76 protein-coding genes and 3 tRNA genes are annotated in these 95,001 nt (G+C 34.3%); 32 read left to right on the forward strand and 47 right to left on the reverse strand.

The window, feature by feature from the left end; all coding sequences use genetic code 11:
• Positions 1-118 precede the first annotated feature (118 nt).
• The 11 genes from MODO_RS10700 to MODO_RS10755 form a co-directional block, all read right to left on the reverse strand.
• Positions 119-1,051: a PorP/SprF family type IX secretion system membrane protein gene (locus MODO_RS10700; RefSeq protein WP_006258685.1), complete on the reverse strand. Its 933-nt coding sequence runs from the start codon at positions 1,049-1,051 to the stop codon at positions 119-121.
• 8 nt (positions 1,052-1,059) lie between these two features.
• Complete coding sequence (locus MODO_RS10705) at positions 1,060-2,352, reverse strand: T9SS type B sorting domain-containing protein (protein ID WP_006258686.1); 1,293 nt, start codon at positions 2,350-2,352, stop codon at positions 1,060-1,062.
• 55 nt (positions 2,353-2,407) lie between these two features.
• Positions 2,408-6,637 carry a CLIPPER-2 domain-containing protein gene (locus MODO_RS10710; protein ID WP_006258687.1) on the reverse strand — a complete coding sequence of 1,410 codons (4,230 nt, stop codon included), beginning with the start codon at positions 6,635-6,637 and terminating at the stop codon, positions 2,408-2,410.
• A 66-nt stretch (positions 6,638-6,703) separates the two neighbouring features.
• Complete coding sequence (locus tag MODO_RS10715; protein ID WP_006258688.1) at positions 6,704-9,040, reverse strand: phage tail-like protein; 2,337 nt, start codon at positions 9,038-9,040, stop codon at positions 6,704-6,706.
• A 20-nt stretch (positions 9,041-9,060) separates the two neighbouring features.
• Positions 9,061-11,361 (reverse strand): phage tail-like protein, encoded by a 2,301-nt coding sequence (locus MODO_RS10720; protein WP_006258689.1) that lies wholly within the window; start codon positions 11,359-11,361, stop codon positions 9,061-9,063.
• A 25-nt stretch (positions 11,362-11,386) separates the two neighbouring features.
• Positions 11,387-16,525 carry a phage tail-like protein gene (locus tag MODO_RS10725; RefSeq protein WP_016361640.1) on the reverse strand — a complete coding sequence of 1,713 codons (5,139 nt, stop codon included), beginning with the start codon at positions 16,523-16,525 and terminating at the stop codon, positions 11,387-11,389.
• Between the two features lie 655 nt (positions 16,526-17,180).
• Positions 17,181-18,188: a helix-turn-helix domain-containing protein gene (locus MODO_RS10730; protein WP_230486172.1), complete on the reverse strand. Its 1,008-nt coding sequence runs from the start codon at positions 18,186-18,188 to the stop codon at positions 17,181-17,183.
• A gap of 138 nt (positions 18,189-18,326) precedes the next feature.
• Positions 18,327-19,295 (reverse strand): AraC family transcriptional regulator, encoded by a 969-nt coding sequence (locus tag MODO_RS10735; RefSeq protein ID WP_006258692.1) that lies wholly within the window; start codon positions 19,293-19,295, stop codon positions 18,327-18,329.
• Between the two features lie 860 nt (positions 19,296-20,155).
• Positions 20,156-22,528: a tetratricopeptide repeat protein gene (locus MODO_RS10745; RefSeq protein ID WP_230486173.1), complete on the reverse strand. Its 2,373-nt coding sequence runs from the start codon at positions 22,526-22,528 to the stop codon at positions 20,156-20,158.
• 112 nt (positions 22,529-22,640) lie between these two features.
• Complete coding sequence (locus MODO_RS10750; RefSeq protein ID WP_006258695.1) at positions 22,641-23,468, reverse strand: lysophospholipid acyltransferase family protein; 828 nt, start codon at positions 23,466-23,468, stop codon at positions 22,641-22,643.
• Positions 23,469-23,628: 160 nt separating this feature from the next.
• Positions 23,629-24,270 (reverse strand): NUDIX hydrolase, encoded by a 642-nt coding sequence (locus MODO_RS10755; RefSeq protein ID WP_006258696.1) that lies wholly within the window; start codon positions 24,268-24,270, stop codon positions 23,629-23,631.
• Between the two features lie 51 nt (positions 24,271-24,321).
• Here MODO_RS10755 and MODO_RS10760 point away from each other — a divergent pair, with 51 nt between their 5' ends.
• Entirely contained in the window at positions 24,322-24,765 is a 444-nt protein-coding gene (locus MODO_RS10760; RefSeq protein WP_006258697.1) for a DUF4268 domain-containing protein, read from the forward strand.
• Positions 24,766-24,799: 34 nt separating this feature from the next.
• On the forward strand, positions 24,800-26,677 hold the full coding sequence (locus MODO_RS10765) for a BamA/TamA family outer membrane protein (RefSeq protein ID WP_006258698.1): 1,878 nt from the start codon (positions 24,800-24,802) through the stop codon (positions 26,675-26,677).
• A gap of 40 nt (positions 26,678-26,717) precedes the next feature.
• On the opposite strand, the gene MODO_RS10770 is transcribed toward MODO_RS10765, so the two are convergent.
• Entirely contained in the window at positions 26,718-27,911 is a 1,194-nt protein-coding gene (locus MODO_RS10770; protein ID WP_006258699.1) for a GlmU family protein, read from the reverse strand.
• 159 nt (positions 27,912-28,070) lie between these two features.
• On the opposite strand from MODO_RS10770, the gene MODO_RS10775 reads away from it, so the two are divergent.
• Positions 28,071-28,454: a hypothetical protein gene (locus tag MODO_RS10775; RefSeq protein WP_006258700.1), complete on the forward strand. Its 384-nt coding sequence runs from the start codon at positions 28,071-28,073 to the stop codon at positions 28,452-28,454.
• Between the two features lie 49 nt (positions 28,455-28,503).
• On the opposite strand, the gene MODO_RS10780 is transcribed toward MODO_RS10775, so the two are convergent.
• Positions 28,504-28,755 (reverse strand): type B 50S ribosomal protein L31, encoded by a 252-nt coding sequence (locus MODO_RS10780; protein WP_025125308.1) that lies wholly within the window; start codon positions 28,753-28,755, stop codon positions 28,504-28,506.
• 202 nt (positions 28,756-28,957) lie between these two features.
• Complete coding sequence (locus tag MODO_RS10785; RefSeq protein ID WP_006258702.1) at positions 28,958-29,374, reverse strand: DUF695 domain-containing protein; 417 nt, start codon at positions 29,372-29,374, stop codon at positions 28,958-28,960.
• 121 nt (positions 29,375-29,495) lie between these two features.
• Here MODO_RS10785 and MODO_RS10790 point away from each other — a divergent pair, with 121 nt between their 5' ends.
• On the forward strand, positions 29,496-30,785 hold the full coding sequence (locus MODO_RS10790; protein ID WP_006258703.1) for a S28 family serine protease: 1,290 nt from the start codon (positions 29,496-29,498) through the stop codon (positions 30,783-30,785).
• 101 nt (positions 30,786-30,886) lie between these two features.
• On the opposite strand, the gene MODO_RS10795 is transcribed toward MODO_RS10790, so the two are convergent.
• Positions 30,887-31,156, reverse strand: coding sequence for a hypothetical protein (locus tag MODO_RS10795; protein ID WP_006258704.1), 270 nt, complete (start codon positions 31,154-31,156; stop codon positions 30,887-30,889).
• Positions 31,157-32,027: 871 nt separating this feature from the next.
• Between MODO_RS10795 and MODO_RS10800 the strand changes: the two genes are divergently transcribed.
• The 7 genes from MODO_RS10800 (at position 32,028) to MODO_RS10830 (ending at position 39,637) form a co-directional block, all read left to right on the forward strand.
• Entirely contained in the window at positions 32,028-32,612 is a 585-nt protein-coding gene (locus MODO_RS10800; protein ID WP_006258705.1) for a DUF4199 domain-containing protein, read from the forward strand.
• 5 nt (positions 32,613-32,617) lie between these two features.
• Positions 32,618-33,574, forward strand: a complete 957-nt coding sequence (locus MODO_RS10805; RefSeq protein WP_006258706.1) for a glycosyltransferase family 2 protein — start codon at positions 32,618-32,620, stop codon at positions 33,572-33,574.
• A 21-nt stretch (positions 33,575-33,595) separates the two neighbouring features.
• On the forward strand, positions 33,596-35,323 hold the full coding sequence (locus MODO_RS10810; RefSeq protein ID WP_006258707.1) for a phospho-sugar mutase: 1,728 nt from the start codon (positions 33,596-33,598) through the stop codon (positions 35,321-35,323).
• Between the two features lie 71 nt (positions 35,324-35,394).
• Positions 35,395-37,224 (forward strand): ABC transporter ATP-binding protein, encoded by a 1,830-nt coding sequence (locus MODO_RS10815; RefSeq protein ID WP_006258709.1) that lies wholly within the window; start codon positions 35,395-35,397, stop codon positions 37,222-37,224.
• Positions 37,225-37,926 carry a DUF2971 domain-containing protein gene (locus tag MODO_RS10820; protein ID WP_006258710.1) on the forward strand — a complete coding sequence of 234 codons (702 nt, stop codon included), beginning with the start codon at positions 37,225-37,227 and terminating at the stop codon, positions 37,924-37,926.
• Between the two features lie 15 nt (positions 37,927-37,941).
• Positions 37,942-39,129 carry a nicotinate phosphoribosyltransferase gene (gene pncB / locus MODO_RS10825; RefSeq protein ID WP_006258711.1) on the forward strand — a complete coding sequence of 396 codons (1,188 nt, stop codon included), beginning with the start codon at positions 37,942-37,944 and terminating at the stop codon, positions 39,127-39,129.
• Positions 39,130-39,217: 88 nt separating this feature from the next.
• Positions 39,218-39,637 (forward strand): nucleoside-diphosphate kinase, encoded by a 420-nt coding sequence (locus tag MODO_RS10830; protein WP_006258715.1) that lies wholly within the window; start codon positions 39,218-39,220, stop codon positions 39,635-39,637.
• 87 nt (positions 39,638-39,724) lie between these two features.
• Here MODO_RS10830 and glsA read toward each other — a convergent pair whose 3' ends face one another.
• The 3 genes from glsA to MODO_RS10845 are packed head-to-tail and all read right to left on the reverse strand — an operon-like array spanning position 39,725 to position 42,713.
• A complete protein-coding gene (glsA, locus tag MODO_RS10835; RefSeq protein ID WP_006258717.1) occupies positions 39,725-40,750 on the reverse strand; it encodes a glutaminase A in 1,026 nt (341 codons plus the stop codon).
• Between the two features lie 14 nt (positions 40,751-40,764).
• Entirely contained in the window at positions 40,765-41,850 is a 1,086-nt protein-coding gene (locus MODO_RS10840; protein ID WP_006258719.1) for an AMP-binding protein, read from the reverse strand.
• Positions 41,808-42,713 (reverse strand): CPBP family intramembrane glutamic endopeptidase, encoded by a 906-nt coding sequence (locus MODO_RS10845; protein ID WP_006258720.1) that lies wholly within the window; start codon positions 42,711-42,713, stop codon positions 41,808-41,810. The genes MODO_RS10840 and MODO_RS10845 overlap by 43 nt, the downstream gene beginning before the upstream one ends.
• A 42-nt stretch (positions 42,714-42,755) precedes the next feature.
• On the opposite strand from MODO_RS10845, the gene arsC reads away from it, so the two are divergent.
• Together arsC and MODO_RS10855 are read left to right on the forward strand one after the other, a co-directional pair.
• Positions 42,756-43,097, forward strand: a complete 342-nt coding sequence (gene arsC / locus MODO_RS10850; RefSeq protein WP_006258722.1) for an arsenate reductase (glutaredoxin) — start codon at positions 42,756-42,758, stop codon at positions 43,095-43,097.
• An 84-nt stretch (positions 43,098-43,181) separates the two neighbouring features.
• Positions 43,182-45,659 (forward strand): TonB-dependent receptor, encoded by a 2,478-nt coding sequence (locus MODO_RS10855; RefSeq protein WP_006258724.1) that lies wholly within the window; start codon positions 43,182-43,184, stop codon positions 45,657-45,659.
• 172 nt (positions 45,660-45,831) lie between these two features.
• On the opposite strand, the gene MODO_RS19475 is transcribed toward MODO_RS10855, so the two are convergent.
• Positions 45,832-46,008, reverse strand: a complete 177-nt coding sequence (locus MODO_RS19475) for a hypothetical protein (protein ID WP_006258725.1) — start codon at positions 46,006-46,008, stop codon at positions 45,832-45,834.
• 151 nt (positions 46,009-46,159) lie between these two features.
• Between MODO_RS19475 and fumC the strand changes: the two genes are divergently transcribed.
• Positions 46,160-47,560 (forward strand): class II fumarate hydratase, encoded by a 1,401-nt coding sequence (fumC, locus tag MODO_RS10860; RefSeq protein ID WP_006258726.1) that lies wholly within the window; start codon positions 46,160-46,162, stop codon positions 47,558-47,560.
• A gap of 112 nt (positions 47,561-47,672) precedes the next feature.
• Here the strand turns inward: fumC and trpB are convergent, their stop codons facing one another.
• From trpB to MODO_RS10895, 7 genes are all read right to left on the reverse strand, one after another.
• On the reverse strand, positions 47,673-48,854 hold the full coding sequence (trpB, locus tag MODO_RS10865; protein WP_006258727.1) for a tryptophan synthase subunit beta: 1,182 nt from the start codon (positions 48,852-48,854) through the stop codon (positions 47,673-47,675).
• A gap of 293 nt (positions 48,855-49,147) precedes the next feature.
• Positions 49,148-49,795: a hypothetical protein gene (locus MODO_RS10870; protein WP_006261835.1), complete on the reverse strand. Its 648-nt coding sequence runs from the start codon at positions 49,793-49,795 to the stop codon at positions 49,148-49,150.
• A 299-nt stretch (positions 49,796-50,094) separates the two neighbouring features.
• Complete coding sequence (locus MODO_RS10875) at positions 50,095-51,954, reverse strand: ABC-F family ATP-binding cassette domain-containing protein (RefSeq protein WP_006258729.1); 1,860 nt, start codon at positions 51,952-51,954, stop codon at positions 50,095-50,097.
• A gap of 37 nt (positions 51,955-51,991) precedes the next feature.
• Entirely contained in the window at positions 51,992-53,113 is a 1,122-nt protein-coding gene (locus MODO_RS10880; RefSeq protein ID WP_006258730.1) for a metallophosphoesterase, read from the reverse strand.
• Positions 53,114-53,116: 3 nt separating this feature from the next.
• Positions 53,117-56,074 carry a sensor histidine kinase gene (locus MODO_RS10885; RefSeq protein WP_006258731.1) on the reverse strand — a complete coding sequence of 986 codons (2,958 nt, stop codon included), beginning with the start codon at positions 56,072-56,074 and terminating at the stop codon, positions 53,117-53,119.
• A complete protein-coding gene (locus MODO_RS10890; RefSeq protein WP_006258732.1) occupies positions 56,071-56,796 on the reverse strand; it encodes a LytR/AlgR family response regulator transcription factor in 726 nt (241 codons plus the stop codon). Before MODO_RS10890 ends, MODO_RS10885 begins: the two co-directional genes overlap by 4 nt.
• A gap of 797 nt (positions 56,797-57,593) precedes the next feature.
• The gene (locus MODO_RS10895) at positions 57,594-59,192 is read right to left on the reverse strand and encodes an ABC transporter substrate-binding protein (RefSeq protein WP_006258734.1); all 1,599 of its coding nucleotides are present in this window, start codon (positions 59,190-59,192) and stop codon (positions 57,594-57,596) included.
• 89 nt (positions 59,193-59,281) lie between these two features.
• Here MODO_RS10895 and mtaB point away from each other — a divergent pair, with 89 nt between their 5' ends.
• Positions 59,282-60,598: a tRNA (N(6)-L-threonylcarbamoyladenosine(37)-C(2))-methylthiotransferase MtaB gene (mtaB, locus tag MODO_RS10900; protein ID WP_006258735.1), complete on the forward strand. Its 1,317-nt coding sequence runs from the start codon at positions 59,282-59,284 to the stop codon at positions 60,596-60,598.
• A 160-nt stretch (positions 60,599-60,758) separates the two neighbouring features.
• Here the strand turns inward: mtaB and MODO_RS10905 are convergent, their stop codons facing one another.
• On the reverse strand, positions 60,759-61,040 hold the full coding sequence (locus MODO_RS10905) for a GNAT family N-acetyltransferase (protein ID WP_006258736.1): 282 nt from the start codon (positions 61,038-61,040) through the stop codon (positions 60,759-60,761).
• Between the two features lie 341 nt (positions 61,041-61,381).
• Between MODO_RS10905 and MODO_RS10910 the strand changes: the two genes are divergently transcribed.
• The 3 genes from MODO_RS10910 to MODO_RS10920 all read left to right on the forward strand — a co-directional run bounded on the left by MODO_RS10910 (position 61,382) and on the right by MODO_RS10920 (position 63,263).
• Complete coding sequence (locus tag MODO_RS10910; RefSeq protein ID WP_006258738.1) at positions 61,382-62,059, forward strand: alpha/beta hydrolase; 678 nt, start codon at positions 61,382-61,384, stop codon at positions 62,057-62,059.
• Entirely contained in the window at positions 62,043-62,942 is a 900-nt protein-coding gene (locus MODO_RS10915; RefSeq protein ID WP_006258739.1) for a lytic transglycosylase domain-containing protein, read from the forward strand. The genes MODO_RS10910 and MODO_RS10915 overlap by 17 nt, the downstream gene beginning before the upstream one ends.
• A gap of 117 nt (positions 62,943-63,059) precedes the next feature.
• Complete coding sequence (locus MODO_RS10920; protein ID WP_006258740.1) at positions 63,060-63,263, forward strand: hypothetical protein; 204 nt, start codon at positions 63,060-63,062, stop codon at positions 63,261-63,263.
• On the opposite strand, the gene MODO_RS10925 is transcribed toward MODO_RS10920, so the two are convergent.
• The 6 genes from MODO_RS10925 to MODO_RS10950 form a co-directional block, all read right to left on the reverse strand.
• On the reverse strand, positions 63,264-64,046 hold the full coding sequence (locus MODO_RS10925; RefSeq protein ID WP_006258741.1) for an alpha/beta fold hydrolase: 783 nt from the start codon (positions 64,044-64,046) through the stop codon (positions 63,264-63,266).
• A gap of 285 nt (positions 64,047-64,331) precedes the next feature.
• Positions 64,332-64,535 carry a type II toxin-antitoxin system HicA family toxin gene (locus MODO_RS10930; protein ID WP_225581751.1) on the reverse strand — a complete coding sequence of 68 codons (204 nt, stop codon included), beginning with the start codon at positions 64,533-64,535 and terminating at the stop codon, positions 64,332-64,334.
• Positions 64,536-64,583: 48 nt separating this feature from the next.
• Positions 64,584-64,970 (reverse strand): hypothetical protein, encoded by a 387-nt coding sequence (locus tag MODO_RS10935; RefSeq protein WP_006258743.1) that lies wholly within the window; start codon positions 64,968-64,970, stop codon positions 64,584-64,586.
• A gap of 146 nt (positions 64,971-65,116) precedes the next feature.
• Positions 65,117-65,190 (reverse strand) — tRNA-Arg (locus tag MODO_RS10940).
• A gap of 31 nt (positions 65,191-65,221) precedes the next feature.
• Positions 65,222-65,296, reverse strand: a tRNA-Pro gene (locus MODO_RS10945).
• Positions 65,297-65,303: 7 nt separating this feature from the next.
• Positions 65,304-65,387, reverse strand: a tRNA-Ser gene (locus MODO_RS10950).
• 280 nt (positions 65,388-65,667) lie between these two features.
• Between MODO_RS10950 and MODO_RS10955 the strand changes: the two genes are divergently transcribed.
• The 3 genes from MODO_RS10955 to MODO_RS10965 all read left to right on the forward strand — a co-directional run bounded on the left by MODO_RS10955 (position 65,668) and on the right by MODO_RS10965 (position 69,220).
• Positions 65,668-66,846: an acetyl-CoA C-acyltransferase gene (locus MODO_RS10955; RefSeq protein WP_006258744.1), complete on the forward strand. Its 1,179-nt coding sequence runs from the start codon at positions 65,668-65,670 to the stop codon at positions 66,844-66,846.
• 79 nt (positions 66,847-66,925) lie between these two features.
• A complete protein-coding gene (locus tag MODO_RS10960) occupies positions 66,926-67,687 on the forward strand; it encodes a C40 family peptidase (RefSeq protein WP_006258745.1) in 762 nt (253 codons plus the stop codon).
• A gap of 183 nt (positions 67,688-67,870) precedes the next feature.
• Positions 67,871-69,220, forward strand: a complete 1,350-nt coding sequence (locus tag MODO_RS10965; RefSeq protein ID WP_006258746.1) for a DEAD/DEAH box helicase — start codon at positions 67,871-67,873, stop codon at positions 69,218-69,220.
• Positions 69,221-69,311: 91 nt separating this feature from the next.
• Here the strand turns inward: MODO_RS10965 and MODO_RS10970 are convergent, their stop codons facing one another.
• The 6 genes from MODO_RS10970 to MODO_RS10995 all read right to left on the reverse strand — a co-directional run bounded on the left by MODO_RS10970 (position 69,312) and on the right by MODO_RS10995 (position 77,634).
• Complete coding sequence (locus MODO_RS10970) at positions 69,312-70,652, reverse strand: MFS transporter (RefSeq protein ID WP_006258747.1); 1,341 nt, start codon at positions 70,650-70,652, stop codon at positions 69,312-69,314.
• A gap of 80 nt (positions 70,653-70,732) precedes the next feature.
• Positions 70,733-71,419 (reverse strand): (d)CMP kinase, encoded by a 687-nt coding sequence (gene cmk / locus MODO_RS10975; protein ID WP_006258748.1) that lies wholly within the window; start codon positions 71,417-71,419, stop codon positions 70,733-70,735.
• Between the two features lie 320 nt (positions 71,420-71,739).
• The gene (gene lon, locus MODO_RS10980) at positions 71,740-74,208 is read right to left on the reverse strand and encodes an endopeptidase La (RefSeq protein WP_006258750.1); all 2,469 of its coding nucleotides are present in this window, start codon (positions 74,206-74,208) and stop codon (positions 71,740-71,742) included.
• A gap of 201 nt (positions 74,209-74,409) precedes the next feature.
• Entirely contained in the window at positions 74,410-75,381 is a 972-nt protein-coding gene (locus MODO_RS10985; RefSeq protein WP_006258751.1) for a hypothetical protein, read from the reverse strand.
• Between the two features lie 87 nt (positions 75,382-75,468).
• Complete coding sequence (locus MODO_RS10990; RefSeq protein ID WP_006258752.1) at positions 75,469-76,767, reverse strand: MFS transporter; 1,299 nt, start codon at positions 76,765-76,767, stop codon at positions 75,469-75,471.
• A gap of 51 nt (positions 76,768-76,818) precedes the next feature.
• Positions 76,819-77,634, reverse strand: a complete 816-nt coding sequence (locus MODO_RS10995; protein ID WP_006258753.1) for a M48 family metallopeptidase — start codon at positions 77,632-77,634, stop codon at positions 76,819-76,821.
• Between the two features lie 115 nt (positions 77,635-77,749).
• Here MODO_RS10995 and MODO_RS11000 point away from each other — a divergent pair, with 115 nt between their 5' ends.
• Positions 77,750-78,616, forward strand: coding sequence for an alpha/beta hydrolase (locus MODO_RS11000; protein ID WP_006258754.1), 867 nt, complete (start codon positions 77,750-77,752; stop codon positions 78,614-78,616).
• A gap of 4 nt (positions 78,617-78,620) precedes the next feature.
• A complete protein-coding gene (gene msrB, locus MODO_RS11005; RefSeq protein WP_006258755.1) occupies positions 78,621-79,097 on the forward strand; it encodes a peptide-methionine (R)-S-oxide reductase MsrB in 477 nt (158 codons plus the stop codon).
• 357 nt (positions 79,098-79,454) lie between these two features.
• Here msrB and MODO_RS11010 read toward each other — a convergent pair whose 3' ends face one another.
• On the reverse strand, positions 79,455-80,186 hold the full coding sequence (locus MODO_RS11010) for a biotin--[acetyl-CoA-carboxylase] ligase (protein ID WP_006258756.1): 732 nt from the start codon (positions 80,184-80,186) through the stop codon (positions 79,455-79,457).
• Between the two features lie 99 nt (positions 80,187-80,285).
• Between MODO_RS11010 and rsfS the strand changes: the two genes are divergently transcribed.
• From rsfS to MODO_RS11045, 7 genes are all read left to right on the forward strand, one after another.
• Positions 80,286-80,657, forward strand: coding sequence for a ribosome silencing factor (rsfS, locus tag MODO_RS11015; protein ID WP_006258757.1), 372 nt, complete (start codon positions 80,286-80,288; stop codon positions 80,655-80,657).
• 18 nt (positions 80,658-80,675) lie between these two features.
• On the forward strand, positions 80,676-82,640 hold the full coding sequence (ftsH, locus tag MODO_RS11020; protein ID WP_006258758.1) for an ATP-dependent zinc metalloprotease FtsH: 1,965 nt from the start codon (positions 80,676-80,678) through the stop codon (positions 82,638-82,640).
• Between the two features lie 114 nt (positions 82,641-82,754).
• A complete protein-coding gene (locus MODO_RS11025; protein WP_006258759.1) occupies positions 82,755-83,366 on the forward strand; it encodes an LUD domain-containing protein in 612 nt (203 codons plus the stop codon).
• Between the two features lies 1 nt (position 83,367).
• A complete protein-coding gene (locus MODO_RS11030) occupies positions 83,368-84,168 on the forward strand; it encodes a phosphatidate cytidylyltransferase (RefSeq protein ID WP_006258760.1) in 801 nt (266 codons plus the stop codon).
• 2 nt (positions 84,169-84,170) lie between these two features.
• Positions 84,171-84,824, forward strand: a complete 654-nt coding sequence (locus MODO_RS11035; protein WP_006258761.1) for a phosphatidylserine decarboxylase family protein — start codon at positions 84,171-84,173, stop codon at positions 84,822-84,824.
• A 3-nt stretch (positions 84,825-84,827) separates the two neighbouring features.
• Positions 84,828-85,100 (forward strand): acyl-CoA-binding protein, encoded by a 273-nt coding sequence (locus tag MODO_RS11040; RefSeq protein ID WP_006258762.1) that lies wholly within the window; start codon positions 84,828-84,830, stop codon positions 85,098-85,100.
• Positions 85,087-85,887, forward strand: a complete 801-nt coding sequence (locus MODO_RS11045; RefSeq protein WP_006258764.1) for a superoxide dismutase — start codon at positions 85,087-85,089, stop codon at positions 85,885-85,887. The genes MODO_RS11040 and MODO_RS11045 overlap by 14 nt, the downstream gene beginning before the upstream one ends.
• A gap of 62 nt (positions 85,888-85,949) precedes the next feature.
• On the opposite strand, the gene dnaB is transcribed toward MODO_RS11045, so the two are convergent.
• From dnaB to MODO_RS11080, 7 genes are all read right to left on the reverse strand, one after another.
• Complete coding sequence (dnaB, locus tag MODO_RS11050) at positions 85,950-87,527, reverse strand: replicative DNA helicase (RefSeq protein WP_006258765.1); 1,578 nt, start codon at positions 87,525-87,527, stop codon at positions 85,950-85,952.
• Positions 87,528-87,662: 135 nt separating this feature from the next.
• Complete coding sequence (locus tag MODO_RS11055) at positions 87,663-88,616, reverse strand: acetyl-CoA carboxylase carboxyltransferase subunit alpha (protein WP_006258766.1); 954 nt, start codon at positions 88,614-88,616, stop codon at positions 87,663-87,665.
• A gap of 63 nt (positions 88,617-88,679) precedes the next feature.
• Positions 88,680-89,573, reverse strand: a complete 894-nt coding sequence (locus MODO_RS11060) for a DMT family transporter (protein WP_006258767.1) — start codon at positions 89,571-89,573, stop codon at positions 88,680-88,682.
• Entirely contained in the window at positions 89,560-90,633 is a 1,074-nt protein-coding gene (locus MODO_RS11065; protein WP_006258768.1) for an LptF/LptG family permease, read from the reverse strand. The genes MODO_RS11060 and MODO_RS11065 overlap by 14 nt, the downstream gene beginning before the upstream one ends.
• A gap of 38 nt (positions 90,634-90,671) precedes the next feature.
• Positions 90,672-91,802, reverse strand: a complete 1,131-nt coding sequence (gene tgt, locus MODO_RS11070) for a tRNA guanosine(34) transglycosylase Tgt (RefSeq protein WP_006258769.1) — start codon at positions 91,800-91,802, stop codon at positions 90,672-90,674.
• Positions 91,803-91,892: 90 nt separating this feature from the next.
• Positions 91,893-92,906: an iron chelate uptake ABC transporter family permease subunit gene (locus tag MODO_RS11075; protein ID WP_006258770.1), complete on the reverse strand. Its 1,014-nt coding sequence runs from the start codon at positions 92,904-92,906 to the stop codon at positions 91,893-91,895.
• A gap of 2 nt (positions 92,907-92,908) precedes the next feature.
• A complete protein-coding gene (locus MODO_RS11080; protein WP_006258771.1) occupies positions 92,909-94,051 on the reverse strand; it encodes an ABC transporter substrate-binding protein in 1,143 nt (380 codons plus the stop codon).
• A 168-nt stretch (positions 94,052-94,219) separates the two neighbouring features.
• On the opposite strand from MODO_RS11080, the gene MODO_RS11085 reads away from it, so the two are divergent.
• The gene (locus MODO_RS11085) at positions 94,220-94,450 is read left to right on the forward strand and encodes a hypothetical protein (RefSeq protein WP_006258772.1); all 231 of its coding nucleotides are present in this window, start codon (positions 94,220-94,222) and stop codon (positions 94,448-94,450) included.
• Between the two features lie 2 nt (positions 94,451-94,452).
• Positions 94,453-94,977 (forward strand): DUF4252 domain-containing protein, encoded by a 525-nt coding sequence (locus MODO_RS11090; RefSeq protein ID WP_006258773.1) that lies wholly within the window; start codon positions 94,453-94,455, stop codon positions 94,975-94,977.
• Positions 94,978-95,001: the final 24 nt, after the last annotated feature.

Raw genomic sequence — 95,001 nt, forward strand, 5'->3', positions numbered from 1 at the left:
CGCTTTCTTCTCTGCTACTTTCTGTCCATAAGTACTAATACCTACGAAAAGCAACATTGTCAATAAGCTTATTTTCAATAGCTGTTTTTTCATACTTGTTTTCTTAAGTCCTCTTTTATTAGAAGAAACGAGGAGCATTAATTGTACTACGACGGTTAAATAATTCGAATCTTAAGAAGATCTCGTGTGAACCTGAGTTATAACGTTGAAGCGCAGTAGTCTCAAAGTCATAAGAATATCCTACAAATAAATTATCATTTACCTGGAATCCTGCCAAGGCGCTCACTGAAGCATCCCAACGATAAGCCGCTCCTAAAGTAAACTTGTCATACATCAAAAAGTTAGCTGTCAAATCTACTTGTAATGGTGCACCACTTACTGCCTTAACTAAAGCGGCTGGCTTAAATAATAAGTTCTCACTCACATCGAATACATATCCTCCCATTAAATAGAAGTGCATCTTCTGACGCATCGTCGTGATATCATTATCATCGTAGCGATCTGTAGTCAAGAAGTTCGGAACTGATAACCCTACATAAGCTTTGTCAGAGTATAGATAAACCCCTGCTCCAATATTTGGATTAAACTTGTTGTTTAGATTCTCTTGGCTTACAGGATCAGTAGGATTGTGGATATTAAGCTTGGTATAATCAACACTTAATAGGTTAGCAGTCGCTTTTAACCCGAATGCTAATTTATAATCAGCATTTAAGTCAATAGCATAAGCTAAATCTACAGAGATATTATTCTCATCCATCGCTCCTAGTCGATCATTGGTAAAGTTCACTCCTAGTCCTAATCCACTTTCTCCAAGAGGTGTAGACACAGATACATTCGCTGTCTTAGGTGCTCCATCTAGTCCTACCCACTGTGTTCTGTACATCCCAAACACGTTCAGTGTTCCTCTACTACCTGCATAAGCAGGGTTGATCATATTAGCATTATACATATACTGTGTATACTGTGGATCTTGTTGAGCTTGCATTTGAGAAAAGCAGCCTAAGGCGAATAGGCTGATTCCGATTTTCTTTATGTTTTGTTGAATATTCATATATTCTCTTACTTATTGCTTTCTAAATGTAGGTAACCCGATTTCTTAATCATACGCGAACCGCTAGCGTCTTTATACTCATAACTCACGATGTAGAAATAAGTACCTGTAGGTAATTTCTCACCTTTATTTACAGTAACACGTCCATCAGAGTATCCTCTAAACACATTACCTGCACTGTCATAACTCTTCGTATCAAATACCTTAACTCCCCAACGGTTATAAATCTCTACTGTATTATTAGGGAATCTGTTGATATTATCTATGATGAAGTAATCATTCTTACCATCTCCATCAGGAGAAACAAGGTTGTAAATAACGATATCTCCGTCTAAGATTAAGTCTGTATTCACAGTAGCTAATGTAAAGAATCCGTACCCCTTCACACTAGTAGGTGTTGTGATCTCTTTTTTCTCCACATCCACTACTCCTCCTTCGTCTACCCAAAGCTGTTGCTTAGCATCCCAGCGTACGATGTGTAATTCTTTCTCTGGGTTCACTAATAACTCTTTAGGTGTCGTACGCTCATCCCAACTCAGTGTCAGCATGATGTCTCCTTTACTATTATCACTTCCTTTATCTACTGTCCAGTACTCGCGCTCATCTAGTAAGTTAATCACTCCTGACTTAGCACTACGCGCTCTAAAGAAGTTCTTATCATCTAAGTTATACTTTCCTTCATACGCATCCTTTACATGATCTGGAGCAGTGATTCTAGCATAACGGTATAGTCCTTTATCTCCTTTAGGATATTGGAACTCCTCATTACCTATCTTCTCTACATATCCTTCTGCGTGGCTTCTGTCTGTAGGCTTAAGTGCTTTCGCTCCTTGGTGGAAGGTTAGCATCCCTGCTAGTGAGTCTACCTTAATAATACCATCTTTAAAGTCTACACTACCTCTTACGTTAGCCTCGTTCTTTAGGTCAAAGGCCATATCTTTAGTAGAGTTGTCTAGTACTACATCAAAGAAATTAGAAGGTTGGCTTCCAGTGATATGCTGAGCTCCTTTTGCTTCTTCAAAAGGAGTGAACACAGCTTTAGAACCTTTGGCGTTAGTGCTGTGATCATAAATATTGTCATTGTTAAAGTTGCTGTAGTAATAAACCGTTCCATCATTCTTTACATACCCTTCTTTTGTATTGTCAAAATCATAGATAGTAGACATTACACCACCTTCTGCTACTGAAATCTTTCCTTGGTTTACCATTACTTGGTCTTTCTTAGCTTGCTGTGCTACTACTGTAGCTGGCAATGCCAAACCTAATAAGGCAACTGATTTATATATTTTTTTTGATTGCATAGTTTTCAGTTTTTAAATACTGTGCTAGTGCGAGACTAGCACAGTTATTATTCTATTATCTCACTTTTTGATAAATCATAGGATTCGTTATCAATAATCCATTCCCTTTTAAAGGTACATAAGTATGAAATTCTTTAGTAGCATCCCATCCTTCGTCACCTTCTTTATATGGTGTTGGATCTGTTGAAAGTTCCTTAACATTACGTGTTGATTTAGACAATCTACCAACTCCTGTTACAGTTGCACGGTTGTAAACCCCTTTCGTTTCGAATACATCAGCTTCCGTTACTTTATAAGATACTGTGAACGTCCAAGTCTCATTTCTATTTAAAATACCATTATTATTTTTATCACCTGAGAAAGTCACTCCCTCTTGTATTGGTAAATGAGTGCGCTCATCTAGCTTAATAGTAAATCCAAACAATGGATCAATAATCTCAATATCCTCTATATCCATATCACCAGCATTTTTCACATCGAAAGTATATAAGATTGTTTCTCCTACTTGTGCATATCCATCTTTACTCTCATCTGTAAACACCCCTTCTTTCTCTATAGTACAAGTTTCACACTCTTTTTGCTGTTGACCATAACCAAAACCATACATCATCGTTTGACCAATTACATTTTGAGTTACATCTACTTTATTGATATCTGTACCTGTTCCTTCTGAAATCCAATGTACTACTTGCAACGGTACCGCTACATTTCCATTAGATCTATCATACACTTCCAATTCTTCTAATGAATCATCCGTAGTTCTTTTTCCCCATAATGTTACATTCCCCCATTTATCAATATTAACACGGATAACTGGTGAAGGATTATTAAATCGATCATTCAGATCAATATGTTTATTATCACTTTCATCACCATTAGGGTTTTTATTTACATTCCAAACAGCACTAGTTCCTGTCTCTCCAAATCTTTTTCCATCAGACTTAAAACGCACATTTCTATTTGCATGTCCTGTTTCAAACTCTAATTCTTCTTTATAAAGAGGCACTCCATTAATAACCATATTAAAAGAATTGTCTAATCGATAAATATCTACAACAAATCCTCCATCTGTAGCAGGTTGTTCAAACTTCTCAACCACATTGCTACCTCCTGGTTTTTCTCCAGCACTATAAAACCATCCAAAACCTTTACCTACGATGTCTTGATAACACTCATCTGCACAAGTAATATTAGAGACATGGATTCCACAACTTGGATCCTGAATACGCTTAGAGAATGTAATATTATCTATCAGAGTATGTCCAAAACCTTTTCCAGTTTCTAAAGCTCTATCCTGACTTCCTCGAATAGCAATCTTCACATTTTTACTTACTACATCATCACATGCAGCTTCAGCAAATGTAAAACTAGCTGTCAACGGTACCCATCCTAAACTAAATCCTTCTGGCTTAGCTCCTTCTGGCAATCCAACACCTCCATACTTCAATGGAACTGATGCATAGATATGACCAGTCTCTTTATCTAACACATCCATGATCATATAATCTTTATCATGGTAAGTCACATAAGAATAGATATCTAAAGTATAAACTCTGTCTTTCTCTATTTTTTCTGCTAATTCAAACTCATAAAACGGTTTAATACTTTGCGCAGCTGAAGCAGCTCCTCTTACTAAGAATGCTGAACCATTTACTGCTCCAGACATATCTCTTATCGCTTTAGCATTATCCCAAGCTGGAGTCCAGTCAAAATTACTATTTGCTTCAGTTGGATCATTACTTGGTGCATTCTCTACCCATATTCCTTCATGCCAAGAATCTGCTGTAGGGATACCCATCTGTACATACCCAGGAGGATTTACAGAGTAATATCCATTTTTGATACGTGCTACAGAGATAGTTTCACTATGAGGATTTCTATTCGCACCTGCATAACGACTATCGTTAACACCTGGTGCAAAAAGATAAGATGCTGTCGCTCCTCCTCTAGGGCCTTGTCTTTTTATCGAACCATCCTGATTTCTCAATATCTCTCCATTCGCTCCTATACTAATAGAAGCTCGTTGACTCCAATCCGTTCTTCCAGAATTCACATTCCAATATCCACGATCAAAATCTTCAAAATACAATATCTTATCTACACATTCTCCAAGTGCCATAAAGACAACTTCATTGATATTGTTACATCCTATTGATCCATTTCCTCCAGGTAAATTACCTGAATCATTATTATAACATTCATAATGTGGATTCGTTGGTTTCACATTTGGGTCTCCATTTGTTGCATCTGGATCAGAAACATCAGCAGGTCTCATAATCGTTGATTCTGCAATCATTGATCCTGTCATACCGTTTAACACTCCCGTGATTTTATACTCAACTGTACATCCATTAGGTATTTGTAATTCTGAACGGAATGTACGCGTTAGAGGATCATAAGTAAGTGCTACTGATTCTTTAGCATTTCCATTCGCACATTTAAAAGTTGCTTTTACTCCTTTTGGATTGATTACATCCACTCCTGGAGGTACTGTAAATGTAAAAGGGGCACCATGAATTCCTTTACTAGCATCTGCTATAATATCAGAAGGTCCTTTATTACCTGCTGTCACTACATAATCTACTGTATCTCCTTTATGTCCTTTACTAGTACCACCTACTTTATAAGTAATATTCGTATAAAGGTCAGCCTCTTTTATAACAACCTCTGTCTTAATCTCTTTTTTATTTCCAACTCTGAACGTCCAAGTATCCATTGACTTTTTATCACCAAATGTACCAATAGCACCTGTACCATTTGCTCCCCACTTATGTCCATTAATATTACTACTAATTCCTTTATTCCCTAGAATTAAATGTGTATTTTTTATAGGATTAACTTTATCACCTACTGTATAATCCATCCATACATCACGATTCCAACGATCTTTTGTCCAAAAACCTTCTGTAATATCACTATCATCCCAAAATACTAAATCTGATAGAACATTATTATAATTATGATAATCTAATAATTCGATAGCTATACCTCCTATATTATATTCCATATCAAAGAAAGGGAAGTGAACTTCAGCACCTTGTAATTGTACATTTAGATCAACCGGAACTACACCTTTTAGCTTCGTTTTTCCATCTGTTCCTACTCCATCCCAATAAATTTTATTGTGTCCTTCTTTAGTATTTCCTTCTAATTTTTTAAATACAAATCCATTATTTATGATATCAATCGTAAACTGCTGTCCACTTATAGGAGCGTCAAACTCTATGTACCCACCTTTATGTCCAAAAACACCTACTGTCCCTTCAGCACCTACTATCTTCACATTAGATACTTCTGGCTCTATAACTGTAGGATTTAACCATGTAGTCAAACCATAAGATGAACTATTAATAGCAACTTTTGCCTTATTAGGCATATCTTCCGCAGGTAATGTATAGTAGATCTTATGGGTAATATTACTATCATCATCTGGAGTATTAGGATTATGAATATTATGAATAACTTGACTAGCTTCACTATTCATACTCTTATATAAAGAGTTCTTTGTGTAATAATCAAAAAAACCATTGTTATTCACAAAAAATGCCCATACAATACCTGAAGACCCCTTATGAGTCACTCTATACGTAAACCCATCATTAGTACGAACAAAAAAACGTCCATTAAAATTAACATTTTGATACGCAACAGCATTATCATTCCCATTAGTAAAATTCAGATTTGTAGTATAAACACGTCCCTCAATAAACTTAGTTTTACCCTTATTAATCACTGACACATCCCATGCTGCAATAGCTGCATTATTACCTTGAATCCAATTACCATTAGCACTAACTATAGCACTAGATGCAGATGTACTTCTAGAAGCAAATTCTACACGATAAATTCCCTCTCCTCCTTTTGGAACTTCATAATAAATAGGAGTATATCCACCTTGACTAGTAGCTGATAACCTAGGCCCTGCCAATTCAGCAGAACGACTTGGAATTTGTCCTTCTATTTGATTATTAATAACTTCAATACCAACAGGATTAAATAAATTAATTCCTCCCTTAGCATCCCAACGTCCATTTCCTTGGGCAGAAGATGCCATTGTGATGATTTCTCCTTCTTTAGCATACACGTAATGTGCTCCTTCATTTGGAAAAGGTATTGCTTCAGGTGAAGCATATCCCTTACCTAATAAAAAAGCACGATGTCCACTCACACCACTAGGGTATAGATTTCTAGAACCATCTGCCAACATAGTGGTACTTACTCCTAAGACTAAACTTAGAGTAAGTACTACTTTGATTGTTATCTTATTTATAATTTTATATATCATATTATATTTGTAATTATAATTTAGTTTAATAAGTATCTTAAGCTAAAGATACCTAACTATTTTTCGTTATTTGATTACAAAAACGATATTCATATATGAGGCAGGTGTCGCATTACCAATGATGTCATAAGTAAGCTTACCATCTTTATCTATACTCAAATTAGCAAATACTTTTGTGTCATAATAAGTCACATAGTAATGAAGCTCTCCTTTATCAAATACAGCTATATCTGCTGGAGCATCAGTACTCCCTACTATTCCTCCTGTATAAGGCATTGTATATCCACCTGCACCATGAGCAATAGGATATTCCGCATTTCCTACTCCTACTTTTCCTCCTGTAAACTGATCTACATACTCTTTATATAAATCTCTACTTAATTTAGTCCCTTTTGACTTTGTATCAAAAATAACTGCTGGCATATAGAAGAACTGAGGAGCTACTTTATTTTGATTTTTCCAAGTTGGAACTCCAGAACTATCAGTAACTAATACTTGATTCTTGCCAGCTTTAGCGACATCCTCTGGTTTAATAGTACCATTTTTAATTTCTTTAGAAGTAATTGACTCTTCTTTTACTCTTAAACTTGTCTCAACTAATACAGCTTTTAATCCACCATTTACAACTTCAATTGTTGCAGCATCTCCATCTGCAGCAGTTAAATTCTTACCATCAGTAACGTTGTCAACTCCTACATTTGGTGTACCTGGTTCCCAAGTATTTGTAGTTGTATTATAAACTAAAGTTTGTCCAGCAGCTGGTTTAGTTTCACTTACAGGCGTACCTTGAATACCACCTACAACTGTTTCACCATTCTTTAATACTACATCACCTGCTAAAGTTAATTCTGCTTTTTGATTGTTAACTGTTGTTACAATATTTGTTCCATCAGTCTTAATAGCATTAGTAGTTGTAGGAACTATTTCAGATTGTGCTACCCAAGTAGCTTTACCTTCTTTAGTAACCATTACTTGTCCATTAGTACCCGCTTTTATTTCTAAAGTAACATCTTTAAATGTAGAACCTACACTTCCTTTATCATCATTAACAACAATTGAAGAAGAAGTAACATTACCTGTTGCTAATTCTTTTTTAGCTGTATCGTAATTTACTGTTAAAGTTCCATCAGTAGCAACATCTAATCCCTTTCCTGGTTTTACTACCCCTGCTACATCTTTAGTAGCTGTTGGAACATCTAAAGTGTACTCATGAGAGTCTGTAGCTTTAGTTGCAGTAATATTTGTTCCTCCTTTAATAGTAGTAACTGTTTCGTTAGCTTTAACGATATCTTTTTGAGATACCCATTTAGTTACTTCTTTCTCACCATCATTTACAGTAACTAATACCTCTCCATTTTTACCTGGTTTGATCTTTTCTGTTGTTACAGCACCATCAGTAATTTGTGTATTAGTTACCTGACCTCCAATATTCTGTAGGCTTAGTTCTTTTTCTACTACATCAACAGTATACTCTGTATTTTTATCTTTTGTACCTGCTCCTGTAGTTACAACAGTAACTTTATCAGAACCATTTTTAACTGATGTTGTTTTTTGTCCTGCTTCGATAGCTGGTGTTAAGTCTAATCCTTCTCCTGATTTACCATTAACTGTAGTAACTAACTTATTATCTTTATCTAAAGTGTTTTCAATTGTATTTACAATATTAGCTGTTTCAGAAACACCATTAACATTAGATGTAAGTGTGTTTCCATTAGATATTAACTCGTTAGTTGTAGTAGGAACTAAAGTTGATTGATCTACCCAAGTAGTTCCATTTCCATCAGCATTAGTTACCATCACTTGATTAGCTTCACCGTGTGTAATCGAAAGAGTTACCTCTTTTAATACTGATCCTGCTCCATTATCTGTACCTCCTACAGTAATCCCAGTACCTGTAATTCCTTTTGAACTTGTCAGGTTATTTTCTGTTAAGCTTACCGCTTTCCATTTTCCTTCTGTTACATCATAAGTTAATACCTGATTAGCAGTTGGAGCAACATCTGAAATACTTGTTCCTTGAATAGCTACAACTTTTGTATCTCCTGTTTTACCTGTTACATCACCTTTTAATTCTATCTCAGTAATCTCAGATTGTTTAGCAAAACGAGCCCAACGATCTATATCCCAGTAGTAATAACCTGGAGTAACATCATTAGTTCCACTTGTTGTAGTTGCTTGATTATATACCATCAATGACTGAGCTGGACTATCGATAGTCACAGCATCAACAGTTGATTTTAAATTCACACGTGGTATCAACAATCCTCTTTTTGAGGATTGTATATCTACTGCTGCTGATTTATTTGGTTTATCTGTTCCGAATCCTTGTTGTGCTTGAACTGTTTGAGTTCCTAATAAAAGTAATAAACTAAGTCCGGCAAATCCTATGTATGTCTTTTTCATCTTTTGTATTCTATTTTTTATTAGTTACGTCCAACAACGATCCATTTCGTTCCATTAGACTTAATAATCCATCCTTGGAATGGCATAGCTCCATAAGCTAAAACATCGCTTCCTGATTTGATATTTAAATAACCATTGTGCTTTTCATCAGCATTTACAATCTTAACGCTGATTGTTTGTCCTTCTGTACCGTTAACAGCTGGTAGGCTAAGATTAGTATCTGTAGCGCCTAAAGTAACTTCGATAACAATCTCTTCCATTGAAGGGTGATAGTTATTTACTACTGAATTATTTCCTCCAATAGTAACATCTCCCTCTTTATTAATTGTAACGTTACCAACTCCTTTATCAATTGTAGCTAATTTACCATCTGTATCTACTACAACTACTTTTGTTGTTTTATCTTTAGCTGGAGAATCTAATCCAGTAATTGCTAAAGAACCACCTTTAGTATTATCAATCGCTAAAACAGTTTTTTTATCAACTATTCCACCTAATTGAATATCGTTACCTTCTTTAGTTAAACCATTACTAGCTGTAACTGTATTTCCTAAAGCAGAAGCATCAACCCATTCAGTAGTAGTTCCTGTAACTGTTCCTTCAGCATCTTTAACTTCTTTAGTAACTAATACTTGACCTGCAGTAGTACCTCCTTTTATTTCTATTGATGTCTCATCTAATAAAGCTTTTGCTCCTCCTGTTACAACAATTGATTCAGATTTTAATGCTTTACCATTTAACAACTCTCCTGTTACTTGTTGGTAAGTTACTCCTCCATTACCATCTGCTACAGGTATTTGTCCTTCTCCTGCTGGAGTAGCTGTTCCATTAGCTGTAGTATTAGAAGTCATTTTATCTGCTGATACAGCTCCGCTACCTAAGTCAACATTTGCTATTGTACCATCAAGAATCTCTGTAGATGTAATACTTCCTTCTTTAATACTTAGTTGAGTAGCTACTAAAACAGCATTATCTAATTTATCTAAAGTAGATTTATTATCACCAATAACAATTTTACCATCAGTAGTTAATGTTTTAGCAGTTAACCCTCCTTTATCTACAGCATCTTCAATTAAGTTCTTAGCTGATGTTTGTTTTAACACACCATCTTTATCTGCGATAACAAGTTTATCACTTCCTGAATCTAATTTATTTCCAGTAGTAGCTTCTTTGCCTACTAGCTCTTCTAATCCTTTAATAGCAATATCACCCGCTTTATCACCTTTAGTATCTGTTAAGTCAATAATAGCACCTGGTGTAGTACCATCATTTTTAATCTTACCTCCTAAGTTAACAGTGTTGTCATCTTTAACTGTAATACCTTGACCAGACTTTACTGTATTACCTAAAGCAGATGCATCAACCCATTCTGTTACATGAGTAACTTTACCTTCGCTATCTGTAATTTCTTTAGTAACTAATACTTGACCTGCTTTCTCTCCTCCTTTAACTTCGATATTCACATCTTTTAAAAGAGCTGTAGCAACTGCATCTCCTTTGATTTCAATAGATTTCCCAGTAGATGTTAATGCTTTTCCATTAATAGCACCTTTATCTATAGCATCTTCTACTAAATCTTTAGCTGATACATTCTTTAAGATACCGTCAGATCCCATTACTACGATATTATGTCCAGCTACATTGTCTTTTGTTAATAATTCAAGTCCTTTTATCGCTAATTCTTTATCTTTCCCAGTATTTAAAACTGTTTTCTCTGTTAAATCTCCACCTAGTTTTACAACGGTATTAATAACATTTCCTTTATCATCTTTAACAACCTCTGTTTTCACACCATTAGTTCCTGCTACTATATCTTTTAAAAACACCTCAGGATTAACCCATTCTGAAACAAATGTGTCACCTTCTTTTTTAGTAACTAATACTTGGTTAGGAGCAGTTCCTGCTTTTACACTTACATTATAATCGATATCGTGTCCGTTTGCATCTGGTTTTGGTGTAACTGTCACATTATCTCCTGCAGAAACTGTTACTGAACTACCTGAGTTAGAAGATACGAAACGTACCCATCTACCTTTAGATCCGCCTTCGTGTTTAAAATTTGCATCCCAGTAATAAAAACCAGCTGGTGTTTTCGATCCAATATTATATACCATTAAAGCATTAGCAGGATTAATTACTGGAGTACCTTGGTCTAAATTTGGAATATCAAATCTAGGAATCAATAAACCACGTTTACCCGAAACGATATCTACAGCAGATGATCTATCTGGTGTATTAGTTCCGAATCCTTGTTGAGCGTATATATTTGAAGTTGTTAAAACTGTGAAAGCTACTGTAGCTGATAATATTAATTTTTTCATTTTGATTTCTAATTAAGTAAGGTGATTAAAATTTGTTAACGATTTGCCATTGAGTACCATCAGATACTAGGTCCCATCCAGAGTAAGGTAAGCCTGTTTCTAGCTTTTTACCACTTTCTACTCCTGCTACGTTTCCTTCAATAACTACATAACCGTCTTCATTCTTGTCAAGTTTTTTAATAGTGTATTTTTTTCCTCTATTTTCTTCACTTGCAGTTGGCAGAGTAATAACTATCCCATCTGTTGTAGCTGCATTAGCATCTACTAGGATTATAGCATCTTCTGCTACTAAAGATGTTGCCGAAGTAACCGTTTTAACAGCATTTGCAACATCTACTTTCCAGATAGTTTCATTTGGTTTAGCTACATCTACTCGACTAGAAACAGTTGTATTTGTACCATTTTCTAAAACAACTGTCTTTTGAGTGTTTTGAACCTGCGTCTCTAAATCTTGGTAGATTACATCTCCATTTTTATCAGCAATACCAACTCTAGGAGCATCTGATGTACTTGTTCCAGCATCTAATTTACCTGCTGTTATTGCTTTATCAGCAATACCTAAAGTCACATCTTTTAATAGAGAACTAGCTACTGAAGTATCAGTTCCTTCAACACCACCAGCTGTTACCGTAATTCCTACTCCTTTTAATGTCTTTGCTTCTAAATTACCTGCTTCAACAGCGTCTTCAATTAAGTTCTTAGCAGAAGTTTGTTTTAATACACCTTCTTTATCAGCGATAACTAGATTGTTACCAGCAGTTACTGGCTTCTCAACATTAGCTAATCCCTCTATAGCCAAAACATTTTTATCTGTAGTTGTAATACTAGTTTTAGGCTCTGTTAAAGCACCTCCTAATTTGAACTCACTATTACCGTCTTTATCATTTACTACAGTAATACCATTCTTTGCTGTTACAGTTCCTGACACAAATTCTTTAGGATCTACCCATTCTGTAACTTTATGAGTTTCTTTCTTATCTGTACCGTCAGCATTTTTACCAACAACTATTTCTTTTGTTTTTGTAACTAACACTTGACCATCTTTCTCTCCACCTAGAACTTCGATAACAGTTCCATCTAAAAGAGCTTTTTCTCCACCAAATACTGAGATAGAACCTGAAGTAAGAGCTTTACCTTGTGTTTTTGCTATATTTTCAACATTAACAGACGCTACACCATCTTTAAATAAAATAGTTGGATCTACTTCTGCTTGTTTAGTAACACCAGCTGTAGTACCATTCGCATCAGCAATCTGAATCACATAATCTTTACCTCCAGTTGTATTAGTTGAACCTTCTACAATACTAATTGGAGCATTTCCTGTGAAAGTATCTTTATTATTTAAAGTTGATTGATCAATCCACTGTACTTGACCATCAGCTCCAGTAACTAATACTTTAGATTTTCCAGCTGATTCCATATCTTCAGGCTTAATCGTACCATCTAATATCTCGTCAGACGTTACAGCACCTGTAGCAATATGATCTGCAGTTATTTTATCTTTTCCTATGTTTAATTTTACATCAGCTAATAATGAATTATCTGCTAAAACAGTAGTTGATGTACTATCAGTACCTATCACAATAACTCCATCTGTAGTTAAAGCTTTTGCTTCTAAATTACCTGCTTCAACAGCGTCTTCAATTAAGTTCTTAGCAGAAGTTTGTTTTAACACACCATTAGCATCAGCAATAACTAGATTGTTACCAGCAGTTACTGGTTTATCAATATTAGCTAATCCCTCTATTGCTAAAACATTTTTATCTGTAGTTGTAATACTAGTTTTAGGCTCTGTTAAAGTACCACCTAAACCTAATTTAATAGTTCCATCATCACCAGTAATCTTTTGAATACCATTAGTAACTTCTACACCTACCTTATCAGCATTTACCCATTTAGTGATATATACTCCTTTACCATTCTCATCAACTACAGGTTGTCCGTTAGCATCAAGTTCTGGTGTAGACACTAATACTTGTCCTTCAGATGTACCTCCTTTAATCTCAAGATTAGTATCTTTTAATAAAGAATTCTCTCCTCCTTTAACGATAATAGATTGAGAAGTTAAGTCCTTAGCTTCAAGTTTACCATCTGTGATAACATCCTCAATCAAGTTCTTAGCAGAAGTTTGTTTTAACACACCATTAGCATCAGCAATAACTAGATTGTTCTCTAATACTTTTCCTTTCTCTACTAAATCCATATTAGCGATAGCTAATGTGTTCTCTTTAGTATCGATAACAGTTGCTTCTGTTAAGTAACCTCCTAATTTAAACTCACTACTACCATCTGTTGCGTTATTTACAACTGTAATACCATTCTTAGCATTTACAGTACCTGACACAAATTCTTTAGGATCTACCCATTCAGTAACTTTATGAGTTTCTTTCTTATCTGTACCGTCAGCATTTTTACCAACAACTATTTCTTTTGTTTTTGTAATTAACACTTGACCATCTTTCTCTCCACCTAGAACTTCGATAACAGTTCCATCTAAAAGAGCTTTTTCTCCACCAAATACTGAGATAGAACCTGAAGTAAGAGCTTTACCTTTAAGAGTCTCACCTGAGATTTCTTTATAAGCAACTCCTCCTTTACCATCAGCTACAGGGATTTGTCCTTCTGCTACAGGATTAGTAGTTCCATTTTCTGAAGTAAAAGAAGTCATCTTATCCGCTGATACAGACTTTTCACCTAACTTCTCGTTAGTAACTGCTTTATCGTCTAATTTCTCAGTAGAGATTCCTTTATTTGCTACTTGGATATTAGCATCTGCTAATAATGCTTTAACTCCAGTTGTTTTAGCAATAAATTCAAGACCACCTGATACCACTAAATCACCACTAGTACCTTCTACTGTAGTAATTTTTTCTAATAACTTCTCTATCGCTCCTTGAACATTTGTTGCTCCTAACTGAGTTGAATTGTCATTATATACAATACCACCAGCATTCGCATCAATCTCACCAACTACATCACCCTTTGAGTTTTTGAACTCATACACATTCTTTGTGGTATTTAAAGCAACAGATACTTCTTTTGGATCAATAGTTACTCCTGTCTCACCTGTTAATGGTAGACCATCTGCACCTATTTGTTTCTCATTATAATAAGTATAAGTACCATCTACGTTTTTTACTAATGTAGTAACAGTCTCATTTTCTTTAACAATAGTGCTAAACTTAGAGTTGTCTACATTAACCCATTCTTTCTTAGTTTCATTCCATTCTTGGAATACTACATCTCCTTCTTTATTGTAAACAATCTTCGTGAATCCACCTTTTGTTTCAGTTACATATTTAATATATTCATCAACATTAGTGAATGTACGTCCATCAACTGTTACAGGTTGTTTAACAATAGTCTCAAATTGCTTAACTACACTTGATGGAATATCAATAATAGTTTCTGTTCCATTCTCACTTGTGTAAGTATAGGTACCATTATTATTGTTTTTTAGCGTAGTTACAGTTTCGTTCTTCTCAACAAAATCTTTTAAATACTCCTCTACTGTAGTATATGTATTTCCATTAACTGTAATCGGTCCTCCATTGATAATTTTATCAAACTGGTTAATTACAGATTGTGGAACATCAATAGTAACATCTTTACCATTACCATTAGTAAATGTATAAGTACCATTAGTGTTATCTATTAACCCTGCTTTATTAACTGTTCCTAATACAGTACCATCTTTTGATACTACTGAGAAACTTCCGTTATTATTATCTTTAATAGACACATCTGCACCAGATCCTAAAGATTTCACGATTTCATCGATAGCACTTTGTACATCTTTAGAGCTTAATCCTGAATCAGTATTATCATAACCTATAGCTTTAGCATTGGTATCAATAGCAGTAATCACTCCACCTTTACCGTCTTTGAATGTGTAAACACCATTCTGTGTTTCAACAGTTGTTTTATTGCTATCAAATGATACTGTCTTCCCTTTCTCATCAGTATACTCTAAAGTACCATCTCCTTTATCTATCAATGTAGTCAAAGTCTCATTACCTTTAACAATAGTGTTAAACTTAGAGTTATCTACATTCACATATTTTTGAGTAGTTTCATCCCATTCTTGGAATATAACATCCCCTGTAGATTGATCATAAACAATCTTAGTAAACCCACCTTTAGACTCTGTTAGGTAAGTAATATAATCATTCACTGTTTTGAATGTACGTCCATCAACAGTAACAGGTCCGTTATTTACTATCTCTTCTAAGTTATTTACAACACCTCCAACTACATCAATAGCATATATTCCTTTTGGTAAATTAGCTGCATCTACTGTAGTTGGCACTACACCTTTATTAGCTACTAGATACTCTTCAGAAACGTAATATTGCTTTTTATTTACAGAGATAATAGCAGTCTTACTTTCATTAGCAGTAATAACTTGATTAATAGAAACTTCTTTTGTCTCACCACCTTTAGTTACATAAGTAAGCTTATCACCATCATAATAAACATTTCCACCTACATGAGTTCCATCTAAGTAATTAGTAATGTGCTCTTGAACAGTGTTATTATTGATGATATCACCAAACTTATTGATAACTGTCTCTTTTACTTTAATGCGAATACCTTCACCAATGATTTTGCCATTGCGATCTACAGCATTCTCATTGTAATAAATATAGTCTCCAGTAACTTCATCATACACGATAGAAGTCAATTTATCTTTTATCTCTTGTTTTACAACTTTGTCACCATCTTTAGTGAACGTATAAAACTTATCACCTTCATAGATAACATTACCTTCTGTATTCTTAACGATGTTCTTGATGATATTCTGTACTTTATCACCATCTTTATTTACAATCTCTTGGAAATTATTCACTACTATCTGAGGTATATCTTTATCCGCTGTTAAACGAACCCATTTGTTAATATCCCAATAGTAGTACCCTGGAGTAATATCTTTCTTCTCAGAAATTTTTGTAGCATAAACCATCAAGCTTTGAACATTACCATTTGTGATAGTTGTTCTGTCAGTAGCACTAGTTAATGCAACATTAGGAATCAATAAACCCCTATTACTTGACTCGATTAATAATTCTGCAGATTTATTAGGTGTTGCTGTACCAATACCTACTTGGGCATTAGTAGCAAAAGTTCCTAATAAAAGTGCAACAGGAAGTAATCTTTTTTTCATAACAATAATGATTAATATCTTATTTTAAAAAAATGCTACTGAAGAAAGTTCTAGTCAAATGAATCTTAGATCAAGTAGTCTTTTATAATTAAATTATTAACAATGCCTAGTTTTGTTTTTATTAGCATCATTTTACACGCATACACCTTAATTCTATACGCGCATTATTTATGCTACAAATTTCTCTTAAAAGGAGAGATAAAATGTTCCAAAACATTAGCTCGAAAGACGTACCAACAAAATGAAACATGAAACAAAAAACCATTAACACCACGCTAACAGACACTTACAAAAACAATAAGTATTTCTCATTAAAAAAAAGGCAAACACCTGAAAGAAATAAAAAACAGTCTCAAAAACACACTTTTGAAACAGCAAAAATCGTTTTTTGAATCACAAATACTACAATAAAAAAAGTAAATCTTACAACTAGAGTCCCCTCTCATATTTACCAAAAAAGAACACAGATACCACTGATATTTTTATGATATCGTGGCAGTATTTCAACACTCTTAACGCACAAAATAGAAAGTAAAATATCATTATATAGAACAAAACAGATCTGCTTAAAACAAAAAAAAGTCACAACATTGGCGAAACGTTGTGACTTTTTTGTAGCGATTGATTCTACACTGGCTATGTAAAATCGAGGTAATTAATTATTGTTGTTTGTCGTTCTGACTTGTTGATTCTCAATATACTCTGAAGGAGATACTCCTACATATTTTTTAAATGCTCTAAAGAAAGATGTTCTTGAGTTAAAACCACATTCTTCTCCTAATTCACTAACAGAAACATTGTATTCTCTAGCTTTCAATGTCTCTTTAGCATATTCTACTCGCAACTCATTGATATAAGTATTGAAATTCTTACCGTATTCAGTAGAGAAGAACTGTGACAGATGATGTCTCTGTATACGTGTTAATTTCTCTACTAAATCCAATGAACAGTTTGTTTTTAAAAACAATTGATCTTTAAGAATTACTTTTTCTATTTTCTCTTTATACTCATCTACAAATTCGTTTGCAAACTTAGATTTCTCATACTTGTTTAGCTCTACATCAACTATATCTCCAGACTTCTCCTCTTCCCTTTGGTTAATATAAACCTCATCGCTTTTCAATTTTTCTACATAATAGAAAAAAATAGTCATTGCTAAACACAGCACCCCTAGATATAATACATTACCATCATTATTAGGAATTGCATTGTACAATACTAATCCTATTGAAACAATTCCCACAAAAACCATAATCCAAATAACACGCAATACTAATAAGCGTACAGAATTAGATATATTTAACTTACTGACTGCTAAATAACCAAAAATGGCATAAAGAATTAGCTGACTTCCTAATACTACATAATTAACTAAATAGTAGTAAATCAAAAATTCTACATCAACACTGCCTAAATTAAATAAGGTAATGATATATCCAATAAAAAAAAGAACACCTGGTACAAAGTGAATATAGTCATCTTTAAAAAATACTATCGCACTTTTACCTGTATCAGCATTTTCTTTAACCTCTTTTACAAACGTTTTAAAACAACAGTAAAAATATGGTGCATAAAATATTCCAAACGGCATCCCTAAATAAACAAATGTTTCTTCTTCAAAAAAGAATCGCACTAGAATAGTTACTGTACAATGAAGAATCATAAATAGTAAAAACCAATTTAAAATTCTCTGAGAACTTCTTTTACTAACTAATCTATTATTTATAAAGTAAGATATACATGCGAAAACGATTGCTGCTGATAAAATAAGTATGTATAAATATTCTTCCATAACTTATCCTTACGCTACCAAACTTCTATAACCTGATGGTGTCTGACCAACGAAATATTTAAAATATTTATTAAAAGTTGACTTACTACTGAATCCGCACTCATCTACTATTGCTTCAATAGTCAAGTTCTGTTTCTTTTCTATTAAAAATTTCGCATGGTTTATTCTATACTTTGCTAACAACTGATAGAAACTAGTATTCATATCGTGATTGATAACTTCTGACAAGTGATGTTTACTCATCTCAACTTCTTTAGCCAAATGATCTAAAGAGAAATTAGTATCCAAATACTCTTCTGAGTTTTCAAAGTATTGAATAATGCTCTCTACTTGACCACTCATTTCTTTCTCTAATGCATCAGTAACAACAACATTCAACACTGGAGCATCTATAATCTTATTTGTTACCTCCTTAATTTCATTTTCAACAGTTTCTTCTGAACGACTAACAATCAAAGTAAGTGTCGAAAACAAAATAGCAAAGAAATCTATTCCACCAAATAAGAAAGAACTTGTTACTCCATAGCTCTTATCAAATAAATCCATTAGGAAATAGAAAAAACAAATTACAGTACCAGCAACAGCATAAAAACTAAAAAAGCTAATAAAGTTAAATGCCTTATAACTTAAGTTCTTTGCGTGTACTGAGTTTATATTTTTACAAATAGCAAATAGATATCCTACCAAAAAAAGTAGGTTAACAATCTCATATAGCATTGTCATTTCACTAAAAGCTAATAATAGTACTCCTAAAGTACCTACAAAATGTAATTGTAATTTATTAAAGATATTGACCTCTGTACGGTCATATTTTATCATAACGTATATGATAGGTAGGATGAAGTATCCAAACGTAATATTAATATTGATTAGCGATAATAAAAACTGCAAAGCCACTAATACAATAGTTAGCTGCACTATCGTTTCGAAGATAGCTTTATCACTTTTTGCGTTATAAGGATTACTCAAAAATCTCATGCGTTAGATGGTGTTAATGCAATGCTTTGGAAGCTGCCCTCAACGCACAAGATCATACGCCACATATTGATACAATATGTGGTACATGCCTAGATAAGTGGGGACTTAAATATAAATATTCGCATATTCATATTTTTCTCTAAAGCAGTGCAAATTTATTACTTATTTCTTACTTAAAAACATTTTTTAACAATGCAAGATCAGTTTTGTGAAAATCATATATATAAACTTAAAATGACGAACAAAAAACAACCATTACACAATAAATTATTAAACTTTATTCACCATTCATGTTTAAGTAAAGAAAATAATAAACCAAATTACCCTTATTTTGTAAATATTACTAAAAATATTATCGCAAAATCCGATTATTAGGTAATTCAAGCTCCTATTTTTGTTACATGATATATATCATACTTTATTTTTTAGATATATTATATACCTTATAAGTATACTTTACACAAAAATGAATGGTTAACTTCTGTAAATAAGACAACAAGACATCTAAAAAGTCACATATTTAAAAACATGAAACAAGAATATTTCGCATACAGTCACACAGCACAATACACACAAACATAAACAACTATCATTAATCAATATTTTTTAACCTAAAAAACAAACTTACAATCATAAAAACAACCAAAAGAAAGTAAAAAACACAATAGTCATAAAAAACATATTCTTTTTAAAATACTTCATTTATGCTTCCTTTTAACCTATTTCTTCACATTTAATGAAACAAAAAAACAGCCATATATAGCTATATTAACTATACATGACTGTTCATGTTTCATTTTATTAGAACATCGTACTGATACGTCGTTTTAACTTATTTAGTACCTTACTAGGTACCTTTCTTAGTTTACTGTTTTAATTTTTTCCACCCAAGTATTCCATAATTGTTGAGCGACCTTGTCTAAATCAGGGTGTTTCCCTCCACCATAGACTTCATAATCATTAGAAGTCTCTTCATCATCTTCATAGAAGTAATAATAAGTATAAACTTCTTTTGCCCAAATCTTTTTTGAGATTAACCCTAATAGCTTCCTTACTTTCTCTTCGCGTTCATCTATATTAAAACGAATAGTATAATTTCCTTCTTTAAAATAAAAATCTAATGATGTATCATAAATAACCTCTTTAGTATTTTCTCTTAAATTCCTAGGGCATACTTTTAAATGATATTCTTCACTTACCCAATATTCAGCAGGTGTCTCTTGTCCCTGTTGTACATAATCAACGATATCAGTCAAATACTTAATATTCGCTGTATGGTCCATTAAAGAATAATTCTGTGTAACATTAACCTCTACTTGTGCCAAATGCCATAATCGATTAACAGCTTCACGTTCCTCACTAGGTAACTTGTATTCTTGAGGAATTTCATCTACTGTACTCTGATAGCGCCCATGTCCATCAAAAGCATCGACTATCATATCAAAATACTTACTTGCATTATTTCTATCATTTAACCCATGATAAGACCAAGCTAAACTAAACCAATAATTAAACTTCGCTACCTCATCTACTAAATCAAAATACATAGGGTTACTGAAGAACTCTTCTGTTAATTCAATAGTTTTATAAAAATCGTGCTTCTTATATCTCACATAAGTAAAGAAGTCTGCTGCCATATAGATCATCTCTGATACAATGTCCTCATCCTCTATTTCTTTTTGTTCAAATCGCTCTTTTAAGCTGTAATAAAATAACTCTGCCTCCTCATATTGATCAGCATTAATATAATTCTTTAAAATACGTCCTTGAACAGACATCCACTCACTGCTAAACTCATCGTGATACGTTAATAGTTCTTGAGAGAAATACTCAACTTCTCTAAACTCTTCTAATGTTTCTGCTAAAAACAAACCATTGTCTAAGTTCTCTATAAATGGAGACAACTCATACCCTTTGCGATGAAGGGTTAAGGCATATCTACAGTCATCAGTCTCATAAGTATCTTCCTTTAATTTAGATACATTTCTGATCGCTATTCCCAGGTTATTACACAGCATCGCATAGCCATGACTATTATTATTCACCTTTGGGCCTTCTCCTCTATCAAAATAAGCATCAAGTTGAGGGATGACTAATCCTCCTATTTCTTTTGCCTGTTCATAGTACTTTAATGCCCTTTCATTATCTTCTCCTTTTAGTTCTCCAGCTTTTTCTAGAAAACGAGTCATCAAGTTGTACCCATAAAAACTATCACATCGAATAGGATAATCCTCTATTGACACACCAAATTTCTCTGCTAATTCATAATAAGTAAAAAATAGAGAACTAGTCACTTCCTTTACCACTGAATAATACTTACCTAAAGTTTCGAAAGCCTTCTTTGAATTTTTTTCTACTACGAGATAGTAACGTATTTTCATACGAAGTACTATTTCATTCTCAGGGTTAGTTTTTAACTCTTCCTCTATTATATCAGCGAACCTCATTCCATATTCACGTGTATTCTTCGCTCCGAATTCTTCAGGATAATCAATACCGATATGATATAATAAAGAGATTAAATTCCAATACCCCTCTAATTTACCTGCTTTATACAGTTCTTCTATTTCTTTTCCAAAATTGACACTATACTCATTTCCATGAAAGATATAGAAAGAGTTTAATAGTTCATAAGCCTCATTATACTCCCCTCTTTCTAAAAATAATCGTCCTCCTTGATAAGTAGCATAATAGTGATCTGGGAAGTGATCATAAGCTAACTTATAAAAAGATACTGCTGTACTATAATCTTCTAACTCACGATATAGATAAGCTATCATATAATAAGTCTCTCCGAACTCTTTATCTTGCAGACTATAATCGTCTTTTACTAATGATATTTCGATTAACTTATCATGTAGTACTTCAATTGATTTCTCTTTAAGTTCTAATTTAGTCTCATAGATCCAAGACAACCAATCAAAAGCACTAAACACAGCTTTTTTATCAGTAGGTAGTCGCTCAATAATCTCTTGCGCTGTAGACATCATCACAGACACATCGTCGTAATAGGGGCCATTATAGATGCGTATCTTCCAGAAAAGAGCTTCTTTATTTAAAGCATCTTCCCTTAAGATTTCTTCTATAATAGACAATATTTGTTCGGATACCTCCTGATTCTTATGGTATAATTCTATTTTTTGCTCTTCATTGGCATTAGACAAATCATCTCCCATCACCAACTGATCATATAATTCTTTTATTTCGTCTAATCGTTTATCTTTTTGCTCCATAAAGCACATCTTTCCTTTTTTGTATAAATAAACGATAAAGATAATACTTTAACCTATTCCCTAAAAAGACGCCTAAACATTTTACCCTAAACCCTAAACAAAAAAAGACGAACTATCGTTCGTCTTTTTTATAATATCTATAAGTTCTTTTTTCATTTAATGCCTTCTCCTCTTCTATAAATTCTTCTGGAATCACTTTCAAGAAAGAAGGGTGTTGCTCTATCGCCATCTCTACTTTTTCTACGATTTGCTCTATAGTATCATTCTCGTAGTCGATATCTAAAGGCTCTTTAATCACCATAGATTGAAGAATTCCTTTTTTCTTAAGGTGTAATCCTTTTTTATCAAAAGATCTTCTAAATCCATCGATAACAATAGGCACTACGATAGGCTTATAATTCTTAATAATATGAGCCGTTCCTTTTCTAATAGGTTTAAAAGACTTAGTAGTCCCTTGCGGGAAAGTGATTACCCATCCATCATCTAGAGCTACTTTAATATTCTCTACCTGATCTTGATTCACCTCTCTTTTCTCTTCTAACTCTTTTCCCTGGCTTCTCCACGTTCTATCTACTGTTACAGCCCCTACATAAGCTAATATACGCGGTAGCCATCCGGCCTTCATTGTTTCAGATGCAGCTACATAATACAGATTCAACTTTGGCTTCCAGATATAAAATATATTCTTGATAGAATCTTCACGTCCTTTAAGACTTGCATTAAATACATGGTACATTGCTACCACATCAGCAAAGTAAGTTTGGTGATTTGAAATAAATAATACATGCCTATCTGGCAATTGCCTAAGCACTTCAGAGCCTTCTATTTGTAAGCTATTAAAGCCACGGAAACGCTGATGCGTTGCAAATCCAAAAACTCTAATTATCCACTTCTTTAAAAATAAAATATGACCAAATGGATTTCTTTTAAACAATCCCATAATTCACACACATTGGTTCGAACTACAAAATTACAACTTTTACTCCTCTACTTTGTTAATTAAATGAAATAAGTCATACTTCTAAATACTAAATAGTATTAAATAAACACTAATATACTGAATAACAGAACAGATAAAGAATCAATATTTTTTTTATAACCTACTTATATATCTGCTTAATTGTCTCCTTTAACTCACTTAACATCATCGCCGTAGCTCCCCAAATCGTAAAATCTTTGTATACATACGCTGGCACATCTATAAACTTAGCATAACTAGTTTGTAGCCCTACCTCTTTGACAATGCTGTCGTCTAACAGAGTCTTGAGTGGCATCTCTATCACACTAGCTACCTCATCTACACTTAATGTCATTTTAGGCGTATGGTCTATCACTCCTAAATAAGGTTGTACGATAAAATTACTAGGAGGTATATACACCCTCGTAAACGCTTTTAGCACTTGTATTTTACTAGGAGACACTCCTATTTCTTCATCCGTTTCTCTTAGCGCTGTCCTCTCTAATGACAAGTCTTCTTCCTCATACTTCCCTCCTGGGAATCCTATTTGTCCTGAATGCACTCCACCACAGCTAGCTCTTTCGATTAATAAGATAGAAGTATCCTCTCCTTTAGGGTATAAAAGCATCATCACAGCAGAATATCTCGGATCCTTCTTAATGAAATCATCTACAGCTAAGTAAGGGCGCCTTTCTTCAGGCACCATCAGTTGCTGTGCTTCTACTCCTAGTAGATTAACACTTTTAATTTCAGGTATTCTATGTAAAAGAGAATCAAAAGTCATATTTTTGTACACGTATAAATTACAACTACTAAAATTACAATTTTATTATCTATGTTTAGCAAAGAAGAAGCACAACGAATAAAAAAAGAATTCTGGATAACTTTTGCAGATGAATATCCTCGCAAATGGTTATTACACAATACTAAGATTAAAGATTTCTCTTTTAAATTCTACGCTGATAACAAAAAAGCACAAGTTTTATTAGACATAGAACACAAAGACGAAGAAAAAAGAAAAATCTATTTCGAAAAGATTGAATCTCTAAAAACAATCTTACTTGAAGAATATCTTCCTGAAGCTATTTTTGAAAGAAACTTCTACCTAGAAAACGGTAAATTAATCAGCCGTATTTGGATAGAACAACCTAATGTTTGTATCAATAACAGAAAAACCTGGAATGAGATCTATGATTTCTTTAATGATAAAATGAACCTTTTTGAATTATTTTTCTACGAACACGAAGATTATATAAGAGATTTAGAAATAAACACGTAATTTTAGCGTTATACATCTAAGTTTCTAAACAAGAATGCGTTATCTAAGCTTTTTTATTATCTTATTTACACTATGCTTTACAGCTAGTAATGCACAAGAAAATCAACCTTATCAGAAAGATTCTTTGTCTTATGTTAAGGTGCATTACTCTGAACATGAAGCACCTAAGTTAATAGAGAGAGACACCACTCGAATTTTTAAAAACTTCGAACAAAAAAGTAAAAAAACAAAAGTAGGACGTTTTTTCAACAAACTTGTTTATAAGAATAACAAGAAGCTTATAGCGAATGCTCCCGATATAAAAACAAACCAACACCTAGAATTAGGCGAAGGAAAAGTTATACGCAATATCTATATCAAGACATTAGACCCTTTTGGGTTTTCTGATACGGACTCTCTAAAGACACCTAAAAACAAAGTAGAGGAAATAGGAAATAAGCTCCACTTCAAAACAAAAAGCTTTACCATCAAGAACTTTCTAATCTTCAAAGAAGGAGAGCGTTTCGACTCTTTAAAGATTAAAGAAAGTGAGCGTCTTTTGCGTACCCAGAGCTTTGTGAGAAAAGTAACAATGTATCCTATTCCTACATCACATCCAGATTCTGTAGATGTCCTCATAAGGGAGTTAGACTCTTGGAGTATATACCCAACCGGCTCTATCTCTACTTCATCTTATAGGATAAAACTACGTGACAGAAACTTTGCTGGTCTAGGACATGACGTGATTCTTCAGTATACGAATAGATACAAAGAAAAAAAACAAGGGGTATACTTCGATTATACGGTTAACAATATTCAGAATACCTTCATAAGAGCTAATCTATTATATAATAAACAAGTTTGGGGAGACTATGTAAAAGGTATTGTAGTAGACAGACCTTTTTACTCTCCTTATGCTAAATGGGCAGGAGGCGTGACCTTATCTCAGCATTTTAGAAGAGATTCTCTACCTGATATTAATAATAATTACAGTTACGAATCACGCAAGTATAATACAGTAGATACGTGGGCAGGATATTCTATTCCTTTGTTTAAAAGCTATAAGGACAAACCTGTTATTACCAATCTTAGAACCTCATTGCGATATATAAAACAAAATTACACAGAGAGCCCACAAGAGCAATATGATCCATATGGATTCTATAGAGACCAGAGTACCTATTTAGCTTCTGTTAGTTTAAGTTCCATCAACTACGTCCAAGATCAATACATTTTTAACTATAATATTATTGAGGACGTCCAAGTCGGTAAAGTATTCGCACTGACTGGAGGTATGAGAGATCAGTATGGCAAGCGAAGAGCCTACTATGGAGCTAAACTAGCAATGGGAGGATATACTAGACTTGGCTATTTCTCCGGCAATGTCGAATGGGGAAGTTACTTCTATGGCAGTGATTCAGAACAAGGGGCTTTACGATTAGAAGGAACCTATTTCACTAAGCTATTTATTATGGGTAACTGGCGTTTTAGACACTTCTTTACTCCTCAATTTATCTATGGATATAATCGTTATGATCACATCGGAGATGAACTTAGATTAGATAATGTAATCCAAGGAATACGTGCCCAGAAAGTAACAGGATCAAAACGTCTAGCCTTCGCTTACCAATGGCAGTCTTACGCACCTTATGAGTGGAAAGGATTCCGTTTTAACCCTTATTTCAGTTTCGAAGGTGCCTTTATTACGAATAAGAGCGAAAACTTATTTGATTCTAAATTCTATTCGAGATTCAGCATCGGACTTGTTGCTTATAATGATTATCTAGTTTTTAGTAAAGTAGCACTCTCTCTTGTTTTCTACCCTACTATGCCTGACACAGGGTCTAGTGTCATCAGAGCTAACTCTAGACAGTACAATATGAATCTACCAGACTTTAACTACGATAGGCCTCGTACCGTATCGTATTATTAATAAAAATCCCCAAAGCAGTTAGTCTACTTTGGGGATTATTTTATCTACTCTTAAGATATTGTTGAAATCTATAAATCTCTGTTTCTGCTGCTACATTATGCATGATTTCCTCATCTACAGGAGTTAATTCTACATGTCGTCTAGCCATCACTATTTTCATCGTTTCTAGAGCTTTCTCTACCTTATACGTTTCAGAAGACTCTCCTCCTCCCCAAGTAAAACTTGGTAAAAACGTCTTAGGGAATCCTCCTCCGAAGATACTACATCCCACCCCCACTACAGTTCCTGTATTGAACATAGTATTAATACCACTCTTACTGTGATCTCCCATCATTAAACCACAGAACTGCAAACCTGTATTTTCATACGATTGAGTCTCATAGCTCCATAATTTCACAGGACTATAGTTATTCTTTAGATTAGAGTTATTTGTATCTGCACCTAGATTACACCATTCACCTAGTACTGAGTTACCTAAGAATCCGTCATGCCCTTTATTAGAATATCCAAACATCACAGAGTTACTTACTTCTCCACCTACTCTACAGTGAGGTCCTACAGTAGTAGCTCCATAAATCTTAGTTGCTAATTTCACCTGTGCTTCTTCACATAGTGCAAATGGCCCTCTAATAACCGAACCTTCCATGATCTCAGCATTCTTACCGATATAGATAGGCCCTGTAGAAGCATTTAATGTTACAAATGCTAACTTAGCTCCTTCTTCTATAAATACATTCTCTGGAGCGATTACATTTACACTCTTCGGAATGTCTTCTGATATTCTATCTTCTGTAATTAAAGCAAAATCTGCACGAATAGCAGCGTCGTTCTTCTCGAATATATCCCATTTGTGCTCTATCTTCATCAATTCACTCTCACATACCAATAACTCATAGTCATCGAAGTTCACTTCCTCTTGAGAATCTTGAGTATAGAACGCCACTATATCTTCATTATAGATAACAGCCTGCATAGGCTGTAACTCCTTGATTAAGTCAGCCACCTCTTGATTAGGTAGATAAGCTGCATTAATCATAACATTATTCTCCACCTCTATCATTGGATACTTAGTAGATAAATATTCCTCTGTCAGAGTTGTAGTTGTATAACGCAGGTAATTCTCCCATTTTTCGCGGATAGTCAATATTCCTACACGAATATCTGCTACTGGTCTAGTAAACGTAAACGGCAATAAGGCTGTTCTTACGTCTCCATCGAATAAGATATAGTTCATAGTATATAATTCAAGATTTTAAAGGTTTAAAGTTAACGAATCTACAGTAAAAAACAGTGATAACAATCAATTAAATAATACTCTATTCATACATAACAAATTCACTCCACAACCTATCTACTTCAAAATAAATCCTTTATCTTTAAAATAAAAAATATTATGAAAAAACTATTGCTATTATTCGGTCTCGTCCTATGTACACTATTAATTAGCTGTAGTGGCTCTGATACTTATCAAGGTGAATGGAAGGCTACAGATGAAAACAATAAACACTTCACCATCACGTTCGAAAAAAGAAAATATACTATCACCAGTGAAGATGGACAAGTCAGCACACATAACTACACCGAATTTGAACATCACACTATAAATAGTATTGAGACCTACGGTATCAGGATGATAGAAGAAGGAAAAGAACTATACATACACTTCCCGATCAAGAACAATAATGTTATTGCCTTTATACAAACCAAAGGAAAGCAAGTATTATACACACTCTCTAGAGATGCATATCTCAACACGTCAGATGTATATAAACTATAAAAAAAGCCTCTCAATCACTTGAGAGGCTTTCGTATATGATAAGCTAAAATTATTTACCAAATTTAGCGTATTTGTTTTTGAATTTGTCAATACGTCCTGCAGTATCGATAAGTTTAGATTTACCTGTGTAGAATGGGTGAGATGTACGAGAGATCTCCATTTTGTACACTGGGTATTCTACTCCGTCAACTTCGATTGTTTCTTTAGTCTCTACTGTTGATTTTGTGATGAATACGTCATCATTTGACATATCTTTAAATGCTACTAATCTGTAATTTTCTGGGTGAATACCTTTTCTCATGATAAATTCTATTTTAAATTGTGAGCTACCTTCCATTTCGAAGCTTTCTATTTTCAAGAAAGGTGTAAACTTCCGATAACTTTTTAGTTATACTTATGTATTTTATTTCAGATTGCAAATGTACAATATAATTTGAAAAATCAAATAACTATTTTACTTTATTTACTGATTTTATCAATCCCTTATAATATCCTATTCGTTATCAACTAATAAGCTTAGACACTATCTCCCAATCCTTATCCTCTTCTATCTCTATATGTATATCTATAGTATCTTCTATAGTATCACAATATCCTCCTATAGCCTCTCCATCTACATCATCACTCGCTAAATAACAAAAGATATCTCTTACCCCCCTACGCGTCATTTTACCTACATATTGTATATCTGACTGAGTTCTTCTTAAGATATCTATGATATTATTCTCTATCTCTTCTAATCGTTCGTTTTCTTCCCATGTAGGGTACTCTCGCTCTGTCTCTACAAGTGATAATTCTATAACAAATGCATAAGGATATTTATCCTTGTCGCTAAAGTTAGCATAAGACATATTAATCACTCCAGTAGCTTTAAAGCCGCCTACCTCTAAAACACGAATACTCATACTTTGATCGCTCATAACTCTTTTAATTTTGAAACTAAATATACAAAATTTTTCGCATTTTAACATTTTTATATTTTAGTGAAGCTTTAACAATCCTATCTTTGAAAACACTAACCCTATTTAAGACTAAAACATTATGTTTAAAAAATTAATCACACTCGTATTCTTGTTGATTACAGTGTTGGCAGTCGCACACCCTGATCAAAAAAAAGTAGAACAGGCCCTGTACAACTTAAAGAATGTAACATTCAAACAACTAGAGTCTAAAGATGACTCATATCTATTGTATGAACTTAGAGTAAGACAACTAGTAGATCACACAGATCCTTCTAAAGGTTACTTCTATCAAAAGGTACACTTCTATCACAAGGATTTTGATCACCCTATGATTATGGAGACTAACGGTTATGATCTATATGTACGTGCTAGCGAAATGGTAAACTATCTACAGAGTAACTACTTAAATATAGAACACAGATTCTTCGGAGAGTCTATCCCTGAAGGTAAACCATGGCAGTATCTTACTATGGAACAAGTAACAGCTGACTTACATGAGATCAACCAACTGTTTAAAGAAATCTATACAAACAATAAATGGATCAGTACAGGTATTAGCAAAGGTGGACAGACTAGCATCTACTATAAATACTTCTATCCTAATGACGTAGATGTAGCGATTCCGTATGTAGCTCCATTTAACCAAGCGTTAGAAGAGCCTCGTATATATCCATTTTTAGCAAATGTGGGAGACAAATCATGTAGAGACAAAATCTACAATATCCAGGTAAAACTATTTGAAAATAAAACACAGATTCTAGAAAAGCTTAAATGGTATGCTAAAGGAGCTAGACTGTCTTTTAACTATTTAGGTTCTTTAGAAAAAGCTTTTGAATACGCAGTATTAGAATACAGCTTCGGATTCTGGCAAAGTGGTCACTCATGTACTACATTCCCAAATACAAAAAACATTGATGAACTAACAGAACACTTCCTTAGCGTGAGTAATATAGACTTCTTTAGTGATCAAACGATCAAGCGATACGAATCTCACTATTATCAGTCAGGAACACAGCTAGGATACTACGGATATGACATCACTCCATTCAAGAAATACGTGAGCTTTACGTCTAACCCGTTAGCTACCTTTATGCCTGAAGGAACTACATATAACAACTTTAACGATGCACTAATCCAAAAAGTAAAAACATGGTTAGAGAATGATGCGAATAACATTATCTATGTATATGGCGAGACAGATACATGGAGTGCCTCTATGGTAGTACCTAGTGCTAAGGTCAACTCTAAAGCTTACGTACTTCCTAAAAAAGATCATGGACAAGCGCGTGTGAAGAATATGACTCCTGAGATGAGAACGCAGTTCTTCTCTACGTTAGAAAAAATGACAGGACTAAAACCCCTAAAATAACTTGAAGAAATAAAGCCAAAAGCGCCTTTCTCTATTGAATAGAGAAAGGCGCTTTTGGTTTCTAACACTCCTTATAGATAAATATTATATAAGTCTCTTCTTTATTTTTTATAAGCGAAATAGAATCCTATACCTATCAAAATAAAGAGTATAGAAAAACAGATATTCAAAAACTTAGCTACTTTAACTCCAAAGGTATTTCGTATCCAAGCCATATTAAAAACAGGTCCACCTGTCTGATCATACATGTGCTCATATCCTTTAATAGAACAGAATAAAAGCACACCCCCTATCAATACAAGTCCTATACCTCCATACTCTGGATGTTCTCTAAAAAGAGTATGAAAATACTCTGAAAGTGAATCTAACATACTTCATCATTTTTACGCTTCACATCCCTCTATATTATTCTTTTGCATAAACATTTTATATAAAAATAGAATACTAAAATACAATATAAAAACACATCAAAAAAACACTTTTCAAACAAACTTATACCCTAACTATACATCCTTTATACTTCATTCTATTTAAGTGACCCTTTACTCAAAATTAAATTACTCAACCTATAATTCTCTCCACACAGAACCCAAATTTTAGATTAATCGTAGATCCCCTATCAATACAAGAATCATTCTTCGACTAATGACCTCTCTACTCCACCATTCTCGGCTCATTCTCCATGAATTGTCGAGCAAATAAGAACCAACACTAGTGTTTGCAAGGGATTACAAGGGGGTATCATATTAGGTACATCATATCATTATTTGTATCAATATAGTCTCTATCCCTTATAAATAAAGAGATTAGCAGTAAATATCTCTTTTTAGCATTCTAAAAAAAATAGGATGATTTTTTTATTAAAAGGGGCAAAAACAGCGTTTCGAACCGAAAATTTTAAAAAAAACAGAAGATTATAGCTCAAATAAGGAGGTACACATCAACATTTTAGATCAAAACAAAAAAACTGGATTATGAATTTTAATTCCCATTGATAAAAAGACGCTCCACATACTCACTTTCAATATGCTTATAAATTATTAGATTAGATATCCTTCTAGTATAGAAAGAACCAATAAATGAAAGCACGACAAGACCTTCTGCATCTTCACAACTTTACTGTTTTATAAAAAGAATAGATAAATAAGATGATTAGTGCACATTCTGTTAACAAACTCCCATTACATACCGTTCTAAAAGGGTTATTTTATTATATTTGTAAATCATATTTATAGATAACCAATGAAGAACCCAGTAAATAAAGTAGGTATTACTTTCGGAATCATATTAGCCATCTATTACACACTATTTAACAGTGTAATATTTTTTACAGACAAAGCCCTATTTGCCAATACTTTCGCTGGTTTTTTTAATATGGGTGTGATGGTTATCTTAGGGATACTGACTATCTATTTTGCTCGTAAAAAAGCAGGAGGATATGTTACATTCAGAGAAGGTTTTACTCCATTCTTCTTGATGGTCATCATCGGAGTGACTGCGAATATTATCATTTATAATATTCTTTTTAATATCGTGGATCCTTCTGCTAAGGAGGAAATCAGCAAATCTCTTTATGATATGTTAATCAAAACATTAGACGGGTCTGGACTTCCACAAGAACAAATCAATGAACAATTAGAAAAAGCTAGAAATATCAACCAATTTGCTCCTAAATCACAATTGTTTTTATGGGCAGGTAGTGTACTTAGAAATTCAATACTAGGGATATTATTAGCTGCTATATTTAAAAATAAATCAGAATTCGTAAACCCACATCCTGAAATTAATCACGATGTAGATACTGATTTTAATAAAGATCATAAATAATCTAGATGAATCTATCAATAGTAATTCCTCTGCTAAACGAAGCAGAGTCTCTGCCAGAACTACATACGTGGATAACTAAAGTTATGCAGGAGAACGGCTTTACCTATGAGATTCTCTTTATCGATGATGGTAGTAAAGACAAATCGTGGAATATAATCACTGCACTAGCTGCTAGAGATACTCAGGTCAAAGGAATACGCTTCCAACGCAACTTTGGTAAATCACAGGCTTTACATGCTGGATTTGCACAGGCACTAGGAGATGTAGTTATCACTATGGATGCTGACCTCCAAGATAGCCCTGATGAGATACCAGCACTGTATGATATGATCACTAAAGAGGGGTATGATATGGTATCTGGTTGGAAAAAGAAACGATATGACTCTGTCGTATCTAAAAACCTTCCTTCTAAACTATTTAACTGGGCTGCGAGAAAGACTTCTGGTGTTCAGTTAAACGACTTTAACTGTGGACTAAAGGCCTATAAAAACGAGGTCATTAAAAATATAGAGGTATCTGGTGAGATGCACCGCTACATCCCTGTCCTAGCCAAAAATGAAGGCTATGACAAAATAGGTGAAAAAGTAGTCATCCACCAAGCACGTAAATACGGTACTACCAAGTTTGGGATGAGTAGATTTATCTACGGTTTTCTAGATTTGATTACCATTTGGTTCCTCTCTAAATTTGGCAAAAGACCGATGCACTTATTCGGATCACTTGGGGTTATCACCTTTGGGATTGGGTTCTGTGCTGCCTTCTTTATTGGAGCGAATAAGCTGTATAAGCTTTATTATGGATTACCTGCTATCCGAGTGACTCAAGATCCGTGGTTCTATATATCACTGACAACGATGATCATCGGAACACAGTTATTCTTAGCGGGATTCTTAGGAGAACTTATACTTAAAACAAAGACAAACATTAGTAGATATAAAATCGCTGAACAAAGCGGTTTTTAATCCACACTAAATATCAATATTATGCAAATAGAAAAAGAAATCTTAGCAAAAGCTGAATTATGGTTAAAAGAACCTTTTGATGCTGAAACACAGGCTTCTGTTCAAAAAATGATGGATACTGATCCTGCAACTCTTAAAGACAGTTTTTATAAAAACTTAGAGTTCGGTACAGGAGGTATGCGCGGTATAATGGGAATTGGTACAAATCGTATCAACAAATATACACTAGGTAAAAATACACAAGGATTATCAAACTATATCAAACAATCATTCCCTAACCAAGAATGGAAAGTAGCTATCAACTTTGACTGTCGTCACAACAGTCAAGAGTTAGCGAAAGTAGTAGCTGATGTATTCACTGCTAACGGTATTAAAGTATACTTATTCGCAGAGATGCGCCCTACTCCTGAGTTATCTTTCGCGGTAAGACACTACGGATGTAATGCTGGTATCGTATTAACTGCATCACACAACCCACCAGAATACAATGGATATAAAGTATACTGGCAAGATGGTGGACAAATCGTTCCTCCTAATGATGCGGCTGTTATAGACGAAATCAACAGATTAACCTATAATGAAGTAAACTTCAAAGGGGATGATAACCTGATTACTTATGTAGGAGAAGAACTAGATGCTGCGTTTATCCAATCAACTGTAGAGAATGCAAGCTTTGATACTCCACAGTCTGTAAAAGATCAGTTAAAAATAGCGTATACTTCTCTACACGGTACTTCTATCAAACTTATCCCTAGAGCATTCGAAGCTGCTGGATATAAGAATGTATTCATCGTAAAAGAACAAGCAGAACCAGATGGGGACTTCCCTACTGTAAAATCTCCTAATCCTGAAGAACCAGAAGCATTGACTATGGCACTTCAGTTAGCAGATGAGACAGGTGCAGATATCGTGATCGGTACTGACCCTGATTCTGACCGTATCGGTATAGGTGTACGTGACTTAGATGGTAATATGATTCTGTTAAATGGTAACCAAACGATGGTGATGATGACAGGTTTCTTACTAGAACAGTACAAACGCAATATCGGTTTTAAAGGAAATGAATTTATTGGTTCTACTATCGTTTCTACTCCTATGATGCTAGACTTAGCAGAAAGCTATGGTGTAGAGTGTAAAGTAGGATTAACAGGATTTAAATGGATAGCTAAGTTTATCAATGAATGTCCTACTCAGAAATTTATCGGTGGTGGTGAAGAGAGTTTTGGATATATGGTAGGTGATGCTGTACGTGATAAAGACGCTGTAGCTTCTGCTCTATTAGTATGTGAGATTGCAGCTGTAGCTAAAGCTGCAGGTAGTTCTTTCTATAGAGAGTTAATGAATCTATATATCGACAATAAGTTCTATAAAGAATACCTTATTTCTCTAGTGAAAAAAGGAATTTCTGGAGCTGAAGAGATTAAACAAATGATGATCGAATTAAGAGAAAATCCACTTACTGAAATCATCGGACAGAGAGTAGTATGTGTAGAAGACTATCAGTCTAGTGAAGCGAAAAACTTATTCACTAATGAAATAGAACCTATCCATGTGCCTAAATCTAATGTACTAATCTATTATCTAGAAGATGGTACGAAGATAGCTGCTCGTCCTAGTGGTACTGAACCGAAGATTAAATTCTACTTTAGTGTAAACGAACCATTACACGATATCGCTGAAGTGAAGGCAACGGAGAAAGTATTAGACCAAAAAATTCAAGATATCATCAACGAAATGAAGTTGAATTAGAACATATAAGAAAGACTGGTAGTACTACCAGTCTTTTTTTCTTTATTTTTGCTTTTTACATTATAACAAATATGAACGAATACTTTAAGAAGATACTTCACTTTGGTAAGCCATATAAGACCTATGCTTACTTAAACGTTTTTTTTAATATACTATACGCTTTATTCAGTGCGCTATCTTTTGTGGCATTGATCCCGATGTTGACAGTGCTTTTTGGTGATGCCAAAAAAGTTACAGAGAAACCTATCTATACAGGTATAGGACATATCAAGAATTACTTAGAAGACTATATGTCTTACTTCATCACACAGTATACTGCAGAGCATGGAGCTCAAGATACCTTGATGGTAATGGCTGCTGTAATTATCTCGTTGTTTTTATTAAAAAACTTATTCAACTATTGGGCGATGTACTTTATTACCTTCCTGAGAAATGGGGTATTAAAAGATATTCGTAATGCGATGTATAAAAAGTCATTAGAATTACCACTATCGTTCTTCTCTGAAAAAAGAAAAGGGGATGTGATCTCTCGAATCACTTCTGATGTGCTAGAGATACAACACTCTTTCTTATCTATCTTAGAAGTAGTGGTAAGAGAGCCTCTAACCATCGTATTTACTATTGTAGCTATGTTTGCAATCAGTACTGAACTAACTTTATTCGTATTTATATTTGTTCCTATCTCAGGTGTGATCATTTCTAAAGTAGGGAAGACCTTAAAGAAAAGTTCACAAAAGGCTTCTGAAGAACAAGGGTACTTCTTATCTATTATAGAAGAATCTCTATCTGGGCTAAAAGTGATCAAAAGCTTTAACTCAGAAAAAAACTTCAATAAAAAGTTTCAAGACTCTACACATAGTTTCTATGAACTAAACAATACTATCCTTAATCGTCAGAACTTATCTTCTCCACTTAGTGAATTCTTAGGTATCGTGACTATCGCTGTATTATTAGTATACGGTGGTCACTTAGTACTAGGTGAAGGTACACTGACAGGGGCTGCATTTATTGCTTATATCGGTATGGCTTATAATATCCTTACACCTGCTAAGGCTATGTCTAAGGCCTCATACTCATTAAAACGTGGTAATGCTGCTGCAGAGCGTGTGTTACAAATATTAGAAGAAAATAATCCTATCGAAAGCAAAGAAAATGCAATAGCGAAGTCTAGCTTCGAGGATAAAATAGAGGTAGATAATATCTCGTTTAAATACGAAGAAGAGTACGTATTAAAAGACTTTACCCTTACAGTACCAAAAGGAAAATCAGTAGCACTAGTAGGTCAGTCTGGTAGTGGTAAGAGTACGATAGCAAACTTATTGACTCGATTCTGGGATATCAATGAAGGAGCAATTAAAATAGATAACGAAGATATTCGTAACTTAGAACTGAGCGATCTACGTGATCTTATCGGACTAGTAACTCAAGATAGTATCTTATTCAATGATACGATCAAGAACAACCTTAAGCTAGGTAAAGAAGATGCTACGGATGAAGAAATCATGCAAGCACTTAAAATAGCTAATGCGTATGAGTTCGTCAAAGATCTACCTCATGGTATAGATACCAATATCGGTGATGCTGGAAACAAATTATCTGGAGGACAGAAACAACGTCTGTCTATCGCAAGAGCAGTGCTTAAGAATCCTCCGATCATGATATTAGACGAAGCGACGTCTGCATTAGATACAGAAAGCGAAAAACTAGTACAGGTAGCACTAGATAATATGATGCAAAACAGAACGTCTATTATCATAGCTCACCGCCTATCTACGATCCAAAAGGCAGACTTAATCGTAGTCATGCAAAAAGGTAAAATAGTAGAACAAGGTACTCATGAAGAGCTAATCCAGTTAAATGGTACTTACTCTAAATTAGTTTCACTACAATCATTAGAATAAATGTATAAAGACGGTAAAAATATAACACTCCCTAGCGATCCGAATACTGTTGTATGGAAGTACTTAGACTTATCTAAGTTTTTAGATTTATTACTGTCTAATAAACTATTCATGTCTAGATCTGACAAATTTGAAGATCAGTATGAAGGGACATTTAGCGAGCCTACTTTTGAAGAGATAAAAAGAATCAGCCAAGACAATCCTGATTTCTTACATCACTATAAACAGAAAAGAAAGAATATAGTTATCAGTAGTTGGCACCTTAATGAATGTGAGTCTTTCGCGATGTGGCAGATATTCACAAAAAACAAAGAAGGTATCGCTATTCAATCTACGCTAGAACGACTGCAAAAAGCGGTCTCTGTAGAAAACCGAATAGATCAGTACATTGGAGAAGTAAACTATATCGATTACAAAAGAGAGTTTATTCCTTTTGACGATGAGTTCTTCCCTTTCTTGTTCAAAAGACAAAGTTTTCAATACGAAAAAGAGGTTCGTATTATCTCAGATGTTAGCCCTCTGGGTATAGAAGTCAATGAGGGTATTAAAATACACGTGGATATCGAACAATTAATAGAAAAAATTTATATTCATCCTAAGTCAGAGAATTGGTATAAAAACTTAGTATTAGAGCTAATGCATAAGTTAAACTTCAAATTTCATGTGGAGAAATCTGACTTAGAAAGTGATATATTAATCTAAAAAACTATGGAAGCAATGAACACTAACCAAGTTATCGTATCTATATTAGATAACGATTTCTATAAGTTTACGATGCAGTACGCTGCTATTAAACAATTCCCTTATGCTAAAGCGTCCTATATCTTCATCAATAGAGGACAACATAAATACCCCCCAGGTTTTGCTGAAGCACTGCGCTCTGCCGTAGATGAAATGGCTAAACTAAAACTAACAAAAGCAGAGAAGATATTCTTAGAAAAGACTTGTCCTTACTTAGACCCTACTTATCTAGACTTCTTACAAGGGTATCACTATGATCCATCAGAAATAGAAATATCACAAGATGGACCAGACCTAGAAGTACATATTAAAGGATATTGGTATAGAACTATCTTATGGGAGGTACCTCTAATGTCTATTATCTGTGAGCTATATTATAAAATGACTAATTCTGAAAGAGACTCTTCAGAAAAGGTGATTGCGAATACGCGTAACAAAATAGAGAAATACAAAGAATTAGGGATTACTATTGCTGAATTTGGTACAAGAAGAAGACACTCTTATGCAGTACACCAATTAGTGGTAGATACCTTAAAACAATATGGTGATGGCAGTTTCATCGGAACGAGTAATGTGCACTTAGCGATGAAGTATAACACTAAACCTATTGGAACACATGCTCATGAATGGTTTATGTTCCACGCAGCTAAGTATGGTTTCAAAATGGCAAACTCAATGGGATTAGAACATTGGGTAGATACTTATAGAGGAGATCTAGGAATCGCGCTAACGGATACGTATACAAGTAAAGTTTTCTTTGAACAGTTTGATAAGAAATTTGCTAAGTTATTTGACGGAGTTAGACATGACAGTGGAGATCCACTAGACTTCGCTGATCAAGTCATCGCACATTACAAATCATTAAATATCGATCCTACTCAGAAGACTATTATCTTCTCTGATGGATTGAACCCTGAAAAAGTAGAGCGCATCGCTAATCACTGTAAAGGAAGAATAGGAATGTCATTTGGTATCGGTACAGACTTTACTAATGATGTGGGGCTAGACGCTATGAATATCGTAATCAAGATGTCTCAAGCTCTTCCAGAGGGAGGATATTGGACTGATGTAGTGAAATTATCAGATGAGCCTAAAAAGCACACAGGAACTCCTGAGATGATAGAATTAGCACAGAGATTATTAGAGATTCCTGTTTCTAAATAAAAGTGATTTAAACCACACTTTTTTATAAATATTATCACTTTTGTAATATTTAAAAGACTATTTTTGCAATAAATTAAATTTAAGAATAATGGCAACGAACAGAACTTTTACAATGATTAAACCTGATGCTGTAGAAGCAGGTAACATCGGTGGAATCATCAACATGATTACTGAAGGAGGATTTAAAATCGTTTCAATGAAGTTAACTCAATTAACTGTAAGAGACGCTCAAAAATTCTATGAAGTACACAGTGAAAGACCTTTCTACGGAGAATTAGTTGAATTCATGTCTAGAGGTCCAATCGTAGCAGCTATCTTAGAAAAAGAGAACGCTGTAGAAGATTTCAGAAAATTAATCGGTGCTACTAACCCAGCTGAAGCTGCTGAAGGTACTATCCGTAAAAAATATGCAAAATCAATCGGTGAAAACGCAGTACATGGATCTGATAGCGACGAGAACGCTGCTATCGAGTCTGCTTTCCACTTCTCAGGAAGAGAGCAATTCTAAGAATTTGCAATAGATTATTTGCACCCAAAAAGAAAGCCAACTGATAACAGTTGGCTTTTTCTATTTACAAGTACTTATTCTTATCTATTAAAAGATACTAAGGTTTAATTCATTTACTAGATCTAAGATCATGTGATACCCTACTACAGAGTTACCCTGTGTATCTAATCCTGGGCTGAAAGTCCCTATTCCGATTCTATTCGGCACAGAAACAACAATACCTCCTCCTACTCCAGACTTACTAGGCAAACCTACTGTACGAGCATACTCTCCACTAAACTCATACATCCCCGCGATTAACATCTGTGACTGTACTAACTTAGACATCTCTGAGTTTTTATACTTCGTATCTCCATCAAAACGAGTACACTGATTAGCAAAGAAATAACCAATCTTAGCTAAATCTTCTGCTGTAACTTCTATAGAACATTGTTTAAAATAATTATCTAATCTATTCTCTTCTCCTTCGATCAGACCATTATTCTTTAATAAATGGAATATACCTCTGTTTCTATGTCCTGTTTCTCTCTCAGACATATATACAGAGTGGCTATAACCTATCGCTTCGTTCTTCGTGATATAACGAACCATGTCTAAAATCTTCTGAAATGCTTCATCATTATCCCCACCTAACAAGGCAGTAGTAAGTATAGCACCAGCATTCATTAAAGGATTTAAGGGCTTTCCTTTAGTCTCTAAATTAGCGTAATGATTAAAAGGCTTGTCAGTTCCATAATACCCTGCTTTAGAAAACACTTCTTTCTCTCCTAACTCCTCTACAGCTACCATCAGAGCTATTACTTTAGAAATACTCTGAATCGTAAACTTCTGTGATACATCCCCTACATTAACAACTTCTCCATTCTGCTTCACTACAGAAAATGCGATAGCGCTGGCATTAACCTTGCTCAGTTCGGGGATATAGTCTGCGACTTTTCCTTCTCCTACATGTATTCTATTTTTCTCTAAAATACGTTCTAACATCTCATTGGTAATTAGATTGGTATTATCACCATTTCTAATTATCTTCTTAGCATAAGCAGTTCCTCCAAAAGAAACTAAACATGCTACAACCCAGCTTAGGATAATGTTACTTACACTATTCTTCTTCATGTTATTAATCTAGTTTATTGAATATTCTTCTTTCTTATTATTTTGCCTGTTTCTGTCTCTTCGAACTTAGAAACAAACTGTACTTCACGAGGTTTCTCATATTTACCAAGCTCCACGTATATATCATCAGGTAAAGTATACTGCTCACTTTCAATAACTAACACTAGTTTATTACCTAAGTAAGTATCTTCTTTACTCGCCACAAAGAAACGATAAGGAATCCTCTTTGACAACTTTTCTTCTATTTGCTCAGGAAAAAGTTTTACTCCACCACTATTAATGACATTATCTACCCTTCCAAGCCATTTAAACTCCTTATTATTAATAATTTCTACTAAATCATTAGTAATAACTAATTCTGGATTAACAGTCGGGGCAGAGATTACTAAACACCCTCTATCATCTTGACTAACTGTCGCATGAGAAAGCACTGAGAAAGATGCTACACCTACTCGTTTAGCAGCTATATGAGTGATTGTTTCAGTCATCCCATAAGTCTCATATACCTTAGTAGTAACTTGTTTTAACTTATCTGCTAAACCTTGATTCACTTTAGCACCTCCAATAATAAGAGTCTTTACTTTATTTAACTCCTCTATCGAGTTCTCTACTTGCATAGGTACCATCGCTACAAAGTCATATAACTTTGTATTTTGCTCCAAAGGTCTTGCTGTAGGTTCTTTAACATCTAAAGACCATCCAACAATTAAAGATCTAATAAACATCAACTTACCACCTACAAACTTCGTAGACATACATAAAAGAGCAGTACTACCAGTAGTTATTTCAAAAAAAGAAGCAGTAGCCTTTGCTGAACAGATCATAGCTTCTTTCTTTAAATGTATAATCTTAGGAGGTCCAGTAGTACCTGATGTAGTCAAACTTACATAATCATTCGTATCAAACCATTCTATAATAAGCCTTCCTAAATCGACCAAATATTCTTGAGTTCCTAGTTCCCATTCTTTAGCCAATGTAATCAACTCCTCTATCGTATAAGAGTTACCATTCAATCTAAAGTTAGGATGTATATAATTTAATTCCATAATTTGTTCTTTTATCTTACTCTTCCTAATAACTGGTGTTTCCAATTCTTCCATTTATACTTTCTAGCGAAAACAAAAACCACTAGAGGTAATACAACGCCGACTTGGATAATATATTCCCAAGGTGAAATAACACTTTCCGAATTAACATTGGTAAAAATAGAGTTTGTCTGAAAGGCAGTCCAATCAGAAGTGACTAATAGCACTCCTATTAAGTTATTCGCAGCATGGAAACCTAAAGCTAACTCTACACCATCATCCATTAAAGTAATAATCCCTAGAAAGAGTCCTGTTCCGATATAATAAATCATAATAGAGAATCCTATCTTCTCTACTTCAGGATTTGCTAGGTGCATTAAGCCAAATAAAATAGACGTTGTAAACAAAGCTACTGCTCTACTGCGCGTAGCTAGACCTATTCCTTGCATTAAATAAGAGCGCATAAAGTATTCTTCAAAACTAGTCTGTAAAGGGATTAAAACAATCGCAAATAGAAAGAATACTAAAAAAGGCCACAGTTTAAACGAAAACACATAATCTTCTGGAGAAGTTATATATCCATAGATAAAGAACGCTATAATCACAGAACTCCATAGAGAAAAAGCAAATAATACTCTCTTCCAATCTACCTTAACCCTAGAGGTAGTAAGGCTTAGCAGACTCTGCTTATGAACTACTAATACCCAAGCTATTAGAAACACAAACATGAATACTAATGGCCCTATAGTTATCAAAAAATTGATATTTTTACCAAATTTATCAATATTCATTTTTATGATTTCATTAGTAGATAGGGCTGAATATCTTAAAGAAATCCAATTCAGGAACATAATCCCTAAAAAAAATAACGAAAAAGGTAAATAATGCCAAAGTTTCTGACTTTTGTTTATTCTCAATAGCTGTTCAATAATTCCCATATCTCAAAAAATGTACTATATTTGGTATAAAATTCCTTATTTATGATCACAATTTATCACAATCCGCGTTGTAGCAAATCACGCGAAAGTATTGCTTTCATGGAAGAGCAAGGTGTAGCATACAAAATTATAAAATATTTGGATGCAGACCTTACTGAAAATGATGTAAAGACAATACTAACAAAACTCAATTACAATCCAATCGATTTAGTTCGTACAAAAGATGCATTTTGGAAAGATACTTTTGGAAGTAATACATTGAGCGATGACGAGATAATCGAAGCTATGGTTTTAAACCCAAAGCTGATTGAAAGACCTATTGTTGTTAATGGCCCTAAAGCTGTTATTGCAAGACCTACAGAAAAGATTCATGAAATCCTGTAAGACTAATTAACAATTTATTAACCATTTTGTTTTTAAACCTTCACCGCAAATTATAGTCTAATAGATATAAAACTAACGACTATAATGAAAAGATTAAAAACTACAAAAGTTCTTCTAATGCTGTTAACTCTAATGTTCGGGGTAACAGCATTAGCACAGAACTCTAAAAAAAGTACTGTAACAGGTACTGTAGTAGAAGCTGCTACAAATCTTCCCTTAGAATATGCGAGTGTATTCGCACAAAATGAGAACAATGCTAATATTGTCTCAGGAGGTATGACCGACTCAAAAGGACAATACTCTTTTGAAGTACCTGACGGGTCATACTTAATTCGTATAGAATACTTAGGTTTTAAAACTATTGAACTACGCAAAGTAGCTGTCAATGGAAATACTAATATAGGTATTAAGAAAGTCACAGATGACGCTCAAATGCTAGACGAAGTACTAGTCATTGCAGAAAAATCTACTGTAGATATTAAGCTTGACAAAAAAGTTTACAATGTAGGTGAAGATATGATTGTAAAAGGAGGTACTGCAGGAGATGTATTAGACAACGTTCCTTCAGTAACTGTAGATAGTGAAGGTGCTGTTAGTTTACGTGGTAACGAGAATGTAAAAGTACTTATCGATGGTAAACCTACTGGTCTTGCTAATAATATCCAAGAAGCAATGCGTATTCTATCTGCTGAATCAATCGAAAAAGTAGAAGTAATCACTAATCCATCAGCTAGATATGAAGCTGAAGGAGGTGCTGGTATTATTAATATCGTCCTTAAGAAAGGTAAAGCACAAGGTATTAATGGAAATATCACGGGTACAATAGGAGATCCTCGCAACTATGAATTAAATGGTAATGTAAATATTCGTGGAGAGAAATATAACTTCTATACGACCTTATCTTATAGAGATACTAAAACAAAAGGATATAACGTTAACAACAACCAATATCTAGATCACGATGGTAATCCTATACAGTACATCGATGAATATAAAGACAACAATAGAGAAAGACAAGGCTACAACGGTATGTTCGGTCTAGACTACTATATTACTCCTTCTCTAACTTGGTCTAATAGTGTGAATGTACGTAGAAGTAATGGTACCTCTCCTAACTCTGTTGATTACCAATATTACGATGGTAACCACAACTTAGACTATAATAGATATAGAGAAGAAAGACGTAAGTCAAACTATAACAGTGTAGAATATACAACATCATTTGAAAAGAAATTCGCTAAAGAAGATCACAAGTTAACAGTAGAGGCTAGTATCTCTAAAGACACTAGTGATGACGATGCTAATATCTCTGACATTAATGATAAGCATAACCTAATGACTTACGAAAGAACTCTTAGTGATGACAAATATAAGTCAGGTCTAGTAAAAGTAGATTACACATTACCTTTAGGAGAGAGTGGAAACTTTGAAGCAGGTTACTTAGGTACATTTAAATCGACAACTAATAACTTTGGATTATATAATCTAACTAATAATGAATGGATTAACAACACTAGAGTTTCTAACGTACTAGAATACAAAGAACAAGTTAATGCATTCTATGCTCAATATGGAGATAAAATAACTGACAAACTTAACTATATGGTTGGGTTCCGTTGGGAAAAAAGTAATATTGACGTAAATCAATTAACTAGCAACGATTACAACAACAAGAAATATGATGACTTCTTCCCTAGTTTATTTTTAAACTATGAATTGGATGAATCTAGTAATGTGAGTATTAGTTATAGTAAACGTATTATGCGTCCTAGAGGGCGTTTCTTAAACCCTTTCTCTAATTATACGAGTGACATCAACTTCTTTCAAGGAAACCCTGATTTAAACCCTGCTAAAACAAATGCATTTGATTTAGGGTATTTGAAGAGATGGAGTGGATTCACTCTTAGTGCATCTGCTTACTTAAATAAAACGGATGACACATTCCAATTCGTAAGAAGAGAAGCGGGTACAAATGCAAGTGGTACAACTATTATTGTTAGTTCACCAATTAACTTAGCTACAGAATACAGATATGGATTTGATTTCACCTTAAACTATACTCCATTTAAATGGTGGAAATTAAATGGTAACTTCAACTTCTTTAGAACAGAAACAAAAGGAGACTATACTTTCACTAAACTAGATGGAACAGTAGAAACGCAAAACTTTGACCAAAACTCTTATGCTTGGTTTACTAGATTATCATCTAAGATATCATTGCCTTATAAAATAGATTGGCAAGTAAACGGAATGTATAGAGCACCTTATGATACGTCACAAGGAAAAGCATTAGGAAACTTATCAGCTAATACCTCTATAAGTAAAGATATCTTAAAAGACAAAGCTACCATTACATTAAATGTTAGTGATATCTTCGACTCTAGAAAAAGAGAAACAGACACTTATTTACCAACATCTATTTCACATAGTGAAATGCAGTGGAGAGGAAGACAAGTAAACTTATCATTTACTTATCGTTTTAACCAAACTAAAATGGACAGACAGAAACAACAAAGAAATGCTGGTGGTGGCGAAGAACAAGGAGAAGGAGAAATGATGTAATCAAACAAAGAAACCTTTACTAAACTATTATAAATTTATTATTTGTTAGGGGACTACCATTGGGTAGTCCCTTTTTTTATCTCCATATTTTTCGAATCTATCAACCCTCATAAATAGGCATAAAAAAAGAGCCATAATACATATTATGACTCTTTATTTCTTAAACCAAATACTAGATCTGATTGTCTTCTAATTGCTGTCTTTTAGCTTTCTTCTCTTTGATTAGTTCTCTAGCTCCACCTACTGCCCAGTAAGATACGAAACCAACTAAGAACATCATAAGCCAAAATGCCATAGTAACTACAGTCATGGCAACGATGAAACCTAAATACTGTTGAAATTCAAACATGTTTTCTCCGGATTAATTTTTGTATATACGCCGTAAATATACTCACTTTTATTTTTTCTACCTAGTCTACCTTAACTTTTAATCTTTCTTTAGAATGAAACTAAATAATTCTCCTTATCTTTAGGGTACAATCATTCTAAATAAATTAATAATGGAATACAGAATAGAAAAAGACACTATAGGAGAAATAAAAGTTGCTAAAGACAAATATTGGGGAGCACAAACGGAACGCTCTAAAAACAACTTTAAAATAGGTCCTGAGGCATCTATGCCACACGAAATCATAGAAGCTTTTGCTTATCTTAAAAAAGCAGCAGCTTTTACGAATGCTGATTTAAATGTTTTACCTTCAGAAAAAAGAGATCACATCGCTAAAGTATGTGACGAAATACTAGAAGGCAAACTAGATGATCATTTTCCCTTAGTTATTTGGCAAACAGGTTCTGGTACACAGTCTAATATGAATGTGAATGAAGTAATTGCTAATAGAGCTCAAGTATTAGCTGGTCTTCAAATAGGTGAAGGCGAACCAGTACTTAAAGCAAATGATGATGTAAACAAATCTCAATCCTCTAATGATACCTACCCTACTGCAATGCACATTGCTGCTTATAAAGCTGTCGTAGAATATACTATCCCAGGTGTGACTGCATTGAGAAACACATTAGACAAAAAAGCTAAAGAACTAAAAGATGTAGTAAAGATAGGCCGTACACACCTTATGGATGCTACCCCTCTTACACTAGGTCAAGAAATATCAGGTTACGTCGCACAATTAGATTATGGACTAAAAGCATTAAATCACACTTTACCTCATCTTGCTGAATTAGCTCTAGGAGGTACTGCTGTAGGTACAGGCTTAAATACTCCTAAAGGATATGATGTAAAAGTAGCAGAGTATATTGCTAAATTCACGAAACTACCTTTTGTAACGGCTCCAAACAAATTTGAAGCTCTAGCCGCTCATGATGCAATTGTAGAAACACATGGAGCATTAAAACAACTTGCTGTTTCTCTTTATAAAATAGCTAATGATATCAGACTACTAGCTTCTGGACCACGCTCTGGAATTGGCGAAATCATTATTCCTGCAAATGAACCAGGGTCTTCTATTATGCCTGGTAAAGTAAACCCTACACAATGTGAAGCACTTACTATGGTAGCTGCACAAGTGATAGGTAATGATACTACAATATCTTTTGCTGGTACTCAGGGTCATTTCGAACTAAACGTATTCAAACCTGTTATGGCAGCCAACTTCTTACAATCTGCTAGACTGATAGGAGAAGCTTGTATTTCTTTTGATGAGCATTGTGCACAAGGAATTGAAGCAAACGACAAACGTATTAAAGAATTACTAGATAGTTCATTAATGCTAGTAACTGCTTTAAATACCAAAATTGGTTATTACAAAGCAGCCGAAATAGCGCAAACTGCTCATGCTAATGGCACAACGCTAAAAGAAGAAGCTGTTCGCTTAGGATATGTTACACCTGAAGATTTTGACAAGTGGGTTGATCCTAAGTTAATGATTGGAAATATCGAAGATTAAAACATACTGAACCTTAAATAGAAAAGCCAATAGCATATAATATGTTATTGGCTTTTTACCTTTTAAACAGTTCTCTTCAGATAACAATTCTTAAATACATACCTTATCTATTTTAGAAGTTAAAATAACTGCGATAATTATCTAAATCTTTATCTCCTCTTCCTGATAAATTGATCACAACAATATCCTCTGGTTTAAATTTACGTTGTTCTAATACTGCTAAAGCATGAGAACTTTCTATCGCAGGGATAATTCCTTCTACTTTACACAAGGCTAATCCAGCTGTCATTGCCTCATCATCTTTAATAGCATAAAACTCTGCTCTTCCCAATTCTTTCATATGTGCATACAAAGGACCGAAACCAGGGTAATCTAATCCTGCTGATACTGAATATGCTTCTAGAGGTTCTCCATTTTCATCTTGCATAAACAACGTTTTACTTCCGTGTAGCACTCCTTCTTTTCCTACAAAAGAAGTAGCCGCTGTTTTTGGACTATCAGCTCCTTCTCCTCCACCTTCTGCTACAATTAACTTCACTTGTTCATCTTCTAAGAAATGGTAAAAAGCTCCTACTGCATTACTACCTCCACCAACACAAGCTACTATATAATCAGGTTCTTCTCTTCCTTCTTTTGCTAATAGTTGTTTTCTAATTTCTTTAGATATAATAGATTGGAATCTACTCACCATATCAGGATAAGGGTGTGGACCTACTGCTGATCCTATCAAATAGAATGTATCATCAGGGTTCTCTATCCAGTATAATAAAGCCTCATCTACAGCCTCTTTTAATGTCTTTGCACCAGACTCCGCTGCTCTCACCTCAGCACCTAGCATTTTCATACGTGCCACGTTAGGCGCTTGTCTTTCTATATCTAAAGCTCCCATATATACGATACACTCCATGCCCATAAGAGCACATACTGTAGCGGTAGCTACTCCATGTTGTCCTGCGCCTGTCTCTGCTACTATTTTATTCTTTCCTAAGCGTTTTGCTAATAATATCTGACCGATAGTGTTATTAATCTTATGAGCTCCTGTATGACATAGATCTTCTCTTTTTAAATACACTTTAGTATTATACTTCTCTGATAACCCCTTTGCAAAATATAAAGGAGTAGGACGACCTACATAATCTTCTAATAACTGATTCATTTCTTGTTGAAAATCCTCTTGTTCAATAATGGTGATATACTCGCTCTGTAATTGGCCAATAATTGGAGCTAATGCTTCAGGAATAAATGCTCCTCCATAATTCCCATAATAACCGTCTTGATTAACTTGATATTTCATTTTATATATTGTTTTAAATTTTACTTTCGATAAGGCACAAAAAAAAGAGGCTTGTCGTTTGACAAGCCTCTTCTAGGTATTATATATTATTTCTCTTAATTCATATATACATAGCAAGGACTGCTCACGACATTCGACGTAAGTTTAGTCCACCACCAAGTATTTGTTAGAATTAAATTCATTTCGTTTTTCTACTTATTGAATTGCAAATGTAGAAACTTATTTTCAATAAACAATAAAAAAAGGATACCATTTTTTAAATGATATCCTTTAAGTTTTTCTTTTCTAAAGAGTTATAGCATCACTACAGCATCTTTCTCTGCTGTAATATCAGATACATCGTATCCACTAAAACTTTTTAGATATGTACGTATCGAAGTACCGTATCCATCTTGGAAACCGTTTGCTCCATTACTGTTCAAGAATTTCTTTACAGAACCTGCTCCACCTAAGTGAGCTGCTGCTAAGATTCCTGACTCTGTAATTGCAATTCCTCCGATGCGTTTACCATCAAATTTTTCAATCTCTTTTCTCAAGATCCATTTGTTTTTTGCAACCAAAGCATCAAAAGCTTTCTCTTGCATTAGTGGATCATGTAAAAAATTAGTCGTATCCGTTACTCCTATTGAACGTAATGCCACTTTACCAAACTGGTATTTGCCCATGTAACCATATGAATTTACTATTCTGTACAATCCATAAGATTCGCGTACTGCCAATGCCTGTTTAAAACCGACATAAGTCTTTCCGATAAATGGTATTGCTAATAACTCTCCTGACTCCTCCATAGCTAAATCGCTATATGGAAAATCATAAGATAGGGGGCCTTCAGGAACTATTTTATACTCCTCTAAAAGCATAGTTTCATACTGTTTAAAACCTGAAACTCCTACCCCTGTTAATAGGACAATACCAATAAAAAAAGAACATTTTTTTCTCATTAAAACTAATTTCTCAAGCCCTGTCACCACTTGAAATTTCTGTCTGCAAAGTTACTTCATTTTTCACATTCTCCTATTTTTTTAATATCACTTTTCAAATTTTAACACCAACACACAATATAAAATATTAAAAATCAACCATTTAAAAAATAAACAATTAACTTTTTCAATCTTGTTTGTTTCATAAATAAATCCTAAATTAAAGGAGCTCACATCACTAAAATAGGCTATTAAACGAAAAAAAGGTACAATATTGCTCAATATTGCACCTTTCTTATTTTTCTTAATTATGGTGTTTTTTATTCTTCCATTTTAGAAGAAAGTTCAAACCATTTCTCTTCTCTATCCTCTAATTCTACTAACACTTTCTGTAGTTCATTTGCTTTAGATTCGATCTCATCATCTCCTACTTTTCCTTCAGAAAATAATTTCTCTATTTCTACTTTCTTTTGCTCCAGATTAGCAATCTCTCTTTCTATTTTTTGAAACTCTTTTTGCTCCTGAAATGTCAATCCTTTTTTAACTTGACTTTCTTTCCAGTTTACCTTCTCTTTTGCTGACTCTTCTTTTACTGGTTCTATACTATCTTCATACGTTCTAAAGTCAGAATAGTTACCTGGGAAATCCTCTATTTCTCCTTCTCCTCTAAATACGAATAAGTGATCCACAATCTTATCCATAAAGTATCTATCGTGAGAAACTACCACTAAACAACCTGGATAGTCTAATAAGAAGCTTTCTAAGACATTTAAAGTCACGATATCCAAATCATTCGTAGGCTCATCCAGAATCAAGAAATTAGGGTTCTGAATCAATACTGTACATAAATAAAGACGTTTTAGCTCCCCTCCACTTAATTTCTCTACGAAGTCATGTTGTTTCTTTCTATCAAATAAGAAACGCTCTAGAAGCTGTCCTGCCGATATAGATCTACCTTTAGCCAATGGAATATACTCACCGAACTCTTTAATCACATCGATTACCTTCTGTTCTGGTTTTATATTAATCCCTCCTTGTGTATAGTATCCTATTTTTATAGTTTCTCCTACCACTACTTTACCAGCATCTGGTAGTATACCTTGAGTAAGGATATTTAAGAAAGTAGACTTTCCACTACCATTCTTTCCGATAATACCTATACGTTCACCTTTATTGAAATTATAACTAAAGTCATTTAAGATGACCTTATCCTTAAACTTCTTATGTAGTTTATGAAGCTCCACGATCTTACTACCGATACGCTCCATATTGATTTCTAACTCTACTTGGTGTTCACGTCTTCTACTATGTGCTTTTTCTTTAATTACATAGAAGTCATCAATACGAGACTTAGACTTAGTTGTACGTGCTTTAGGCTGTCTTCTCATCCAAGACAACTCTTTTACAAACAAGTTCTGCGCCTTGTCTATACTTGCATTCTCTATCGCTAGACGTTCCTCTTTTTTCTCTAGATAATAAGAGTAGTTTCCTTTATACTGATAAATCTTACCATTATCTAGTTCAATAATTTCATTACAAACCCTTTCTAAAAAGAAACGGTCGTGCGTCACCATAAACAACGTAATATTTTCCTTAGCGAAGTAATTCTCTAACCATTCGATCATCTCTAGATCTAAGTGGTTAGTAGGCTCATCTAGGATTAACAAGTCTGGTCTATTAATTAAGATAATAGCTAATGCTAACCTTTTGCGTTGTCCTCCTGATAGTGTTTTTACTTTTATCTTCAGATCTTCTAACTTCAGCTTAAACAAGATTTGTTTATACTGTGTCTCGAAATCCCAAGCATTATGAGCATCCATCTTCTCGAATGCCTTCTGATAAGCATCTACATCTTCTGGATTTTCTAATGCTTTTTCGTATTCTTCTATGATTTTTAAAGTATCATTGTCGGAAGCAAAAATACTTTCTTCTATTGTCAATTCATCTTGCAGTACAGGCTCCTGAGGCAAAAAGGCCATACGGATACCTTTGCGCATGACTACTTGTCCTGCATCTGGAAAGTCTTCTCCTGTCAGGATTTTTAAAATGGTTGTTTTACCTGTTCCATTCTTTGCTACGAAAGCAATTTTCTGATCTTTATTAATTCCAAATGATACATCCTCGAACAATGTTCTCGCACCAAATGATTTCGCTATATTCTCAACCGATAAGTAATTCACAATCTAATATTTTTTTACAAAAATAGCCTTTATTTTATTATATTCCTTGTACTCTGATTACGACGTATTCTGACACAGTACCTATTCTATATCTACCTCCCCATATTCCTACACCAGAACTGACATAGATATGTGTATCCTCTTTCTTTAGATACCCATGCGAATTCTCAAATAACCGATCTGTTATCCAAGACACAGGCCACATCTGTCCTCTATGTGTATGTCCAGAACACTGTAGATCCACTCTATTGTTCACCGCATTTTCTAAGGCGTAAGGTTGATGATCTAATAGAATATTCAGTTTGTCACCATCTATGTTCTCCATCAGTTCACCTAACTCTTTACGATGTCTATTCGTCTTATCATCTCGTCCTATCAGATTCACGTTTATATCTTCTAGTACCTTGACCTGATCTCGTAATATATTTATACCTGCTGATTTTAAGAACGTAACGCTTCCTTCTACCCCTGCCAGATATTCGTGATTACCTAGACAGGCATATGTACCATACTCACTCTTAAACTGCTTTAATACCTCATCTAACTTATAATATTGTAATGGTATCAGACTTACATCTATCACATCTCCTGCGATAAGTACAGCATCAGCATGCTCTGCATTGACAGTATCTACCCATTTATTTAACTCTTTGTGTTCTATAGCATACCCAAGATGCAAATCTGTTAACAAAACAAAACGAAGCTCTTTAGGCAACTTCTTATTCACCTTGATCACTACTTCTTTTCTCTTCTTTTTAAGATAGGTAATATGTCCTATAAACGCAATTACTAATGTCAACAGTATCAATAGAGAACCACGTGCAGAAGAGTAATGATCATAAATAAACAAGGTAGACTGCTGTGTAAAATGATTAATCAATGCTCCTATATCAAAAAGTAAACACAGCATAAAAGCGTATATACTCAACATAAGCCAACCCGTACCTATTCTATAGAAATATGATGCTAAATATACAGGCATTCTCTTCCCTACACCATAGAATATAAGTATGCTTAACGACATCGTCAATGCTATAGCACCAAATAACACCTTTATACTAAAATCACTATCTCTAACTAATGCACTATAATTAAAAAACACATATACATTAGACAGCATATACATAATGAATATGCCTAAAAAAAGAAATCTCTTCATTGATTACTTTAAAACATTTTTTAATACTATTCTCACTAATGTTCCTTCGCTATCATGCTTGATGATTAAGTCATCATCTAGATACGATTGGATTAGTGAGATTCTCTCTTTCACGATAGCCATACCTTTAGACTCATGTTTCTTATTATTCACAGCAGTATTTCCTACTCCATTGTCCTTTATTTCTATAGCTAAATACTCTTCTTCTGTTTTATAAATACGAATCACAATACGAGGACTCTTTATATGCTGAGGAAAAGCATGTACTAAACTATTCTCTACGAAAGGCTGTAGTAATAAAGGAGGAACTAATATACCTCTTAGATCTACTCCCTTTGCATCTATCTCGAAACTCACCCTTCCGTCTAATCGCATATTTTCAATCTCGACGTATGTGCTCAGGTACTCGCATTCCTCATTTAAGGTAATGCGTTCTCTGGTAGACATATCTAATGTTGTCCTAATCAATTGAGCAAAACGCTCTAAATAAAAGAGTGCATCATCTACCTCTTCTTTTATAATATAGTACTGAATAGAACTCAATACATTAAAGATAAAGTGAGAGTTCATTTGACTACGTACAGACTGTAATTTTACCTCTGCTAATCTCTTTTGATATTCTAGCCTTTTACGTTCTGCTATTTGAACTTTTCTCAACTGTTTAAACCTAAATAAATAGAACAAAGAAGAAACAGTTAATAGTAGAATAGCACATAATATAATAAACCAAGCCTTTGCATAAAACGGTTTATCTACCTCTACTAATAAGAGTGGGTATATTAGTTCATTTCCACTGTCATAGTCATACACCTTAATATCGATAGGATATAGTCCTGACTCTAGATAATGTAAATCTAGCCTATTCTCTTTTACACTGATCCAATTCTCGCCTAACTTTAAGCGGTACTGAAACTCTAATTTGCCTGGAAACTTCGTTCCTAATACTTCGAAGCCTATCTGAATATTATTCTCTCTGCTATCTAATTCTAACTTTCGTATATGATGATAGACCTCACCATTTTTTTCTAATTCATGTCCATTGACTGTAATCTCCGAAATATTGACCTCATACTGAACATTTCTTCTTTTAAAATAAGTGATATCTAACGTATACACCCCATCTACTGTCCCTATGAATAGCAAATTATCCTTTAACTCATAAGATAGGATCTCTTCATTGCCAAAGCCTTGTTCCTTATTAAATTGAAACTTGTGATTATCATCTATAACGGTTAGCCCTTTACTCGTTCCTATTAAGATCTTTTGTCCTATACACTTGAGCAAGGTTATATTGGCTCCTACAATATCTTTATTTGAGATAAAGTCCTTCACCATATACTTTCCGCTCTGCGTCTCTAGTATATAAATGTCATTAAAGTCCGTAGCTACGTAAAGCGTATTATTAGCTCCTCTCTCTATCTTCTTTAATCTATTCTCAGGAAACAGATTGCGCTTAGACAAGGACATAAAGTTCTTTCCATCGAAAGTATACAATCCATCTAGAGCTCCTGCCAAAAACATCTTGTCTCCTACATACTCTATATCTACGATATCTCTTGGTATATCCTCACTATCTACCCTAAAGTGGTACTGATAGTCCATCTTATTCAAATCCTGATACACCCTTACTCCTCCAAAAGGATTAGTCTCAATAAATCTGTTTTGATAAAAGCCAAACTGGTAGGTATGAATAGAATGATAAGATAAAATATACCCGTTATACCCTATCTGAAACACACCTATACTACTACTAACCCAAATCGCACCATTATACTCTACTGCGGAGTAGAATATAATCTTATCTACAGGCACCGTATAATCAATCTCAAAAAAGTGATTGCTTTTCGTAGTTATAGCTAAATGTTTGCGATAATGCTGTTCTTGATAATGCTTAAATGCTGATAGAGGTATAGTCCCTACTTCCTCATCTTTATTCTGTATCAACACTCCTTTTTGAGTAAAGAAGAACACTCTGTCTTTCAACTTTTTTATAACAGATACTCCTCCGTGTGAGCTATCATAACTCAGAGGAGAGAATAAATCGATCTGAAATACCCCTTGAGATTTAGTCCCTATATATAAGAAGTCATTCTTTTCATCATATCCCACAGAATAGAAGTCCGTAGAAGCTACTCCTAAGTACTCTGTGATATTATCTAATGAGACTCCATCCCATCTATACAGTCGCCCATTATTATCATCTACTCCACCACTGACGATATACAGCTGATTATTTGCTTTCTTTATATCCTTGACTGGTGGAATATCATACTTGGCTATCACTTTTTTAGTAGATAAATCTTTGACTACTAAGCCATCCTGACCTCCGATAAACACCTTATCGTCAAAACCAATAGCAGCAAATATTCTTCCCTCTTTTTCTACTAGAACTAACTCATTATTTATGAGCTTAAATATTCCATCATTAATCGTAGCTACATATACCTCTCCTCGATACTCAAAGAAATCACTTACCTCAAATGGGTGATGCTTATTCGTAACAAAACTAGGAGTAATAACTGAGAAGTCTTTTTTAGAGATCAGAGACACCCCATCAGAGGTAGCTACATAGATATAATCACCATTGTGATATAATCGCCTTATTCTATTAGAGATAAGTCCCTGCTGTACACTGATGATACGCACCTCACCTTTACCTCTATATAAGATACCTTGTCCATAACTCCCTACCCAGATACCCTGCTTATCATCCTCTATGATATCTGTTATATTAGTATATCGGTATCGAGCAGCATCCTCATTCGCTTTTACTATACCTTGTATTTTTTGTGCTAGACCAGATCGAGACCCTATCCATACTATCCCTTTAGAATCCACACATAGCGCACGTACATCATTAGCCATCAGACCATTCTCTATGGTATACTGCTTCGTGATAATCCCCTGCCCGAATCCTATAAAGTAAAAGAATACAAAAAATACAGTTAGTAAATATCTCATATATTAAGGCTATTAAGCTCCTTCATCATAGCAGAAGCCACCGTAATCACATTATCCACCTCTTCATGATTCACTACCATCTGTTCTTTAAAACAAATCACATTCGTATCCTTATCGATATAATCGATATGATCTACATTCACTAAATAAGAGCGATTTACACGTTTAAAGTTTTTATGCTTTATTTTATCTTCCACATTCTTTAATGTCTTAGACACTAAATATTTCTGATCTTTTAAATAAATCTCGCAGTAGTTATCCGCAGCCTTACAGTACACGATGTCTTCTACTCGTACGATATAGCGCTTCTGATTATTCTTTATAATCTTATAAAAGTAGTGATATCCCTCTAGTTCTTTATATTTGTCGAATACGTTCTGTACATCCTGTATCCCTATCGGCTTCAGTAGATACTTCAGACAGTCATACTTATTAATGGCCTCTATAGCATACTGGTCATACGCTGTAGTAAACACCACTTCGAAAGTACTTTTATCTACATAATTAAATAACTCAAATCCATCCTCTTCAGGCATGTGAATATCTAAGAATACAATATCAGGTAATATAGCATTAACTTCTTTTACAGCTTCTTGCACAGAATGGGCAGTATGTACGACTATTCGTTCGTGGTATACTACTTTTTTCTCTATAATCGTTTTGAGTACTTCAGCTACTTTAGGTTCATCATCTACAACTAAAACAACTAGTTCATTCATCATGTTCGTAAGGTATTTATTTTATAATAATGGTGGTATACGCAAAAATAAACAATACATCCATATCCTCACTACATCTACTGATATAAATAGGCAATAATATTCATCCTACTGGTACTTACAGCTGATGACTCACTTATGTTTTACTTGATGAAATACAATCAAAACACGACACTATTCTAATGCATTTCTGATTTATGTGATACATTCAAAACTACAACACTGATTCTCAATTCCTACAAACCTGTAAGATGTATTCAAAATTAATTAGTTTACTTTTTTATTTTTCAGCTAGTATAAAGACTTATAAAGACTAAAAAAGTCACTTCTATCTCTCTTTTTTTATCCTTCTCCCCCAAAAAACCTGCTAAACAGAGTAATTAATAAAAAAACAATCTCATTTTTTTCACAACCTCAAAACAATCAAAACACTATATATCAACACATTAAACACAAAACACCTAATTATACACTTCCTCTTAAAATGCCCACAACCCCTATAAACATTAACGATATCTGCAAATCCCTCGACAATACATGGACAATACCTCGAGAATGGTGGAGCTAGAGCCTTGTTTGTCGAACAATGCTTCTTTTGTATTCCACCTATTCTCCTCTAATGAGCTTATCTGGATAATGGTAAACAACTTCGAAACTTCTCTAAACAGTCTCCTACTACCTATTCATAAATAAATACAAGACTTATACACTCCTAAAAACAAAAAAGTCAGCCCACACAAGATCGTGTGAACTGACTTTTTGTATTCTTATCCCACAGTAGGTACTGCGGCGGGACTATATTATTCTTTGTAAACTCTCTTTAAAAATAAATTGTTCATAGGGTTAATTCCTAGTCCTTTTACATTCTGATGAGAGAACCTCGCTGCTCTGTCGTAAAACAAGATGATAGCGGGTACCTCATCTGCTATAATCTGATCCATCTGTTGATAGATACTATTTCGCTTCTCTTCTGACACTTCTTTAAAAGCTTGTTCATAGAGCTGATCAAACTTTTGATTAGTGAAGCGAGTATAGTTAGGCCCATTAGGAGCCTTGTTCTTTGAATAAAATAACGAAAGGTAATTCTCTGCATCAGGATAGTCTGCTATCCAACTTCCTCTGAAGAATGACACCTTACCTGATGCCATACCCTGACGTAGAGAAGCAGGCGGTGTCACATCTACTATTACTTCTATCCCTAGTTTTTTCCACTCGCGTTGTAGGTATTCTGCGATATCGAGATAGTTAGCATTCGTAGACAAGGTGATCTCTACCTTACTCTCTTTACTCGTCTTCTTATAATCATCCACTAGTGCTTTAGCCTCTTCTGGATTATAGAGTTTATCAGTACTAAAGTGCCCTCCGAGACCCTGTGGTATAATTCCTCCTACTGCTCCATCTCCCATACCACTACGCAGATACAACAACATCTTGTTTCGGTCAAACCCCATATTTAGGGCTTTGCGTATTCTTACATCTTGTATAGCACCTGGTGCCTCTAAGTTAAAGCCTAGGTACTCTGTATTTAGATAAGGGCCTGTCACCATCTGCACCTTCTCCTTATACTTCGGATTTAACTCTCCATTCTCTGTGATAATATCATCCTTATAAGATGGATCTAAGCCGGATATAAAGTCTAGATTACCTTGCAAAAACTGTAAAAAACCACTCTGCTTATCTGGCAAGAATGTTATGGCTACTGCCTCTAGATAAGGCAATGCATTGCCTTGTTCATCTCTTTCGAAGTAGTTTGGATTTTTGCGAAGGACTAACTTAATGTTCTCTTCCCAAAATTTAAAATAGAAAGGCCCTGTACCGATGGGATGAGAACGAAAGTCTATCGTCTTATCCTCTACTATCTCTCTCGGTACTACAGAAGCATACCTCATCGACAGCAATCCTAAAAAGGCAGGAAAAGCTTCTTTTAATTCGATGCGAAAGACGGTATCATTGATTGCCTTAAAATTCTTTACCTTCTGGAATATCCACGCTCCTGGCGAAACCACATCTGCATCTAATACCCTGTTAAAGCTGTATTCGAAATCACTAGCTACTACTGCACGAGTACTATCTGCCCCAAAGTGGCTATGCTTGTGAAAATAGACATCCCTTCTCAGCATAAAGTCATACTGCTTACCGTCTTCACTGATCGTCCATGACTTGGCGATATCTGCTTGTATATGCAAGCTATCGTCTAACTGCACTAATCCGTTAAAGAGTTGATTACACGGCCAGATGATAGCCATATTTCTTGCGAAAGCAGGGTCTAGTGTCTGAATATTAGCATTCTCGTTATATCTAAAAACTAAATTTTTATCCTGATTAGCTGTTTTTTTCTGACAAGAAAACGTCAGTGCACAGACACAAAATATTGAAACGTAATGAATTATTGATTTCATCAAACCGATTTTTGTACGTAAATTTGCAAACCTTTTCAATATTGAAAAAGTAAATATAATTCAAAGTTACTACTTAGTAAGTAATCATTATGGAAAATAGAAAAAAAGTAGCTTTTTATACATTAGGTTGTAAGCTTAACTTCTCAGAAACTTCCACTATCGCTAGAAATTTTGCAGAGGAAGGATTCGATAGAGTAGATTTCGAAGAAGTGGCTGATATATATGTTATCAATACATGTTCTGTAACAGAAAATGCAGATAAACAATTTAAGCAAATAGTAAAAAAGGCTCAGAAGAAAAACGATAAAGCTTTCGTAGCTGCAGTAGGATGCTATGCTCAATTAAAACCAGAAGAACTAGCTTCTGTAGATGGTGTAGACTTAGTATTAGGAGCAACAGAGAAGTTTAAAATAACAGATTACATCAATGACTTGTCTAAAAATGAAATGGGACAAGTGCATTCATGCGAAATTTCAGAGGCTGACTTCTACGTAGGGAGTTATTCTATAGGTGACAGAACACGTGCTTTCCTTAAAGTACAAGATGGATGTGATTATAAATGTACATACTGTACCATCCCATTAGCTCGTGGTATCTCACGTAGTGATACTATGGATAATGTATTGAAAAATGCAGCTGAGATCTCTGCTCAGAATATAAAAGAGATCGTACTGACAGGAGTGAATATCGGTGACTATGGTAAAGGAGAGTTTGGGAATAAGAAACACGAACACACTTTCTTAGAACTAGTACAAGAATTAGATAAAGTAGAGGGTATAGAGAGACTTCGTATCTCTTCTATCGAGCCTAACTTATTAAAGAATGAGACAATAGACTTCGTATCGAAGAGTAGAACATTCGTTCCTCACTTCCACATTCCATTACAGTCTGGATGTAACGACATTCTTAAAAAAATGAAACGTCGTTACCTACGTGAGTTATATGTAGAGAGAGTAGAGAAGATCAGAGAAGTGATGCCAGACTGCTGTATCGGTGTGGATGTGATCGTAGGATTCCCTGGTGAGTCTGATGAGAAATTCTTAGAGACGTATAATTTCTTAAGTGATTTAGACATTTCGTACCTACACGTATTTACATACTCAGAGCGCGATAATACAGAGGCTGTAGATATGGATGAAGTGGTACCTATGAATGTACGTAATAAGAGAAGTAAAATGCTAAGAGGACTTTCTGTAAAGAAACGCCGTGCGTTCTATGAGTCTCAAATCGGGAAAGAGAAAACAGTTCTGTTTGAAGGTGAGAATAAAGAAGGATATATCCACGGATTCACAGAGAACTATGTGAAGGTAAAAACACCATGGGATCCAGCCTTAGTAAATACGTTACACGCAGTGAAATTAACGAAGATAGATGAGGATGGTATCGTAAGGTTAGAGTTTATCTAACACAAGTTTATACACGACATCAATAGACCGTCACAGATTAGAAATCTGATACAATATAGAAATATAAAAAAGCCTGTTTAGAATCTTCTAAACAGGCTTTTTTATATCATTACTTTTTAGTCCTTATTATTTTAAAAGGCTATAAAGTGTATAATATTACTTAGATACGGATACCAGGAGGTAACATCTCTTTATACGTAGGGTTCTTTCTAAAGAAAGAAACAATCTTAGGATGTGTAGGTACTACTCTTAATCTCTTCTCTCTCAACATCTCCAAAATACCTTTTAAAAAGTCAGACGCTTGTGTTGGTAAAGCTTCTTCTAATCCAGTAAGTTTTGTAAGAAAAATCTTTCTTTCTTGTAGTGAATACTCTACACTAAGCAACCCTTGCTCAGTCTCATACTCGAACTGACGTAGTAACTCATTGTCTTTAATTTCCATTATATCTCCAAGTTTTATGATTACAAAACAAATTATAATAACTGCAGTGCTTCCTAAACTAATTAGGAGGGTAAGTGTATACTCCTACTCTCTAACGACCAACTAATACACTATAGCATATAACAGTACCTCAGGTATGCTAAATGATTATCTCTAATCACTAATATACCTCATGATGTATATGCGATAAATCTGCTCTTATTGGATTATTTCTCGTTAAAACTGTAGTAAAAAATAAAATATCTAGTATTTCTTTTTTTAAGTTACTATAATCTCTATATTTAGCAAAGTTCGGGATTTTTTTCCACATAACCTTATAAAAACGATTTAAAATATTTATAATGAGCAAAATACCTATTTATTTCTTTCCAGGTATGTCCTCTACTTCTTTGATTTTTGAACATCTTAGTTTGAATCAAGAAAAGTTTGAAATTGTCTTTTTAGAATGGTTACCTATAAATAAATCTGAATCACTAGAACAATACGTAAAGCGTTATCTTCCCCTAATCACACATGATAATCCTATCTTAATAGGCGTTTCTTTTGGAGGAATTATAGCTCAAGAAATAAGTAAATTAATTTCTGTAAGAAAGACAATTATTATTTCGAGTGTACGTTCTAATAAAGAGTTCCCTAAACGCTATCGTATCGCTAGAAAAACAGGACTCTATAAATGGTTGCCTACATCTCTTATCCCTACTCTTTGGAACGTTATCAAAAAAACAGCTTCAGAGAAAAAGAAGAAAAGATTAGCACTATATGATCGCTATCTCCCGATAAGAGATAAGGAATATGTAGACTGGTGTATCAGAGAAGTACTGCATTGGAAACAAGACAAACCATTAGCTAATGTAGTACACATACACGGGACTAACGATGAGATATTCCCTTACAAGAATATACAATCTGCCATCGAGGTAAAAGGAGGTACTCATGCGATGATTATCATCAAGCACAAATGGTTTAATGAAAATTTAGAAACGATTATACTTAAGAAAAATAATGAAAAAGACACTTAGAACTGTATTTGTAACCGCTGCTATTATAGCAGTAGCTTCTTCGTTTATGTTTGCTACTACTATAGCTAGCTCTACGGAGGATCATAATGAAGCTGCCTTACACGCTCATCCTCTACCGCTATCTGCTAACTTCGCTGGAGAAAAAGCTCCTTTAGACAAGATAGATGTAAAAGAAAGATTTGACCGAGAGATGATCATCAATACGAATCTTCACGGTACGACCATAACAACGATAAAAAGAGCGCATAGGTTCTTCCCTATCATCGAACCAATCTTAAAAAAGAATGGTATTCCTGATGACTTTAAGTACTTATGTGTGATAGAGAGCGGACTAGCTAATGCGGTATCTCCTGCTGGAGCTAGTGGATTCTGGCAGTTCATGAAAGGAACATCTAAGGACTTTAACTTATACATAGATGAATACGTAGACGAACGATACGACTTAATCAAAGTAACAGAAGCTGCGTGCAGATACTTCCAAAGTGCCAAAAACCGTTTCGGTAGCTGGACAATGGCTGCTGCATCTTATAATAGAGGAATGGCTGGTATGTCACGCGCTATGGAAAGTCAATATGTAGAGGACTACTATGACTTATTCTTAAACCAAGAGACTTCTAGATACGTATTCAGAATATTAGCCTTAAAAGAGATTATGTCTAACCCTGTAAAATACGGTTTTGACGTTCCGGAATCTGAAAAATATCCAATAGTACCTACTAAAAAAGTGAGTGTATCTTATGATATAGATGACTTAGCTTTATTCGCAAAAGAACAAGGTATCAACTACAAATTACTAAAACTATACAACCCATGGTTAGTAAACACTAGTTTAAAAGTAAAAGGCAAAGTATATGAAATAGAGATTCCAACTAAAGGAATCTAATCTAGATATAAAGCCAAAACAAAGAGCGCTTATTTAATACATTAAATAAGCGCTCTTTGTTTTTTTAATGCTTCTGAATTCTGTGTACCTTTGTACTCTAATTACATCTGTAGAATCATGGATAAACAACAATACATCAACAACGCATTCGAAATTATTCTTTCTAAGAATCTAAGTACACCTTTTCACCTAGACCCTGGAAGTACCGTAACTGATCTAAACAAATACTTAGAAAGCTTAAAGAGCGCTTATTTGAGTAGTGTTGACCCAAGACTAGAGAAACTATTCTATGACAAAATAGAAGCGCTAAAAGCACTGTAATTATATGTTCTTTTGAAAGAACGATACTATAACTTCTAGTGTTTGCTCTTTTATCTCTTTATGCGGAGTATGCCCTACATTAGGAAAAATAACCTTCTCTGCAATTCCTTGAGCCTTCGCTATTGTTTTCTCTACTTGGTCTAGACTACCATACTCGTCTTGATCTCCTTGTATAAATAACAATGGAGACAGTATTCCTTTCATCTCCTCTTCTACTGTCCAATCTTGGTATTCTGAAGATAACCAAGTATCTACCCATGCTCGGACTACATCATCTACCTTAGTTCCGTGATATTTCACCAAGCGCTCGGCTAAATCTGTAGTCTCATAAGCAGTCTTAGCAGCTTGCACTCCTTCTAAAGTTACTTTCTCTACAAAGATATGTGCTGCCTCAGCTACTAAGGCTAAAGTGTGATCTGGATACATTGCTGCAAATAATAGAGCAATAGACGCACCATCACTATGCCCAAATAAAGCGACACGCTCTAACTCTAATTCTTCCAATAAGTCTTTTAAGAATACTGCTTCTTGCTTTAGATAGTCTTTTCCTCTCTTCGTAGTATCCATCTTATCTGATAGCCCGTACCCTACTCTGTCATATACTACTACATCACACTGCAACCGTTCTACTAACAATTCTGGCCAATCTCTCCACAGGGTAACACAGCCTAATGAATCATGTAATAATACTAGCGTGTACTTACTCTCTCCTTGATAAAAAAAGTGTTTATAAAAAATATTCTTTTGATTGACTAAGACACAATCTTGAATAGCTGTAATCATTTACGGTAAGTTTTATTGTCGTTAGTCTCAAAAATAAAAAGGATATCTGGGGTGTGCAAATAAGATTCTGTAGGATATTCTTATTCTATCAGACCTAGATTATAGGATAGATTTGATTTTACCTAGTGACAAAATATTGACACCACTTCTAGATTTAACTATTCTCCCTCCTAACAAGACACATTACTGTAAAAAAGAAAAGAACTAAAAACTACTGTTATGAAGAATAAAATAAGCATTCCATTTGAACGCAAAAAGACAAATAATCTCTTATATATTCTATACTTAATAATAAGCTTTTAAATACTCATGAAACTGCTTTTTATCAAAACCTAAATGCCGAAGAATCTGCTTAACAATAAACTCAGGCACAGGATCTATATGTGATTGTATAATAATCGGTCTAGTCAAGTCTTTTCTTACATATTTTTTATGCCCACCTATTCCTCCGACATCCTTACATCCATTATGTTCTATAAACCAACACATTGTTTTGAGAGGAATGTTACTGAGCTTATAGGTATTCATACGTAGTTATTAAATAGGGATTACTACTTCTTTACTTGAGGTTTGTAAAGATTGATTATTCAATAAATCCGCTAAATAATCATTTTTTATTATCAACTGACTCAATAGAGGAGCTGATATTTTTTTTGGCTTTTTCTCACTCCCTTTTATAAGTTTCCAACCTAAATCAGATAAAGTCTTATACAAAGTATTTTTATTAGTTGTATAGTCTAGAAACATCTCTAGCGAATTCTCGAAAGAATTTAGGGCTTCTTCATAAGTATTACCATATCCACTTATATCTAATTGAGGAGTATACACTATGAATGTATTATCTTCTTTAAAAGACAACACAGAAATACTAGCAACTACACTTCCTGCTTTATTTGTAAACCTTAAAGACACTTGTTTACCCATAATTAGATATTATTCAATTATTTAGTTTATATAAAGATATAACATTTAAGCTTTTATAGAATAAAATAAATGTTATTATTCTGTTTAAAGAAATCAACTAAAACAATTTAAAAACAAAAAAGCCTCAACTTACGTTGAGGCTTCTGTGATCCAATCAGGATTCGAACCTGAGACCTACTGCTTAGAAGGCAGTTGCTCTATCCAGCTGAGCTATTGGACCTAACCAAAAAACATTAGATGTTTTTCTTTCGTCGGGGTGGCAGGATTCGAACCTGCGACCTCCTGCTCCCAAAGCAGGCGCGATGACCGGGCTACGCTACACCCCGAAAGAAGCGGAGAGACAGGGACTCGAACCCTGGCATCGGTTACCCGATGACAGATTAGCAATCTGCTCCGTTACCACTCCGGCACCTCTCCGTTGCTAAGAGAATTACTTCTCTAATGCGGATGCAAACTTAGCACTACTTTTGGTTCTATGCAAGCTTTTGAAAGAAAAAAACAACAAAAAATTACCACATAAAAACAAACCTATTCATAGTCAAGGAAGTAAACACAAATAAAAAAAACATTATTTTTTTATTTCTTAGATAATTATCCAAAATCAAGATATTTTATGTATTTTCCCACATCTTTATTGAGCCTTACAGAAGGTCTAAAGTTTTAAAACAAAAATCAAACTTAATTAATTCTATAAATTATGAGTAAAAAAGTAGTTATTGTTTCTGCTGCTAGAACACCAATAGGAAGTTTCTTAGGAAGTTTATCAACTGTACCAGCTACAGTATTAGGTGCTACTGCTATTAAAGGGGCGCTAGATAAGATCAACCTTGATACTAATCTAGTAGATGAAGTATTGATGGGGAATGTAGTTCAAGCAGGAGAAGGACAAGCACCTGCACGTCAAGCGGCTTTAAAAGCAGGTTTGTCTAAAGAGGTAGCTTGTACTACAATAAATAAAGTTTGTGCATCAGGTATGAAAGCGATTATGCAAGGGACACAAGCTATTATGGCAGGTGATGCAGAAATAGTTGTAGCGGGTGGAATGGAGAATATGAGTATGATTCCTCATTATGTTCACATGCGTAATGGTAACAAATTTGGTCCTGCAACTATCATTGATGGTTTACAAAATGACGGTCTAGTAGATGCTTATGACAATAATGCTATGGGAGTATCTGCTGACTTATGCGCTAGTACACATAATATCTCAAGAGAAGAACAAGATAACTTCGCTATTAAATCTTATGAGCGTTCTGCAAAAGCATGGGATGCTGGTAAGTTTAACAACGAGGTAGTTCCTGTATCTGTACCTCAACGAAGAGGAGATGCTATCGTAGTTTCTAAGGATGAGGAATACACAAATGTAAAATTAGATAAGATTACTTCTTTACGCCCTGCTTTTACAAAAGAAGGAACGGTGACTGCTGCTAATGCTTCTACTATCAATGATGGAGCTGCTGCTGTAGTAATCATGAGTGAAGAAAAAGCTTTAAGCTTAGGATTAAAACCTCTAGCTTATATCAAAGGATATGCGGATGCTGCTCAAGAGCCTGAGTGGTTTACTACTGCTCCTGCTAAAGCATTGCCTAAAGCGCTTAAAAAAGCGAATGTAGCTATCGAAGATGTGGACTTCTTCGAATTTAACGAAGCGTTCTCTGTAGTTGGTATTGCAAATACTAAATTACTTAATATCGATCCAGAAAAGGTAAACGTAAACGGTGGAGCTGTTTCTTTAGGTCACCCTCTAGGATGTTCTGGTGCTCGTATCATCGTAACATTATTAAGTGTATTAGAACAAAACAATGCAAAAATAGGAGCTGCTGCTATCTGTAATGGTGGTGGTGGTGCATCAGCATTAGTTATCGAAAGAGCTTAATTTTTAATAATATATTCAAGATGAGTTTGATTAGTTCAAACTCATCTTTTATTTTTGTACTTTAATTCAAACCTATATTATGTTTGCATATTGCAACCTTGCCATTGTACCCTTAAGACTTGAACCAAGCGACAGAAGCGAAATGGTCTCTCAAGTCCTTTTCGGTGAACACTTTACTATTTTAGAAAGAACAGAGAAGTGGTCGAAAATAGAATTAGCTTTCGACAAGTACCAAGGTTGGATAGATAATAAACAATATCAAGAAATCTCTGAAGAAGATTATAAATACCTTCAAAACACATCTGTTATTCACTCTGCGGAGTTAGTAGACTTTATTTCTTCTAACAACAATCACTTAATGGCAGTACCTCTTGGTAGTTGTCTTACAGGATTAAAAAAGAACAGCATCAATACAGATAACTTCACTTATGAAGGACTGACTATCACTGGTCAATTTACAAAACAAACTTTTCTAAAGACTGCGTTTATGTACTTAAATACTCCTTACTTATGGGGAGGGAAAACGCCTTTCGGAATAGACTGTTCTGGTTTTACACAAATGGTTTACAGAATCAATGGATATAGAATTCCTCGTGATGCCTCACAACAAGCAGCTATAGGAGAAGCCTTAAGCTTCATCGAAGAAAGCGAAATAGGTGACTTAGCTTTCTTTGACAATGCTGAGGGTAATATCATCCATGTAGGGATAATCATGGAGAACAACTATATCATACATGCTCATGGAAAAGTCCGTATAGACAGACTAGATCACTTAGGAATTTATAATATCGATTCTGGTAGACATACTCATAAACTAAGAGTAATCAAGAAAATCATTTAAGTCTATAGTAAGTTTAGGTCTCCACTTTTCTAATGGGAGCACAATTCATTACAAGGACTTATGTAATTGTTTTTTTATTAGCTATTTTATCCTATTTAGCTCAAAAACTATTCGTTAAGACAATAGAAACTATTTGATATTGCAAAAAAAATAAACGTATCTTTGCTGCAAATATCGACATATATGAATACTTTCGAGCAATTTAATCTACCGAAAGCCCTTGAAAAAGCTCTTAATGAGCTTAATATTATTTCACCAACTCCTATACAAGCTAAATCATTTCCAGTTATTCTTTCTGGAAGAGATATGATGGGTATTGCCCAAACAGGTACAGGAAAGACATTTGCCTACCTTCTACCTATCTTAAAACAATGGAAGTTTAGCCATGCTGAATCTCCTAGAGTAGTGATACTAGTACCTACACGTGAACTTGTAGTACAAGTAGTAGATGAAGTAGAAAAGCTTACAGCCTATATGTCTGTAAGAACATTAGGGGTATATGGTGGTACCAATATCAATACACAACGAAAAGCTGTCTATGAAGGTGTAGATATCCTAGTAGGTACACCTGGACGTATGATGGACTTAGCTCTAGATGGAGTATTGCGTTTTGATAATTTACAGAAGTTAGTCATTGATGAATTTGATGAAATACTAAACTTAGGGTTTAGAACACAGCTTACATCTATTCTTACAATGATGAAAGGAAAACGTCAAAATATCTTATTCTCTGCTACTATGACAGAAGAAGTAGACGAAGTACTTGACGAATATTTTGACTTCCCTGAAGAAGTATCTCTTGCTCCTTCTGGAACTCCGTTAGAGAATATAGATCAACAGATATATAATGTACCTAACTTCAACACGAAGTTAAATCTATTAATGCACTTACTTAGCAATAAAGAAGAGTTTAATAGAGTACTTATCTTTATCAACAGTAAACGTCTTGCAGATGTTGTAATGGAAAAGCTAGACGCAGCCTTTCCTGAAGAGTTCACTGTAATTCACTCTAACAAATCTCAGAACTTCCGTATGAGATCTATGGCTGAGTTCCAAGCGAATGAATTAAGAGGTCTTCTAACTACAGATATAATGGCTCGTGGACTTGATATCTCTGATATTAGCCACGTAATCAACTTACAGTTCACTGACTCTCCAGAACAGTATATTCACCGAATAGGACGTACAGGACGTGCTGATAAAAAAGGTACGGCTATCTCTATCGTAGACCCTAAAGAGGAAGAAGTAAAATTAGCTGCAGAGATTCTAATGGAGAAAGAACTTAGAGCAATGACAATCCCAGAAGAAGTAGTCATCTCTGAGTCACTTATGGAGTTTGAAAAATCTAAGTTAAAGTCTAAACAACTTGCTAAGGTTAAAAAGCCAATAGAAAAAGGAGCTGCTTTCCACGAGAAAAAAGACAAAAACCAAAAGGTAAATCTTGGAGGTCCTGGTAAACGTAACCCACGTAAAACTAAACCTCGTAACAGAGCAGTAGAAGCCAAAAGAGCTGCTAAACGCAAGAACAAATAAGATAATCGAACCATAAAAAAGCGTGCTAAATCAAGATTTAGCACGCTTTTTTTATATCTAAAAATATTCTCTTAAAAGAAAGAATACATATTTACTCTTTTATGTTTTCTTCTACAGCCTGTGGATTGTGTTTATACTTAAATATAATAGCAAACAATATAGTTACTACTAAAGCATATCCTGCGAATATAAGCCATGAATGTCTCCAACCTTCTAACTGTAAAGTAACATCTTCTTGGCTATATACAAAGTGATTCACAATGTACTGAGCGATAAGCATACCTATTGTTGCTCCAAAACCGTTAGTCATCATCATAAATACTCCTTGTGCAGAAGAACGAATATCTTCACTTGTCTCATTATCTACATATAGAGAACCTGATACATTAAAGAAGTCAAATGCAATTCCATAAACAATCATAGACAATATAAACATCCATACTCCATTTCCTGGATCACCTATACCAAAGAATCCAAAACGAAGAACCCAAGCAAACATTGACATCAACATTACTACTTTAATACCAAATTTTCTAAGAACAAATGGAATTAACAAGATACACAAGGTTTCTGAAACTTGTGATAACGAGATTAACGCATTAGCATTATGTGCTCCCCAAGAGTCAGCGTATTCTGGTACTTTAGAGAAACTCGTAATAAAAGGATTCGCATACCCATTCGTAATCTGTAATGACACTCCTAGCAACATTGAGAAGATAAAGAATACTGCCATCTTCTTCTCTTTAAACAAACTGAATGCCTTTAGTCCAAAAGCATCTGCTAAACTCTGCTTCTCATTAGATTTATTAATAGGGCAATTAGGCAATACGAAACTGTATAAGAAAAGAACTATTCCTAAAACACCTGATACAAAGAATTGATAATAATTAGATTGAAAACTCTCAAAAGCGATATCTCCACCAAAGTTAAACCCTAAAGAACCATCACTGTGGAACCCAAAAAAGTTAACAAACAACATCGCACAGATAAATCCTACTGTACCAAAAGTACGTATAGGCGGAAAGGCCTTAATCGTATCGAGGTGATTCTGTTTTAATATTGCATAAGAAGTTGAATTAGATAAAGCGATTGTAGGCATAAAGAAAGCTACACTACAAGTGTAAAGTGTAAAGATCGTTGTAAAGTCTACATCCCCTCCTGCTATAAAACCGTAATAACCTGTAGCAATCATAAAAATAGCTGCGGCTAAGTGATTCAATCCTAACAACCTCTGAACTGGTATCCATCTATCAGCTACTATTCCCATGATAGCAGGCATAAAAATAGATACTATACCTTGCATGGCATAAAAAAGACCAATCTTAGGCCCTAGCCCAACTGATCCTAAATAGTTCCCCATAGATGTTAAATAAGCCCCCCAAACAGCAAATTCGAGGTAACTCATCAACGTCAATTTTGCTTTTACATTCATTACGTGTGATATTATTTCTGTGTTATTAGTTTAAGAGTTTATGCCCTTAAACCTCGTTTTATAAGTGTGTTTATAATAATTTATTTAATTCTTTTTTGCGCTAAATCCAGAATTAAATTAAACTGTTCTTCTATAGTTAAATTAGAATTATCTACCTCTACAGCATCATCTGCCTTTACTAGTGGTGAATCTGCTCTGCTTGTATCTATTTTATCCCTTTCTACTACATTGTGAAACACTGCATCATAACTCACATTAGGGTCTTTATCTTTCAATTCATCAAAGCGTCTTTGAGCACGTATTTCTGGAGAGGCAGTCATAAATATCTTTAACTCTGCATCAGGAAACACAACTGTTCCTATATCTCTTCCATCCATTACTACCCCCTTAGACTTACCTAAATTTTGTTGTTGTTCTACCAACTTTCTTCTTACCTCAGGTACTTCTGCTATCTGACTTACAAACTGTGATACCTCTAAACTGCGTATCACACCTTCTACATTCTCTTGGTTTAAGAACACTTCTGCAAATCCTTTCTCTGGATTGTACTCAAAGTGTAGTTCTACTGATGGTAATGACTCTATTAACCCTTCTCTATTGAAGTAATTTTCTTTTATCAAACCTTTTCTCATTGCAGACAAAGTAACCGCTCTATACATAGCTCCTGTGTCTATATATACATAGCTAAGAGACTTCGCTAATGATTTCGCTAATGTACTTTTCCCGGTAGAGGAAAAACCATCAATCGCTATAGTAATCTTTTTCAAATTGAAAAATTTAAAATTAGTTTAAAACTCATTGATTTGTCAAATATAGTAGTATTTATAAGCTTTCGTATCTTTTTAAAAACACTTTATAAATAGCTATTTCTAATCAAAACACCTTTTTAAAACACTCATTGTAAAACAAATACTAAAAAAGCACCTTAAAAATACGACTATTTTCTACAATAATGGCTAGCAAAAGTAAGTTAATCTGTAAAAATTCCCATCATTTTAAGGTCACAAAATACAGCCAAGAACCTCTTATAACTAAAAAAGCCTCACTTTTATAAAAGTGAGGCTTTCTCTATCCTATCTAATAAGTTTTACTTTTTAGCTACTTCTAGCTTCTTAGCATTCTTTACCTTCTGATTTGTAATTGCGATCTCTAAGACTTCTTCCATTTTATCTACATAATGGAAAGTCAATCCTTTAAGATACTCTTCTTTAATATCATCGATGTCTTTTCTATTATCTTTACACAAGATGATCTCTTTCACATTAGCACGCTTAGCTGCAAGAATCTTCTCTTTAATACCTCCTACAGGAAGCACCTTTCCTCTTAAAGTTATCTCACCTGTCATCGCTAAGTTCTTTTTCACCTTGCGTTGAGTAAATGACGATACCATAGAGGTTAACATCGTAATACCTGCACTAGGTCCGTCCTTAGGCGTTGCCCCTTCTGGTACGTGGATATGTATCTTATAATTATCAAATACTTCTTGAGCTATATCTAACTCTTCTGCATGAGCCTTAATATACTCTAATGCGATAGTAGCAGACTCTTTCATCACTGTACCTAAGTTACCCGTGATAGATAGTTCTCCTTTACCTTTAGAGATAATTGATTCTATATATAGAATATCTCCTCCTACACTAGTCCACGCTAATCCTGTTACTACACCAGCCACATCATTATTCTCATACTTATCATTTTCAAAACGTGGTGTACCTAAGATCTTTTTGATATCCTCTTCTGTCATCTTCACATTATACTCCTCTTCCATCACGATATTCTTAGCCACACCTCTAGCGATGTGTGCTAGTTGTTTATCTAAGCCACGTACTCCAGACTCTCTTGTATAATTCGTGATGATAAACTCCATCTGTTTTTTACCAATCACTACATCTTTAGAAGTTACTCCATGTGCCTTTAATTGTTTTTCTAACAGGTGCTGTTTTCCTATCTCTACTTTTTCTTCTATCGTATACCCTGTCATCTCGATAATCTCCATACGGTCTCTTAATGCAGGTTGTATAGTGCTTAGACTATTAGATGTCGCGATGAACATCACCTTAGACAAGTCATACCCCATCTCTAAGAAGTTGTCATAGAACTCGTGATTTTGTTCTGGATCTAATACTTCTAACAGTGCAGAAGAAGGATCACCATTATGACTAGAAGACAGCTTATCTATCTCATCTAATAAAAACACAGGATTAGATGTCTTTGCTTTCTTTAGACTCTGAATAATACGTCCAGGCATAGCCCCGATATATGTCTTTCTATGCCCTCTGATCTCTGCCTCATCGCGTAACCCTCCTAGAGAAATACGTACATACTCACGACCTAATGCATCTGCTATAGATCTACCGATAGAGGTCTTACCTACCCCTGGAGGTCCATATAGACATAGAATAGGAGACTTAAGATCGTTTCTTAACTTCAGAACAGCCATGTGCTCTAAGACACGCTTCTTCACCTCTTCTATTCCATAATGATCTTTATCTAACTGCTTCTGAGCATTCTTTAAATTAAAGACATCCTTAGAATAGTGATTCCAAGGCAACTCTAAAAACAACTCTAAATAGTTTCGTTGAATACCAAACTCAGCTACTTGAGGGTTCATTCTTTGGAACTTCATTAACTCCTTATCGAAGCGCTCCTGTACTTCCTTAGACCACTTTTTATTAGCAGCTTTCTTACGCATTTCTTCAAACTCCTCTTCATTTGAGAAACCACCCAATTCTTCTTGGATTGTTTTCATTTGTTGGTGTAAGAAATACTCTTTTTGCTGCTGGTCTAAATCAACTCTAACTTTCGTTTGAATATCATTGCGCAACTGAAGTTTTTGTAACTCTAAAGTCATCATCTTTAGAGCTTCTAATCCTCTAGCATTTAGATCATCTATATTAAGTAATCGTTGCTTATCAGCAATATCCATACTCATATTAGAAGACACGAAGTTAATTAAGAAAGATTCACTAGAAATATTCTCAATAGCAAATGCTGCATCTGATGGTATATTAGGATTCTCTTTGATAATTTCTAAAGCAGTCTCCTTAATAGAATCTACAATAGCTGAGAACTCTTTATTCTTCTTGCTAGGGCGCTTCTCTTCACGAGCCACCACATTAGCCTTCATATAAGGTTCTTCTTGTGTTAGTTCTGTAATCTCAAAACGTTTTTTACCCTGTAAGATAACTGTGATATTTCCGTCAGGCAACTTTAATAACTTGATAATACGAGCCACTGTCCCTGTATGGTATATCTCATTGATACCAGGATCATCAGTACCCTCATCTATCTGCGCTACTACACCTATCGTTTTATCTCCTTTATTTGCTCTATTTAATAATTCAATAGACTTATCTCTACCTGCTGTAATAGGAATCACTACACCTGGGAATAATACCATGTTTCGCAATGGTAATATCGGAAGTGAAGTAGGTAACTCTTCTTTATTCATTTCTTCTTCATCTTCACTCGAAAAAATTGGAATAAACTCTGAATCACCATCTCCTAAATCTTGTAACGACAAGTTGTCAAATGTTATTATTTTTTGATTTGCCATATGTATTTTTACGTCATTTTGTCAGTTAACAGTTTTTTTTCGACATAGCCTAACTACAACCACACCCATAACCTACTGATTACCAACAAAAACATTAATTTTTAATTGTTCTACCTATATAATATTTCAATCTTTATGCCACAAAAAAATCCTTACTCTTATGGCAAGGATTTTTTCTCTTTTATGTTAAAATACAAAATATTATTTACTCGGCGAAGAAATAATTATAACAGAAAAATCTCCATAAGTGATTTTTACTCTTTTATCTTGGTCTTCTTCTTCCACTCCTACTAAAGTAGCTTCAAATCTACCTTTTAATAAAAACTTATTAGGATCATCTTTATCTTTCTCTGCATAATCAAAACGCAAGAAACCTTCACTCTCTGCCATATCTTTAGACGTGTACTTAACTCCATAAGGAGAAGTATACTCTACGTTAAACCATCCTAATTTCTTAAAATCTTTAGGATCATTCGATACAACGATATCATTATTATAAGGAAAATCTAATACTATCTTCTGTGTCTTCTCTACACCATCTATACTAGATACGTATGCTCTTCCTGCTTTTACTTCTACAGACTCCTCAGGATTAGTAAAAGGTTCATTATCTGCAAACGCTTCTAAGTACGTAGCCTCTTTTCTAACAAAAGGGATATCTACAAAGTTTCCACTAATAGGAAATGACTTTAAGTTAGGGTCATCTTGTATACTTGGCATCATGCGCTTAATATCAAAATCACCAGACAATACTCTTGCCTTTCTATTAATATTACCTATAGACATAATCCCTGTCACAATATTAGGACGCAATGTGTCCTTCGTAGTATACAGAAGCTTATTCTCCCAAGAATAGTAATTACTCTCATTCACATTAGTAGGAAAGTTACCTGACTGAAACTTTAAAGTTCTAAGGATCAGTTCGTCATTTTCATAATTCTCACTTCCTGTTAACTTCACTTTTATTTCTAAACGTCCGTTTTTATCTAACTCAGCTACTATTCCTTCTCTCATTAAGATAGTCTCTCCCTGATTATGAATAGTCATAATCGGCTTACCTACTCCCTGCTCACCTTCTATGATAGAGTCATAAGATTCATTATCACACGAAGCTACGGTCATAGCTGTGATAGAAAATAAACTAATCGCTAATATTCTAAATGTCTTTTTCATATTATATCTTACTATTCGTAAAGTAATCAATTTTTAAAAATATTTCAATAACAAAAATACAATCTTATTTCTTTTTTAATACTAATTCTATCTTTTATTAGGTATTCTTAATAGTAGAACGAAACCTACAGCAAAAAATAAGATTAAAAACAATATAGCATTCTGCATCTTACCTGTTATATCACTGACTAGCCCATACATAGACATCCCTAGTACAATACCTAACTTCTCTGTCACATCATAAAAACTAAAGAATGAAGTAGTATCTGTGGTCTCTGGTAGTAGTTTAGAATAAGTAGATCGAGACAACGATTGTATTCCTCCCATTACTAATCCCACAAAACTAGCTGCCACATAGAACTCATTAGGTGTGATTATAGTATATGCATATAGACATATTATAATCCATAACGCATTTAATACACATAACGTATAAATATTGCCAATTTTTTTTGACAATAGAGAAGTCAGATAAGCTCCTAGTACAGCTACTAACTGTATCATCAGTATACTTAATATTAAGCCTGTCGTACGCTGAGTATCGTTTTCCCATGCGATTTCTTTTTCTCCAAAATAGGCTGCTATAATCATCACAGTCTGCACAGCCATACTGTAAACAAAAAAAGCAACTAAATACCTCTTTAGCGCAACATACTCTTTTAGCTCTCCCCAAACTCTTTTTAACTCTCTAAATCCTTTAAAAAATAACGATTTAGTAATTTTCTTCTCATTTTTAAAATCTGGTAAATACCTAAAAGTATAAAGGCTAAACCCTATCCACCATAACCCTACTAATATAAAGGAGAAACGCATCGCTGTCATCGCTGTTGTAAAACCAAAGAAGTCATACTTCATGACTAACAATAAGTTTAATAATAACAGTATCACACTCCCGATATATCCTAGTGCATATCCTTTTGCACTTATTCTATCTTGTTGTTCAGTAAATGCTATATCAGGAAGATATGAATTATAAAAAACCAAACTTCCCCAAAAACCAATTAACCCAAACATATAGATCAATAAGCTCAATAGCATATAGTCTAGACTAAAAAAATAAAGAAGCATACACGATATAGACCCTATACCACAGAACAACTTCATAAAGAACTTTTTAGTCCCTAGATAATCTGCTATTCCTGATAATATAGGCGATAGTATACATACTATTAAGAATCCTATCGCAGTGATATAACTAATAATTGACTCACTCTTAATAGAGGTTCCCCAAAAGTCAAAACTATCAATGTTCAACTCTCTAAATAAAGATCCATAATACAACGGAAAGATAGATGACGAAATAACTAAAGCATATACAGAATTAGCCCAATCATAAAACGCCCATGCATTTAAAAGTTTTTTATCCCCTTTTACAAAACTTTTCATAGTCTAGTCTATTTAAAAAAATAAGCTACCCAAAGGTAGCTTACTCTATTTTTATCTTCCGAAAGATACACCAAATTTTGCTGCTTCAGCTTTCGCTTCAGGAATTAATTTCTTCAAATTAGCAATACGCTCTTGATTACTAGGGTGTGTGCTCATCCATGAGCTCCCACCTCCACTTCCATCTCTGGCAGCCATTCTACTCCAAAAACTAACTGCTTCTTCTGGATTATACCCAGCGATAGCCATTAGTGTCAGGCCTATCTTATCAGCCTCAGTCTCATGTGATCTACTGAAGGGCAACATTCCTGCCACATTACTACCATACCCATATAGTCCTGCGCTTAACTGTTTAGTCGTAGCGCTAGACTTAGCAGTAGCTGCATCTATTGCCACAGCTCCTGCCTGCTGTAACATACCTGCACTCATGCGCTGTTGTCCGTGATTAGCTAATGCGTGAGCGACTTCATGCCCCATCACTACAGCTATTCCTGCATCTGTCTGACAATATGGCAAAATACCTGTGTAGAACACAATCTTACCTCCAGGCATACACCACGCATTCACTTCCTTATCATCTACTAAGTTATACTCCCACTTATAGTCATTAAGATAACTCCCATACCCATTAGCCGTCAACCAAACCTCTGCTGCTTTCTTAATTTTTACACCTACGTCAGCTACACGTTGTGCATCTTTTGTCCCTTTTATCACCTTATGTTCCTTTAAGAAAGTATCATATTGTGAAAAAGACATTGGAAACAACTCAGCATTAGAAGTAAATGCCATCGTTTTTTTTCCTGTAAAAGGATTTGTTGCACAAGCAGTTAACAACAAAAAAGTTCCGATAGAGAATACGATTTTTTTCATTATTTTTTATTTTCAAAATTAATAGGAATTCGCATAATTCAAAAACTTTTACTTTTATAATAATTCTTTTAGATTCTTTTATTTTGTAATTTTACCTCCTTAGAACATTATTATAATGCAAAGTCAAAAACCAAAACAATCGCTTGAAATACCAAAAAGCATAATAGTAATAGGAAAAACATTACAATTATTTTCAAATAACCTAGCGACTAGATTTGCTCAGAACTTATTCATCACTCCTCTTAAATTTAAACCACCAAAAAGAGAGAAGGAGATGTTTGATAAAAGTGTTGTCACTAAAATAACCGTGCCAGCTCTGCGCAAAGACATCGTAGTATACCAATATGGAACCAATAAAGCTGCTGATAAAAAAGCACTTCTTATACACGGATGGAACGGTAGAGGTACACAGCTAGTGACTATTGCTAATATGCTCATGAGGTCTGGATATGACGTCGTTAGCTTCGATGCACCTGGTCATGGCAAGTCTCCTAAGACGAAGACGAATATGACAGAATTTATTGCTTCTGCATTCGAAGTAGAGAAACAGTTCGGTCCATTCGAACTCGTTATCGGTCACTCACTAGGAGGAATGACTACCATGAATGCGCTTAGAGATGGTCTAAAAGCTAAAAAAGCTGTCATACTAGGAAGTGGAGACGTGGTAAAGGATGTAATAGATGACTTCGTCAAACAAATAGAACTAAAACCTATTATCTCTAAAAAGATTCAAGAACGATTCGAAACTCAGTTTAACCAAACTATGGAGAGCTACACTGTACACTTAGCAGCAGAAGAAATAGACATTCCGCTTCTAATTATGCATGATGAAGATGATGTAGACGTTAATGTAAGAGCAGCTTATGCGATTAAAAAACACAGCAAGAATGCAGAGATTATGATCACATCAGGTCTTGGACACCGCAAGATCTTAGGAGATAAAAAAATAATAGAACGCATCAAAGCTTTCATAGAACAATAGATAAATGAAAATAGTTGTATTCGGTTGTATCATTCTAAGTATATTAGCCTGTAAAGATGTAAACTATCAAAAGATACCAAAGATGAAAAAAGATAAAACAACAACAGAACAAGAATGGCAACAAGCCCTTACCCCTGCTGAGTACTATGTACTACGAGAAAAAGGGACTGAACGTCCATTCACTGGAGAATACAACGACTTTAACGAAAAAGGGACATATCACTGTGCAGGATGTGGACAACTATTGTTCAGCTCTGATACTAAATTTGATGCACACTGTGGCTGGCCATCATTTGACAAAGCGATAGAAGGTTCTGTGACTTACATAGAAGACCTATCTCATGGAATGAAGAGAATCGAAGTGACCTGTTCTAACTGTAATGGACATCTAGGACATATCTTCCCAGATGGACCTACTGAGACTACAGGTATGAGATACTGTATGAACTCCATCTCATTAAAATTCAAAAAACAAGAATAACTATAGATAAAGAGAATAATGATTTAATTATTCTCTTTTTTTGTTTGTATACTTCCTATTTCACTTCACTCATATTTCTATCTAGCAGCGAATGAGTCCGTAGTGAGTCCGTTATGAGTCCGTAGTGAGTCCGTTAAAACATCTAATATAACGGAGTCAACACAGACAAACCATACTATGATTAAGTACGCATCACTTACAAGTATAAAACAAGATATAAAGGAAAGAGAAAGAAGACACACTAAACACAACACTACAGCATAACTATATCATACTACTTTATCACAATAAGTGATAAGATACTAAATCTACTGGCAGTACAGCCCTTAAGAAGGGCTCTTCCTTCCTGAGCAGTTATCAGTATAATAACTTCACTTGTTTAATATCAAATAGCGCTACACTATCATCTTCTTTTTTCACACTGAGTAGTCCATTCTTAGTCACCCCTAGTATAATTCCCATAAAACGAATACCACTAGGCAGTTCAAAAACACTAGGAACATTAATACGGTATAGACTTCGATGATATTCTTCCCATATAAATGTGCTACCAGAAGCTAGATACTTCTGACAGTATACTGTCAGCGACTCTAGTATGCTATGCATAAGTTCATCCTTATTTACTTTATCACCACATAATTTGAATAATGACGTGGCTTGTGGTAAATGATCGAAGTTTTCTTGGTTAGCATTTATACCTATACCTACTATTGACAAGGTTTCTCCGGAAGCTTTGATAATATTTTCGATCAAAATGCCACCTATTTTCTTATTATATGACAATATGTCGTTTGGCCACTTTATACTAAATGGCAGATTGTATAACTTTTTAAGACTAGAATATACACTTAAAGCAACTAGAATATTTAGATCAAAAACGTGCTCAGGGGTCTCTAACAATTCTTTCACTAACACACTAAACGTTAAGCTACTACCTACTTCCCCCTTCCATACACTTCCTCTCTGACCTTTGCCCTGAAACTGGTTTTCAGTAACGACAACAGTAAAGTTTTCTAGATTCGAATGCGTTAATATTTCCTTCAAATAAGTATTCGTTGACCCTATGGCATCGAGTTTGATAATATTCATGTAAAATAATTATAGACTAATCTGATCGATTTCATTATATTTGAATCCAAAATTAGCAAACATTACATTTAAACTAGAATAAAATAAGACAAAAAATAAATGGCAGACAAAAATATTAATAACGACGAATTGATTGCAAACATTGTAAAAGGGATAGAATCAGTTAAAGGTGAGAACATTACAATAATCGATTTAAGAGAAATAGACAACACTCCTTGCGATTACTTTATCATAGCTGATGGTAACTCTAACACTCAAGTTAATGCCATTTCAGGTTCTGTACAAAAATTAGTCTCTAAAGAATTACGTGATAAACCTTGGCACGTAGAAGGTGAAGATAATGCAGAATGGATTTTAATGGACTACGTAAACGTTGTTGTACACGTGTTTCAAAAACACATCCGTGAATTCTACAACATTGAAAGCTTATGGGGAGACGCTAAAATCACGACTATTGACAGCCAGTATTAACCACTAAACCAAAATTTCATGTCGGAAAATATGAAACCTAACCAAAATAAATCAAGATTTAATCCATGGGTATTATATGGTAGTATCTTGGTAATTATATTGGTGATAAATTTCCTTACTAATGGAAGCAGCTTTGGAAACTCAAGACAACTGGGACTTTCTAAGCTATATGAATATGTAGATAAAGGATATGTTGAAAGAATTGACTTTAGCCGTTCTGTTGCTAAAGTATATTTAACACCAGAAGCTCAAAAGAGCAAAGAATTTGAAGATTTAAACAAAAATAATATTCTTGGAAGAGAAAACGCAGGACCTCAATTCTTAACTGATATTGGAGATTCTAAATTGTTTCAAGAAAAACTAGACAAAGCTACTACTGAAGGAAAGATTAAAGAATATAAATCTGAACCAGAAAGCAACTGGGGAGATATCTTAATCAGCTTCTTACCTATCATCATCATCATCGGATTCTGGTTATTCATGATGAGAAGAATGACTGGTGGCGGAGGAGCTGGTGGTGGAGGTCAAATCTTCTCTATCGGTAAATCTAAAGCAAAGTTATTTGACGAGAAAAACGACATTAAAGTTAGCTTTAAAGATGTAGCTGGATTAGAGGGTGCGAAAGAAGAAATCGTTGAAATCGTTGAATTCTTAAAGAACCCTGAAAAATATACTTCTATCGGAGGTAAGATACCTAAAGGAGCACTATTAGTAGGGCCTCCAGGTACAGGTAAGACTTTATTAGCTAAGGCTGTTGCTGGTGAGGCTCAAGTTCCTTTCTTCTCTCTATCGGGATCTGATTTCGTAGAGATGTTTGTAGGAGTAGGTGCTTCTCGTGTAAGAGACTTATTTAAACAAGCGAAAGAGAAATCTCCTGCAATTATCTTTATTGATGAGATTGATGCTGTAGGACGTGCTCGTGGTAAGAGTAACTTCTCTGGTTCTAACGACGAAAGAGAAAACACTTTAAACCAATTACTAACAGAGATGGATGGTTTTGGTTCTAATACTAACGTGATTGTATTAGCCGCTACTAACCGTGCTGAGATATTAGATAAAGCATTACTAAGAGCTGGACGTTTTGACAGACAGATCTATGTAGACTTACCAGACGTTAAAGAACGTGAGGCTATCTTTAAGGTACACTTACGCAACATTAAGAAAGTAGATAACCTAGATATCGACTTCTTATCTAAGCAAACACCTGGTTTCTCTGGTGCTGATATCGCTAACGTATGTAACGAGGCTGCATTAACAGCTGCTCGTAAAGATAAAAAAGAGGTGGATATGCAAGACTTCTTAGACGCTGTAGATAGAATCATCGGTGGTCTAGAGAAGAAAAATAAAATCATCTCTCCTGAAGAGAAATATGCTATCGCTATACATGAGGCAGGTCACGCTACAGTAAGCTGGATGTGTGAGCACGCTTCTCCACTAGTGAAAGTAACTATCGTTCCTAGAGGACAGAGTTTAGGAGCTGCATGGTACTTACCTACAGAAAGACAAATCGTGAGAACAGAACAAATGTTAGACGAGATGTGTGCTACTATGGGTGGACGTGCTGCTGAGAAGATAATCTTCGATAAGATATCTACTGGTGCATTAAGCGATCTAGAGAAAGTAACTAAACAAGCTAAGGCTATGGTTACTATTTACGGTCTAAACGAAAAACTAGGTAATATTACTTATTATGATTCGTCTGGACAAAGTGAATACAGTTTCGCTAAACCGTACTCAGAAGAAACTGCTCGTGTAATAGACCAAGAGATATCTTCTCTGATAGAAGGTCAATACGCAAGAGCTATTTCTATCTTGTCAGAGAACAAAGAAAAACTAGTACAACTAGCAGATTTACTTTGTGAAAAAGAAGTAATTTTCAAACAAGATTTAGAGAACATCTTCGGTCCTAGACCCTTTGATAAAGAAGGAGCAGTAGAACTTAATCTAACTACTGAAACAAAAACTGAAGATAACATAGAATAATAGAGGTTCAAGCTCTATAAACATTAAAAATCTTAACCTAAAGGCAACTTTAAGTTAAGATTTTTTTTATCTTTGAATACTTAATCAATTTATTTCATCGGAGTTTATTTTAATATGAGTTTTTTCAAGAAGTTATTAAAAGTATTTCAACCTTCTGACCCAGTAGAGGAAAGCCCTGCTGTGCATAAAAGTCAATACTTACCTGAAGAAAAACTTCCTGTGGATGAACTTTTTACTTTAAACTTTAAAGAGAATGGCGGCAAGTTTCTATACTGTGAAACGCTAGATGAACTAAATGAATCTTTTATCAATATTCTCGTAGAGAATGATTGGTTTGAAACTGAAGCACAAACGTATGAAAGTCCTCTGTACTCAATGTTACAAGAGAACAATATAAAATATGGCGAAGTAAAGAACCCAACTTTCTTTTTCTCTGGGTGCGAAAACTTAATAGCCGAAGACGGTTCTATTCTATTTTGTGATAAACAAATCAAGAATAACAAAGCACACGATTTACCTGATAATATTGTAGTCCTAGCTAAGACTAGTCAAATGACAAGAACAAAAAGTGATGGCTTAAGAGAAATCAAGAGAAAATATGGTAGTGCACTACCTAGTAACATTACAACATTTAATTGCTTTAAACAATCTACCAATGAAAGCGATTTTTTAAGTTATGGTAGAACTCCCAAGAATTTGTATTTATTACTTTTAGAAGATCTATAATATGTCAGAAACAGTTACTCGAGCAATATCAGGCGTTGTATACATTGCGCTTTTGATTGGAGCAACGTTGTACTCACCTACTAGCTTTGAAATTCTTTTCGGAGCATTTATGTTCATTGCATCATACGAATTTGCAAAACTAATCAAGCTACCAAAATCATTAGCCATGATTATCTCTCTTATGGCTTCTGCATGTCTTGCGTGGTATAGAGATATATTACCTATTAACGCGATAGCTATATTCGCAGCAGTAGTACTTCTTGCATTATTAGCAGAACTATTCACTACAAAAAAACCTAATCGATCATTTCCTATCAAAATGATTATATTCTTAGGTTATGTAATATCATCATTTGTGACACTTCAGTACTTACCGTTTGTTAATGATGGTAATCAGCCTGTATATGTTCCTCAAATCATTATTGGTATTTTAATAATGATCTGGACTAATGATACTTTTGCTTATATCACAGGAAAGAAATTTGGTAAAAATAAATTATTCGAAAGAATATCACCTAAGAAAACAATAGAAGGTTTTTTAGGGGGAATGTTGTTTACAATTATTGCAGGAACAATCTTAAGTCAATATTTCGACTTTTTTAATATTGTAATTTGGATAAGTAGTGCTATTTTTGTCAGCATTTTTGGAACGATCGGGGATTTAGTAGAATCTCATTTCAAAAGAGAGGCTGGTGTAAAAGACAGCGGTGCTATCATGCCAGGGCATGGTGGGATCTTAGATCGACTAGACAGTGTTATATTTGTAGCACCATTTTTGTATTTAATATATCAAATTTTATAACTATGTTTCACAAAGAAGGAACTAAAATCATTTTCTTTTCATTAGTAATAGCTGCTGTATTAGTAGTTTTAGCTGATGTACTATGTGCTAGTATTCCATGGCTAAGAGTAGTCCTGCAATCAATAGTATTAATCTTTTTAATTCTAATATTACAATTCTTTAGAAACCCTGACAGAACTGTTACGGCTGATGATAATAAAATCTTAGCTCCCGTAGACGGTAAAGTTGTTGTTATAGAAGAAGTTTACGAACCAGAATACTTTAAAGAAAAAAGATTAATGGTATCTGTGTTCATGTCCCCTATCAATGTACACGTAACACGTTATGCTTTAAGCGGACTTATCAAATACAGCCAATACCACGCTGGTAAATACTTAGTAGCTTGGCATCCAAAAGCTAGTGAAGAGAACGAGCGTACTACTGTAGTAGTAGAAAATCCTGTTTTCGGAGAAGTAATGTACAGACAAATCGCTGGAGCATTAGCTAAACGTATTGTTAACTATGCTAAACCAGGTATGCAAGTAGTACAAGGTACTGATGCTGGATTTATTAAATTCGGTTCAAGAGTAGACTTATATTTACCATTAGGCACAAAAGTTGATGTGGTATTAAATCAAAAAGCAATTGGTAATAAAACTGTTATTGCGCACAAATAAATAATGAGCAATTTAGATTTAGATTTTACAGAAGCATACGAGCGAATTTCAAGAGAGGCTAAGAACCTTCCTCCTGATGTAATGTTGCGCATCTATGCTTTTTACAAACAAGCTACAAATGGATTAAGCCACCAAGATTTCGAAGATATGTCTAGTGATCTTAAACGTGCTTTTAAATTTAATGCTTGGACACAAGTAAGTCATTTAACAATAGAAGAAGCTAAATTAGAATACATTAAGTTAGCGAAAGAAATATTAGATAATGAAAAAGCTTAAGGTAACATTAATCACTGTAATCACTCTGAACTTTGTTCTACTTACTTCTTGTAATAACAAGGAAGAACTAACAGAAGTACAGATACCAGAAAGGGAATCTTTTATCACTAAAAATTCTAACTTTCCGGATCCTAATACTATCAAAACTAAACAAGGACCATTCGAAATGCAAGGTATTGGTCATGGTTTTGGTGATTATGTTGATATATTAAAACCTGAAAGCGTTTATATACATTACGACAAATACCATCTAAGCTATACTAATAAATTAAACACCTCTGTACATGGTACTCCATTTGAAAGAGATAGTATATCTGGCTTAGTGGCTAAAATTGATAATAATTACCCTAAACTAAAGAATTTCTCAGGAGCATATTACAATCATAATATCTACTGGCGTTCTATTTCTCCATTAGAAGAAAAAACTCCTAATGAGAGCCTTAAAAATGCTATAACAGAATCCTTTGGTTCTATGGCAGAGTTTAAGAAAGAGTTTATAACGCAAGGAAATGCTCTAATTGGGTCTGGCTGGCTATGGTTAGTACAGGTTAACGGAACATTACAAGTCATTACAACTGTAAACAACGACTCTCCTACAATGCCTGAAGTAGCTAAAGGAAGTCCTCTTCTGGGAATAGACTTATGGGAACATGCCTATTACCCTACTTACGAAGAAGACATTACAGCCTATTTAGAAATGTGTTTTAAACATTTGAATTGGGATTATGCTAACAAACTTTATAGACCTAAAGTTATTACTACAACTCCTATTACACAAGTTCAATAATAAGATATCATCTATACAAAAAAACGCCTACTTTATAAAGTAGGCGTTTTTTGTATATTTAGTTAAAAAGGAACATCATCATCATTCTGATAGCCCCCTTGGTAACTACCTTGACTAGGAGCTGAACCAAATACAGAATCACCAGATGGTAAATTCCCTACAAAGTTCTGTCTATAATCTCCTCCCTCTTGATTATTCATTGCAGATGAGAATGTATTACCAAATCCAATCATATCATCATCTAAATTATCAAACTTACCGAACTGCCCTAAGAACTTAAGACGAATATTATCTAATCCACCATTTCTGTGTTTCGCTACGATAAATTCTGCTTGTCCTGCAGTTGGACTTCTTTCCTCATCATCCCATTCTTCAATTTTATAGTACTCTGGACGATAAATAAACGATACAATATCCGCATCCTGCTCAATCGCTCCAGACTCCCTTAAATCGGATAATAAAGGCCTTTTAGAAGCACCTCGTGTCTCTACCGCACGAGATAACTGAGATAAGGCAATAACAGGCACGTCTAATTCTTTTGCCAATGCCTTAAGCGTTCTTGAGATAGTTGAAATCTCTTGCTCACGGTTCCCTCCCCCTTTAGAGTTCCCACCAGCTGTCATTAACTGTAAATAATCGATAATAATCAATTTAATTCCGTGCTGAGAAGCTAAACGACGAGCTTTAGCTCTTAAGTCAAAAATAGATAAAGACGGAGTATCATCTATATACAATGGTGCACGCTCTAAGTCTTTTACTTTTACGTTTAATTGTTCCCACTCATGTGTTTCTAATTTTCCTGTACGCAGTTTTTCTGATGAAAGTCCTGTCTCCGAAGAAATAAGACGTGTAATCAACTGTACAGAAGACATCTCTAATGAGAAAACCGCAACACCAGCACCTGTCTCAATAGCAATATTTCTAGCCATAGATAATACAAAGGCTGTCTTCCCCATACCAGGACGAGCTGCTATAATAATCAAGTCACTTGGTTGCCATCCAGACGTAAGCTCATCTAACTTATGGAAACCTGTTGCTAATCCACTTAGTCCTTCTTTAGTACTGATTTCCTCAATTCTTTTCTTTGCTTGCGCAACTAAAGACTGAGCTGTCTCCGAACTTTTCTTTATATTTCCTTGTGTAACTTCATATAATCTAGATTCAGCTTTATCTAATAAGTCAAATACATCACTTGTCTCATCATAAGCATCTTCAATTATCTCATTCGAAATACGTATCAAACTACGTTGAATGAATTTCTGTAAAATAATGCGTGAATGGAATTCAATATGCGCAGAAGAAGTAATCTTTTGTGTAAGACTAACCAGGTAATAATCACCACCAACTTGATCTAATTTACCATTCTTACGCAATTGCGTAGATACAGTTAATAAATCTATAGGTTGATTACTTACGAATAATTGATCGATTGCTTCAAATATATGTTTGTGAGCATCTTTATAGAAAGCATCAGGTTGTAATATATCAATAACCTCATCAATACCTTTCTTATCAATCATCATGGCTCCCAATACAGCCTCTTCTAAGTCAATAGCCTGTGGTGGAAGTTTTCCTTTCTCTAAAGACACAACTTCTCTAGAAAAAGATTGCTTTGGTCTAAATTCTTTTGCTTGTTCCATAATGCGAAATTAATCCTTTTTGACGATAACTCAATCCTTATTTATACAATTAGCTTGTTAATAAGATAACTAATAATTAGTGAAAAAAAAATCCGAGATAGACTCTCGGATTTTAGTATTTCTATATATTCAGAACTAGTCTTTATACTCACCCATTTCGAAGTATTTCTCCATGCGTTTTTCTATTAACTTATCTGTTGATAACTTAGCTAAGCTACTATATGTATCTACGATATATTTCTTAACAGTAGCGAAAGTTTCTTCTCTATTAGTATGTGCTCCTCCAAGTGGTTCTGGAATGATATCATCAACTAATTTGTTTTTCTTCATATCATAAGAAGTCAACTTTAAAGCATCTGCTGCTCTTTCTTTATACTCCCAACTTCTCCATAAAATAGAAGAACATGATTCTGGTGAAATTACAGAATACCAAGTATTCTCTAACATCGTTACTTTATCACCAACACCAATACCTAAGGCACCTCCTGAAGCTCCTTCACCTACGATAATACAGATGATAGGCACTTTAATACGGAACATTTCATAGATATTACGAGCGATAGCTTCACCTTGTCCTCTTTCTTCTGCTTCTAAACCTGGGTATGCACCTGGAGTATCAATCAAAGTGACAATAGGAATATTAAACTTCTCTGCCATTTGCATTAAACGCAAAGCTTTTCTATATCCTTCTGGATTAGCCATACCGAAGTTTCTATACTGTCTAGTCTTAGTATTATATCCTTTTTGTTGACCAACGAACATAAAACTTTGATCACCAATCTTACCAAGACCACCTACCATTGCTTTGTCGTCTTTTACATTTCTATCACCAAAAAGCTCTAGGAAAGTATCTCCACATAAAGCCTTAATATAATCTAATGTATAAGGTCTATTAGGGTGTCTAGACAATTGAACTCTCTGCCAAGCAGTCAAGTTTTTGTATATATTCTTCTTAGTTTCTTCTAATTTCTTCTCAATTTGCTTACAAGTTGCTGACACATCAACATCAGATTCTTCACCGATCAAAGCACATTTATTCAGCTGTTCTTCAAGCTCTTTAATTGGAAGTTCAAAATCTAAATATTCCATTTATGATTAAGTTTTAGTTTCAATTACGAATGACAAAGATAAAACAATACTCGGATAGATAAGCTATCTAGTACTAAGTTTTCTCTTTTTTCTATTTTTAACAATACCATTTAGTACCACTGTACTCAAAATCAACAGGGCTCCTATATAAAACTCCAAGGTCATTTTCTCACTGTCTTTAAAGATGGCCACAGCTAATAAAATACCATACACAGGTTCTAGGTTAATAGTCAGCATCACTGTAAAAGGTGTTAAATAGCGCATAATATAGACTGAACCTAAAAAAGCAAATGCTGTACATACTGTACCTAAAAGTAAAAGCCACATCCAATCATTTAGACTAACCTCAAAAAATTCTATAGTAAAACCTCCTGTAATCAATAATACTAAGGAAAGAACTATAAGTCCTCCTAACATTTCGTAAAATGTAATAACTGGAGCAGCAGTATGCACGATTAGTTTACTATTAATAATAGAAAACAAAGCTGACAAACAAGCTGCAATTAGTCCTAAGAGTATTCCTTCTATATACTCTCCACTCACACTAAAGATTAAAGTCAAAGCACATATAACTACAAAGCCAAAGAACACTTCATAGCTTACTACCTTTCTCTTTAAAATTAATGGTTCTAAAATGGAGGCAAAAAAGGCTCCTGTGGACAAACAAGCTAATGTGATAGAAATATTAGAAACCTTTATGGCTAAAAAGAAAGTTAGCCAGTGTAGCGCAATAACTACACCTGCTCCTAAAAACTGTATAATACGATGTTTGGGCGCTTTTATAGATTGCTTTGTAAAAACATAAAATACTAATAATGTAATTACTGCTATTAAAATTCGATACCATACTAATGGCAGAGCTTCTAGAGAAATTAATTGTCCTAGAATTGCTGTAAATCCCCATATAAAAACAATTAAATGGAGATATATCTGACTTTTTATATTATCTGCGAGCATTTCGAAGTAAGAATATTGCTAGAATACCAAAAACAACATTAGGTAGCCATACCGCTACTAAAGGTGGAATACTAGACGCTTCTGCCAATGTACCAAATATCTTATCAAAGAAGACATAGATAAATGCTAAAGCAATCCCTATGGCTAAGTTCATTCCCATCCCTCCTCTTCTCTTCATAGAAGAAACAGATACCGCAATAATCGTTAGAATAAACGCTGATACAGGTACACTATATTTTTTATACAAAACGACTAAATATACATTAATATTAGAAGACCCTCTCATTTGCTCCTTTTCTATGAATCGTTTTAAAGGCCCTAATTGCATTGTTTCTGCAGCGTATACTACAGGAGTAAGATCATCTATATCGAAGTCAAGCTTCATTTCTTTCTCATCAGCTCTTTCAAAATGATCTTCAGTTTCACCTATCTCTCTATTAAAATAACTAAATAACGTATAGGTCTCTGTCTCAGGATTCCATACAATACGGTTAGCCGTCGTTTTTGAAGTCATCTTATTTCCATCGAATACTTCTAATGAAAAGTTATATCCTGTCTTACTATTGTAGTTAAAGTTACTTACATAAATAAACTCAGTAGGGCTAATTTGTCGATATACGTTCTGGCTCTCCCGTACCTCTGTACTCTTCATATACTTATAACGGAAATCATTATACCCTTGACTAGCTTTAGGTACAATAAAAACAGACATTACTAAAGCAAAAATAGAAATGAAAGTAGCCCCGATAATATAAGGTCGTAAAAAACGAGTAAAGGAAATTCCCGAACTAAGTATTGCTACAATTTCTGTATTATTAGCTAGCTTAGAAGTAAACCAGATAATAGAGATAAATAACAATATAGGAAACAACATATTAGCAAAATAGATTGTAAAGTCCAAGTAGTACATTAGTACTGCTGGCAAGGGTACCTTATTTGCTAATATCTTGTTTATTTTTTCAGAAACATCAATTATGATTCCTATAGGCACAAAAAGCAATAATAACACAAAGAACGTTACTAAGTATCTTTTGAGTATATACCAATCTAATATTTTCATATAATTACTATTTGATGCTTCTTTATATTTTGATTAAATTATAAACGGTTATCCATTTGTTTCACCATCTTATTTTTCCACTCTGTAAAAGTACCTGCTAAAATCTGACGACGAGCTTCACGTACTAACCATAAATAGAATCCTAAGTTGTGTATCGTTGCGATTTGTTTACCTAATGATTCATTAGCTGCAAACAAGTGACGTAAATAAGCTTTTGAATAAGCTGTATCTACCCATGTATATCCATTCTCATCAATAGGAGAGAAATCATCTTCCCATTTCTTATTTTTCATATTCATAGATCCATGAGCTGTGAATAACATACCATTACGAGCATTACGCGTTGGCATTACACAGTCAAACATATCTACTCCTAAAGCAATATTCTCTAGAATATTAATAGGAGTACCTACTCCCATTAAATAACGAGGTTTGTCCTTTGGTAAAATATTAGTTACTAATTCTGTCATTGCATACATTTCTTCTGCTGGCTCACCTACTGATAACCCTCCAATGGCATTACCATCAGCACCTATATTAGCAATATACTCTGCAGACTGTTCACGTAAATCCTTAAAAGTACTTCCTTGTACAATAGGGAATAACGTTTGAGAATACCCATACATCTCTGGTACTTTAGTTAAATGATCTACACATCTATCTAACCATCTATGTGTACGATGCATAGATCTCTTAGCATATCTATAATCACATGGATAAGGAGTACACTCATCAAAAGCCATAATAATATCAGCCCCGATAGTACGTTGAATCTCCATTACGCTCTCTGGTGAAAAGAAATGATAAGAACCATCAATATGAGACTTAAACTTCACCCCTTCTTCTTTAATCTTTCTATTAGATGATAAAGAATATACCTGAAATCCTCCACTATCTGTTAAGATATTACGATCCCAGTTCATAAACTTGTGTAACCCTCCTGCCTGTTTAAGAATCTCCATTTTAGGTCTTAAATAAAGGTGATAAGTATTACCTAAAATAATGTCAGGATTAATCTCTTCTGATAATTCACGTTGATGAACTCCTTTAACAGAAGCTACAGTACCAACTGGCATAAAAATAGGTGTCTCAATAACACCGTGATCAAGCGTAATCTTCCCAGCACGTGCACGAGAATTTACGTCTGTATGTAATAAATCGAACTTCATAATTATTATTTACAACTCGCAAAGATAAAGCAAAACTATGGATGCTTTTAATTTTTAATATTTTTTTCTATTCTACTCTCAAACGAACTCTTACTGAACTTTTCTTCTTAAAATAAGCCATATTACAATAGGCGCTCCGAATATAGAAGTAACAGCATTAATAGGCAACAAGAACTGCTCTCCTTTTATTTGGGTAAGCATATCACATATCAACATTAAGACTCCTCCTAATAAAGCTGTAGTAATAATCAAATAGCGATGACTACTCACTTTTAATATAAGTCTCGCTATATGAGGCACTGCTAATCCGATAAACGCAATAGGTCCTACTAATGCAGTCGATATCCCTGCTAGAAGACTAGTGACTAAAATAATCATATTACGCGCCTTCTTAACATTAATCCCCATAGAAGATGCGTAATTATCACCCAATAACATTGCGTCTAAAGCTCTAATAAGTAACATACTTCCTAATACTCCTATCCCAACAACAATAGCAAAAAGAGTAATACTTTCCCAACTCAAGTTACCTAAACTTCCCAATGACCAAAACGCAAAACGCTTTAACTGCTCTGCAGAACTAAAATAGGTCAATATACCAACTATCGCATTAGCAAAGCTTCCAAACATTAATCCTACAATTAGAACAGTAACTGTATTTCGGACAGAATTAGAAACTAATAACACTAAAAAAAGTAAACCTAAGCTTCCTAAAATAGATACAAGAGCGATACCATAAGTAGAAGTAAAAATAGAAACAACAGTTGTTGGTAAAAAAGATACACCTAATATCAATATAGCAACACCTAAGCTCGCTCCAGAACTTATTCCTAACACATAACTTTCTGCCATAGGGTTCCGAAACAGCGTCTGCATAAGCAGCCCACTTATAGAAAGGGCTACTCCTACCAGAACAGCTACAATGGCTTTAGGCAATCTATAATTAAGAATAATATAACGCCATGTCTCTTTCACCTCTTCCTCTCCTAGTAGCACACTTATCACTTTACTAAAAGGAATATGTATACTACCCATAGATATATTGAAAATAAACAGGATTAACAAAGCTATCACTAAACCTATGATACCAAATTTTTTACTCATAATTACTTTAGTTGTTCAAAAAACACAGGTTGGTAATTAGGTATAGATATCTCTGGATGTAAAATATAGATCAAATCTTTTAATACTAAATCAGGGCGTGTCGGTCCTAATTCATAGAATAGACTTCCTCCTGTCTCTCCTTTTCTTGGAGAGAATGAATATACATTCTTATTTTTAAAAGCATTAAACTTAGCATAGTGCGGATTAGCATCTACTAACTGTTGAAGAGTTTCATATTGGGCTGGGTTAATCCAGAAAGATGCATCTATAGCTTTATCAAGTACCACCTCTAATGACAGAGATAAACTCCCCGTACCTTCTGTTTCTTTCCATAAATAGTCAGACTTAGCATCTTTAAAATATATAGCCATCCAGCTTTGCCCTTGAGGAGTGTACCATACATCTTGATACATAGCACCACTCATCACAGTCGGGTTATTTTTAGCATCTTTCACTAAAGCTTGTGCTTCCTTATAATCTTGAACTATTTTATCAAAAAAGATCTTCGCTTCCTTCTCTTTACCATATAAAGCCCCAAATAGTTTAATCCACTCCGCTTTACCTAAAGGTGTCTGTTCTACCCAATCACCATTATATACTACAGGTATCCCGCTCTTTTCTATTAATTGTAAAGCTTGATTAGAACCATCCATAGCGAATGCTACAATAACTGAAGGATTTAAATCTAATAATAACTCTGTATTTAATTGTTCATTTTGTCCAACTTCCTTAATATGATTATCATTTATTAACTTTCTAATTGAAGGAGATGATACATAATTTAACCCCGGAAAACCTTTCAATGACTTTTCTTCTTCTAACACTACTAATGAAGGAAGGTGTGTAGTTGAAGTAACTACTATAGACTGAACAGGTACTTTAAGACTAGGAAGTGTTCTTAACGAATCAGGAATAACCTCTTTACCTTCTTTATATAACACATATTTAAAACTTTTATCTGCACCTACCCAAGCCTGCTTTACATTTACCACCGAGTATTGATCATAAGCTTCTATAGTAAATCCTTTTGCATATTCTATTGTATTAGTATCATCAGAAGTAATTACAGTATTACTCTCTTTTTTACAAGAGACAAATACAGTCGTTACTAAGAATAGTATAGAATAAATCTTCCAGTTTTTCATAATTATCTTATTGGTTTAAATACAAAAATAGAACATTATTAAATATTAAAAATATAAATCGACTACCTCAGTAATAGATTGATCAAATACGATTTTCGAAAACTACGTAGGAATTATTCAAAAACTTATTTACATTTATATTATGTTTGTACATATAGATCAATATAAATGAAGAAAAAGACATCTATTAAAAACTTACTTTTCTTTGGAGCACTAGTATTAGGAGCTATTATGACTTTTATATACTTCCCAACCAAAAGTGACACCAAACCTACTTTAAAACAAAATGAGTATGGAACTTTTAATAATCCAGAAGTGGCTTATAAAGAATGTCAAAAATTACTAATTCAACTTTCTAATGACCTGAATAAAGGGATCCCTACTAACAAAACAAAGTAACCATGAAAAATACAGTAAAAGCAATATTTATCTTTTTATTTACCTTGAGCACTATTAACACCTTTGCTCAAGATGAATTTCAAGCATTCGAAAAGAACAAACAAGTAAATGCTGTAGTTGTAAATCAAAAGATGTTTGAAATGATGGCCAATGTAAAGGTAGAACCTACAAGCCAAGAAGAAAAAGCATATTTAAATCTAATCAAAAAATTAACTTCATTAAGGGTATTTAATACAGCTTCGGCTTCTTTAAAAGAAGAAATGAAAGCAGCAGTATCTAAGCATGTCTCTTCTGCTTCTTTAAAAGAGTTCTCTAGCAATAAAGATAATGGTGGTAATATTACGATATATATCAATCAAAATGGTTCTGCTAACAACATCAATAACCTACTTCTTTTCAACGAAAACAGTAAAGAGAATATAGTAATGATCTTGACAGGACAGTTCTCACTAAATGAGATATCGTCTTTAACATCTAAAATGAATTTAGGATCAACGTTAAAAGTTGGGGAGGAAAGTGTAAAATAATATCTTTGTGCTATGATGGATAGC

This window comes from Myroides odoratimimus (assembly GCF_001485415.1).
In the GTDB taxonomy this organism is placed as follows: Bacteria; Bacteroidota; Bacteroidia; order Flavobacteriales; family Flavobacteriaceae; genus Flavobacterium; species Flavobacterium odoratimimum.

Bases quoted from the DNA above. Each gene is read 5' to 3' on its own strand.
- MODO_RS10910 (WP_006258738.1), top strand. From the start codon at position 61,382: ATGAGCAAAATACCTATTTATTTCTTTCCAGGTATGTCCTCTACTTCT.
- msrB (WP_006258755.1), top strand. From the start codon at position 78,621: ATGAAAATAGTTGTATTCGGTTGTATCATTCTAAGTATATTAGCCTGT.
- dnaB (WP_006258765.1), bottom strand. From the start codon at position 87,527: ATGGAACAAGCAAAAGAATTTAGACCAAAGCAATCTTTTTCTAGAGAA.
- MODO_RS11075 (WP_006258770.1), bottom strand. From the start codon at position 92,906: ATGAGTAAAAAATTTGGTATCATAGGTTTAGTGATAGCTTTGTTAATC.
- MODO_RS10830 (WP_006258715.1), top strand. From the start codon at position 39,218: ATGGCAACGAACAGAACTTTTACAATGATTAAACCTGATGCTGTAGAA.
- fumC (WP_006258726.1), top strand. From the start codon at position 46,160: ATGGAATACAGAATAGAAAAAGACACTATAGGAGAAATAAAAGTTGCT.
- MODO_RS10960 (WP_006258745.1), top strand. From the start codon at position 66,926: ATGTTTGCATATTGCAACCTTGCCATTGTACCCTTAAGACTTGAACCA.
- MODO_RS10770 (WP_006258699.1), bottom strand. From the start codon at position 27,911: ATGAACTATATCTTATTCGATGGAGACGTAAGAACAGCCTTATTGCCG.
- MODO_RS10885 (WP_006258731.1), bottom strand. From the start codon at position 56,074: ATGAGATATTTACTAACTGTATTTTTTGTATTCTTTTACTTTATAGGA.
- MODO_RS11010 (WP_006258756.1), bottom strand. From the start codon at position 80,186: ATGAATATTATCAAACTCGATGCCATAGGGTCAACGAATACTTATTTG.
- MODO_RS10970 (WP_006258747.1), bottom strand. From the start codon at position 70,652: ATGAATGTAAAAGCAAAATTGACGTTGATGAGTTACCTCGAATTTGCT.
- MODO_RS10755 (WP_006258696.1), bottom strand. From the start codon at position 24,270: ATGACTTTTGATTCTCTTTTACATAGAATACCTGAAATTAAAAGTGTT.
- MODO_RS10775 (WP_006258700.1), top strand. From the start codon at position 28,071: ATGAAAAAACTATTGCTATTATTCGGTCTCGTCCTATGTACACTATTA.
- pncB (WP_006258711.1), top strand. From the start codon at position 37,942: ATGAACACTAACCAAGTTATCGTATCTATATTAGATAACGATTTCTAT.
- MODO_RS10995 (WP_006258753.1), bottom strand. From the start codon at position 77,634: ATGAAAAAAATCGTATTCTCTATCGGAACTTTTTTGTTGTTAACTGCT.
- tgt (WP_006258769.1), bottom strand. From the start codon at position 91,802: ATGAAGTTCGATTTATTACATACAGACGTAAATTCTCGTGCACGTGCT.
- MODO_RS10765 (WP_006258698.1), top strand. From the start codon at position 24,800: ATGCGTTATCTAAGCTTTTTTATTATCTTATTTACACTATGCTTTACA.
- MODO_RS10820 (WP_006258710.1), top strand. From the start codon at position 37,225: ATGTATAAAGACGGTAAAAATATAACACTCCCTAGCGATCCGAATACT.
- rsfS (WP_006258757.1), top strand. From the start codon at position 80,286: ATGGCAGACAAAAATATTAATAACGACGAATTGATTGCAAACATTGTA.
- MODO_RS10725 (WP_016361640.1), bottom strand. From the start codon at position 16,525: ATGAAAAAAAGATTACTTCCTGTTGCACTTTTATTAGGAACTTTTGCT.
- glsA (WP_006258717.1), bottom strand. From the start codon at position 40,750: ATGAAGAAGAATAGTGTAAGTAACATTATCCTAAGCTGGGTTGTAGCA.
- MODO_RS10760 (WP_006258697.1), top strand. From the start codon at position 24,322: ATGTTTAGCAAAGAAGAAGCACAACGAATAAAAAAAGAATTCTGGATA.
- MODO_RS10925 (WP_006258741.1), bottom strand. From the start codon at position 64,046: ATGATTACAGCTATTCAAGATTGTGTCTTAGTCAATCAAAAGAATATT.
- MODO_RS10870 (WP_006261835.1), bottom strand. From the start codon at position 49,795: ATGAGAAAAAAATGTTCTTTTTTTATTGGTATTGTCCTATTAACAGGG.
- trpB (WP_006258727.1), bottom strand. From the start codon at position 48,854: ATGAAATATCAAGTTAATCAAGACGGTTATTATGGGAATTATGGAGGA.
- MODO_RS10710 (WP_006258687.1), bottom strand. From the start codon at position 6,637: ATGATATATAAAATTATAAATAAGATAACAATCAAAGTAGTACTTACT.
- MODO_RS10715 (WP_006258688.1), bottom strand. From the start codon at position 9,040: ATGAAAAAGACATACATAGGATTTGCCGGACTTAGTTTATTACTTTTA.
- MODO_RS10795 (WP_006258704.1), bottom strand. From the start codon at position 31,156: ATGTTAGATTCACTTTCAGAGTATTTTCATACTCTTTTTAGAGAACAT.
- MODO_RS11090 (WP_006258773.1), top strand. From the start codon at position 94,453: ATGAAAAATACAGTAAAAGCAATATTTATCTTTTTATTTACCTTGAGC.
- MODO_RS10965 (WP_006258746.1), top strand. From the start codon at position 67,871: ATGAATACTTTCGAGCAATTTAATCTACCGAAAGCCCTTGAAAAAGCT.
- MODO_RS10780 (WP_025125308.1), bottom strand. From the start codon at position 28,755: ATGAGAAAAGGTATTCACCCAGAAAATTACAGATTAGTAGCATTTAAA.
- MODO_RS10735 (WP_006258692.1), bottom strand. From the start codon at position 19,295: ATGAGATTTTTGAGTAATCCTTATAACGCAAAAAGTGATAAAGCTATC.
- MODO_RS10745 (WP_230486173.1), bottom strand. From the start codon at position 22,528: ATGGAGCAAAAAGATAAACGATTAGACGAAATAAAAGAATTATATGAT.
- MODO_RS10720 (WP_006258689.1), bottom strand. From the start codon at position 11,361: ATGAAAAAATTAATATTATCAGCTACAGTAGCTTTCACAGTTTTAACA.
- MODO_RS11030 (WP_006258760.1), top strand. From the start codon at position 83,368: ATGTCAGAAACAGTTACTCGAGCAATATCAGGCGTTGTATACATTGCG.
- MODO_RS11060 (WP_006258767.1), bottom strand. From the start codon at position 89,573: ATGCTCGCAGATAATATAAAAAGTCAGATATATCTCCATTTAATTGTT.
- MODO_RS10930 (WP_225581751.1), bottom strand. From the start codon at position 64,535: ATGTGTTGGTTTATAGAACATAATGGATGTAAGGATGTCGGAGGAATA.
- MODO_RS10800 (WP_006258705.1), top strand. From the start codon at position 32,028: ATGAAGAACCCAGTAAATAAAGTAGGTATTACTTTCGGAATCATATTA.
- MODO_RS10955 (WP_006258744.1), top strand. From the start codon at position 65,668: ATGAGTAAAAAAGTAGTTATTGTTTCTGCTGCTAGAACACCAATAGGA.
- MODO_RS11085 (WP_006258772.1), top strand. From the start codon at position 94,220: ATGAAGAAAAAGACATCTATTAAAAACTTACTTTTCTTTGGAGCACTA.
- MODO_RS10805 (WP_006258706.1), top strand. From the start codon at position 32,618: ATGAATCTATCAATAGTAATTCCTCTGCTAAACGAAGCAGAGTCTCTG.
- MODO_RS11080 (WP_006258771.1), bottom strand. From the start codon at position 94,051: ATGAAAAACTGGAAGATTTATTCTATACTATTCTTAGTAACGACTGTA.
- MODO_RS11000 (WP_006258754.1), top strand. From the start codon at position 77,750: ATGCAAAGTCAAAAACCAAAACAATCGCTTGAAATACCAAAAAGCATA.
- MODO_RS10705 (WP_006258686.1), bottom strand. From the start codon at position 2,352: ATGCAATCAAAAAAAATATATAAATCAGTTGCCTTATTAGGTTTGGCA.
- MODO_RS10935 (WP_006258743.1), bottom strand. From the start codon at position 64,970: ATGGGTAAACAAGTGTCTTTAAGGTTTACAAATAAAGCAGGAAGTGTA.
- MODO_RS10915 (WP_006258739.1), top strand. From the start codon at position 62,043: ATGAAAAAGACACTTAGAACTGTATTTGTAACCGCTGCTATTATAGCA.
- MODO_RS10920 (WP_006258740.1), top strand. From the start codon at position 63,060: ATGGATAAACAACAATACATCAACAACGCATTCGAAATTATTCTTTCT.
- ftsH (WP_006258758.1), top strand. From the start codon at position 80,676: ATGTCGGAAAATATGAAACCTAACCAAAATAAATCAAGATTTAATCCA.
- MODO_RS10905 (WP_006258736.1), bottom strand. From the start codon at position 61,040: ATGGAAATTAAAGACAATGAGTTACTACGTCAGTTCGAGTATGAGACT.
- MODO_RS10785 (WP_006258702.1), bottom strand. From the start codon at position 29,374: ATGAGCGATCAAAGTATGAGTATTCGTGTTTTAGAGGTAGGCGGCTTT.
- MODO_RS10815 (WP_006258709.1), top strand. From the start codon at position 35,395: ATGAACGAATACTTTAAGAAGATACTTCACTTTGGTAAGCCATATAAG.
- MODO_RS11055 (WP_006258766.1), bottom strand. From the start codon at position 88,616: ATGGAATATTTAGATTTTGAACTTCCAATTAAAGAGCTTGAAGAACAG.
- mtaB (WP_006258735.1), top strand. From the start codon at position 59,282: ATGGAAAATAGAAAAAAAGTAGCTTTTTATACATTAGGTTGTAAGCTT.
- MODO_RS10855 (WP_006258724.1), top strand. From the start codon at position 43,182: ATGAAAAGATTAAAAACTACAAAAGTTCTTCTAATGCTGTTAACTCTA.
- MODO_RS10810 (WP_006258707.1), top strand. From the start codon at position 33,596: ATGCAAATAGAAAAAGAAATCTTAGCAAAAGCTGAATTATGGTTAAAA.
- MODO_RS10700 (WP_006258685.1), bottom strand. From the start codon at position 1,051: ATGAATATTCAACAAAACATAAAGAAAATCGGAATCAGCCTATTCGCC.
- MODO_RS10790 (WP_006258703.1), top strand. From the start codon at position 29,496: ATGTTTAAAAAATTAATCACACTCGTATTCTTGTTGATTACAGTGTTG.
- MODO_RS11025 (WP_006258759.1), top strand. From the start codon at position 82,755: ATGAGTTTTTTCAAGAAGTTATTAAAAGTATTTCAACCTTCTGACCCA.
- MODO_RS10985 (WP_006258751.1), bottom strand. From the start codon at position 75,381: ATGAAAAAGACATTTAGAATATTAGCGATTAGTTTATTTTCTATCACA.
- lon (WP_006258750.1), bottom strand. From the start codon at position 74,208: ATGGCAAATCAAAAAATAATAACATTTGACAACTTGTCGTTACAAGAT.
- MODO_RS10990 (WP_006258752.1), bottom strand. From the start codon at position 76,767: ATGAAAAGTTTTGTAAAAGGGGATAAAAAACTTTTAAATGCATGGGCG.
- MODO_RS10750 (WP_006258695.1), bottom strand. From the start codon at position 23,468: ATGGGATTGTTTAAAAGAAATCCATTTGGTCATATTTTATTTTTAAAG.
- MODO_RS11065 (WP_006258768.1), bottom strand. From the start codon at position 90,633: ATGAAAATATTAGATTGGTATATACTCAAAAGATACTTAGTAACGTTC.
- MODO_RS10880 (WP_006258730.1), bottom strand. From the start codon at position 53,113: ATGAAGAGATTTCTTTTTTTAGGCATATTCATTATGTATATGCTGTCT.
- arsC (WP_006258722.1), top strand. From the start codon at position 42,756: ATGATCACAATTTATCACAATCCGCGTTGTAGCAAATCACGCGAAAGT.
- MODO_RS10840 (WP_006258719.1), bottom strand. From the start codon at position 41,850: ATGGAAGAATTGGAAACACCAGTTATTAGGAAGAGTAAGATAAAAGAA.
- MODO_RS10845 (WP_006258720.1), bottom strand. From the start codon at position 42,713: ATGGGAATTATTGAACAGCTATTGAGAATAAACAAAAGTCAGAAACTT.
- MODO_RS19475 (WP_006258725.1), bottom strand. From the start codon at position 46,008: ATGTTTGAATTTCAACAGTATTTAGGTTTCATCGTTGCCATGACTGTA.
- MODO_RS11035 (WP_006258761.1), top strand. From the start codon at position 84,171: ATGTTTCACAAAGAAGGAACTAAAATCATTTTCTTTTCATTAGTAATA.
- MODO_RS10890 (WP_006258732.1), bottom strand. From the start codon at position 56,796: ATGATGAATGAACTAGTTGTTTTAGTTGTAGATGATGAACCTAAAGTA.
- MODO_RS11040 (WP_006258762.1), top strand. From the start codon at position 84,828: ATGAGCAATTTAGATTTAGATTTTACAGAAGCATACGAGCGAATTTCA.
- MODO_RS10895 (WP_006258734.1), bottom strand. From the start codon at position 59,192: ATGAAATCAATAATTCATTACGTTTCAATATTTTGTGTCTGTGCACTG.
- MODO_RS10730 (WP_230486172.1), bottom strand. From the start codon at position 18,188: ATGATTCTTCATTGTACAGTAACTATTCTAGTGCGATTCTTTTTTGAA.
- MODO_RS11045 (WP_006258764.1), top strand. From the start codon at position 85,087: ATGAAAAAGCTTAAGGTAACATTAATCACTGTAATCACTCTGAACTTT.